Here is a 107,490-nt window from a genome sequence, read left to right as displayed (position 1 = left end):
GAGGAGGACAACGCCGAACACCGGCGTGTGCGGGCTCGCGTCGAGCACACCTTCGCCCGAATGAAGAACTGGAAGATCCTCCGCGACTGCCGCCAAAGGCGCGACGGCCTCCATCACGCCATCCAGGCGGTGGCCACCATGCACAACCTCGCCATGGCAGGGTGAAACAGCAGGGGCAGTCATCACCCAGACACGCCGCCACCAGGCCTTCTGCAACACCCTTTAGAGGGCGCTGCTGCTCCTGGCCACCGCCCACTCGTGCTGGGCCGCCACGTCGGCCTTCACCTCAGCCAGCTGGACGGCGACCGCGCTCGGGGCCGTGCCACCCCTGCCGTTGCGGGAGGCCAGGGCTCCGGGGACGTTGAGGACCGTGCGGACCTCGGGGGTCAGGTGGCTGGAGATCTTCGCGAACTGGTCGTCCGTCAGTTCGTCCAGCTCTTTGCCCTCGGCCTCGGCGGCCTTGACGCACTCCCCCGCGACCTCGTGGGCCACGCGGAACGGGACGCCCTGCTTGACCAGCCACTCGGCGATGTCCGTGGCGAGGGAGAAGCCGGCGGGTGCCAGTTCCTCCATGCGCTCGCGGTGGACGGCGAGGGTGGCCATCATGCCGGTGAAGGCCGGGAGCAGGACCTCCAGCTGGTCGATGGAGTCGAAGACCGGCTCCTTGTCCTCCTGGAGGTCGCGGTTGTACGCGAGCGGGAGGGCCTTCAGCGTGGCCATCAGGCCCGTCAGGTTGCCGATCAGACGGCCGGACTTGCCGCGCGCCAGCTCCGCGATGTCCGGGTTCTTCTTCTGCGGCATGATCGACGAGCCCGTCGAGAACGCGTCGTGCAGGGTCACGAAGGAGAACTCCTTCGTGTTCCAGATGATGACCTCCTCGGCGATCCGGGAGAGGTTGACCCCGATCATCGCCGTGATGAACGCGAACTCGGCGACGAAGTCGCGGGAGGCCGTGCCGTCGATGGAGTTGCCGGCCGAGCCGTGCTCGAAGCCGAGGTCCTTGGCCACCGCCTCCGGGTCCAGCCCGAGGGAGGAGCCCGCCAGGGCGCCGGAGCCGTAGGGCGAGACCGCCGTGCGGGCGTCCCACTGGCGCAGCCGTTCCGCGTCCCGGGAGAGGGACTGGACGTGGGCCAGGACGTGGTGGGCGAAGAGGACGGGCTGGGCGTGCTGGAGGTGGGTGCGGCCGGGCATGGCCACGTCCGGGTGCGCCTCGGCCAGGCCGATCAGCGCGTCCTGAAGCTCGGCGATGAGGCCGCCGACGATCCGGGCGTGGTCCCGCAGGTACATGCGGAAGAGGGTCGCGACCTGGTCGTTGCGGGACCGGCCCGCGCGCAGCTTGCCGCCCAGGTCGGGGCCGAGGCGCTCCAGGAGGCCGCGCTCCAGGGCGGTGTGGACGTCCTCGTCGGCGATCGTGCCCACGAACGAGCCGTCGGCGACGTCCGCCTCCAGCTGGTCGAGACCGGCGATCATGCGGGTCAGCTCGTCCTCCGTGAGCAGGCCCGCCTTGTGCAGCACACGCGCGTGGGCACGGGAACCGGCGATGTCGTACGGCGCGAGACGCCAGTCGAAGTGGACGGACGCGGACAGCTTCGCCAGGGCCTCGGCGGGACCGTCGGCGAAACGACCGCCCCAGAGCCGGACGTCACCGCTGTTGCTGCTCACCTGCGTGCTCCTCAAGGGGTGTGGATGTGCCTCACCGTCATGCATGAGTATGCAGAGCTCTGCATGATTCGTCAATTCAGCGGGGCCGGGGAGCGGATTCCGGCCAGGTGAGAGGAATTTGAAGATCCTTTGAACGCGGGAAACCGCTTACCCGTACCTCTCGCCGAACGCAGGCGCCGCGTTACGACACCGACAACACCCCGACCCCCTAGTGAGGCATCCGCATGTCCAGGGCTCTTCCGAAGTACAACAAGCGTCGCGTCACGTTCATCGGCGGCGCCGCCGCGGTGGCACTGTCCGGCACGGTGATCGCCGGATTCGCCCTCGCCGGGGAGGGCTCCAAGAGCGACGGGACCAGCGCCCGGACACTCGCGAGCCCCGGCACGATCACCTGCCCGGACGTCAGGTCGAAGCTCAAGGACAAGCGCGTCGCGACCGTCAACCGCATCGCCACCGCCATCGGACGGACCGCCGCCAAGCCGCAGGGCCTGGACTCCCTGGCCACCTGCACGCTGAACGCCGCGGGTACGAACGCGGGCGGCGGCGCGGCCGGCAAGCCGCAGGCGGGCGGCAACGCGGGGAATGCAGGGAACGCCGGCAACGCGGGCAATGCCGGTAACGCGGGCAACGCAGGGAATGCCGGCAACGCCGCCGCCGGCACGATCACCTGCCCCGACGTCCGCTCCAAGCTGCCTGACGTGCCCGCCTCCGCCAAGGCCGAGGTCGACCGCCAAGGACAAGCGCGTCGCGACCGTCAACCGCATCGCCACCGCCATCGGACGGACCGCCGCCAAGCCGCAGGGCCTGGACTCCCTGGCCACCTGCACGCTCACCAAGTGAGGTGACAGGCGCTGTGGCCGCCCCGTGGGAGCGCCGGCCGGGGCGGCCACGGACGACGCCTGCTGGATCCGGCAGAGGTGACCGGATCCCGCAAATCTTTAGACAGTCGAAAGATCTGCGACCATAATCGTTCGGCATGGGAAAGACTTATGAGCGCATAGACGGCCGGCTCCGCACCTTCATAGAGGCGCAGCCGGTCTTCTTCACCGCCACCGCCCCTCTGGCCGCCGACGGCACGGTCAACCTTTCACCCAAGGGGCTCACGGGCTCCTTCGCGGTGCTGGACGAGCTCACGGTGGCCTACCTCGACTTCGCCGGTTCCAACGCCGAGACCATCGCCCACCTCCGGGAGAACGGGCGGATCACGCTGATGTGGTGCGCCTTCCAGGGCCCGCCGAACATCGTCCGTGTACACGGCAGGGGTGAGCCGGTCTTCCGCGACGACCCCCGTTTCCGGGAACTGCTCGGGCACTTCCCGGACATCGACCCGACGCAGCACGGCCTGCGCGCGATCATCGTCGTCACCGCCGAACTCGTCCGCGACACCTGCGGCTACGGGGTGCCCTTCATGGCGTACGAGGAGGACCGGGACCTGCACTCCAAGCGGTTCGCCCGGGAGGACGACGCCTCGCTCAGCGCGTACTTCAGCACAAAGGAGCACATCGCCAGCAGCCTGGACGGACTACCCGGGCTGCCGTTGCCGCTGCCTCCCTCTACGGTCTGAGGCATGCGCCCCGGTGCCGTCACCCTCGCCCTCTCCTCCCTGATCGTGCTCGGCGCCGGGCCGCCCGCCCCGCCGCCGCTGCCGGCCCGGATGGCGGACACCGGCGGCGGCACCCAGCTGATCACCGCGGTGGCCCCGCAGCGGGCCTCGACGACCGGCACGCTCACCTGGTGGGACCGCGGCGGAGACGGACGCTGGGTGAAGAGGGGCTCCGCGCCCGCGCGCTTCGGGGCGAACGGGCTGGTCGCGGGCGCCTCCCGCAAGCAGGGCACCAGCACCACACCCACCGGCCTCTACCGTCTGCCGTACGCCTTCGGCATCAAGGCGGCGCCGCCCGGGACGGCGTACGGCTACCGCAGGGTGCACCGGGACTCCTGGTGGTGCCAGGACAACGACTCCCGCTCCTACAACCGCTGGAGCGAGCCCCGCGCGGCCGACTGCCGGGCCGCCGAGGCCGAGCGGCTGATCACCTACCGCGCCCAGTACGCACACGCCCTCGTCATCGGCTTCAACTACGAGCGTCCCGTGCGGGGGCGCGGCGCGGGGATCTTCCTCCATGTCAACGGGCGGGGCGCGACGGCCGGTTGTGTGTCCGTGCCCGAGGACGCGATGCGGCGGCTCCTGACCTGGGCCGACCCCGCGCGGCGGCCGCACATCGCCGTCGGCACGGTGAACGGGAAGACGGCCGTCACGCGGCTGTGACGGGGCGTCGGCCGGGCGTGGGTTACCAGCGGTCACTCCTCTTCGCAGCCGACTCGGACCGTGGCTGAACACTCCCGTGTCCCGGCACGTATCTGTGGGCCAAGGGTCAAGTCCCCACGGAGGAACCGTGACCACCACGCTCGCAGGCGGACGTGCCGCCCGCCGCCAGACGATGCGCCGCATCCGCCCGCGCCGCTCCCCGGCCGTCCCGCTGCTGATCGCCCTGTGGGCCGGTGCGGCGGCCGTGCTGTGGCTGTGGTGGGACAACACACCGTCCCTCGCGGACAACACGAGCAAGATCCTGGCCGCCGGCCGGATCACCGGTCTGCTCGCCGGCTACCTCATGGCGCTGGTGGTGCTCCAGATGGCCCGGGTGCCCGCGCTGGAGCGCCGGGTGGGCACCGACCGGGTCGCGCGCTGGCACGCCATGACCGGCCGCTACACGCTCTGCCTGGTCCTCGCCCACGTCTTCCTCATCATGTGGGGCTACGCCCTGCAGGCGGGCAAGGGGCTCGGCGACATCGTCCAGCAGACGACCGACTCCATCAACCAGCTGCCGGACATGGGCAAGGCCGCCATCGGCACGGGCCTGCTGTTCCTCATCGGGATCCTGTCGATCGGCGGGGTGCGCCGGCTGATCGGGTACGACACCTGGTACCACGTGCACCTGCTGACGTACGCGGCGGTGTACCTGACGTTCTGGCACCAGATCACCACCGGCAACGAGTTCGCCGTCGAGCCGGCCGCGAAGACCTTCTGGTACGGGCTGTACGGCGTGGTGACCGCGCTGGTCGTCTGGTACCGGATCCTCACCCCGATCCGGCTGAACATGCGGCACCGCATGCGGGTGGCGGCGGTCATAGAGGAGACCCCCGGGATCGTGTCCGTGCTGATCAGCGGGCGCAAGCTGCACCGGATGGGCGCGGAGGCCGGGCACTTCTTCCGCTGGCGGTTCAAGGCGCCGGGCATGCGCTTCAGTTCCCACCCGTACTCGCTGTCGGCGGCGCCCCGCCCGGACATGCTGCGGATCACGGTCAAGGCGATCGGTGACCACACCTCCCGGCTGCGTGATCTCGAACCGGGCACCAAGGTGTGGGCCGAGGGCCCGTACGGCGCGATGACCGCCCAGCGCCGCAGCCGCGGCAAGGTGCTGCTGGTCGCGGGCGGTGTGGGCATCACCCCGATGCGGGCGCTGTTCGAGACGCTGCCGGGCGCGTCCGGCGACATCACCCTGCTCTACCGGGCCAACACCACGCAGGACCTGGCGCTGTGGGGCGAGCTCGCCAAGATCGCCGACGAGCGCGGCGCCCGGCTGATGTACGCGGTCAACAGCCCGGAGGGCGAACGCCCCGACATCTCGGCGGAGTCCCTCCAGCGCAAGATCCCGGACATCGAGGACCACGACGTCTTCATGTGCGGGCCGCCCGGCTTCGCCCAGTCCGTCTACGAGGCACTGCGCGGCGCGGGAGTACCCGCTCGCCGTATCCATCACGAGTCGTTCGAGATGTGAGCGACGGGACACCAACGGTCTTTCAGGAGTTTGGGAAACGATGAGGAAGTCTCACCCCGTCCGGCGTGCCGTGCTCGCCGGCGCAGCCACCGTCTCCGGGATCGTGCTGCTGCTGTCCCTGAAGCCGGCCTCCGACCCGGGTTCGGCCCAGGCGGCGGGCCAGGCGCCGCCCGCGGCGGCCGGGCAGGCACCGCAGGGCGGCGTGAACGGCGCGGTCACCGGTGACGCCGCGCAGACGCAGTACGGCGCGGTGCAGGTCCGCCTGACCATGAACAACGGCAAGATCACCCAGGCCGAGGCGGTGCAGGCCCCCAAGGGCGGCCGCAGCGACCAGATCACGGCCAGCTCGGTGCCGCGTCTGAACCAGGCGGCGGTCGCGGCGCAGAGCGCGGAGATCGACGCGGTCTCGGGCGCCACGTACACCAGCGCCGGCTACAAGAAGTCCCTCCAGTCCGCACTGGACAAGGCGAAGGCGTGCCGAGGCGGTCCAGGCCCCCAAGGGCGGCCGCAGCGACCAGATCACCTCCTCCTCCGTCCCCCGCCTCAACCAGGCGGCCGTGGCGGCCGGAAACGCGGACATCGACGCGGTCTCGGGCGCCACGTACACCAGCGCCGGCTACAAGAAGTCCCTCCAGTCCGCACTGGACAAGGCTCCGGCCGGCGGCGGCTCCTCGCAGGGCCGAGGCGGTCCAGGCCCCCAAGGGCGGCCGCAGCGACCAGATCACCTCCTCCTCCGTCCCCCGCCTCAACCAGGCGGCCGTGGCGGCCGGAAACGCGCAGATCGACGCCGTGTCCGGGGCCACGTACACCAGCGCCGGCTACAAGAAGTCCCTCCAGTCCGCACTGGACCAGGCCGGTGGCTGACACCGTGGCCGACTCCGCAGAGGCTCCCGCCGCGGTACGTCATGCCGAGGAGACGATGGGGACCGTCTTCTCCTTCGACGTCCGCGGCGGGGAACCGGCCGCCGTGCGCGCGGCCCTGGACGAGGCCGTCGCCGGACTGCACCGGGTCGACGAGGTGTTCAGCACCTACCGCGAGGACAGCCAGATCTCCCGGCTCCAGCGCGGGGAGCTGACGGTCGCGGAGTGCGACCGCGAGGTCGCCGAGGTGCTGGAACTGGCCGCCGAGGCGGAGCGCAGGAGCGACGGCTGGTTCAGCACGTCGTACCGGGGCCGCCTCGATCCGACCGGCATCGTCAAGGGCTGGGCGGTCGAGCGGGCGGCGCGGCGTCTGGCGGACGTGCCCGGGGTGTGCGGAGTGAATCTGAACGGCGGCGGCGACGTGCAGTTGCTCGGGACGCCGGGTGGGCAGCGGCCGTGGCGGGTGGGGGTGGCCGATCCGTTGCGGCCCGGGGGTCTCGCGGCGGTCGTCTCCGCGGCGGGGGTGTCGGAATTGGCCGTCGCCACGTCCGGTACGGCCGAACGGGGAGACCACATCGTCGATCCCCGGACGGGGCGTTCAGCCGTGACGGACCTGGTCTCCGTGACGGTGGTGGGGCCCCGGCTGACGTTCGTCGACTGCTGGGCCACGGCGGCGTTCGCGATGGGCTCGCGGGAGGGCCTGGCATGGCTGGAGTCGCTGCCGGACGTGGAAGCGCTGCTGATCACGGCCGGGGATGAGGTTCGTTGCACCGGGGGGCTGGCGGCGCGGCTGGGGTGAGTTGTGGCTCGGGGCGGGGCGTTTCGCAGCCCGGCGTAGCGGGGTGCCGCCGCTGCGCCCACCCGTGCCGCCCTCAGCGGCACGACTGCCCGCAGCTTGAGCGGACCGGCCCAGGGGCGCGGGGAACTGCGCGATCAGCCACAGCGCTCCCGCACCCGAACGACAACCTCTAGTGCCCGTTCTGGGCCAGCCTCAGCAAATGGTCGGCCAGCGCCTGACCACCCGTCGGCTCCCTGCTGATCAGCAGCAACGTGTCGTCACCCGCGATCGTCCCCAGGATGTCGTGCAACTCGGCCTGGTCGATGGCCGACGCCAGGAACTGCGCCGCCCCCGGAGGGGTCCGCAGGACCACGAGGTTCGCCGAAGCCTCCGCGGAGATCAGCAGCTCCTGGGAGAGCCGCCGCATCCGCTCCTCCTTCGCCGACCCGCCCAGCGGCGCCCGGGGCGTACGGAACCCGCCCTCGCTGGGCACCGCGTAGATCAGGTCGCCGTCGGCGTTGCGGATCTTCACCGCGTTCAGCTCGTCAAGGTCCCGGCTGAGCGTCGCCTGTGTGACGCTCAGTCCGTCGTCGGCGAGCAGCTTCGCCAGCTGGCTCTGCGACCGGACCGGCTGCCGGTTGAGGATGTCCACGATCCGGCGGTGGCGGGCGGTGCGGGTCTGCGGCACGGCGGGCCCGTTCGCCCCCGGCTGCTCGTGGTCCTGCGCCTGGCTCATCGTCGTCTCATTCCCCGGTTCGTCCGTCCCCGCTCGCTGTCTGGAGGATTCCGGGCAGCGCCCCGAGGAACGCGTCCACCTCGTCGTCGCGGAGGTTCAGCGGCGGCATCAGCCGGACGACGTCGGGGGCGGGCACGTTCACCAGGAATCCGGCCTCCTGAGCCGCCTGGCGCACCTGGGGCGCGAGCGGCTCGGTCAGCACGATACCCAGGAGGAGTCCCGTCCCCCGGACGAAATCGATCAACTGATGACCGAGGCCCTCGATTCCGTCCCGCAACCTCTCGCTCTGCCGCTTGACGTTCTCCAGCAACCCCTCGTTCTCGATGGTGTCGAGGACGGCGAGCCCGGCGGCGCAGGCGACGGGGTTGCCGCCGAAGGTGGTGCCGTGCTGGCCGGGCTGGAGCAGGTCGGCCGCGCGCCCGAAGGCGACGGTGGCGCCCAGCGGCAGCCCTCCGCCGAGCTGCTTGGCGAGGGTGACGACGTCGGGCAGGACGCCCTCGTGGGCCTGGTACTCGAACCAGTGCCCGGTCCGGCCGATGCCGGTCTGCACCTCGTCGAGGACGAGGAGCGCCCCGGTCGCGGCGGTGATGGCCCGGGCCGCCTTGAGGTAGCCGGCCGGCGGGACGACCACCCCGAGCTCGCCCTGGATCGGTTCGAGGATGACCAGCGCGGTCTCCTCGGTGACCGCGGCGGCCAGGGCCTGCGCGTCACCGAACGGGACGTGCGTGACGTCGGCGGGCAGCGGCAGGAACGGGTCGCGCTTGCCGGCCTGGCCGGTCATGGCCAGCGCGCCCATGGTCCGGCCGTGGAAGGCGCCCTCGGTGGCCACGACGTGGGTCCGGCCGGTCAGCCGGCCGATCTTGAACGCGGCCTCGTTGGCCTCGGCCCCGGAGTTGCAGAAGAAGACCTTGCCGTCCCGGCCGAAGAGGCGCAGCAGCCGCTCGGCGAGGGCGACGGTCGGCTCGGCCATGAAGAAGTTGGAGATGTGGCCGAGGGAGCCGATCTGCCGGGTGACGGCCTCCACCACCGCCGGGTGGGCGTGGCCGAGGGCGTTGGTGGCGATGCCGCCGACGAAGTCGAGGTAGGAGGTGCCGTCGGCGTCCCACACGCGGGTGCCCTCACCGCGCGCCAGGGGCAGCAGCGGGGTGCCGTAGTTGTTCATGAGCGCGCCCTGCCACCGCTCGGCGTACTCCTGATGGGCGGTCATACGGCGTCCCCCTCTGGCTCGTCGGGCACGACCATCGTGCCGATGCCCTCGTCGGTGAAGATCTCCAGCAAAATCGAGTGCTGGACCCGGCCGTCGATGACGCGGGCGGTGGTCACGCCGCCCCGCACGGCGTGCAGGCAGCCCTCCATCTTCGGCACCATGCCGGACGACAGGTCCGGCAGCAGCCGCTCCAGCTCGGTCGCGGTGAGGCGGCTGATCACCTCGTCGCTGTGCGGCCAGTCCTCGTAGAGGCCCTCGACGTCCGTGAGGACCATGAGGGTTTCGGCGTCCAGTGCAGCAGCGAGTGCCGCAGCCGCCGTATCAGCATTGACGTTGTAGACATGTCCGTCGTCCTGGGAGCGGGCGATCGAGGAGACGACCGGGATGCGGCCGTCGGCGAGCAGGGCCTCGATGGCGCCGGTGTCGATCGCGGTGATCTCGCCGACGCGCCCGATGTCGACCAGCTCGCCGTCGATCTCGGGCTGGTGCTTGGTGGCGGTGATGGTGTGCGCGTCCTCGCCGGTCAGGCCGACGGCGAGCGGCCCGTGCTGGTTGAGCAGCCCGACCAGTTCGCGCTGGACCTGCCCGGCCAGCACCATCCGTACGACGTCCATGGCGTCCTCGGTGGTCACCCTCAGGCCGGCCTTGAACTCGCTGACGATGCCGTGCTGGTCGAGGGCGGCGCTGATCTGCGGGCCGCCGCCGTGCACGACGACGGGCTTGAGGCCGGCGTGGTGCAGGAACACCACGTCCTGGGCGAAGGCGGCCTTGAGGTCCTCGTCGATCATGGCGTTGCCGCCGAACTTGATGACGACCGTCTTGCCGTTGTGCCGGACCAGCCAGGGCAGGGCCTCGATGAGGATCTGCGCCTTGGGCAGCGCGGTGTGCTTGCGTGTCGCTCCACTGCTCATGACGAGTACGCGCTGTTCTCGTGGACGTAGTCGGCGGTGAGGTCGTTGGTCCAGATGGTGGCGGTCTCGGACCCGGCGGCGAGGTCGGCGACGATGTGCACCTCGCGGTAGCGCATGTCGACCTGGTCGCGGTCCTCGCCGACACCGCCGTTCTTGCACACCCACACGCCGTTGATCGCGACGTTGAGCCGGTCGGGCTCGAAGGCGGCGGACGTGGTGCCGATCGCGGAGAGCACGCGGCCCCAGTTGGGGTCCTCGCCGTGGATGGCGCACTTGAGGAGGTTGTTGCGGGCGATGGAGCGGCCCACCTCGACGGCGTCGTCCTCGGACGCGGCGTTGATCACCTCGACCTTGATGTCCTTGCTGGCGCCCTCGGCGTCCCGGATGAGCTGCTGGCCGAGGTCGTCGCAGACCTGCCGTACGGCCTCGGCGAACTCCTCGTACTCCGGGGTGACGCCGGCCGAGCCGGAGGCGAGCAGCAGCACGGTGTCGTTGGTGGACATGCAGCCGTCGGAGTCGACCCGGTCGAAGGTCGTCCGGGTGGCCGCCCGCAGCGCCTTGTCCAGGGCCTCGTTCTCGAGGTCCGCGTCGGTGGTGAGGACGACGAGCATGGTGGCGAGGCCGGGGGCGAGCATGCCCGCGCCCTTGGCCATGCCGCCGACGGTCCAGCCGTCCTTGGTGACGACGGACGTCTTGTGGACGGTGTCGGTGGTCTTGATGGCGATGGCGGCCTTCTCGCCGCCGTGCTCGGAGAGCCGGGCGGCGGCGGTCTCGATGCCCGGGAGCAGCTTGTCCATCGGGAGCAGGAGGCCGATGAGGCCGGTGGAGCAGACGGCCACCTCGATGGCGCCCCGGCCCAGGACCTCGGCGGCTTTCTCCGCCGTCGCGTGCGTGTCCTGGAAGCCCTTCGGTCCGGTACAGGCGTTGGCGCCGCCGGAGTTGAGGACGACGGCGGACACCTGGCCGCTCTTCATGACCTGCTCGGACCACTGCACCGGAGCGGCCTTCACACGGTTGGAGGTGAAGACGCCGGCGGCGGCGCGGCGGGGACCGGTGTTGACCACGAGGGCCAGGTCGGGGTTGCCGTTCTCCTTGATCCCGGCGGCGATGCCCGCCGCCGTGAATCCCTTTGCTGCCGTCACACTCACGGCGCAACTCCGATCGTCGTCAGTCCGGTGGTCTCGTCGAGACCCAGGGCGATGTTCATGCTCTGGACGGCACCGCCCGCGGTGCCCTTGGTGAGGTTGTCGATGGCGCTGATCGCGATGATCCGGCCGGCGTCCGCGTCGTACGCGACCTGCACCTGAACGGCGTTCGAACCGTAGACGGACGCCGTGGCGGGCCACTGGCCCTCGGGGAGCAGGTGCACGAACGGCTCGTCGGCGAAGGCCTTCTCGTAGACGGCGCGCAGGGACTCGGCCGTGACGCCGTCGGCGGCCTTGGCGCTGCACGTGGCCAGGATGCCGCGGGGCATCGGCGCGAGGGTCGGCGTGAAGGACACCGTGACCGGCTCTCCGGCGGCCGCGCTGAGGTTCTGGGTGATCTCGGGGGTGTGCCGGTGCCCGCCGCCGACGCCGTAAGGGGACATCGAACCCATGACCTCGCTGCCCAGCAGGTGCGGCTTGGGCGCCTTGCCCGCGCCGGACGTGCCGGACGCGGCGACGATCACGGCCTCGGGCTCCGCAAGGCCAGCCGCGTACGCCGGGGAGAGGGCGAGGGAGACGGCGGTCGGGTAGCAACCGGGCACCGCGATGCGCTTGGACCCCTCCAGCGCAGCGCGGGCGCCCGGCAGTTCGGGAAGGCCGTAGGGCCAGGTTCCGGCGTGCGGGGAGCCGTAGAACCGCTCCCAGGCGGCGGCGTCGGTCAGCCGGAAGTCGGCGCCCATGTCGACGACGAGCACGTCCGGGCCGAGCTGTTCGGCGACGGCGGCGGACTGCCCGTGCGGCAGAGCGAGGAAGACGACGTCGTGACCGGCGAGGACCTCGGGGGTGGTCTCCTGGAGCACTCGGCCGGCCAGGGGCAGCAGGTGCGGCTGGAGCGCACCGAGCCTCTGCCCCGCGTTCGAGTTGCCGGTCAGGGCGCCGATCTCGACCTCGGGGTGCGCCAGGAGCAGACGCAGCAGTTCCCCGCCCGCGTACCCACTCGCTCCGGCCACTGCCGCACGTACCGCCATGGATCCTCCTCCTTAGAGGGCATGACTATACGTTTCGCTGCACGTTTATGCAATCCCATCCAGGGGCGGCGCGGCTGCCGCGGCGGCGGTCCCGGAAACCAGCTTTGTCCTGGCCATGACCACAGGGTAAGGTCCCCGGGCACATTTCAGGGGAGCACGGCGGGTGGGGGACATGGCCGAGGAGAACGACGCGCCGATGACGGGCGCGAACGCGTGGGCACAGGCGCTCGCGGCGGTGGTGCTGGTGGGCGCACTCGGCGCCGGCTTCTGGGGGCTGGCGAAGACGTCGGCCGCGGAGAGCGAGCCGAAGCCGGCCACGTGCTCCGACACGGAGACCCCGGCCCCGAAGGGCAAGCACCTCTCCGGCGCGCAGTTGTGCAAGGCGCTGAACCGGTCCGACCTGGCCGCACTGCTGGGCACGCCGACGGAGGTCGCGAAGACCGCCTCCGGCAGTGACAGCTCCATCGGGGAGATCGCCACTCCGCAGGCGCAGGTCGAGTTCGAGACGTACACCGTGACGCTCTCGGCGACCTACGACGGCCTGCCGGTGGCCGGGTCGGAGACTCTCCTCGGAACCGACGCCCGCCCGCGGAAGACACTGGGCCGCCCGGGTGTTCTCTATTCGACCCGCACCATCAGCATCAGCTTTCGCCTCGACGGCGAGGACGCCGACAGCGGGCCCGGCGTTCCGGCCCGGGCCGTGACCGTGGCGCAGGACGCGAAGGACCGCGGCGGTTCCCTCGACGTCACCCTGTGGCGCGCGGACGGAGTGGTGCCCGACGACGCGGTGCTGCTGCGCGTCGCGGAGGCGGTGCTGCCCACGGTCCCGGGCTGGAAGGCGCGCGGCTGACCCCGCACCCGGCCGCTCTTCTGGTGTGGGCCGCCCCCGGGCGGCCCACACCGGCGAGTGCTACCTCTGCTTGATCCGCAGGAACGTCACGGAGTTCGCGGGGAAGGTGCAGGTGAATTTCGTCGCCACACCCCGCAACGTCGACGTCACCGGCGTCACCGCCGTGTCCGTCTCGGTGTTCACGGCGTCCTCGTCGGCGGCCAGCGTGGTCACGCGGGCCGTGGAGGCGACCTTGGCGCCACCGAGGTCGACGGCCGTGCGGGCCTCGGCGGACTGGGCGTTGACGACCTTGACGATCAGGTCACCGGTCTTGGCGTCCTTGGTGACGACCTGGCGGAACGGCTCGGCCGGCTTGTCGTCCTTGAAGCTGCCCCACTCCTTGCCGTCGAGGAAGAGGGTGACCTGGCGGCCGCGGACCTTGATGTCGATGTCGTAGGCACGGCCGGTCTCGATCGACCCGGGTTTCGTCATCAGGGTGCCCTTGCCCCCGTCCACGGCCTGCTCGATCGCGGACTGGGTGTTGTTCCAGCCGCCCAGGTTCCACCAGTAGTAGTTGCCGGTGTCCTTGACGCCGAAGGCGACGAGGAAGCCCTCCTTGCCGGACTTCTTGGTGGCCTTCACATGCAGGTCGTAGTCCTTCCAGGCCGGGTCGCCCGCCGTGACCATGGTGTTCTCGGCGGCGGTGTCGGTCTGGACGTAGGCCCCGTCCTGGATGCTCCAGCTGCCCCGGCCGCTGCCCGTCCACTTCGAGGCGTCACCCGAGAAGTCGTCGCTCAGCAGGGTCGAGCCGTCCGCCGAGGTGACCTTCACGTCGTCGTACGCGGCGCTGGTCGCCCACGTCGACAGGCCGACGGCGCCGGTGATGGGGCCGCTGACGTTCGGGGTCGTGGTGGCCTTCGAGGGGACGACGCGGTCGCCGACGTTGGTCATGAACAGCTTCTGGACCTCGTAGTTGGCCGAGTTCCAGGAGGCCCGGTTGTTGAACCAGATCATGTCCGGGCGCCACTGCACGTAGTCCTCGTTGGCGAGCAGCGGGGCGTACGAGGCGAGCTTGACGACGTCCGCGTTGCGCTCCAGGCCGGTCATGAAGGCGGCTTCGGCCAGGCCGTTCTTCCAGGCGTTGCCCTGCGAGGCGTACTCACCGAGGAAGACCTTGGGGCCGCCGCGGTCGTAGGAGTCGTAGCGGTCGTTGTTCTGGAGGAACCAGTTCGGGCTGTTGTAGTAGTGCTCGTCGACCATGTCGACCTTGCCCTCGCGGTTGAGCTGCCAGGCGGTGTCGAAGGTCGTGCCGGCGTCGTCCGGGCCCGAGTTGGAGATGACGGTGATGTCCGGGTACTTCGCCTTGATGGCCGTCCGGAACCGTTCGAAACGGGCGAAGAACTCCTTGGGGAGGTTCTCCTCGTTGCCGACCCCGAGGTGGGTGAGGTGGAAGGGCTTGGGGTGGCCCATCTGCGCGCGCACCTTGCCCCACTTCGAGGTCGCCGGGCCGTTGGCGAACTCGATGAGGTCGAGGGTGTCCTGGATGTGCCGCCGGAGCAGCGCCTCGTCGTCGGTGGCCTGGTTCTGGCCGCAGCCGGTCACCAGAGCGGGCACGACGGGCAGCGGCATGGCGCCGATGTCCTCGGAGAAGCGGAAGTACTCGTAGTAGCCGAGGCCGTAGCTCTGGTTGTAGCCCCAGACGTTGGCGTTGGTGGCGCGCTGCTCTACGGGGCCGATGGTGTCCTTCCACTGGTAGCTGCGCTTGCGCTGCCAGTTGGAGGCCTCGCTGTAGTCCTCCATGGAGCCGGTGTTGACCAGGCAGCCGCCGGGGAAGCGCACGAAGCCCGGCTTCAGGGCGGCGATCTTCTCGGCGAGGTCCTTGCGCAGGCCGTTCGGCTGGTTCTTGTACGTCTCGTGCGGGAACAGCGACACCTCGTCCAGCGCGGCGGCACTCGACGAGACGACGGCGAGACGGCCGCGGTTGCTGGTGCGGGTCGCAGTGAACGTGGCCTTGTACTTGGCCCAGCCGCCCTTCACGGCGACCTGGCGGGCGGTGGCGAGCGTGCCCGCGGTGTCCTTCAGCGAGGCCGTGAGTGTGGTGCCGCTCGCGGCGCGGGCCCAGACGGAGAAGTCGTACCGCTTGCCCTGCTCGACCCGGATGCCGGTGTTGTATCCGGCGTTCGTGACCGACGAGCCGGCGCCCAGGGAGAGGTAGTTGCGGTTGCGCTCGTTGAGGCGGCCCGAGTCGTTCACGACCTCGGCCGTGCCTCCGACCGCCCACGAGGTCAGGGGCGTGTAGGAGCCGTTGTCGGCGGTGGAGTACTCGAAGGACCGGTTCTGCACGAGCTCGGCGTACAGACCGCCGTCGGCGGCCCGGTTGATGTCCTCGAAGAAGACGCCGTACATCGTGTCGTCGATCGCGGCGCCCTGGGCGGACGGGTCGACGGTGATCGCGTAGTCGGTGACGTCCTCGGCGTGCGCGGGGGCCGGTACGAGGGCTGTTGCCGTCAGGAGGGCGGTGGTCGCGAGACCCAGTCTCCATCGGGTGCGGGCGGCGGTGCTTGGCATGGATACTCCGCGGCTCTCTGGTAGAGGAGTGTTCGAAATATCAGACATTGATCAGCACTTCGAACGGCAAGATAGGGAGGGGGTGCATGCGCGTCAATGGGTCGCGCAGCAACGCGTGGGACGGAGAGCGGTACGGGATGGGCGAGTTCTGGCCAGTACCGGACGTGCTGGCGTATCTGGCCGGGCGCTGGCGCGTGACACGGTCGGTGCGGGATCTCGCGAGCGGCGCGGAGGGGGAGTTCACCGGCACCACCGAGTTCCGCGCGCAGGAGACCGGCGGGCTGCTGCACCACGAGTCCGGCACCTTCGTCTGGCAGGGCGTCGCCCGGCCCGCGGAGCGGACTCTGCGGTTCCTGCCGGGCCCGGGCGGCACGGCGGACGTGCGGTTCGCCGACGGGAGGCCGTTCCACGACCTGGACCTGACGTCCGGCCGGCACCTCACCGACCATCCCTGCTCGGCGGACCTCTACCGCGGGGAGTTCACCGTCCTCGACGCCGACCACTGGCGGACGGTGTGGCACGTCCGCGGCCCCGCCAAGGACCTCGCCCTACGGACCGACTACGCGCGCGAAGGCTGAGCCGGCGCCCCGTCGAAGCGCAGGTTCCAGCGCCCGGCCCGGCCCGTCACGGACGTCGTCGACAGCGGGCGGACGTCGATGTTCCAGTACGTCGAGGGCGGTGCCTTCAGGGCGTACACCAGGGCCGCCCGGATCACCGACGGCTCGGCCACCGCGACGACCCGGCAGCCGTCCTCGACGGGCCGGGTGTCGAGCCAGCCGCCGACCCGGGTGATGAAGTCGACCAGCGACTCACCGCCGTGCGGTGTGGCGCGCGGGTCGGCGAGCCAGGCTCCCCCAAGCTCTCAACTTCGTTCGAGCAGGGAGGTACCCCCGTCGGCATCCGGCTCCCGGGCCATCGCCTCGCCCAGGGTCAGCCCGCGCCACCGGCCCATGTCGCAGTCGCGCAGGCCGAGCTGGACCAGCGGAGCGTACCCGAGCCCCTCCCCCGTCGCCCGGCTGCGCGGAGTGGGCGAGCAGTAGCGCAGTTCGGCCGCGGCGAGCGGCAGCAGTTCCTGCGCGACCCGCTCCACCTCGGCCCAGCCGGCCTGGTCCAGCGGCCGCTCGTCATCGAAACGCTCGGCGAGCACCGGGGAGCTGCGCGCGGCGGCGACGAAGGTGACCCGAAGTGGCATGCGGCGATGGTGGACGCAGCAAGTGCGCAGGTCAAGAGGTGTTACCTACGAGTTACCGAGGGTGCGCCGGCCCTCACGGGCCGAAGACGAGCGCCATCCAGTCCCCGGGGCGCTCCAGCTCCGTGAACCCGTACCTGGCGTACACCCCGTGGGCGTCGTGCGTGGCGAGCAGCACCCGCCGCACCCCGTACGACCGCAGCTCGTCCCGCACGGCGGCCACGAGCGCGCCGCCGACGCCCTTGCCGCGCACCGACGGGTCGACGTACACGTCGCACAGCCACCCGAAGGTCGCCCGGTCGGTGATCACCCGGGCGTAGGCGACCTGCTCTCCCGAAGCCGTCCCGTACACGCCGAAGTTGAGCGACCCCTCGATGGCCCGGTCCTGCTTCTCCCGGGTACGCCCCAGCGCCCAGTACGCGTCGCTGGACAGCCAGTGGTGCACGCGCTCGCGGTCGACGCGGGCGGGGTCGGCGGAGATCTCGTAGCCCTCGGGCAGGCTCGGGGTGTCGGTCATGGCCGCGATGCTCGCAGGCGGGCCGCAGGGCGTCGAGCGGTTATCGCAGCACCTCGTCACAGGCCTTGCGCAGCCGCCGCACCCCCTCGGCGATCTCCCCCGTCCCGGCGACCGCCGCGAAGCTCAGCCGGACGTGTGCGGCCGGTGGTTCGGCGCTGAAGTACGGGCGGCCGGGCGTGAGGGCGACGCCGGCCCGCAGGGCCGCGGAGGTCAGGGCCGGCTCGTCCGTGCCGTCGGGCAGGCGGGGCCACAGGTGGTAGCCGCCGGACGGGATGTGCGGCAGGGCCAGCTCCGGCAGGTGCAGGGCGAGGGCTCCGGTCATCGCGTCCCGGCGGGCCTTCAACTCCGCGGAGACGGCCCGCAGATGACGCGGCCAGGCGGGCGAGCCGACGAGTTCGAGTGCGGCCTCCTGGAGGGGGCGCGGCACGAAGAACGTGTCGACGACCTGGATGGCCCGCAGCCGCTCCAGGACCGGCCCGCGCGCGGCCAGGGCGCTGACCCGGAAGCTGGGGGAGGTCGCCTTGGTGAGCGATGAGACGTGGACGACGACACCGTCGGGGTCGTCGGCGGCCAGCGGGCGCGGCAGCGGCCCCGCGTCCTCGTGCACGAGCCGCCGCACGAAGTCGTCCTCGACGACGAACGCGCCCGCCTCCCGGGCGATGCGCAGCACCTCGGCGCGCCGCCCGGGCGCCAGGACCGCGCCGGTGGGGTTCTGGAAGAGCGGCTGGCAGACGAAGGCCGGGGCGCCGGTGGCGCGGAACGCGTCCGCGAGCAGCTCCGGCCGCACCCCGTCGGCGTCCACCGGGACGGGGACCGGGCGCAGGCCCGCCGCCCGGGCGATGGCGAGCATGCCGGGGTAGGTCGGCGATTCGACCAGGACGGGGGCGCCGGGCGGGGCGAGCGCGCGCAGGGCGGTGGTGAGCGCGGACTGCCCGCCGGCGGTGACCAGCACCTCGGCGGCCGTGACCGACCCGCCGATGCTCCGAGCGAACCATTCGCGCAGTTCCGGCAGCCCCTCCATGGGCGGGCGCCCCCAGGCGCCGGGGCGGCGCCCGGCCCGTGAGAGCGCGGCGGCCATCGCCCGCTCGGGTTGCAGCGACGGGTGCAGATAGCCGCCGTTGAACTCGATCACGCCGGGCGGCGGCGCGGCCAGCGACACCAGGACGCCGGAGGCGTCGACCGAGCGCGGCACGAGGTCGGCGGCGCCGTCGGCGCTGAGGGCGACCTCCTGCCAGGAGGTGTCTCCGGCGGGGGCCGGTGCCGTACGGGCCCGCGCGCGGAACGCGCCCGCGCCGGGCCGGGTGACCACCAGGCCCTCGGCGGCCAGCTGCGCCAGGGCCCGTGACACCGTTACCGGGCTCACCCGGAACCGCTCGACGAGCGCCCGGCTCGACGGCAGCTTTCCACCAGGTGAGTAGCGGTCGAGCTCTCGCCTGAGCTGATCGGCCAGTTCACCCACGCTGCTACGCTCGTGCATGAGAGCACAGAGTAGCGCTACTACGACCTCCCCGATAGCAGTCGCCACCCCGGGACCGGAGCGCCCCGGGTTCGGCACCCTTCAGGCCGCCCTCGGCGTCGTCGCCTTCTCCCTCACCTTCCCGGCCACCGCCTGGGGTCTTGAGGGCTTCGGGCCCTGGTCGCTCGTCGCCGTGCGGAGCGTCCTGGCCGCGGTGATCGCGGGCGGCTGTCTGCTGGCCCTGCGGGTGCCGCTCCCCGCCCGCCGGCACTGGGCGGGACTCGCGGTCGTCGGGGCCGGTGTCGTCCTCGGTTTCCCCCTGCTGACCACGCTCGCGCTGGAGACCTCCACCACCGCGCACGCCGCCGTCGTGGTCGGGCTGCTGCCGCTGACGACCGCTCTCTTCTCGGCGCTGCGTGTGGGCACCCGGCCCTCGCGCACCTTCTGGGCCGCCGCCCTCGCGGGCGCGGCGGCGGTACTGGCCTTCACCGTGCAGCAGAGCGGCGGCGCCCTGACCACCGCCGACCTGTACCTCTTCGCCGCGCTGCTGGTCTGCGCGGCCGGCTACACCGAGGGCGGCCGCCTGGCCCGGGTGATGCCGGGCTGGCAGGTGATCGGCTGGGCGCTGGTGCTGTGCCTGCCGCTGACCGTGCCCGTCGCCGCGTTCGCCCTGGCGCACGAGCCGGTGCACCTGACCGCGCACAGCGTCGCCGGGCTGCTGTGGGTCGCGGCGGGCTCGCAGTTCGTCGGGCTGGTCGTCTGGTACCGCGGCATGGCGGCCATCGGCATCCCCAAGGCCAGCCAGTTGCAGCTTGCCCAGCCGCTGCTCACACTGGTGTGGTCGGTGCTGCTGCTGGGCGAGCGCCTCACGGTCGCCGCCCCGCTGACGGCCGCGGCGGTGCTGGTCTGCATCGCCGTCACACAGCGATCACGCGGCTGAGCGGGACGGCGCACGGCCCCTGCCGGCAGGCGCCCCCCGCCGTAGACTCGGAGGCCACGGACCGCTGCTCCGCACATCGTGAGGAGGCCCCAGATGCGCGCAATCGTGGGCGACCAGCTTGTCCAGCACGGCAGGGTGGTCGGTCAGCACGACAAGGTCGGTGAGATCGTCGAAGTGCTCGGCCAGGAGGGCGGGCCCCCGTACCGCGTCCGGTTCGAGGACGGGCACGAGGGCGTGTGCTCGCCGGGTCCGGACACGGAGATCCGGCACAGGGAGACCACCACCGGGCCGTGATTCAGCGCGGGGGCGGCGCCGGCTCCCCGTAGTGGTCGGCGACGACCCGCGCCATCGCCCCGATCCGGTCGGCCGCCACGTCCCTGGCGGCGAAGTAGGCGTGTCCGCGCACCTGCGGGTACTTCCCGGCCAGCGTCAGGTGCCGGGAGAGCTCACCGGCCTTTTGCCACGCCGCGGGCTGCGCCGGGTCGCCGGCCTTGTACAGCGCCTCCCCCACGTAGAGCTGCGTCGAGCTGCCGCGTGCGACCTCCGCCCACCAGGGCAGCAGCTTGGCGTAGTCGGCGGCGGCGAAGCCGATGTTCCAGTACAGCTGCGGGACAATGTAGTCGATCCAGCCTTCGCGCACCCACTTGCGCGTGTCCGCGTGCAGGTCGTCGTAGGTCTCCACACCCGCCTTCGTGTCCGAGCCGAGCGGGTCGGTCCCGGCGTTGCGCCATACGCCGAAGGGGCTGATGCCGAAGCGAGCGCCCGGCCGGACCTCGTTGACGCGGTCCGCCGTCTCCCGCACCAGCCGGTCGATGTTGTCCCGCCGCCAGGCGGCCCGGTCCGGGAAGCCGCCGCCGTGCTCGTCGTAGGCCGCGTCGTCGTCGAAGCGCTCCCCCGCCACCGGGTACGGGTAGAAGTAGTCGTCGAAGTGGACGCCGTCCACGGGGTACTTCGCCACCGCGTCGAGCATCGCGTCCTCGACGAAGGCGCGGACCTCGGGCAGCCCGGGGTTGTAGAAGAGCTTCCCGCCGTACGTCACCACCCAGTCGGGGTTCTCCCGGGCGGGGTGTGAAGCGGCGAGCCGGGTCGGGTCGGCGTGTACGGCGACCCGGTACGGGTTGAACCAGGCGTGCAGCTTCAGGCCCCGCGCATGCGCCTCCCGGACCGCCGTACCCAGCGGGTCCCAGCCGGGGTCCTTGCCCTGGGTGCCGGTGAGGTACTGCGACCAGGGCTCGTACGGCGAGGGCCACAGGGCGTCCGCCGTGGGCCGGACCTGGAAGAACACGGTGTTGAGCCGGTTGCGGACCGCCGTGTCGAGGTGGGTGCGGAGTTCGGCGCGCTGCTGCGACGCGGTCAGCCCGGGCTTCGACGGCCAGTCGCGGTTGGCCACGGACGCGATCCAGACACCCCGCATCTCGGGGTCCGGGGCGCCGCCCCGGCGACCGGGCGCGGCCGACGCCTGAGGCATCATCGTGAACGCCGACAGCGCCGCCACCGCGAACGCCCTGCGTGAGACTCGTCCCATCCGCATGCTCCAAAAGCCGCGGATCCGCCCGGCCGCGGATCGCTCCGCGCCCAGCATGCCCGAAGCAGAGCCGACCCCGGCGATCGATCATCGATACTTCGGAGTAACGTGCACGAACGGAGCAGGCACCGGGACCCGGCGAACCTGCCCGGACGTGGATCAGCAGCGAAAGGGACGATGTGACGGACATCCCAGCGGGAGACATTGCACGCGTCGGAGTCGTGGGCTGCGGTCAGATGGGCGCGGGCATCGCCGAGGTGTGCGCCCGGGCCGGCCTGGACGTCAAGGTCGCCGAGACCACCGGCGAAGCCCTGGAGATCGGCCGCACCCGGCTGTTCACCTCCCTGGCCAAGGCCGCCGAGCGCGGCAAGATCACCGAGGAGGAGCAGGAGGCCACGCTGGCCCGCCTTAGCTTCACCACGGACCTCGGCGAGTTCGCCGACCGTGACCTCGTGATCGAGGCCGTCGTGGAGAACGAGCAGGTGAAGACCGAAATCTTCCAGGTACTGGACCAGGTCGTGACCCGGCCTGACGCCATCCTGGCCTCCAACACCTCGTCCATCCCGCTGGTGAAGCTGGCGGTGGCGACCTCGCGGCCCGACCAGGTCATCGGCATCCACTTCTTCAACCCGGCCCCGGTGCAGAAGCTCGTCGAGCTGATCCCGGCGCTGACCACGTCCGAGGGCACCATCGGCCGCGCCCAGGTGTTCACGGAGAAGCTGCTGGGCAAGCACGCGATCCGCGCCCAGGACCGCTCCGGCTTCGTGGTCAACGCGCTGCTGATCCCGTACCTGCTCTCCGCGATCCGGATGTTCGAAACGGGCATCGCCAGCCGCGAGGACATCGACAACGGCATGGAGATGGGCTGCGCCCACCCGATGGGCCCGCTGAAGCTGTCGGACCTGATCGGCCTGGACACGGTCGCCTCGGTCGCGCAGTCGATGTACGAGGAGTACAAGGAGCCCCTGTACGCCGCTCCCCCGCTCCTGCAGCGCATGGTCGACGCGGGCCGGCTGGGCCGCAAGTCCGGCTCGGGCTTCTACACGTACGCCTGACCGGCAGTCCCCGTCCGCCTCACCCCGAGGCCGGTTACGGACGGTCAGATTTCAGCCATGGCACGGGCCCGGCACCGGATGTGGTGCCGGGCCCGCGGCATTCGCACACCGTGTGCGCGCCGGGCTCGCATATGCCCTACGCACACTCTCCCCAGGCGCCCACCAGGCGAGTTGACTCCTCATGCGCATGCAAGGGATGTGAAACGACTACGGAAAGGAGCGGAATCGTGACCGCCGATCCCGAGCATCCCGTCGTCCATGGAGAACTCGCAGAGTTACGACGCCGCCTCGATGTGGCCTACGCCCGCGTCGAGGGGGGACTGGCTCTGCTCAGCCACCGCACCGAGGAGACCGCCAAGGAGATCGAGGAGCTCAACACCCGTATCCACACGCTCGAACACGCGCGCTGGCCGCTGCCCGCGGTCGCCGCCCTCACCGCCGTGGGTGCCCTCGTCATGGCGATCTGGCAGGCGCTGGGCCGTTGACTCAGGGCAGCGTGTCCTGACCGAGCCTGAGATGGTGCAGCAGCAGTAACGCGGCCGCCATGTTGGCGGCCGGGACCTCGCCGCGGGCGACCATGTCGGGGACGAGCTTGAGAGGCACCCATTCCCGGCGGTCCGACTCGAAGTCGTCCACGGGGTGCCCGACGTAGTCGCCCTCGTCGGCCCAGTACACGTGGTGCCGGGCGTCGGTGAGCCCGTTGGACGGCTCCACGCTCATGAGGTGGCGAAGGGGTCCCGGCCGCCAGCCGGTCTCCTCCTCCAGTTCCCTGGCGGCCGCGCGGGCGATGTCCTCGCCGTCCTCGACGACGCCCGCCGCGAGTTCCCACCCCCAGCTGTCGGTGATGAAGCGGTGCCGCCAGAGCAGCAGCACCTCGTTGGCCTCGTTGACGACCGTGGCCACCGCAACGGGCCGCAGCCGTATGAGGAAGTGGTCCAGATGCCGGCCGTCCGGCAGTTCGACATCCGCGAGATTGACGCTGAACCAGCGGTTTGAGTACACAGTTTGCTCGTTGTGTTTCGTCCACTGCACGGTTCTGCCACCTTCCGTCGAGTAAGTGGCAATATCGCAGCAGGGACGAAGGGACAGCAGGCGCACGGGAAGCGCCTCGGAGCGACCCCGGGCACCACCGCCCGGATCTACAACGGTACGCGCAGGGCCCCGTCGATGAGTTCGGCGGCCTCGGCCGTGCCGGCGCAGCCACTGCGCACCAGGTGCTCCCGCACCGCGCGCAGCCGGTCGCGCAGCCGCTGGGACTCCATGCCCCGGGCCTGCTCGGCCATTTGCACGGCGATGACCACCGCCTTGTCGGCGTTGCCCTGCCGCAGCTCGATGGTGCTCAGCATCGCCAGCCGGTGCACCCGGCCGCGGTCGTGCGCCGGGTTGTCGACGGCGGCCGCGGCATGCTCCCCGGCGGCCGCGATCTCCCCGAGGCTCAGCAGCGCCTCCGCCACCTGGACGTTGACGAGCCCGGGCTGGACATAACCGGTCTCGTCGGGCTCGTAGCCGCGCCGGATGCGCTCGGCGGACTGCTCGGCCCGCCGGATGCAGGACAGGGCGCTGCCACCGTCCCCGAGGTGCGCGTAGGCCTTGGCCTGCATCGCGTAGAGATCGGAGGCGAGCGCCGGGGTGATGTGCTTGCCGGCGGCCCGCAGCGCCGCCTCCGCGAAGGCGACGGACTGCCGGTACTCCCGCATGAACAGCGACTGGTTGACGAGCAGGGCGATCACATACGCGCCGAGACCCCGGTCCCCGCTGGCCTTGGCCAGCCGCAAGGCCTGGTGGAAGTAGCGCTGGGCGAGTCCGTGCGCGTCGGAGTCGTACGCGCAGATGCCGGCGACCGCCACCAACCCGCCTGTGGCCCGGTGCAGTTGACGGCCCGTCTCGTCGGTGTAGCTGCCGCGCAGCAGCGGCGCGGCCTCGGCGTTGAGGAAGCCGACGATCCGGGCCCGCGTGGCGATGCCGCCGGCCTTGCGGTACATCTGCTCGTAGTGCGCACGGGCGGCCCGCAGCATCTCCAGGTCGCCCGTGGTCACCCGGTGCCGGCCGCCGCGGGAGACGTCCACGTCCTCGGGCGGGTTCTCCCACTCCCACACCGGCATCACGGCGGGCGTGCCGGTGAGCGCGGGCGCACCCAGGATGTGGGGCCGTTGCTGCTGGTCGGAGCGCCACAGGGCGGTGGCCCGTTCGACGAACCCGGACAGGGAGCCGGTGTGCGGGGCGGACGGCTCGCCCGGCACGCCGAGGCCGATGTCGTCGAGGGTGACCTGCCGTTGCAGCCGTGCCGCGAGCACCTCGCAGATCAGGTCGGGCACCTGGCCCCGGGGGCGCTGCCCCTTCAACCACCGGGCGACGGCGGTGTGTTCGTACCTCAGGGACAGGCCTCGCGCCCGTCCCGCCTGATTGACGTGTGCGGCCAGCCCCGCGTGCGAGATCCCCGCCTCGTCCAGGATCGCGTCGAGCAGAGTGTTGGGCTGCATGTGGGCCCCCCGGGTGGCTCGGTGCGGCCAGGTTAGTGGGTCCGCCTTCACACGGGGTGTGAACGGAGTGCCCGAATCCGCAGGGTGTGCGCACTGTCGCTCAGAGTCGCCGACCGGTTGACTGAATTGCCTCGAAAGAGGCCGGCCGGGCCGCCGGCTCCCCCTCGTACAGTGCGGCGGCCCGCTTCCGCCGTCCGCCCAGCTGCCTGCCCGACACTCCGTGGCGGGGCGGACGGCATCGCCGGCCGCCCCGAGGGGCGCGGGGAACTGCGCGACGAGCCACGACGAGCCCGCAGCCGCCGTCGACGCGCAGTCCCGCGGCGCTAACTCCGCAACTCGGCTCCGACCCGCTCGCCCGCGAGGGCGACCGCAGCGTCCCGGGCCGCGGAGGCCTCGTCCACGGTCAGCGTCCGGTCGGCCGCCCGGAACCGCAGCGCATAGGCGAGCGACTTCCGTCCGTCACCCAGCTGCTCCGCGTTCTCGTAGACGTCGAACAGCCGGATCGACTCCAGCAATTCCCCGGCCCCCGCACGCAGGGCCTCCTCGACCTCCGCCGCCGGGACGACGGCGTCGACCACCAGGGCGACGTCCTGCGTGGCGACGGGGAACGTGGAGATCCGCGGCGCCTCGGCCGTGCCGTCACCGGCCGCCTCCACCGCGTCCAGGTCGATCTCCATCGCGCAGCTGCGCGCGGGCAGCCCGAGCGCCTTCACGACCCGGGGGTGCAGTTCGCCCGCGTGGCCCACGACCCGCTCGGCGCCGTCCACGGTGACCGCGAGCTCGGCGCACCGCCCCGGGTGCCACGGCCCGTACTGGCCCTTGCGGATGACGAGTTCGGCACCGGCCTCACGGGCGACGGACCGGGCGGCCTCGACCGCGTCGGCCCAGTCGGCCGGACGGCCCTTGCCCCACCAGCCGGCCTGCTCGCGCGCACCGGCGAGGACGACCGCCGCGTGCCGCGGCTGGTCGGGCAGCGCCGCGTTCAGCTCGGCGAGCTCCTCGTCGGTCGGGCGGCGGTCGACGGGCAGCACGGCCGCGGTCCGCCGCTCCTCGCGCGGCCGGAAGACCAGTCCGGTCTCGAACAGTGCGAGGTCGTGCGAGCCCCGGCCGTCGTTGCGGCGCAGGGCGGCGAGCAGACCCGGCAGCAGCGTGGTGCGCAGCGCGGGCTCCTCGTCGCTCAGCGGGTTGCTGAGCTTCACGACACGGCGGGCCGGGTCGTCCGCGTCCAGGCCGAGCTGGTCGAAGACCTGCTCGCCGATGAACGGGTAGTTCAGCGCCTCGACGTACCCGGCACCGGCCAGGGCACGGCCGACACGGCGGTGCAGCCGCTGCCGGTCGGTCAGGCCGAGGCCCGCCGGCGGCCTGGGCAGCGTGGAGGGCAGGTTCTCGTAGCCCTCCAGCCGGATGACCTCTTCGGCCAGGTCGTTCGGGTCGGTGAGGTCGGGGCGCCAGGACGGCACGGTGACGATCAGCTCGTCCTGCCCGTACACGTCGCAGCCGACCTCTTGGAGGCGGCGCACGACGGTCTCGCGGCCGTAGGCGACGCCCGCGACCTTGTCCGGGTGGTCGGCCGGGAGGGCGATGGTGTGCGGCGCGGAGGGAGCCAGGACCTCGGTGACGCCGGCCTCGGCGGTGCCCCCGGCGAGGAGGACCAGCAGGTCGACGGTGCGCTGCGCGGCGGCGGCCGCGGCCTGCGGGTCGACGCCGCGCTCGAAGCGCCGGGACGCCTCGGAGGACAGCTTGTGGCGGCGGGCCGTGCGCGCGATGGACACAGCGTCGAAGTGCGCGGCCTCGATGACGACGTCCGCCGTGGCGTTCTCGACGTCGTCGTGATCGGCGATCTCCGTGTTGGCACCGCCCATGACGCCGGCGAGCCCGATGGGGCCCCGGTCGTCGGTGATCACCAGGTCCTCGGCGTCCAGCGTGCGCTCGACGGCGTCGAGGGTGACGAGCTTCTCGCCCGGCTCGGCCCGGCGCACGCCGATCGTGCCCTGGACCAGGCCGCGGTCGTAGGCGTGCAGCGGCTGGCCGAGCTCCATCATCACGTAGTTGGTGACGTCGACGGCGAGGGAGATCGGGCGCATGCCGACCTTCTGGAGCCGGCGCTGGAGCCAGATCGGGGAGCGGGCCTCGGCGCTCAGACCGGTCACCGTGCGGGCGGTGAAGCGGTCGCAGCCGGTGGGGTCCGAGATCTGCACCGGGTAGCCGTAGGCGTTCGGGCCGGGCACGTCGATCAGGGCCGGGTCGCGCAGCGGCAGGCCGTAGGCGATGGCGGTCTCGCGGGCGACGCCGCGGATGGACAGGCAGTCACCGCGGTTGGCGGTGACGGCGATGTCCAGGACCTCGTCGACGAGCTCCAGGAGCTCGATGGCGTCCTTGCCCACCTCGGTCTCCGGCGGCAGGACGATGATGCCCTTGGTGCCGTCGTCGCCCATGCCCAGCTCCTCGCCGGAGCAGATCATGCCGTGCGAGTTCCTGCCGTACGTCTTGCGCGCGGAGATCGTGAAACCGCCGGGCAGCGAGGCGCCGGGCAGGACCACGACGACCTTGTCGCCGACCGCGAAGTTACGGGCGCCGCAGACGATCTCCTGAGGCTCGCCGGTGCCGTTGGCCTGGCCGACGTCGACGGTGCAGAAGCGGATCGGCTTCTTGAAGCCCTCCAGCTCCTCGATGGTCAGCACCTGGCCGACGACCAGCGGGCCCTTGAGGTCGGCACCGAGCTGCTCGACGGTCTCGACCTCCAGACCGGCGGAAATGAGCTTGGCCTGGACGTCTCGGCCGGTCTCCGTCGCCGGCAGGTCGACGTACTCCCGCAGCCAAGAAAGCGGGACCCGCATCAGATCTCCATCCCGAACGGCCGGGTGAACCGGACGTCACCCTCGACCATGTCTCGCATGTCCTCGACGTTGTGGCGGAACATCAGCATCCGCTCGATGCCGAACCCGAAGGCGAAGCCGCTGTACTTCTCCGGGTCGACGCCGCAGGCGGTCAGCACCTTGGGGTTGACCATGCCGCAGCCGCCGAGCTCGATCCAGCCCTCGCTGGAGCAGGTGCGGCAGGGCCGGTCGGGGTTGCCGACGGACTCGCCGCGGCAGACGTAGCACACCATGTCCATCTCGGCGGACGGCTCGGTGAAGGGGAAGAAGTTGGGCCGCAGCCGGGTCTTCATGCCCGCGCCGAACAGCGCCGTGACCATGTGGTCGAGGGTGCCCTTGAGGTCGGCCATGGTCAGGCCCTCGTCGACGGCGAGCAGCTCGACCTGCCGGAAGACGGGAGTGTGCGTGGCGTCCAGCTCGTCGGTGCGGTAGACGACACCGGGGCAGATCACGTAGACCGGCAGGTCGCGCTGCAGCAGCGAACGGATCTGTACGGGCGAGGTGTGGGTGCGCAGCACGACGCCGGAGTCGGTACCGCCGTCGGCGCTCTGCACGAAGAAGGTGTCCTGCTCGCCGCGGGCCGGGTGGTCCGGGCCGATGTTGAGGGCGTCGAAGTTGAACCACTCGGCCTCGGCCTCGGGCCCCTCGGCGACCTCGTAGCCCATGGCCACGAACACGTCCTCGATGCGCTCCGACAGCGTGGTCAGCGGGTGCCGGGCGCCGGCGACGACGCGGTCGTAAGGCAGCGTGACGTCCACCGCCTCCTCGACGAGCACGCGCGCGTCCCGCTCGGCCTCCAGTTCCGCCTGGCGGGCCGCGAGGGCCTTGTTCACGGCGCCGCGGGCCTGGCCGACACGCTTGCCGGCCTCGGCCTTGGCGTGCGGGGGCAGGGCGCCGATCTCGCGGTTGGCGAGGGCCAGCGGGGAGGCGGGGCCGGTCTGGGCGACCTTCGCCTCGTGGAGTGCGTCGAGGGAGTCCGCGGCGGCGAAGGCGGCGAGCGCCTCGTCCCGCATGCGCTCGATCTCTTCCGGTTTCAACGTCTCGACCTCGACCGGGTCGTACGACTTATTCGGTGCCGACATCTCTTCCCGTGCTTCCGATTGGCTGGCTGGAGGTCCCCGTCTCCGACTCGGACGGCCGCCTGAAGGGACACAAAGGTGCCAATGGCCGAGTCTAACGGGGTGGAGGTACGCGAATGTGCCCGCGGTGCTCAGGCGAGGTAGGCCGGAGCGCTCACGGGCAACGTAAATCGGAACTCGGCGCCGGCGCCGGGGGCGCGGCCGACCGTGATGGTGCCGCCGTGGGCCTCGACGATGCCCTTGACGATGTAGAGACCGAGGCCCGTCCCGCCGCGCTTGCTGCCCCGCCAGAAGCGGGTGAAGACGCGGTTCATGGACTCCTCCGGGATGCCGGGCCCCTCGTCGCTCACGATGACCGACGTACCGGTGTCCTCGTCCTCGCGGGGGGACGCCGTGGCCGTGACGTCGATCGTGACAGTTCCCTCGCCGTGCCGCACGGCATTTTCGAGCAGGTTGCTGAGCACCTGGTCGATCTTGTCGGGGTCGGCCCACAGGTCGGGCAGCGGCTGCTGGACGCGCAGCAGGAACCGGTCGGCGGGCTGGCCGGCGGCGACGTAGGCCTGGATGTGCCGTCCGACGGCGGCGCCGATGTCGACGGGCTGGCGGCGCACCTCCAGGCGGCCGGAGTCGATCCGGGAGATGTCGAGCAGCTCGGCGATGAGCCGGGTGACCCGGTCGGCGTCGGCGTCGACGGTCTCCAGCATCAGCCGCTTCTGGTCGTCGGTGAAGCGTTCCCACTTGGCGAGCAGCGTGGCGGTGAAGCCCTTGACCGACGTGAGCGGGGAGCGCAGTTCGTGGGCGACCGTGGCGATCAGCTCGGCGTGGCTGCGCTCGGTGCGGCGGCGGGCCTCGGTGTCGCGCAGGGTGACGACCAGGCGCCGGAGGGGTCCGGTGGGCCGGGTGCGGACGTAGCGCGCGGAGACCAGCACCTCACGGCCGCCGGGCAGGAGCAGGTTGCGCTCGGGCTGTCCGACGCGGATGGCGAGGCCACCGTACGGGTCGGTCAGCTGCCACCAGCGCCGGCCTTCCAGGTCCTCTAAGGGCAGGGCCTTCTCCAGCCGCTGCCCGAGGGCGTCCCGGGCGCGGACGGCGGTGATGCGCTCGGCGGCCGCGTTGAAGCAGATGACGTGGCCCTGCTCGTCGGCGACGACGAGCCCGTCGGGCAGGTGGTCGGGGTCGATGCCGAGGCCGGCGGGATCACCGGGTGGCCGGGACGCGGCGGGCGGGCCCCCGGCGTCCTGGGCTCCCGGTGCGCTGCTCGTGCCGACGGTCATCCCCGTACCCCACCTCCAAGGCTCGCAGAGGGGTCCCTGAGCTGGTCACCCTACTAGTTCCCGGTGACGGAGCGGCACCCTCCGGAGGCGCGCTGTGCACGCGCCGACGCATAGAGACATACGGCGGCGGCGGTGGCGAGGTTCAGGCTCTCGGCCTTCCCGTGGATCGGGACGCGGACGACGGCGTCGGTGAGGGCGCGGGTCTCCTCCGGCAGGCCCCAGGCCTCGTTGCCGAAGACCCAGGCGGTGGGCCCGCCCATGGTGCCCTTGTCGAGCTCGTCGTCCAGATCGCGGTCGCCCGCCCCGTCGGCGGCCAGGACCCGGACACCGGCGTCCCGCAGCGCTTGGACGGCGTGCTCCACGGGCACGCCGACGGCGACCGGCAGGTGGAACAGGGAGCCGACGGAGGCGCGGACGGCCTTGGGGTTGTACACGTCGACGGAGGCGTCGGTCAGGACGACGGCCTCGGCCCCGGCGGCGTCGGCGCAGCGCAGTACCGTCCCGGCGTTGCCCGGGTCACGGACGTTGGCGAGAAGGGCGACGAGCCGGGGGCGGGCCGCGAGGACCTCCTCGAAGGGCGTGTCCAGGAACCGGCAGACGCCGACGAGGCCCTGCGGGGTGACGGTGGTGGAGATGTCGGCGATGACCTGCTCGGCGGCGAGGTGCACCCGGGCTCCGGCGTCCCGGGCGGCCCCGACGATGTCGGCGTAGCGCTCGGCGGCCTCCAGCGTCGTGAAGAGCTCCACGAGCGTGGCCGCGTCCCCGGTCCGGTGCCCGGCGGCTTCCCGCACGGCCTGCGGCCCCTCCGCCAGGAACAGGCGGTCCTTCCCCCGGAAGTTCCGCTTGGCCAGCCGCCGCGCGGCCAGGACGCGTGGGGAGCGGGGGGAGACGAGCTCGGGGGTGGCAGGCGGCATCCTGTTCGCTTTCTCGGTAGCTGCACAGCAGGACCCGCAGACCGTCCGGCCTGCGGGTCCTTCAGTTCACGTCGGCTCGGGCCGGCGTCACGCAGCCTTCGGCGCGTTCACGTCGCTCGGCAGCGCCTTCTGGGCGACCTCGACGAGGGCGGCGAACGCACCGGCGTCGTTGACGGCCAGCTCGGCCAGGATCTTGCGGTCGACCTCGACGTTCGCGGCCTTCAGACCCTGGATGAAGCGGTTGTAGGTCATGCCGTTGGCGCGGGCAGCGGCGTTGATGCGCTGGATCCACAGCTGACGGAAGTCGCCCTTGCGCTTCTTGCGGTCGTTGTAGTTGTAGACCAGCGAGTGGGTGACCTGCTCCTTGGCCTTGCGGTACAGGCGCGAGCGCTGACCGCGGTAGCCGGAGGCCTGCTCGAGGATCGCCCGGCGCTTCTTGTGGGCGTTGACTGCCCGCTTGACGCGTGCCACTTGTTAACTCCTTGTAGCGGGGCCGTGGGGGTGCTCACACGACCCGAAATCGATTGGGTCCCGGTCTGACGTACGTCCGGCGCTCGCGCGCCCGGACGTCACTTGCCGAGAAGCTTCTTGATCTTCGCGGCGTCGCCCGGGGCCATCTCGGCGTTGCCGGTGAGGCGACGCGTCACGCGGGACGACTTGTGCTCGAGCAGGTGGCGCTTGCCGGCGCGCTCGCGCAGCACCTTGCCGGAGCCGGTGATCTTGAAGCGCTTGCTGGCACCGCTGTGCGACTTGTTCTTCGGCATAGCGCCGTTCTCTCCTCGTCGGTGGCGCTCCGGTGCCCGGTCGCGAAACCGGGCACGGTGGAGCGTCGTCTTGTATCGGTTGCTTCCTGGGACTGGCGTCCCGGGGAGTCACGCCTCGGCGGGCTCCTCAGCCGGCGCCTCGGTCTCCGCGGCGTTCTGCGACTTGCCGGGGTTGGCCTTCGCTTCCGCCTTGCGGGCTTCCTGCGCCTGGCGAGCCTCGGCCATCGCCTCGGTCTTCTTCTTGTGCGGACCGAGAACCATGATCATGTTCCGGCCGTCCTGCTTCGGGTTCGACTCGACGAAACCCAGGTCCTGGACGTCCTCCGCGAGACGCTGCAGCAGTCGGTAGCCCAGCTCGGGACGGGACTGCTCGCGACCACGGAACATGATCGTGATCTTGACCTTGTCGCCCTGCTTGAGGAACCGGACGACGTGACCCTTCTTGGTGTCATAGTCGTGCGGGTCGATCTTCGGCCGGAGCTTCATCTCCTTGATGACCGTGTGCGCCTGGTTCTTGCGCGCCTCACGGGCCTTCATGGCCGACTCGTACTTGAACTTCCCGTAGTCCATGAGCTTGCACACGGGCGGACGGGCGTTCGCCGCGACCTCGACCAGGTCCAGGTCGTACTCCTGCGCAAGCTCCAGTGCCTTGGCCAGGGGGACGATGCCCACCTGCTCGCCACTGGGACCGACAAGTCGCACCTCGGGAACGCGAATCCGGTCGTTGATGCGGGGCTCGGCGCTGATGGATCCTCCTCGGTAGCACCACGCGACGGTCTGGCGGACGGCCGCGTAACGTCTTGTATCGATAGACCTAACCGCGCCGGTGCAACAAAAATGCCCCGGACGATCCCAGGCGGGGCTCCTCGAACTACCGGAGCACCGCCGCGGGGGGCCGCGGGGCGCGCTTTCGGACGGATCGCCGCCGCATGGACGGGACCGCCTGACCGGTGACCCGCCGCCCTGAGGGCGATCGGGTGGGAGTTCGAAAGCCTCCACTTGTGGGCCGGGCCCGCGAGCTGTGGGGCACACGTGTCCGACCGGTCGTTACACGAGATTACCAGCAAGGGCCAGGAACGGCCAATTGGGACGGGCCGGGGTCACGTGGGGGTCGCCCGCCCGCTGCGCCTATCGTGTGGGGCATGAGTGAGACCCCTCCTGAGTCCCCCGACTTCGACGCCATGGCCCGCGACATCGCCGAGGTCCCGGCGGTCGAGGTGATCGTGACGGTCGCCGTCAACCTGATGAGCGCCGCCGCCGTGAAGCTCGGTCTGACCGAGGAGGGCGAGAAGCACAAGGACCTGGACGAGGCCCGCAAGCTGGTCCACGCCCTGGCCGGTCTGCTGGACGCCACGGCGACCGAGATCAGCTCCTTCCACGCGGCGCCCCTGCGCGACGGTCTGAAGTCGCTCCAGCTGGCGTTCCGCGAGGCCTCGCTCGTCCCGGACGAGCCGGGCCAGGGGCCGGGCGAGAAGTACACGGGCCCGGTCTACGGCTAGGTCGGACCTCAGCGTACGAACAGGGGCTCGCCCGGTGGCGTCGCCTCGGCAGGCAGCAGTGCCAGGTCGAGGCCGCGCACCAGGCGGGCCCTGAGTGTTGCGTCGGCGGCGAGCCGCTCGGCGACGGCCCTCGCCGCCTCGGCCGGCGCCGCGGACGGGTCCAGCACCAGGGCGAGGGTGCCGTCGGCCCGGCCCGGGCCGAGGTGGGCGCGCAGGACGGCGGGTTCGGCGGCCACGGCTGAGCGGACGGCCCCGACGACGGCCGGGTCGGTGAGCGGGTCGGTGGTCGTACGGCCCTCGGCGAGGGCGAGCAGGGCGGGGCCCGCCAGCTCGAAGGGCACGGGCCCGGCCAGGTCGAGCACGATCGTGTCCGCCTTCTCGTGCGCGGCGGCCTGCAGGGCCTGGTGCAGGGGCACGGCGACGGGGCGGGCGGCCGGGTCCCAGCGGGCGAGGGAGTCCGTGGAGGTGAAGGCGGGCAGGGCGGTGCGGTCGCCGGCCTTCAGAGTGGGGACGGCCATGTCGCTGGTCTTCTCGTGGCGCAGGCCCCGCTCGTCCTCCTCGACCTCGCCGAGCACGGCCACGACGGGGACGAGCAGGCGGGCGTCCTTGAGGGCGGCCAGGACCGGACCCACGGCGCTCCGGTCCGCGGACCAGGCGATGAGGGCCGCGCTCAGCCGGGGGTCGGCGGAGCCGTCGTCGTCGGAGAAGCCGGAGTCCGGGATGTTCTTGTTCGCCACGCGTCGACCCTATCGGCCGGGTGGTGGGCTCCCGGCAGTGGCTCAGAGGTCCGCACGGCCGGCACGGCGGCCGCGCCACAGGACGACCGCAGCGACCAGGAGGACGCCGCCTGCACCGCCCGCGAGGGGGGCGGCCCAGTCGGCGGGGCCGTCGCCGGAGGCGTCGGCGTCAGGTCCGCTGCCGAAGTACTGCGCGCCGTAGGACGCCGACTGCAGGTCCTGCGGCTTGAGGCGGCCGGCGGCCTCGATGGCGGCGGCCGGGTCGACGAAGCCGAAGCCGCGGGAGTCGTCGCGGCCCCCGGCCGGGGCGTTGCGGGCGGTGTCCTCCAGCAGCGTCTTGATCTGGGCCGGGGCGAGACCGGGGTGGGCCGCCTTGACCAGGGCGGCGGCGCCGGAGACGAAGGCGGCGGCGGCGCTGGTGCCCCAGCCTTCGTAGTACTTGTGGTCGGGGTCGGCGATGACGACGTCGACGCCGGGGGCGCTGACCGTGGCGTACCAGCGGCGGGTGGAGAAGGAGGCGCGGGTGCCGGCGCGGTCGACGGCGGTGGCGGCGATGACGCCCGGGTAGGCGGCCGGGTAGGAGATGTGGTCGCCCTTCTCGCCGCCGTTGCCCGCTGAGGCGACGACCACCACGCCCTTCTTCAGGGCGTACTGGATGGCCTGGTCCTCGCCGGGTTCGGGGTGCGCGGAGGCGGAGTCGTCGCCGAGGGAGAGGTTGATGACGTCGGCGCCGTGGTCGGCGGCCCAGCGGATGCCCTCGGCGAGGGCGTTGCCGCGGGTGCTGCGGGCCTTGGCCCGGGAAGGATCGCCGTCCTCCAGGATCACGCGGACCGGGAGGATCTTCGCCTCGGGCGCGATGCCGAGGACGCCGTCGGCGTCGCCGGGGCCGTGTCCGTGGCCGGCGATGATGCCGGCCATGGCGGTGCCGTGCCGGGCCCAGGCGCGGTCACCGGGTTCGGCCCCGAAGCCGACCAGGTCCTTGCCGGGCAGGACGTTGCCGGCCAGGTCGGGGTGGTCCTCCTCGACGCCGGTGTCCAGGACGGCGACGGTGACGCCGCGGCCCTTGGTGGTCTGCCAGGCCTGCTCGGTGTGCATGGCATCGAGGGCCCACTGCTGGGCGCGGATGCCGTCGGCGTGCGCGGTGGCGGCGGGGAGGAGGACGAGGCCGGCGGTGAGCAGGACGCCGAGGGCGGCGGCCCTCTTGGACGGCCTGCGCGGGCGCTTCCCGGCCGGGGGGTGCACGGCGGTCACGAGGGCTGCTCCGAGGCCGAGCGGACGTTTCTGCGGAAGTCGCGTTCGACGCGGTCGGCGAGGCCCTGCGCCTCGTTGCCGAGGCCGGCCTGCGCGGCGGCGGTGGTGGCGCCGGCCTCCAGGGCGTCCCCGGCGGGCTGCGGGTCGTCGACGGTGCGGCCGTCGGCCCAGCCGGAGACGGCGTAGACGACGACGGGGGCCTCGGTGAGGACGGAGACGGTCCAGGATGCGCGCTGGCGGGCGCCGAAGCCGGCGGCGAGCGTGCCCTTCGCGGCGTACGGCAGGGGCATCAGGTCGCTGCGACGGTCCAGGCGTTCCTTGCGGAAACGGTTCGCGAGGGCGGTCATTCCGGGGGCGTCGGCGGTGGTGAAGAGCAGGCCGACAGTAGTCACGTAGCTCTGGGTGGCATCGGTGTAGGTGGCACGCAGGAGGCGTTCGCAGCCGACGGGGGCGAGGGCCTTGCGCAGCAGCGGATCGAAGGCGTCCTTGCAGCCGCTGTCGGGGGCGACGGCGATACGGGTCCAGGTGCGGTCGGCTCCGCCGGGCCCGGCGCCCCGGCCCTGCACGGTCGGCGGGAACAGCTGGTCGACCGGGACGCTGTGCCAGAGGCTTCCGGCGGCGGCGAAGGTGCTGGGCGAGCCCTCTTCCCCGGAGCCGCCGACGAGCCAGCTGCCGGTGACCGCTCCCGAGATGAGGCCCAGTCCGAGTACGAGGCAGACGGCGGCAGCGGCGGCCTGCGGCGCCCCGCGCCGGACGAGCGGCCGGGGCCGGGCGTCGCCGTCGTAGCCCTCGGGCTCACCGAACGACACCAGGGGGCGCGTGGCGCTCCAGGAGAGGGCGGGGTCGGGCGAGACCTGGGCGGGGCTCCGGTGCGGCGGGGCGGAGGGGGCCTGCGGCTCGTGCGCGGGGCGCGGCGGGGTGGCGGTCACCCCCGAGGCGGCGGGGCGGGCGAAGGGTACGGCGGGCTCGCCCGGTGCCGGGTCGGCGGGGACCGGGCGAAGGCGGGCGGTCGTCTCGGAGGTGCCCTCGCCGGGGGCGCCGCGGCGGGGGGCGGGGAGCCGGAAGGGCCGGCCGGCCGTCTCGGACGGTGCACCGGCCGGAGCACCGGAACCGCCGGGGGCGGAGAGGCGGAAGGGCCGGCCGGGCGTCTCCGTCGAGGCCCCCTCCGGAGTGTCCGGACGCCCGGTCCGGCCGGAGGAGCCGCCCGGCGTGGGGAGGTGCCGCGGACGCGGAGGAGTGCCGGGTGCCGGGGTGGCGGACGGCTTGGCCGAACCGGGGCGGTTCTCACGGCCGTCACCGGACGAGGTGTTGGAGCCGGGGCGGGTCTCGCGGCTGACACCGGACGGAGTCTCCGACCCGGGACGGGTCTCACGGCCGGGGCCGGTCGGCCCGCCCGAACCGAGGCTTGTCCCACGGCCGACGCCTGGAGGCCGTTCCGAGGCCGGGCGGCCATCGCGGCCGGCCCCGGAGGACCGGTCCGAGCCGAGGCGGTCATCAGGGCCGCCGGACAGTCGGTCCGAGCCGGGGCGGGTCTCGCGGTCGACCCCGGAGGGCCGGTCCGAACCGACGCCGGTCTCACGACCCCCAAACCGCCCGTCCGAGCCGAAGCCCGACTCGCGGCCGACGCCTGAAGGCCGGTCCGAGCCGGGGCGGCTCTCACGGCCGCCGGAGGGCCGGTCCGAACCGACGCCGGTCTCACGGCCGCCGGACGGCCCATCCGGACCGGACCCCGCCTGACGGCCGATCCGTGACCGCCGCTCCGAGCCGGGGCGGCCATCGCGGCCGGCCACGGAGGACCGGTCCGAGTCGGCACGCGTCTCGCGGCCGATGCTGGGCGGCATGTCCGGGAAGCGCGTGGAGGCGCGGGGCGGGGGCAGTGCGGTGGGCTCGGTGAGCCGGGGTGCGATGGGCCCCGTGGGCCGGGGTGCGGCGGAGCCGGTAGGGCGGGATTCCGCAGGCTCGCTGAGCCGGGGGGCAGCAAGGCCGGTGGGCCGGGGTGCGGCAAGGCCGGTGGGCCGGGACTCCGCAGGCTCGCTGCGCCAGGATGCGGCGGGCCCAATGGGCCAGGATTCCGCAGGCTCAGTGCGCCCGGGCGCGGCAGGTCCGGTGGACCGAGACGCGGCGGACCGGGTGGGCTCGGTGGGCCAAGGTTCCGCAGGGTCGCTGCGGCGGGGCGCGGCCGAGCCGGTGGTCGCGGTTCCGAGGGAGGGGAAGTGGGGGCGGCCGTTCGCGTCCCCGGCCGTCCCGGCGTGGGCTCCTGCCTGGCCCGGCGCGGGGTCGGGCGTGGTGCCCTGGGTGTCCCGGCCGTCTGCCGGCGGGTGCGGCGGGCGCGGTGGCGTGGTGGGGCGCGGGGGGAAGGAGGCGCGTGGCGCTTCCGTGCTCATGCACCCCCCGTTTCCTCATGCCCGGGCCGCTCGTCTCCCGCGGGCCGTTGCCGTCCTGCCCGAGGCCCGGTACGGAATCGTCCCGGGCACACCTACCCGTACGGACGGAGCGTCATCCCGGCGCGGATCCCCGGCCGGCGGCGTCCGTCGTACGTTCGCGTCACTCTACGGCTTGTTCCTGGGCGAACGGGAACCAGTCCACGAGGCCGGGGCATCTGCCCGGAACGTCCCCCTACCCTGCGGTAATCCAGTCTGGCAGGCTGCGTTCATGACTGCGCGCGCCGCCGACCGGGCCCGTTACGACCGGGCCACCGCCCATCTCGACGCCCCTCTCGCGATCGTGGACCTGGAGGCTTTCGACGCCAACGCCGCCGACCTGGTCCGACGTGCCGGGGGCAAGCCGATCCGGGTCGCCAGCAAATCGGTGCGCTGCCGGGCGCTGCTGGAGCGCGTCCTGGCCCGGGACGGCTTCGCGGGGATCATGTCGTTCACCCTGGCCGAGTCGCTGTGGCTGGCCCGTTCGGGGTTCGAGGACGTGCTGCTCGCCTATCCGTCCGCCGACCGTGCGGCGTACGCCGAACTGGCCGGTGATCCCAAGCTCGCCGCCGCCGTGACCGTCATGGTCGACGACGTCGCCCAGCTGGATCTGATCGACGCCTCCCGCGGCGGCGGCCGTGAAGTGGTGCGGGTGTGCCTGGAGTTGGACACCTCCTTGAAGCTGCTCGGCGGGCGGGTGCGGGTCGGGGCCCGGCGTTCGCCGCTGCACTCCCCCGCCCAAGTCGCCGACGTGGCACGGGCGGTGGCCCGGCGGCCCGGCTTCGAGGTCGTGGGGATCATGGCCTACGAGGGGCATGTCGCCGGTGTCGGGGACTCGCTCGCCGGGCGTCCGCTGCGGTCCCGTGCGATCCGGCTGATGCAGGCCGCGGCCAGGCGTGAACTCGCCGAGCGGCGTGCGGAGGTGGTGCGCGCGGTGCGGGCCGTCGTGCCGGACCTGGAGTTCGTCAACGGCGGCGGCACCGGCTCGGTGCAGCACACGGCGGCCGAGGACGCGGTGACCGAGATCGCCGCCGGATCGGGGCTGTACGTGCCGCGCCTGTTCGACAACTACACCTCGTTCAGCGGCCGTCCGTCGGCCCTCTTCGCCATGCCCGTGGTGCGACGGCCGGGGGTCGGGGTCGTGACGGTGCTCGGCGGTGGCTATCCCGCCTCCGGTGCGGCCGGGGCCGACCGGTCGCCCGTGCCGTATCTGCCCGAGGGGCTGCGCTACGACCCGCAGGAGGGTGCCGGTGAGGTGCAGACGCCGCTGCTGGGCTCGCCCGCGGACGATCTGCTGATCGGTGACAAGGTGTGGTTCCGGCACGCCAAGGCCGGTGAGCTGTGCGAGCGGTTCGACCGGCTCCACCTGGTCGAGGGCGATGCGGTGACGTCGACCGTGCCCACCTACCGCGGTGAGGGCCACACGTTCCTCTGAGGCTCGTGCGGCGTCAGTCCGTCGGGCCGATGCTGCTGCCGACTCCGCCGCCCGTGGCCGCGTCGCCGAACGGCCGGATGCCCTTGGTGATGCGGTCCATGTCGGCGAGCGGCGGTCCGTCCTCGCCCGCGTCGAAGACGTACCGGACGAGGACCGGCGACTCGGTGCCGACGCTGGAGGGGAAGACCAGCGACTGCACGTAGCCGCCGGGGCCCTTGCCGGTCGTGACGCGCCAGCGCACGAGGTACCCGGCGCGCCCCGCCACCGCGACCGGCCCGGACTTGACGACCTGGTGCGACTCCAGGCCGCCGTGGAGCTCGCGGCCGAGCCGGTCGCGGTCGTAGGCCTCGTCGGCGGCCTCGGAGATGTCCGCCTTGGCAAGGGCCTCGGGGGACTTCTCGTCGTTCTCGGTCACCGTGCGGGAGAAGACCATGCCGTGGCGGCACAGGCCGACGCCGGCGGGGCAGTCGTAGGTGCCGTCGGTCGTCATGACGACGTCGTCCTGGGCGACGTACTGCGGGCGGACCCAGCCGTCGCGCAGCGGGAACGTGATGCCGTTGAGCTGGTCCTCCACGACGGCGGGGTCGTCCGCGGACGGTTCCGACGTGGACGCCTCGGGGGTCGGCTCGGGCGAGCCGGGTGTGGTCTCGGGCGCGGAGGTCGGGGCCGTCCTGGTCTCCGTGCCGTCGCCGTCGCCCCCGTCGAGGGCGACGGCTCCGGTGACGATCGCCGCGACGAGGACGGCGCCCGCGGCGGTCAGGGCGACCGCCTTCGTCCGGCCGGTGCCGCCGCCCGGCGGCGGGGCGGCGGGCGCCTCGGGCGTGCGGCGGTGCTCGGTCCAGGCCGTGCCGTCCCACCAGCGCTGGAGGTGCGGGGCGTGCGGGTCGGGATACCAGCCGGGCGGCGGCGTCATGCTCATCCCGGCACTGTAGGGCGCGGCCCGGCCCGTCCGGAGCCCGACTACAGGGGTGTGACGTACGCCCCCGCGATCCCGCCGTCGACCAGGAAGTCGGTGGCGTTCACGAACGAGGAGTCGTCGCTGGCGAGGAAGGCCACGGCGGCGGCGATCTCCTCGGCCTCGGCGAACCGGCCCAGCGGGATGTGCACCAGACGGCGCGCGGCCCGCTCCGGGTCCTTGGCGAACAGCTCCTGGAGGAGCGGGGTGTTGACCGGGCCGGGGCACAGGGCGTTCACGCGGATGCCCTCGCGGGCGAACTGCACGCCCAGTTCCCGGGACATGGCGAGGACGCCGCCCTTGGAGGCCGTGTACGAGATCTGGGAGGTCGCCGCGCCCATCCGGGCGACGAAGGACGCCGTGTTGATGATCGAGCCCCGGCCCTGGCGCTGCATGTAGGGGATGGCGGCCTTGCAGCACAGGTAGACGGAGGTGAGGTTGACCTCCTGGACGCGCTTCCAGGCCTCCAGGCCGGTCTCCAGGATGGAGTCGTCGTCGGGCGGGGAGATGCCGGCGTTGTTGAAGGCGATGTCGACGCTGCCATAGGTGTCGTGGGCGGTCCTGAAGAGCGCCTCGACCTCGTCGGGGTCGGTGACGTCGACCTTGACGAAGGTGCCGCCGGTCTCCTCGGCGGCGGCCTTGCCGCGGGTCTCGTCGACGTCGCCGCAGACGACGTGGGCCCCCTCGGAGGCGAGGCGGCGGGCGGCGGCGAGGCCGATGCCGCTGCCGGCGCCGGTGACGACGGCGGTACGGCCGACCAGGCGGCGGCAGATGTTCTCCTGGGCAGTCACTGTGCGGGGCCCTCCGTGCTGATGAAGACGTTCTTGGTTTCGGTGAAGGCGGCCAGGGCGTCGGGGCCGAGCTCGCGCCCGACGCCGGACTGCTTGTAGCCGCCGAACGGGGTCCAGTAGCGGACGCTGGCGTGGGAGTTGACGGACAGGTTGCCGGCGCGGACGCCCTGGGAGACGCGCAGGGCGCGGCCGACGTCGCGGGTCCAGATGGAGCCGGAGAGGCCGTAGGGGGTGTCGTTGGCCAGCCGGATCGCGTCCTGCTCGTCGGTGAAGGGCAGGAGGACGGCCACGGGGCCGAAGATCTCCTCGCATGCCGCGGCCGAGTCCGGGCTCTCGCCGGTCAGGACGGTGGGCGGGAACCAGAAGCCCGGGCCCTCGGGGGCGCTGCCGCGCAAGGCCTCGGCGGTGTCGGGCACGAAGCTCCGGACCCGGTCGAGCTGCTGCCGTGAGATCAGCGGGCCCATCTGGGTCTTCTCGTCGGCCGGGTCGCCCACGACCACGGCGGACAGGGCGTCGGCCAGCAGTTCGCGGACCTCGTCGTAGACCGGCTCCTGGACGAGGATGCGGGTGCGGGCGCAGCAGTCCTGGCCGGAGTTGTCGAGGAAGGAGAAGGGGTCGACAGCCGTCTTGAGGTCGGCGTCGGCGAAGACGATGTTGGGGCTCTTGCCGCCGAGTTCGAGGGTGACCGGCTTGACCTGCTCGGCGCCGAGGGCGGCGACGCGCGTGCCGGTGCGGGTGGAGCCGGTGAAGACGATCTTGGCGACTCCGGGGTGCCGGACCAGAGCGTCGCCCGTGATGTCACCGCGTCCCGGCAGGACCTGGAAGAGGTGCTCCGGGAGCCCGGCCTCCAGGGCGAGTTCGGCGAGGCGCAGCGCGGTGAGCGGGGTGGTCTCGGCGGGCTTGAGGATGACGGCGTTGCCGGCCGCGAGGGCGGGGGCGGTGCCCCAGGCGGCGATCGGCATGGGGAAGTTCCAGGGCGCGATCACCCCGACGACGCCGAGCGGTTCGAGGATCGTGACGTCCAGGCCGCCGGGCACCGGGATCTGCCGGCCGGTGAGCCGTTCCACTCCCCCGGCCGCGTAATCCAGCAGGTCGCGGACGTTGCCGGCCTCCCAGCGGGCGTTGCCGATGAGGTGGCCGGCCTCGCGGACCTCCAGGCGGGCCAGTTCCTCCAGGTGCTCGTCGACGGTGGCCGCGAAGCGGCGCAGCAGCCGGGCGCGGTCGGCGGGGGGCAGGGCGGCCCAGATCCGCTGAGCCCGGGCGGCGTGGGTGACGGCCGCGTCGACGTCGGCCGGATTCGCCCCGGCGACGGCGGCGACGACCTCCTCGGTCGCGGGATTCAGTACTTCCAGAAGGTGCTCGGAAGACAAGGAGGACCTCACATGCGTTCGAAGGAGCGGCGCAGCTCCCAGTCGGTCACCGCGGCGTCGTAGGCGTCCAGTTCGACGCGCGCCATGTTGCGGTAGTGCGCGACGACCTCGTCACCGAAGGCGGCCCGGGCGACGGTGCTGTTCTCCCAGAGCTCGGCGGCCTCGCGCAGGGTGGTGGGGACGTGGTCCAGGTCGGCGGTGTAGGCGTTGCCGGGGCAGGGTTCGGGCAGCTCCAGCTTCTGCTCGATGCCGTGCAGGCCTGCCGCGACCAGTCCGGCGACGGCGAGGTAGGGGTTGACGTCGCCGCCGGGCAGGCGGTTCTCGAAGCGCAGGGAGCGGCCGTGGCCGACCACGCGCAGCGCGCAGGTGCGGTTGTCCTGGCCCCAGGCGACGGCGGTCGGGGCGAAGGAGCCGGGCTGGAAGCGCTTGTAGGAGTTGATGTTGGGGGCGTAGAGGAGGGAGAAATCGCGCAGGGCGGCGAGCTGGCCGGCGAGGAAGTGCCGCATGACCTCGGACATGCCGCCTTCGAGGTCGCCGGCCATGGCGTTGTTTCCGTCGGCGTCGGCGAGGGAGAGGTGGATGTGGCAGGAGTTGCCCTCGCGCTCGTTGTACTTGGCCATGAAGGTGATCGCCATGCCCTCCTGGGCGGCGATCTCCTTGGCGCCGGTCTTGTACACGGAGTGCTGGTCGCAGGTGACCAGGGCCTCGTCGTAGCGGAAGGCGATCTCGTGCTGGCCGGGGTTGCACTCGCCCTTGGCGGACTCGACGGTGAGGCCGGCGCCGGCCATCTCGTTGCGGATGCGGCGCAGCAGGGGCTCGATGCGGCCGGTGCCGAGGACGGAGTAGTCGATGTTGTACTGGTTGGCGGGGGTGAGGCCCTTGTAGCCGGCGTCCCAGGCCTGTTCGTAGGTGTCCTTGAAGACGATGAACTCCAGCTCGGTGCCGACCTGCGCGCTGTAGCCGAGTTCGGCGAGGCGCTCCAGCTGGCGGCGCAGGATCTGGCGGGGCGCGGCGACGACCGGGGAGCCGTCGCTCCAGGCGAGGTCGGCGTGGAGCATGGCCGTGCCCTCGTTCCAGGGGACGCGGCGCAGGGTGGTGAGGTCGGGGTGCATGGCGAAGTCGCCGTAGCCGCGGTCCCAGGAGGACATCGCGTAGCCGTCGACGGTGTTCATCTCGGTGTCGACGGCGAGCAGGTAGTTGCAGCCCTCGGTGCCGTGCCGGAGGACCTCGTCGAGGAAGAAGCGTGCGGCGAACCGCTTGCCCTGGAGTCGCCCCTGCATGTCGGGGAAGGCCAGGACGACAGTGTCGATCTCACCGCCGGCGACGAGGGTGTGCAGCTCCTCGACGCTCAGCGGGGGTGTGCGGTCTGCCACGGGAAGGCCTCCTAGGCTCCTTGGATCCGCTGCCATGGATCCGCCGGGAGCCATAAGGTATTGCGGAGAACCATTGCTTGGGAAGGGGGTGCGGCCACATGCCGGAGGAAGCGGGTGGCGATGAGGTGCGGGACGGGCTGACGCCGGTGCTGCGGCCGGTGCGCGCGGGCAACGGCTTCGAGGAGGCGCTGGAGCAGATCCTGCAGGTCGTACGGCTGGGTCTGGTGCCGGGGGGCGAGCGGCTGCCGGCCGAGCGGGAGCTGGCGGAGCGGCTGGGGATCAGCCGGGTGACGCTGCGCGAGGTGCTGAAGGTGCTCCAGGACCAGGGCCTGGTCGAGTCGCGGCGCGGCCGGTACGGCGGGACGTTCGTGCTGCCGCGCGCCGACGCCGTCGGGGAGGACGAGCTGCGGCGCCGGGTCGCCGAGGTCGACATAGAGGACGTGCTGCGGTTCCGGGAGGTGCTGGAGGTGGGCGCGGCCGGGCTGTGCGCGGCGCACGGGCTGGAGGAGAAGCAGGCGGACCGGCTGCGCGAGGCCCTGGCGCGCACGCACGACGCGCCGCTCGCCGAGTACCGCCGCCTGGACACATTGCTGCACCTCACGATCGCCGAGCTGTCCGGCTCCCCCACGCTCACCGCGCAGTACGCGGCCGTCCGGGCGACGGTCAACGACCTGCTCGACTGCATCCCGCTGCTGGTCCGCAACCTGGAGCACTCCCAGCGGCAGCACACCGCCCTGGTGGAGGCGGTGATCGAGGGCGAGGCCGACCAGGCGCGGGAGATCATGCGCGAGCACTGCGGGGGCACGGCGGCGCTGCTGCGGGGCTTCCTCGGCTGAGGGGGCGGGTGCGGTGTTCCTCGCCCGGTGAGGATTTACGGGCGATTAACGCACGGGTATTGCCATCCCCCGGTCGGCCCGCAAAGGTATGGCCTCATTCCATTGAGTCCGAGCCCATTCGATCCCGTGACCGCAGCCGCACCGTCGGGAGACCGCCCATGCCCCAGGAACCCACCACCACACCCGCCGCCCCGGAGGGCGACGACTATCTGGAACGCAGAGCACTGCGCCGAGGCAGCGCCGGCTGGGTGCTGCTGACCGGCCTCGGCGTCGCCTACGTCGTCTCCGGCGACTACTCGGGCTGGAACTTCGGCCTGGCCGAAGGCGGCTTCGGGGGCCTGGCGATCGCCATGGTCCTGATGGGCGCCATGTACGCGTGCATGGTCTTCGCCCTCGCCGAGCTCTCCTCGATCCTGCCCACCGCGGGCGGCGGCTACGGCTTCGCCCGGCGGGCGCTCGGCCCGTGGGGCGGCTTCCTCACCGGCACGGCGATCCTCATCGAGTACGTCCTCGCGCCCGCCGCGATCGTCATCTTCATCGGCGACTACGTCGAGTCGCTGGGCCTGTTCGGGCTGGAGTCCGGCTGGCCGATGTACCTGGTCTGCTTCGCGATCTTCCTCGGCATCCACCTGTGGGGCGTGGGCGAGGCCCTGCGGTTCAGCTTCGTCGTCACCGGCATCGCGGTGGTCGCCCTGGTCGTCTTCGCGCTGGCGGCACTGCCCGACTTCTCCTTCGCGTCGCTGGACGACATCCCGGTCGACTCCTCCGCGGCGGGGTCGAGCTCCTGGCTGCCGTTCGGCCTGCTCGGCATCTGGGCGGCGTTCCCGTTCGGCATGTGGTTCTTCCTCGGCGTCGAGGGCGTGCCGCTGGCCGCCGAGGAGACCAGGGACCCGGCCCGTACGCTGCCGAAGGCGATCCGCTGGTCGATGGGCATCCTGGTGGTGCTGGCGGTGGTCACGTTCTTCGCGGCGGCCGGGGCACGCGGTTCCGCCGCGATCCAGGAAGCGGGCAACCCGCTGGTGGAGGCGCTCCAGCCGAACGGCGAGGCCACGACGCTGAGCCGGATCGTGAACTATGCGGGCCTGGCCGGCCTGGTGGCGTCGTTCTTCTCCCTGATCTACGCGGGCTCGCGCCAGCTGTTCGCCCTGTCCCGGGCGGGCTACCTGCCGCGCTTCCTGTCGCTCACCAGCCGCCGCAAGGCGCCGTACCTGGGCCTGCTGGTGCCCGGCACGATCGGCTTCCTGCTGGCGGCGGCCTCCGGCAACGGGGCGCGGATGCTGAACATCGCGGTCTTCGGGGCGACCATCTCCTACGCGCTGATGTCCCTGTCGCACATCGTGCTGCGGCGCCGCGAGCCGGAGCTTCCGCGGCCGTACCGTACGCCGGGCGGAATCCTGACCTCGTCGGTCGCGCTGGTGCTGGCGTGTGCGGCGCTGGTGGCCACGTTCCTCGTGGATGTGACGGCGGCGCTGATCGCACTCGTGGTCTACGCCGTGGCCGTCGGGTACTTCGGTCTGTACAGCCGCAAGCGGCTGGTGGCGAAGGCGCCGGAGGAGGAGTTCGCGGCACTGGCGGCGGCCGAGGCAGAGTTGGCACGGGACTAGGTTCGAGGTGTGAGGGAGTTGTCGTGGCCAGGCCGTTGATCGGGGTCAGCACCTATCTGGAGTCCGGGGCGCGCTGGGGCGTGTGGGAGCTGGAGGCCGCGCTGCTGCCGGTCGGCTATCCCCGGCTGGTGCAGCGGGCGGGGGGCCTGGCCGCGATGCTGCCCCCGGACGACCCGGAGCGGGCCGCCGAGGCCGTGGCGCGGCTGGACGGGCTGGTCATCGCGGGCGGGCCGGACGTGGAGCCGGTCCGCTACGGGGCGGAGCGCGAGGAGCGGACCGGGCCGCCGGCGCCGGACCGGGACGCGTGGGAGCTGGCGCTGATCGACGCGGCCCTGGCGGCGGGCGTGCCGTTGCTGGGGATCTGCCGGGGCATGCAGCTGCTGAACGTCGCCCTCGGGGGCACACTCGTGCAGCACATCGACGGGCACGCGGAGGTCGTGGGCGTCTTCGGGGGGCATGCGGTCAAGCCGGTGCCGGGGAGTCTGTACGCCGGGGTCGTACCGGAGGAGACGTTCGTCCCGACGTACCACCACCAGGCCGTCGACCGCCTGGGCGAGGGCCTGATCCCCTCGGCGTACGCGGCGGACGGCACGGTGGAGGCGGTGGAACTGCCCTCTGCCGACTGGGTGCTGGGGGTGCAGTGGCATCCGGAGATGGGCGAGGACGTGCGGGTGATGAGGGCGCTGGTGGAAGCGGCTAGTACCGGCAAAGTCAGCCCGTCCGGCGCTTGAGGACGAGGCCGTTCAGGCCGAAGCGGGGGTCTGGGGGCGCAGCCCCCGGCGGGTCGAAGGGGCAGCGCCCCTGGGGATGGGACGGGTAGGGGCGGCGGGGGCGAGAAACTACCCGCGCGTCAGCGACAGCAGGTCCCGCGCCGGCCCGGTGGGGCGGTGCCCCGTCGGCCACACCGCCCTCAGGTCCCTCGCCAGGGCGACCCCGTCCACCGGCACGGACACCAGCCGCCGCATCGCCAGCTCCTCCCCCACCGCCAGTTCGCTCAGCACCGCGGGCCCCGCCCCGCTCACCGCCGCCGCCTTCACCGCCGTCGTGGACGACAGCTCGATCAGCGGCCGGGCCAGCCCGCCGAGCGCCGCGTCCAGCACCTGCCGCGTCCCCGACCCCTTCTCACGGAGGATCAACGGCGTCGACGCCAGTTCGTCCGCGGCCAGCGACCGCCGCCGCCGGGCCCAGGCGTGCCCCGGCGCGATCACCACTATGAGCCGGTCGTGGGCGATGACCGCCGAGTCGAGACCGGCCGGCACCGACAGCCCCTCCACGAACCCCAGATCCGCCTCGTCCGACAGCAGCCGTTCGGCCACCACCGTCGAGTTCCCCGCGTGCAGCGACACCGCCGTGTCGGGCCGCTGTGCCCGCAGCGCGAGCAGCCAGCCCGGCAGCAGGTACTCGGCGATGGTCATGCTCGCGGCCACCCGCAGCCGGGAGTCGCGGCGCACGCGCAGCGCCTGCGCGCCCACGTCGAACGCCTCCGCCGCCTCCACGATCCGCCGCGCCCAGTCCGTCACCAGCGCCCCGGCGTCCGTGAGCCGGGACCCGCGGGGCGAGCGGTCGACCAGCGCCACGCCAAGCTGCCGTTCCATCGACCGGATCCGGCTGCTGGCAGCGGGCTGGGTGATGCCGAGTTCCCGCGCCGCACCGCCGAGGCTGCCGAGCCGCGCCACCGCCAGCAGCAGCTCCAGCGCGCCCAGATCCGGCACCCGGTGCGCCAGGGAACCGGAGACGGTCGGCCCGGCCTGCTCATCCGCGTTGCTCATAAACCCAGCTTATGCCGCCATAGAGGCATGGTCCCTGGTGGTGCCCCTGCCCCGGCCTCACCGTGGAGCCATGGTCACCGCAGCCCAGCCCTTCGCGCACCCGCTCTCCGTCCGTCACCTCGGACCCAACTGGTACGCCACCGTGATGGGCACCGCCGTCGTCGCCACCGCCGGAGCCTCCCTCCCGCCGCACGTCCCGGGGCTGCGCGGCGTGCTCGTGGGGGTGTGGGCCATCTCGCTCGTCCTGCTCCTGGTCCTGCTCGCGGGCCGGGCCGCGCACTGGAACCGGCACCGGGACCAGGCCCGCGCCCACCTCCTCGACCCCGCGACAGCACCCTTCTACGGCTGCCTCGCCATGGCCTTGCTGGCCGTGGGCGGCGGTGCCCTCACCGTCGGCCGGGACCTGATCGGCCTGCGGGCGGCCGTGGCGCTCGACGCCGTGCTGTTCACCGCCGGAACGGTGACCGGTCTGGCCGCGGCCGTCGCCGTGCCGTATCTGATGGCCGTACGGCATCGGGTGGAGCCGGGGCAGGCCACGCCGGTGTGGCTGCTGCCGCTCGTGGCGCCCATGGTGTCCGCCGCCGTCGGGCCGCTGCTGGTGCCGCATCTGCCGCCCGGTCAGGCCCAAGAGACGCTGCTGCTCGTCTGCTTCGCGCTGTTCGGGCTGAGCCTGCTCGCGACCCTGGTCATGCTGCCGCTGGTCTTCGCCCGGTCGCTCACCGGCGGGCCGCTGCCCCTCGCCCTCGCCCCGACGCTGTTCCTGGTGCTGGGTCCGCTCGGGCAGTCCACGACGGCCGTGGGCGCCTTCGCGGACGTCGCGCCCGGGGTCGTACCGGAGCCGTACGGCAAGGGTTTCGATGCCCTCGCCGTGCTGTACGGCGTGCCCGTGATGGGGTTCGCGCTGCTGTGGTTCTGCCTGGCCGCCGCCCATGTGGTGCGCGCCCGGCGGCACGGGATGAGGTTCTCGATGACCTGGTGGTCGTTCACCTTCCCGGTCGGCACCTGTGTCACGGGCGCCGAGGCGCTGGCCCGGCACACCGGGCTCATGGCCTACGCGGGTCCGGCCGTCGTGCTGTACGGGGTGCTGGTCGCGGCGTGGGCGACGGCCGTCGCGGGCACCGCCCGCGGGCTGCTCAGGGGCGAGCTGCTCGCAGGACCCGGCCCAGTACCCGCGGCGCCTCGGCCAATGAGGGCCCGTACCACGTCAGGTGCCGTCCGCTGACGAGCGCGCAGGGCAGGCCGGGAAAGGCCTCGGGGCCGTCGTCGGCCGTGAAGCGGTACGGCTCGTCCGGCAGGACCACCACGTCCGGTGCGCAGGCGCGCAGTTCCGCCAGCGGGACGCGCGGGTAGCGGTCGGGGTGCGTCGCGTACACGTGGTCGACGCCGAGGCGGGCCAGGACGTCACCGGCGAAGGTGTCGCGGCCCAGGACCATCCACGGCCGGCGCCAGACCGGTACGACCGCCGTGAGCCGCGTCCCGGGCTCCGGCAGGGACGCCCAGGTCTCCTCCGCCTCGTCCAGCCAGCGCGGCCGGGCCGGCACGCCGCAGGCGTCGAGCACCCGGGCCAGTTCCCGGAAGGCCTGCGGCACGTCGCGGATCTCCGTCACCAGGACCTCGACGCCCGCCGCACGCAGGGCCGCGAGGTCGGGTGCGCGGTTCTCCTCCTCGTTGGCGATCACCAGATCGGGCGCGAGGGACAGGATCCGGTCGGTCTTCGGGTTCTTGGTCCCGCCGACGCGTACGACGTCCAGGCCGTCAGGATGCGTGCACCAGTCGGTGGCGCCGGCCAGGGTTCCGGGCGCGGACCGGGCCACGGCCTCGGTCAGCGAGGGGACCAGCGAGACCACCCTCACCGGCGCGGCCGGTCCCGGACCGCCTCGATGTGCTCCGCCACGGCGACGACGATCACGCGGGTGTCCGACTCGGCCGCCCGCCAGCGATGCCGTACGCCGCCGGTCAGGTACAGCGTGTCGCCACGGCCGAGGCGGTAGGCGCGGCCCTCCGCCTCGATCTCCACCGCCCCGTCGGCGACATACATCAACTGGTCGTTGCGGTACTGGAATTCACGGCCCGCGTCGTGGTCGCCGGTGAACTCGGAGGCGTGCATCTGATGGTGGCCACGGACCAGGGAGCGGGACCGGGGCTGGGGCAGCGGCTCGCTGCCGTCGCCGCGGACGACGTCCACGCTGCACGCCGGGTCGGCCGCGGCGAGGAGCTCCACCGCCGTGGTGCGCAGGGCGTCGGCGAGCTTCTCCAGGGAGCTGGTGCTGGGCCGCGCCCGGTCGTTCTCGATCTGGCTCAGGAAGGGGACCGACAGGCCGCTGCGCGCGGACACGACGGCGAGGGTGAGCTCCAGCGCGCGGCGCCGTCGGCGCACGGCCGCGCCCACCCGGAGGTGTTGCTCTTTGTGGTCGCCCATCGCTCCGGCTCCCTCCTTCGCCCGTCGGTCCGCTCCCCGTGCGGCGGTGTCCCGGCGCACTGCTCCTGTTGAGTTGTCTGCACCCTACGCATGTTCGGCAAACCGTTTCCCGCGCCCGTCACATCGACGTCATACGGGACGGTGCGCGACCTCACACTTCACGCCAGGCGATCCGCCGCCGCAGGGGGGCGGGCCGGCCTTCCGTCTGCTGGAGGAACAGGCGGGGAGAGGGGGTTTTGGGGGTGGCGTAGCGCTCTGTGGTTGTCCGGATCCCGCTCGTGGGATCGGGGGGCGGGGCGGGACGCGGCGTGTCGCGCGTCCCACCCCCGGAACCCTACTGCGGTGTCATGCGCTGCACCATGCCCGGGTGCTTCTTGAGCCACTCGGCCACGGCCTCTTCCTCGTGGCCCTGGCCGCGGTCCTTGATCTCGCTCTCCAGGCTGCCGAGCTCGTCCTCGCTCATCCTGAAGTTCTTGATCCACTTCGTGAGCTGCGGGTACTGCTCGGGGAACTCCGCGTTGGAGATGGTGCGGATCGTGTTGCCCTCACCGAAGGCCTTCTCGGGGTCCTTCAGCTTGGTCAGCTCGTAGTCGCTGTACGCCCAGTGCGGCGACCAGAGGGTGACGGCGATGGGCTCCTTCTTGGCGTAGGCGCGCTTCAGCTCGGCCAGCATCGCGGGCGTGGAGCCGTCGACGACCTCGTACTCCTTGTCCAGGCCGTAGGCGGGCAGGACCTTGTTCTTCGCGAGGTCCATCTCGCCGGTGCCCGGCTCGATGCCGATGATCTTCCCCTTGAAGGTGGAGGACTTGCCCTTGAGGTCCGCCAGGGAGTCGACGCCCTTGACGTAGGACGGTACGGCGATCTCCAGGGAGGTCGGTTCGTACCAGGTGCCGAGGTCCTTGAGGCGGTCCTTGTTCTTGTCCCAGTAGTTCTTCTGGGCGTAGGGCAGCCAGGCGTCGAAGTTGAGGTCGAGGTCGCCCGAGGCCAGGCCCGTGTAGACCGGGCCGACGTCCATCTGCTTCAGGTTCAGCCGGTAGCCGCGCCGCTCCAGGACGTTCTTCCACAGGTAGGTGACGGCGATGTCCTCGTCCCAGGGGAACCAGGCCACGTCCAGGGGCCGCTTCGCCTCGGCGGGCGTGCCGCCCCCGGCGTTCTTCACCGGGGCCATCTTGTCGGCGAAGCCGGGGTTCTGCCTGAGCCAGGCGCGCACGGCGTCCTGCTGGTTGCCCTTGCCCGCCTTGTTGATCTCGGCTTCGAGGCCGGTGAGCTGCTTCTCGCTCATCCTGAACTTCTTCAGCCACCCGGCGACCGTCGGGTCGTCGTCGGCGAAGCCCTTGCGGGCCAGGGTGTGCACGCCGTCGCCCTCGCCCCAGGCGCCCTTGGGGTCCTTGAGCTTCTTCAGCTTGTAGTCGTTGTACGCCCAGTGCGGCGACCAGAGCGTGACGACGATCGGCTTCTTCTGGGCGTACGCGCGCTTCAGCTCGGCCAGCATGGCGGGCGTGGAGCTGTCGACGACCTCGTACTCCTTGTCCAGGCCGTACTCCTTGAGGACCTTGCTCTTCAGCAGGGCCATCTCGCCGGCACTGGACTCGATGCCGGTGATCCTGCCGCCGAAGTCGGAGGCCTTGCCCTTGAGGTCCGCCAGGGAGTCGATGCCCTTCATGTAGGAGGGCACGGAGAGTTCCAGGGACGTCTTGTCGTACCAGGCGCCGAGGTCGTCGAGCTGCTTGCCGTACTTCTTCCAGTACTGGGCGTGGGTCGTCGGCAGCCAGGCGTCCGTCTGGAAGTCGACGTCGCCCTGGGCGAGGGAGGTGTACAGCGGGCCCGCGTCGAACTGCTTGGCCTCGACCTCGTAGCCGCGCTGCTCCAGGACCTCCTTCCAGAGGAAGGTGGAGGCGACGCCCTCGTCCCAGGGGATGTAGCCGATGCTGATCTTCTTGCCCTGGCCGACGTTTCTGCCGTCCGCGGCGGCCTCGGTGCCGGTGCCGCCGCCGAAAACGCCCATGCCGCCCGCGGTGAGCGCGAGGACGACGACGCCGATCACGGCGACGACCGGGCGGGGCCGGTAGGACCAGATCTTCAGCCCCTGGGCGGCGCGGGCCTTGGCGGCGGCGCGGCGGCCGAGCGGTGAGACCTGCGTGCCGAGGGCGCTGGTCATGCGGTCCAGGTAGATCGCGAGGATCACGATGGCCACACCGGCCTCGGAGCCGAGGCCCACGTTGAGCTGGCCGATGGCCTCGTTGACGTCGCCGCCGAGGCCGCCGGTGCCGACCATGCCGGCGATCGCGGCCATGGACAGGCCCAGCATGATGACCTGGTTGACGCCGGCCATGACGGTGGGCAGGGCGAGCGGGAGCTGGACGCGCAGCAGCGTGTTGCGGGGCGTGGTGCCGAACGCCTCGGCGGCCTCGACCAGTTCCTTGTCGACCTGCCGGATGCCCAGCTCGGTCATGCGCACGCCCGGGGCGAGCGCGAAGATCAGGGTGGCGACGATGCCGGCGGGGGCGCCGGTGCCGAAGAACAGGATCGCCGGGATGAGGTAGATCATCGCGGGCAGCGTCTGCATGAAGTCCAGCACGGGCCGGACGAGACCGCTGACGCGGTCGGAGCGCGCCGCCAAGATGCCCACGGGCAGGGCGATCAGCAGCGCGATGACGGTCGCCACGAGGACGAGCGCCAGGGTGATCATCGCGTTCTCCCACAGTTCGAGGGAGTCGATGAACGCGAATCCGGCGAACGTGAGGACACCGGCGAGGGTGCCGCGCAGCCAGAAGGCGATCACGGCGAAGATGCCGGCGAGGAGCAGCGGCTCGGGGGCCTGGAGAACGGCGTTGATGCCGTCGTAGAGGCCGAGGAAGACGGTCTTGCAGAAGTCGAACAGCCACGCCATGTGGGTGGTGAGCCAGTCGACCGCGTCGTTGACCCAGCTGCCGAGCTCGATCCTAGGCACGGGCGGTCACCTTCTCTCCGCCCTTGTCCTGCGGGGAGTCGCAGGGCTGTGGTGTGGCGCCCTGCTCGTCGCCGAGGAAGCCGACCAGGCGCTGCCGGGGGACGACGCCGATCTGCTTGTTGTCCTGGTCCACGACCGGGACGGGGTGGGAGAGCCGGGCACTGATGGCGCACAGCTCGCTGAAGGTGGTGTCGGGCGTGGCCGTCTCGCAGTGGCAGCCGGGGTCATCGGCGGTGACCGAGGTGTCCATCAGCTCGCCCGCGGTCAGGACGCGGGAGCGGTCGACGTCCTGGGTGAAGGAGGCGACGTAGTCGTTCTCCGGCCGCAGCAGGATGTCCTGGGCGGTGCCGTTCTGGACGATGCGGCCGTCGCGCATGACGGCGATGCGGTCGCCCAGGCGCATGGCCTCGTTCAGGTCGTGGGTGATGAAGACGATCGTCTTCTTCAGCTTCTGCTGGAGCTCCAGCAGCTGGTCCTGCATGTCGCGGCGGATCAGCGGGTCCAGGGCGCTGAAGGACTCGTCCATGAGCAGCAGGTCGGCGTCGGTGGCGAGCGCGCGGGCGAGCCCGACGCGCTGCTGCATGCCGCCGGACAGTTCGTCGGGCCAGGACTTCTCCCAGCCGGCCAGGCCGCACAGGGCGAGCGCCTCGTCGGCGCGGCGTGCGCGCTCGGCGCGGGGCACGCCCTGCACTTCCAGGCCGTAGGCGGCGTTCTCGCGCACGCTGCGGTGCGGGAAGAGCGCGAAGTGCTGGAAGACCATGCTGATCTTCCTGGAGCGGACCTCGCGCAGTTCCCGGTCGCCGAGCGTGGTCAGGTCCTGGCCGTCGAAGCGCACGTGTCCTGCGGTGGGTTCGAGCAGGCCGTTCAGCATGCGCAGCAGGGTGGACTTGCCGGAGCCGGAGAGGCCCATGACGACGAAGATCTGGCCGGGCTCGACGGTGAAGGACGCGTCGATCACGGCGGCGGTCGCGCCCTCGGCCCGTAGTTCGTCCCGGTCGGCTCCGCCTCGGAGCCGCTCGACCGCCCGGTCCGGTCTCCTGCCGAACACCTTGTACAGGCTCTCTGCCTCAAGCCTCGCTGACACGTGTTCCTCTATTTCGTTGGCAACAGAACAGAGCGAGGACAGGGCGCACACAGTTGAAATGCGCAACCAGCCTCGCTCCGGGGCGGCGCCTCCCCGAGATCGCGCACCCCAAACACACAAGTGGGGCGCGTCACATTCGAGGCGGGTGACTGTCGGTGGCGTACGGCATGATGCGTGGCGTGACCGGACGACTGATGCTCCTCGACACCGCCTCCCTGTACTTCCGCGCCTACTTCGGCGTCCCCGACTCGGTCAGGGCCCCGGACGGCACGCCGGTGAACGCCGTGCGCGGACTGCTCGACTTCATCGACCGCCTGGTCCGGGACCACCGGCCCGACCAGCTCGTGGCCTGCATGGACGCCGACTGGCGGCCGCAGTGGCGGGTGGAGCTGATCCCGTCCTACAAGGCGCACCGCGTCGCGGAGGAGCACGCGGTGGGCCCGGACGAGGAGGAGGTGCCCGACACCCTGTCGCCGCAGGTGCCGGTCATCGAGGCGGTGCTGGACGCGGTGGGCATCGCGCGCGTGGGCGTCGCTGGGTACGAGGCGGACGACGTGATCGGCACGTTCACCGCGCGCGCGAAGGGCCCGGTCGACATCGTCACGGGCGACCGCGACCTCTACCAGCTGGTGGACGACGCGCGCGGGGTGCGCGTGCTGTACCCGCTGAAGGGCGTGGGCACCTTGCAGCACACCGATGAGGCGGTGCTGCGTGAGAAGTATGGGGTCGGCGGCAGCGGGTACGCGGATCTGGCCCTGCTGCGCGGCGACCCCAGCGACGGCCTGCCGGGCGTGCCGGGCGTCGGTGAGAAGACGGCCGCCAAGCTGCTGGCCGAGTTCGGTGACCTGGCCGGGATCCTGGCGGCGGTCGAGGACCGGCGGTCGAAGCTGACGCCGACGCAGCGCAGGCGGCTGGACGAGGCGCGTCCCTATCTCGCGGTCGCGCCGAAGGTGGTCAAGGTCGCGGACGACGTGCCCTTGCCGGACGTCTCCACGGTACTGCCGCGGGCGCCGCGCGACCCGGCGGCCCTGGAGGCGCTGGCGGCCCGCTGGGGGCTGGGTGGGTCGCTGGAGCGTCTGCTGACGACTCTCGCGACCTGAGCCTTTCTCAAGAGAACGACGTGAGCTTGCCGCACAAGAGGTGTGATCGGGGTACGAGGTGCTAACTTAGGTAACCCTAACTATGCGAGAGAGGGAGGCCCTCATGGCTGAGCGACCGGGACGACAGCCGCGCCGGGCGCACTCCGCTCAGGTCGTCCGCACCGAACGCCTGACGCCGCACATGCAGCGTGTGGTGCTCGGCGGCGAGGGCCTCGCCGACTTCGCGGCGGAGACGTGCACCGACCATTACGTGAAGCTGCTGTTCCCGCCCACGGGCGTCACCTATGCGGAGCCCTTCGATCTGCAGCGCGTCCGGGACGAGCTGCCGCGCGAGCAGTGGCCGGTGACCCGGACCTACACGGTGCGCCAGTGGGACGCCGAGCACCGCGAGCTGACGCTGGACTTCGTCATCCACGGCGACGAGGGCCTGGCCGGTCCCTGGGCCGCGCGCGTCCGGCCGGGCGAGACCGTGCATTTCATGGGACCCGGCGGGGCCTACGCGCCCGACCCGGGCGCCGACTGGCATCTGCTCGCCGGTGACGAGAGCGCGCTGCCCGCGATCGCCTGCGCCCTGGAGGCGCTGCCGCGCGGGTCCAGAGCGTATGCCTTCGTGGAGATCTCCGGCCCCGAGGAGGAGCAGAAGATCGACTCGGACGTGGCGGTCGTCTGGCTGCACCGCGGCGCCCGCCCGCTCGGTGAGGCGCTGGTCGAGACCGTACGGAACCTGGAGTTCCCCGAGGGCCGCGTGCACGCCTTCGTCCACGGCGAGGCGCACTTCGTCAAGGAGCTGCGCCATCTGCTCCGCGTCGAGCGCCACGTCCCGCGCGAGTCCCTCTCGATCTCCGGCTACTGGCGCCGCGGCCACAACGAGGACGGCTGGCAGGAGTCCAAGCGCGAGTGGAACGCACGGATCGAGGCGGAGCAGGAGAGCGTGTCCGCGGCCTGAGGACTTCTCCTCGCGTGAGCAGGTGAGCACGTGCCCTCGTGCTCACCTGCTCACGTGCTCACAGGGGAGGCGTGCGCGGGAGCCGAGCCGCGCGTGCAGATGCATGTCGTGCCATCCGTCCGGTTGCAGGACCGCACTGCGCTTGGTGCCCTCCAGGGCGAAGCCGGTTCGGGTGGCGACGCGACACGAGGCCTCGTTGCGCACGGCGTGCAGCAGTTCCAGCCGGTGGAAGCCGGCCTCGTCGAGGGCCCAGTGGGTGAGCGCGGTCGTGGCCCGGGCGGCGATACGCCGGCCGCGGGCCGCCGGGACGGTCCAGTACGCCACCTCCGCCGTCCCGTCGTGAAGCCGCAGCTCACGCAGCGCTACCCGGCCCAGCAGCGCGTCGGAGCCCGCGTCGGCCACGGCCCAGTGCGCCTCCCGCTCGTCGTCCCACGCCTGCTGCCACTCACGGAACCAGTCACCGACCTCGTCCACGGAGTCGGCGGACCGGGCGTGCCACTGGTGCATCAGGGGGTCCTGGAACACCTCGTACACCGCGGGGGCGTCCCCGGCCCGCCAGGGCCGCAGCAGGAGCCCGCCGTCGGCGGGGAGTGCGGGCTGGGGCCGGCTTGCGAGCGTCCCGGCGGTCAGGACCGGGCTGATGAGGAACGGCATTCCCGCATCCTGACAAGGCCGGGCCGGGCTCTCCCACCGGTTTTCCGCCCTGGCTCACCGGCCTCGTACGCTGGGCCGCGATGCGACGCAAGAGCCACACCCCGCCCTCTCCTCTGCCGCAGCGCCACGGCGTGGACCCGGTGCGGGTGCGGCTGCCCGCCGCCGGGACCTGGAGGACGGTGCGCGAGCACCTCGTGGAGCGGCTCTCCGGCGCGGGTGCCGGGGTCGTCGACGGCATGTTCGACACGGGCCGGATCGTCGGGGCGGACGGGCGGCCCGTCGCCGCGGACGCCCCCTACGTGCCCGGGCTGTTCGTGTGGTTCCACCGGGACCTGCCCGACGAGGTGCCGGTGCCCTTCCCGCTGGAGGTGGTGCACCGGGACGAGCACGTCGTCGTCGCCGACAAGCCGCACTTCCTCGCCACCACCCCGCGCGGCAGTCATGTCGCCGAGACCGCGCTGGCCCGGCTCCGCCGCGAGCTGGACCTCCCGGCGCTCACCGCTGCGCACCGCCTGGACCGGCTCACCGCGGGACTCGTGCTGTTCACCGTCCGCCCCGAGGAGCGCGGCGCGTACCAGACGCTGTTCCGTGACCGCCGGGTCCGCAAGGAGTACGAGGCCGTCGCCCCGTACGACCCCGCACTCCCCCTGCCCCGGACCGTGCGCAGCCGGATCGTGAAGGAGCGGGGGGTGCTCACCGCCCGGGAGGTCCCGGGCGAGCCCAACGCCGTGAGCCGTGTCGAACTCGTCGAACACCGCGACCGGCCCGGGGAGCCCGGCGGACTCGCCCGGTACCGGCTCACGCCCGCCACCGGCCAGACGCACCAGCTGCGTGTCCACATGGCCGCGCTCGGCCTGCCGATCCTCGGCGACCCGCTCTACCCGGAGGTGACCGCCCCCGTGCCGGCCGGTGACTTCCGCCGACCGCTCCAACTGCTCGCGCGGTCGCTGGAGTTCACCGACCCGGTCACGGGCGAGGAGCACCGGTTCCGCAGCGGCCGGGTGCTCGCGGCCTGGGCGTGCCACGCCCGGTGGGCCGCCGGGACGGACGACGGCCCGTCAGCCGGTCAGTAGCCGCGCCACCAGCTCAACAAGCGCTGCCAGACGCCCTTGCGACGGGGCGGTTCCGCGAGGGCGGGCTGCGGCGTCCCCGGCACCGGCTGGGGCGGGACCGGGGCCGGCTGCGGCTGCGCGACGGCGGGCTGGGGCTGTGCGGCGGCCGGTGCCGCCTGCGGCTGCGGCTGCGGCTGCGGCTGCGGCTGCGCGATGCCGATCTGCCAGTCCGAGCGCTGCGCGGCGACCGGCTTGTGGTTCGGCACCTCCTGCACGTCCTGCGGCGGCTTGGGCGCGAACTGCACCGGCAGTTCCACCAGGTGCCGGGAGGCGATGGACGCCGTCCAGCGCAACTCCTCCTCGTCGCAGTCGAGTTCGACGTCGGGCAGCCGCATCAGCAGCGCGTCGACGCCGACGTCGGCGATAGAACGGCCGATGTCCTGCCCGGGGCACTCGTGCGGTCCGCCGCCGAAGGCCAGGTGGGAGCGGTTGCCCTGCATGCTGGCCTTCAGGTCCGGCCGCACCCGAGGGTCGACGTTGGCCGGCAGCGGCGCGAAGAGCAGCCCGTCGCCCCGGCGGATGCGCTGCCCGCCCAGCTCGGTCTCCTGCTTGGCGAAGTAGGCGAAGACCGTGCTGAACGGCGGTTCGTTCCACAGGGACTGCTCCACCGCCTCCGGCACCGTCATCTGGCCGCCGTTGAGCTGGGCGCGGAAGCGCGGGTCGATCAGCACCGTGAGCAGCACGTTGGAGAGCAGGTTGGTGGTGGCCTCGTAGGCGGCGAAGAGCACCAGCCGCAGGTGCTCCCTGACCTCGTCGTCGGTGAGCCGGGCCGGGTGGGTGATCAGGTAGCTGGCGAGGTCCTCCTCCGGCCGGGCGCGGCGGGTGGCGGTGAGCCGGCTCAGGGCGTCCATGACGTAGGAGTGGCTGGCGAGCGAGGTCTCGGTGCCCTTGAGGGCGTCGCGGGCGGCCTCGACGAGCCGGTCGCTGTACTCGTCGGGCATGCCGAGGATCTCGCACATGACGGCCATCGGCAGGTGCTCGGTGAACTGGCCGACGAGGTCCGCCTCGCCCGCCTCGCAGAACCGGTTGACGATCGCCTGCGTGCTGCGGTTGATGTAGCGGCGCAGGCTGCGGAAGTCGATGGTGGAGATGGCGCCCATGACCGCGCCGCGCAGCCGCTTGTGCTCGTCGCCCTCGGCGTGTGAGGCGATGGGCTGCCAGGCGATGTGCGGCATCAGCGGGTGGTCGGGCTTGACGAGGCCCTCCCTGAGCGGGTTCCAGATACGGCTGTCCCGGCAGAACTGCGAGGGCGAGCGCACCATGTGCAGGTTCTCGGCGTGGCCGAGGACGATCCACATCGGCACGTCGTCGTGGAGCAGCACGGGCGCCACGGGACCGTGCTGGTCCCGCAGTTGCTCGTACAGCGCTCCCAGGTCCTCCGCCTCGTGCAGCCGGTGCAGCCCCCCGGGCCCGAGGCCGTGCGCGGGGCAGCCGGGGGGCGGGCCGGGCCGGAGGTCTTCGTCCGTACCGGTCGGGGCGTGGGATTCAGGCGTCACAGTGATCGCTCCGAAACTGAGGTGGTTCCAGGTCTGGGGGGAAGATGTGGGCCGGGTGATGCGGGTCAGGTGAGCGAGCCCGTCATGGCGAGCGAGTGCAGGAAGCGCATGAGGGTCATCAGGACGTCGCGGCTGGAGGCCCGCCGCCGCGCGTCGCACTCGATGATCGGGATGTCCGGCGTGAGGTCGAGGGCCGTGCGCAGCTCCTCGATGTCGTAACGAGGGGCGTCAGGGAAGGAGTTGATGGCGACCACGAACGGCACGCCGCGCTCCTCCAGCCGTCCCATGACGTCGAAGCTGACCTCAAGCCGCCGGGTGTCGACCAGCACCACCGCTCCCAGCGCGCCCTCGAAGAGGCCGTTCCACAGGAACCAGAAACGCTGCTGGCCGGGCGTGCCGAAGAGATACAGCACCAGCTGGTCGGTGATGCTGATCCGGCCGAAGTCCATGGCGACGGTGGTGGCCGTCTTGGACGCGGAGCCGAAGTTGTCGTCGACACCGATGCCGGCCTGCGTCATGGTCTCCTCGGTGGTCAGCGGTGTGATCTCGCTGACCGACCCGACCATGGTCGTCTTGCCGACGCCGAAGCCGCCCACGATCACGATCTTGGCCGCGGCCTGTGCCGTGTGGGGCAGCTGGTCCTCGGTCCGGGGGCCCGGGATGGTGTCAGAGCCGTTGAAGTCCATTCATCACCGCTTCGAGGAGGGAACGGTCGGAGCGCGCCTTGCGGACGATCGGGGCGCGCGCCTGTACCAGTTCCGCCGTCAGCAACTCGGTGAGCAGCACGCCCATCGCGCTGAACGGCAGGTGGAGGTAGGCCGACAGCTCGGCCACGGACAAGGGGGCGGCGCAGAGTCGGAGCAGCGCCGCCTGCTCGGGAGATGCCGACGGCGGCGGGTCCGTGGCACGCGCCACGATTAACGTCACCAGGTCGAGCTCGGCCCGTTCACCGTCCGGGCCGGCCACCACGTACATCCGCTCCGGGTTGCCCGGTTTGTCCTCGCCCTCCTTGGGCGCGGGCGGTTCCGGGACGATGTCGCGCCTCTGGCGTTGCGGAGGCGTCATACGATCTGCCCGTTCCGCCGGGGCGGACTGGTGAGATGGCCGCCGATCCGGACGACCAGGTCGCGCATCATCGCGCTCATCCGGCCGGGTTCGCACCGCACGTCGGACAGCACCGCGAGGAAGGCGTTGGCGCCTGCGGACATCAGGTAGAAGTAGCCGCGGTCGATCTCGATCATGACGAGCTTCATCTCGCCGTCGCCGACGGTGAGTTCCTGGCAGACGCTGCCTGCGAGGGACTGCAGGCCGGCGCAGGCCGCGGCGACCCGGTCGGCCGCATCGGGCTCGCCGCCGTAGCGCGCGATGCGCAGACCGTCGGCGGAGAGCACCACGATCATCTCGATGCCCGGCACGCCGTCGGCGAGCTGCTTGAGCATCCAGTCGAAGTTGCCTCGCTGCTGGATCACTTGAGGTCCCCCTCGTCGTCGGCCTCGGTGGGAGCCGGGTCGTTGATCAGATGCAGGTACTTGTGCGGGTTCCGGATGAAGTCGGTCGGGTGGGTGCCGGGTTCGATCCCCTGCTTGAGTCCCTCCCAGAAGGCCTCCAGCCCCTTGCCGGGGGCGTCGGGCGCCGACATGTCGCGCAGGGGCTTGGTCTCGGGCTCCTGAGCCGCCGCCCACGGGTTGTACTCGCCGCGCTCGGCGGCCTCCCGGTCGGCCTTCTCGTTGGCGGCCTGCTGGGCGAGCCGCTCGGCGAGGGGCATCTTCACCCGGCTGCGGCGCTGGGGCAGGCCGTTCGCCGTCCACTCGGTGACCTCGGGGACGTCGTCGTCCTCCAGGGAGACCGTGGCGGGGATCTTCGGGCTGGTGGGGCGGCGCCTCTTGGGGGCGCGCTTCGGGCCCTCGGGGATGCCGACGGTCATGGGGATGCCGGTGGCGCCGATGCCGTGGGCGAGTCCGACACCGGGCTCGTGGGTGATCATCTCGCTCGGCACGATGAGGATGGCCCGGACGCCGCCGTACGCGGAGGCGCGCAGCGAGACCTGCATGTTGTACGCCGTGCAGAGGCGGCCCACGACGGCGAGGCCGAGGCGCGGGTGCTCGCCGATGTCCTGGAGGTCGATGCCGGCCTTGGCGGCCTCCAGCATGCCCTCGATCCGGGCGCGGGCCTCCTCGTTGAGGTTGACGCCGCCGTCCTCGATCTCGATGCAGACGCCGGTCTGCACCTCGGTGGCGGTGACGTGCACCTTGGTCTGCGGCGGCGAGTAGCGCGTGGCGTTGTCGAGGAGTTCGGCGGCGGCGTGGATGACGGGCTCGACGTAGATGCCCTTGACGCTGACCTTGGCGATGGAGGACAGCTGGATGCGCCGGTATTCCAGGATGCGGGACATGGCGCCGCGCAGGGTGCTGTAGAGGGACACCGGCTGGGGCCACTGCCGGCCGGGGCGGCCGCCGCCGAGGACGGAGACGGAGTCGGCCAGGCGGCCGATCAGGGCGTTGCCGTGGTCGATGCGCAGCAGGTCGTCGAAGACCTCCGGGTTGCGGCCGTGGTCCTCCTCCATCTCCCGGAGTTCCTCGGCCTGCTGGTGGATGATCGCCTGGACGCGGCGGGCGACACTGACGAAGGAGCGCGCGGCGGCGTCGCGCATGGTCACTTCGCGGTCGACGATCTTGAGGACCGTCAGCAGCGTCTCGGCCTGCGGGGCGGGGAGGTTTCGGAACACGGGACTGGCCAGGCCGAGTTTGCGGATCACCTCCCTGGGCGATTCTCCGGTGCGCAGCAGATCGAGCGAAGCGGGCACGATCTCCCTGGAGAAGCGGACCAGTTCGTTCTCGTGGGCGGCGATCCGCTGTTCCAGATGCTCGGTGTGCCGGGCGTGCTCCGCACGCTGGTTGCGCAGCGCACGGCCGCGGCGCACCGCCTCGGCCGCCGTCGCGAGCACGAGTGCCGTGGCGATGCCGCCGCACCAGCCGACGGCGCCCCGGGCCGGCTCCGTCACCAGGGCGACGGCGGCCCCGGTCGCCGCGGCCATGACTATGGCCGGCAGCAACAGCACGCGCGCGTAGGGAAGTTCACGGCGACCGGGAGGGGATTGAACACTCACCATGTGGGCCTTCTGACAGGGGTCGACTGAGGTTCGGAAGGACGTGCAGGGGGGTATGTCATGAAGCTGTCGGGATCTTCCACACATTGGGGAACAAGCGCACGAATTCATCTCAAGCCGGTGCGCTGCGGGCGAGCTTAGTCCGACCGGATCATCGCTGTGTCATATTCAGCAACTGCCGGAAACCGGACGCGAAGGGATAGTACGCTCAGTCGGTTACACGCTGCGACATCGTTCGAATACTGTACGTAGCCGCGAACGGGCATACGAAAACCCACTCACCGTGACGGGTGAATGGGCTTCCGTACAACGCCCTCAAGGGGCGCGGGGAACTGCGCGAGCGCGAGCAACCACGACGAACCGACACCCGCGCAGCGACGATCACCCCACCGACGAGTAGGCGACCACTCCCCGCAGCAGCAGATCAACGGCCTTACGCGCGTTCTTCACCACAGAGGACCCCTGCGGAGCCGCCGCCGCGATCTGCCCCAGCACATCGATGACCTGCTTGCACCACCGCACAAAGTCCCCCGCCGGCATCTCCGCCTCGCGCAGCACCTCGTCGAGCCCCTTCCCGGAGGCCCACTCGTACGCGGCCCAGGCGAAGCCGAGGTCGGGCTCACGCTGCCCGACCCCCTCGGTCTGGGTGATCCGGAACTCCTCCTCCAGCGCGTCCAGCCGCCCCCAGATCCGCACCATCTCGCCCAGCGCGGCCTTGGCCTTGCCGGACGGCACCTTCGGAGCCATCGCGTCGTCCGCGACCCGCGACTCGTACACCAACGCCGAGACGCACGCGGCCAGTTCGGCCGGGCCGAGACCCTCCCAGACACCCTCGCGCAGACACTCGCTGGCGAGCAGGTCCAGCTCGCCGTAGAGCCGCGCGAGCCGCTTGCCGTGCTCGGTGACCTCGTCGGCGCGCAGATAGTCCAGCTCGGTCAGCAGCGCCACGATGCGGTCGAACGTCCGGGCGATCGTGTTCGTACGGCCCTCGATCCGCCGCTCCAGCTGCGAGGTGTCGCGGAGCAGCCGGTGGTACCGCTCGGCCCAACGGGCGTGGTCCTCACGGTCGTTGCAGCCGTGGCAGGGGTGCGCGCGCAGCGCCGTCCGCAGCCGGGCGATCTCCCGGTCGTCGGCGGCCTGGGAGCGCTGCTTGCGGTGCCGCTCGGCGGGGATGTGCCCGGCCTTGGTGCGCAGCGCCGAGGCGAGGTCCCGACGGGACTGCGGGGAGCGCGGGTTGAAGGACTTGGGGATCCGCATCCGCTCCAGCGGCTCGACCGGCACCGGGAAGTCCATGGACGCCAGTCGCTTCACCTGCCGCTCCGCGGTCAGCACCAGCGGACGGGGGCCGTCGTGGTGATCGAAGCCGCGGTGGCCGTTCGACCGGCCCGCCGGCAGCCCCGGGTCCAGCACCAGCGCCAGGCCCGCGTACTTGCCGGTGGGCACGTGGATGACGTCACCGGGCTTCAGCTTCTCCAGCGCGACGGCGGCCTCCGCGCGCCGCTGGGCCACGCCCTGCCGGGCGATCTCGTTCTCCCGGTCCTTCAGCTCGCGGCGCAGCCGCGCGTACTCCTGGAAGTCGCCGAGGTGGCAGGTCATGGAGGCCTTGTAGCCCTCGAGGCCCTCCTCGTTGCGCTGCACCTGCCGGGAGATGCCGACGACCGACTTGTCCGCCTGGAACTGCGCGAACGACGTCTCCAGCAGCTCGCGCGAGCGGTGCCGCCCGAACTGCTCGACCAGGTTGACCGCCATGTTGTACGACGGCTTGAAGCTGGAGCGCAGCGGATACGTACGCGTGCCGGCCAGGCCGGCGAGGTGCTCGGGGCTCATGCCACGCTGCCAGAGCACGACCGCGTGGCCCTCGACGTCGATGCCGCGCCGCCCGGCCCGGCCGGTCAGCTGGGTGAACTCGCCCGGGGTGATGTCCGCGTGCTGCTCGCCGTTCCACTTGACGAGCTTCTCCAGCACCACCGAGCGGGCGGGCATGTTGATGCCGAGGGCGAGGGTCTCGGTGGCGAACACGGCCTTGACCAGGCCCCGCACGAAGAGCTCCTCGACGACCTCCTTGAAGGTCGGCAGCATGCCCGCGTGGTGGGCCGCGATGCCGCGCTCCAGGCCTTCCAGCCACTCGTAGTAGCCGAGGACGTGCAGGTCCTCAGTCGGGATGGACGCCGTGCGCTCCTCGACCAGGGCACGGACGCGCTCGCGCGCCTCCTCGTCGTTGAGCCTCAGCCCCGCGTACAGGCACTGCTGGACGGCGGCCTCGCAGGCGGCGCGGCTGAAGATGAAGGTGATGGCGGGCAGCAGCCCCTCGGCGTCCAGCCGCTCGATGACCTCGGGCCGGCTCGGCGTCCAGATCCGGGAGCGCTGGCGGCGCTCGCGCTCACGGTCGGCCTCACGCATGGACCGGCCGCGCCGGCGGTCCTGGTACGACGGCCGGCTCGCCTCCATCCGCGCCATGCGCGTCAGGTCGGGGTTGACGGCCTTCCTGTGGCCCTCGCCCTCCTCGAAGAGGTCGTACATCCGCCGCCCGGCCAGCACATGCTGGAACAGCGGCACGGGCCGGTGCTCGGAGACGATCACCTCGGTGTCGCCCCGGACGGTGTCGAGCCAGTCGCCGAACTCCTCGGCGTTCGACACGGTCGCCGAGAGCGAGACGAGCGTGACCGACTCGGGGAGGTGGATGATCACCTCTTCCCAGACGGCACCGCGGAACCGGTCGGAGAGGTAGTGCACCTCGTCCATGACCACGTAACCGAGGCCCAGGAGGGTCTGGGAACCGGCGTACAGCATGTTCCGCAGCACCTCGGTGGTCATCACGACCACCGGCGCTTCGGAGTTGACGCTGTTGTCGCCGGTCAGCAGGCCCACCTTGTCCGTGCCGTAGCGGCGGCACAGATCGGCGTACTTCTGGTTCGACAGCGCCTTGATGGGTGTCGTGTAGAAGCACTTCTTGCCCTGCCGGAGGGCCAGGTGGACGGCGAACTCGCCGACGATCGTCTTGCCGGAGCCGGTGGGCGCGGCGACCAGCACGCCCTTCCCCTCCTCGAGCGCCTGGCAGGCCTCGATCTGGAAGGGGTCGAGACCGAAGTCGTACATCTCGCGGAAGCCCGCGAGCGCGGTGGCCTGCTCGGCTGCCCGCAGGCGGGCTGCCGCGTACCGCTCGGCCGGTGAGAGGTCCTCTGTCATCGTGCTTTCGAGCGTACCGGGCCGCACTGACAACAGGACGATCATTATCCGGATCCGTTCCTGTGAAACCTCGGATCCGCGCAGCTCAGGGGCCGACGACCCGCACGCCCCCGCGTACGCAGCGCGCGCTCAGCGGCAGCGGGCCGAGCGGCTCGCCGTCGGCGTGGCCGGTGACGTCCTCGGCGGCGATCTCGACCCGGGCCGCCCGCAGCACGGTCACCTTCGGATGGCCGACGTGCGTGCCCCGGTACACCCTCGGGAACACCCGCAGCAGCGTCGCCCGGCTGCAGTCCCCGACGACGGTGATGTCGAACAGCCCGTCGGTCAGGTCGGCGCCGGGGCAGATCCGCATGCCGCCGCCGTAGGAGGAGCCGTTGCCGACGGCCACGAGGGTCGCCTCGACCTGGCGGACCTCTCCGTCGTCAAGCCGTATCCGGTATGGCACGGGCCGGAACCCGGCGAGTTCGGCGATCATCGCCAGGTCGTACTTGAGGCGGCCGGTGGGCCATCGCATGCGGTTGCCGCGGTCGTTGACGCGGGAGTCGAAGCCGGAGGCCAGGACGGTGCCGAACCAGCGGTCGCCCACCCGCCCGAGGTCGATGTCGCGGATCCGGCCGCACTTGAGTGCGTCGGCGATCATGCGGCCCGCGGCGGCGGGCTCCCGCACGGGCAGGCCGAGGGCGCGGGCGAAGTCGTTGCCGGTGCCGACGGCGACCAGGCCGAGGGGGGTGCGGGTGCCCGCGACGGCCCGCAGTGCCAGGCCCGCCATGCCGTCACCGCCGACGGCGATCAGCGCGCCCGTGCCGCCCTCGACGGCCGCCCGCGCGCGCAGGAGGGCGTCCGCGGCATCCTCCCCGAGGACCGTCCGGACCGAGAAGCCGGCCGCCCGCAACGCGGAAGCGGCCGGCTGCGCCGCGTGAGCGCCCCGGCCGCGGCCCGCGGTGGGGTTGACGAAGAGGGTGATCTCGCTGGTCACGCGACCGACCCTACGATCTGCCTGCCGATCTTCAGGTCACGTCGTCATAACCGTTGACCCGGTCCGAGCGCTCCGAGCTCGCCTGCTCGGGCAGCGCGGCCCGGCTAGTGGTCACGGGCTCGATCTCGCCGATGTCGTCGGGGGTGAGATCCAGCTCGGAGGCCTCGTCGTCGGCGGGGCCCAGGGCCTCGCGACGGCTGCGCCGGCGGTCGTTGAGCAGGGAGAAGGCGACGGCCGCGAAGTACAGGATCCAGATCGGCGCCGCGAGCGCCAGCATGGTCAGCGGGTCGGTGCTGGGCGTGGCGATGGCCGCGAACACCGTGATGCCCATGATCATGCCGCGCCACCAGCCGAGCATGCGCTTGCCCGTGAGCACGCCGGTGAGGTTGAGCATGACCAGCAGCAGCGGCAGCTCGAAGGAGAGGCCGAAGACGAGCACCATCCGCATGACCAGGTCGAGCAGGTCGTCCAGCGGAAGGAGGTTGGAGGTGCCGCCCGGGGTGAACTCCAGGAGCACCTTCGCCGTGGTGGGGAGCACCGTGTAGGCGAAGTAGGCGCCGACGATGAACAGCGGGGCGCCCGTGGCGACGAAGGCGTAGGCGTACTTCCGCTCGTGCCGGTGCAGTCCCGGCGCGACGAAGGCCCACAGCTGGTAGAGCCAGGCCGGCGAGGCCAGCACGACACCGGCCATCAGCGACACCTTCAGCGCCAGCGTGAAGGGGGTGAGCAGGCCGTTGATGGTGATCTGCGCACAGGGCTTCGTGCCGGCCTGCGACTTGGCCAGCTCGGCGAAGGTCTTGTCACAGCCGACCGAGTCGAGGATCGGCTTGGTGATCAAGTTGATGATGTCGTTGTAGAAGAAGGCGGCGACGACCGTGACGGCGACGATCGCCAGCATCGCCTTGGCGAGCCGGTTGCGGAGCTCGCGAAGGTGCTCCGCGAGGGGCATCCGCCCCTCGGGATCCTTCTCCTGCTTGCGGGCAGACTTCAGCAACCCACGTTCCCATCTCGTGCGGCGGGCCGGAGGTCACCGGCCCTGCGTCAGCGCTTGGTCGTGTCCGTGGGCTCGTTGACCGGACGCGAGCTGGTCACGTCACCGGGCGCTGCCTGGATGGTGCGCTGCGAGGGCTCGTCGTTGTTGGGCGGGCCGGCCGGGGTCGTGGAGGACTTGTTCTCGTCCTTCATCGCCTTGGCCTCGCTCTTGAGGATGCGGGCCGACTTGCCGAGCGACCGAGCCATGTCCGGAAGCTTCTTCGCGCCGAACAGCAGGATGATGACGACGAGGATGAGAATGATCTCGGGGGCTCCGAGCCTTCCGAACATAAGTCTTTACCTTCTCACCGAGGCGGCTGTGGTGGGTGCTGTCCGACCGGTCGGACACATGTCCGAACGATCGTGCTGGCAGCGATCGTAACGCTCGGGGGTGAACGTGAGGCAATCCCTCTGCATCCCCCGTGCGTACTCCCGTCCGCGACCAGTGCCTCGTTAACCGGGCCGCGACCAGCAGAGTACCTGTCCGAACCGCCGGGGTGACAGGGCGAAGTGTCCCAAAAGCAACTCATGGCCACCGCCCGCGGGACTCACAGAGCGTCCACCGACCGGGCCGCACTCCCCGCCGCCCGCTCCAGATCCTCGGCGGCCCGATTGATACGGCGCGCCGAGTCCGTGACCTGCCTGCCCAGGCGCTGTGCCTCCACGAACACCCGCACGGCGAGCACCCCGAGCACGACGAGACCCACGAATCCCACGGCAACCGCGAACATCGGCCAGAACATGATGCCGAGCCTAGACCGTCACGGGCGGGCGGACGGCCGGCCCCCTGGACGGTGGTGCGGCCTGAGGGCCCGCTAGACGGTGGAATGCAGCCGGAGGGTCCGCACACCGCCGCCGGTGAGCAGCTCCACGATCCGCTCCCCCGCGGGCTTGCGGACGGACGCGCCGCACTGCGGGCAGGTGAAGGAGTAGAAGGTGGTGCGGCTCGTGGCGCCGATGGCCAGGCGCAGGGCGCCCGCGGCGAGCTCGAAGCACCCTCGGCAGTCGGGGCAGCCCGCCTTGAAGACGACCGGGGTTACGCTTCTCATCCCGGCGAACGCGGACTCCACCGTCATGCCCCGCACACCGGACGTCGCCGACTCGCTCAAGCCCTCGCTCCTCTTTCTGGGGTGGTTCGCCTCCGGGGCGCCACGGCCGGTGTCGCGGTCCGGCCTTGGCAGCCGTGGACCCCGGACGCGCGCCCGTGGCTCACCCGGGTCCGTCGCCGGGCCCGTCCGGAACCGCGTGCAGCGTCTGCGGCCCGCGGGCGCCGGCCTCCGCGACGCGAGCCGTCCGCTCCGCCTCGATCCCGTCGTACGCCGACAGCGCCTCACGGGCCGCCTGCCGGGCGCTGTCGGCGAGCTCCGGCGGCGAGACGATGCGGCCGTCACGCCCGAGCCGGAGGGCCAGGCGCCGGAGCGACGCCGGATCGGGGGTCCGCAGGGTGATACGCAGCCCGCCGTCCGGGAGCTCATCCGCACTGTCGTGCGGGTAGTACTCCGCGACCCAGCGGCCGCCGGGCCCGACCTCGACCACGACCTCCGGGTCCTCGGCCGCGGGCTGCACCAGGGCCTCGGAGAGGTCCCGCAACTCGATCTCGGGCGGCGCGGACGGCTCGTCCAGGATCCTGATCTCGGCCACCCGGTCGAGCCGGAAGGTGCGGCGCGCCTCGGAGCGGCGGCACCAGGCCTCGACGTACGTGTGCCCGACACTGACCAGGCGGATGGGGTCGATCTCCCGCTCGGTGACCTCGTCGCGCGCCGGCGAGTAGTAGCGGATCCACAGCCGGCGGCGCTCGGCGATCGCCCGGTCGACGTCCGCGAAGACGCCACCCTCGGACTCGAAGGTCACCGACAGGCGCGAGCTGGCGCCCGCCGCCTCACCGGCGGCGGTCTCCACCTTGGCCGTCGCCCGCAGCAGCGCCTGCCGGTCGCTCTCGCGCAGTCCGGGCAGTGTGGACACCGCCCGGGCGGCGACGAGCAGGGCGGTGGCCTCGTCGGCGGCGAGTCTGAGCGGCTCGGCGGCCTCCGCCGCGAGGGCTGCCGGGTTGTGCCACCAGATGCGCTCGCCGTCGGTGTCGATGTCGAGCAGGTCGCCGCCGCGGAAGCTGGTGCCGCACATGGGCAGCACGTCGAGGTCGGAGACCAGCTCGTCCTCGCTGATGCCGAAGGCGCGCGCGACGTCCTCGACCCGGGCTCCGGGGCGCTCCTTCAGATACGTCACCAGCGAGAGCATCCGCCGGGTCTGGTCGATGGCGTTCACGGGCCTGACCGGTTTGCCTGCCACTGTTTCCGCTCCCCCTCAGCCCTTGGCCACGGCCCGCAGCCGGTCCACCACGTCGGCCCGCAGCTCGGCGGGCTCCAGGACGACCACGTCGGGCCCGAACTCCACCAGCCAGGCGTCCAGCCCGTGGCCGTACGGAATCTCCAACTCGTCCCAGCCGTCGCCGAGTTCCCGGACGGAGGTGGCTTTCGCCCGAAGGGGGTAGCCCGCCCCCGCACGCAGCCGGATCCGCGCCGAACGGTCGGCGATCTCCCCGGCCCAGCTCGCTACGGTCTCCCGGACGGTGACCACGTCCGGCACATCAGCGGTGTAGCGGCCACCGCGCGAGCGGACCTTGCCGGTGATGCGGGACAGCCGGAAGACCCGCTCGGCGCCCCGGTCGCGGTCCCAGCCCGCCAGGTACCAGTGGCCCCGCCAGCACTCCAGCGCCCACGGCTCCACGTGCCGCTGCTCGGGGTGGGCGGCGGTGGCCTTGCGGTAGTCGAAGGCGACGGGCCGGCGGTCCCGGCAGGCCAGCATGAGCGGCTCGAAGGCGGCCTCGTGCACGGGGATGCGCGGCTCCAGCGCGCCGTGCGACCCGTACGGGTCGACGTCCTCGGGGAGTCCGGCCGCGCGCAGCTTCTGCAGGGCGCCGCTGGCCGCTCCGGCGAGCCGGGCCTGCTGCCACACCTTGGCCGCGAGCCCGAGGGCGGCGGCCTCCTCGGCGTCCAGCGTGATGGGCGGGAGGCGGTTGCTGTCGCGGCGGGCCATGTAGCCGATCTCGCCGTCGAGGCTCTCGACGGTCTCGATGACCAGCCCCAGCTCGCGCAGGTCGTCCTTGTCGCGCTCGAACATGCGGTTGAAGGAATCATCGGAGCCGGACGCGCCGTTGCCCGGCCCGAAGGCCTCGACGTAGGCCTCGATGGAGTCGCGCAGCTCACGCTTGCTGAGCGGCCGCCGTGTCCCGAGCAGACACAGCGCCAGATTCATGAGCCGCTCCGCCTTGGCAATGGCCATCGACGCGCTTCGCCTCCCTATGGTGCTTACGAGCGATGACCGTACCGCCACACGGTGGCACGGCAAAAGCCGAGGGCCCATGCCCGAACAGGCATGGGCCCCACATGATCGAGTCCGTTCGGAGCTTGCTCAGACCCCGAGCAGGTCGACCACGAAGATCAGCGTCTCGCCCGGCTTGATCAGAGGCGACGGGCTCTGGTTGCCGTACGCGAGGTGGGCGGGGATGGTCAGCTGGCGGCGGCCGCCGACCTTCATGCCCTGCACGCCCTGGTCCCAGCCCTTGATGACCCGGCCGCCGCCCAGCGGGAAGCGGAAGGGCGTGCCGCGGTTCCAGCTGGCGTCGAACTCCTCGCCGGTGCTGAAGGAGACACCCACGTAGTGCACGGTGACGGTCTGGCCGGCCTGCGCGACCGGGCCGTCGCCCTCCCAGATGTCCTTGATCTCGAGGTCCGCCGGGGGCTCGCCGCCCGGGAAGTCGATCTCGGGCTTGTCGATGCTCACTTCATCTCTCCTTGTTACGTGACCTGCGTCGGGGACAGTCTCACAGACCGGACGGGTCAGACCGTGCCGAGGATGTCCACGGTGAAGACCAGCGTGTTCTTGGACAGCTCGCTCTGCGGGCTCGCGCCGTAGCCGAGCGAGGGCGGGATCACCAGCAGCACCCGGTCGCCCACGTGCTTGCCGACGAGGCCCTTGTCCCAGCCTGCCACCACGGAGCCGTTGCCGATCTGGAAGGCCGTGGCGCCGCCGTGGTCCCAGGAGGAGTCGAACTTCTTGCCGTCCTCCCACTTGACGCCGGTGTACTGGGCGATGAGCCCCTGGCCGGCCTCGACCTTCTTGCCGTCGCCCTTGATGAGCACCTGCTCCTTGAGGTCCTTGGGAGCCTTCTCGCCCTTGGGGACGGTGATGACCGCGGCCTTCTGCGACGGGGACTTCACCTCGGGCATTCCGGGCTCGGAGGGCGCCTGCTCGCCCTTGGCCTCGGCCTTGGTGTCGACGCTCGCGGCACCGACCGGGTCGACCACCCAGATCAGCACGTCCTTGGCGGCGATCCCGGAGGAGGTGTTGAGGCTCTGGCCGATCAGATCGCCCGCGGTGCCCTGGACCAGGATCCGGCTGCCGGGCTTCTTGCCCTTCACCGCGTCGAGGACCTTCTCGGGGAGCTGCTGGCTCGGCTTGCCGATCTGCTCGATGGACTGCCGGCGGGGAGCCTTGTCACCCGTCGCTCCCGCGGCCCAGGTGCCGCCGAGCTCCTGGCCCCCGCCCCACTTCTCGACGGTCCAGTCCAGGCGGACGAAGTCCGAGCCCTTGATCGGGGTGCCGCTGCCCGCCGAGACCGTCTTGACCACGGTCTCGTCGGACGGCTTGCCGTCCTTGGGCACGGAGATCTCGGGCTTCGCCCCGACCTTCCCCTTGATCTCGGCGACGCCTCCCGCCGTGTCGCCGTTGTTCCCGTCGTCCGATCCGCACGCGGCGGTGAACAACAGGGCGGGAACGGCCAGCAACGCGGCCACGCGTCGTTTCGTGTTGTAGTTCATCAGTCCAACTGGGATCGGTGGTGTGGGGGCAATGGCCGCCACTCTACGGCGTACCCGCTCCGCACTCCTCGCACCGCGCGACACGGCGCTGCCCAAGCCGCTCGGGAACGGCCGGACACGGGCGGGAAAAGGCCGATGCCCGAAGGTGTGAAAACCTCCGGGCATCGGCTTCTCGCACTGGCCGGCACCGGCTCACATTCCGGCGATCAGCTTCTCCACCCGGTCGTCCACGGAACGGAACGGGTCCTTGCACAGCACGGTCCGCTGGGCCTGGTCGTTGAGCTTGAGGTGGACCCAGTCGACCGTGAAGTCACGGCGCTGTTCCTGGGCCCGCCGGATGAAGTCCCCGCGCAGCCGGGCCCGAGTGGTCTGCGGCGGAACGGACTTGCCCTCGAAGATCTTCAAATCGTTGCAGATACGGGCCGCCTGGCCCTTCTTCTCGAGCAGGTAGTACAAGCCACGACGGCGGTGGATGTCGTGGTAGGCGAGGTCTATCTGCGCGACCCGCGGGTGCGACATGGTCATGTTGTGCTTGGCGCGGTACCGCTCGATGAGCTTGTACTTCATGACCCAGTCGATCTCGGTGCCGATGCGGTCGAGGTCCTCGGCCTCGATCGCGTCCAGGGTGCGGCCCCACAGCTCCAGGACCTGCTCGACGGTGCCGGTGCGGATGCCCCGGCGCTCGCAGAAGTCCAGGGCCTTCTCGTAGTACTCGCGCTGTACCTCCAGGGCGGAGGCCTCGCGTCCGCTGGCCAGGCGCACCTTGCGCCGGCCGGTGATGTCGTGGCTGACCTCGCGGATCGCCCGGATCGGGTTCTCCAGGGTGAGGTCCCGCATCACCGTGCCCGCCTCGATCATGCGCAGCACCAGGTCGGTGGCGCCGACCTTGAGCAGCATGGTCGTCTCGGACATGTTGGAGTCGCCCACGATGACGTGCAGGCGGCGGTAGCGCTCGGCGTCCGCGTGCGGTTCGTCACGCGTGTTGATGATGGGCCGGGAGCGGGTCGTCGCCGAGGAGACGCCCTCCCAGATGTGCTCGGCCCGCTGGCTGACGCAGTACACGGCGCCGCGCGGCGTCTGCAGCACCTTGCCGGCGCCGCACAGCAGCTGCCGTGTGACCAGGAACGGAATGAGAATGTCCGCGAGCCGGGAGAACTCCCCGTGCCGGGCGACCAGATAGTTCTCGTGGCAGCCGTAGGAGTTGCCCGCCGAGTCGGTGTTGTTCTTGAAGAGGTAGACGTCGCCCGCGATTCCCTCCTCGTGCAGGCGTCGTTCGGCGTCCACCAGGAGTCCTTCGAGAATGCGCTCGCCTGCTTTGTCGTGGGTGACCAGTTCGGTCACGTTGTCGCATTCCGGTGTCGCGTATTCCGGATGCGATCCCACGTCGAGATAGAGGCGGGCGCCGTTTCGCAGAAAGACATTGCTGCTGCGGCCCCATGACACGACACGGCGGAAGAGGTACCGCGCCACCTCGTCAGGAGACAGGCGGCGCTGTCCCCTGAACGTGCACGTGACGCCGTACTCGTTCTCCAGCCCGAAAATGCGGCGGTCCATGAGGGAACATTACGCCCGATCCCCTGAACTGAAACGGGGTTCGACGGCACGGTTTGGATCATTTTCCGAACCGGCCGCAACGACCGCTCCCTGACCGGGAGCTGCGACTACCCGTCCTGTGGCGGTCAAAACCAGCAGGGACACGCCACCGGCGACGGCCGGCACAGCGAAGCCCCACAGGGCCCCGCCCGTCTCGACCACCGGCCCCGCGACGCCCGTTCCGACCGAGTGACCCACCGTGAACGTCGTCACCAGCCAGGAGAACGCCTCGGTGACCGTGCCGCGCGGGGCGTGCCGGTCGACCAGGACGAACGCGCAGGCGATGGCGGGCGCGAGGAAGACCCCGGCGAGCGCGGTGAGCGCCACCATGGGCACGGCGTCCGGCATCAGCATCAGCGGGAGGTAACACACCACCAGAAGAGCCACCAGCACCCGCAGTCGCCGCGCGGGCTCACCCGCCCACTGCCGGGCGCCGTAGACGGTGCCACCGACCAGGGCCCCGAAGCCCAGGGCCGCCATCAGCCAGCCGTACACGGCGTCTCCGCCGTGGTCGTCCGCATAGGGCACCGAGGCGACCGTGATGGACCCGAGCGCCATCCCGATGAACAGGAACGCCGCCAGCAGCGCGAGCAGTCCGCGCGAGCGCAGCGCGCCCAGCCAGTGCGCCTCCCGCGGCGCCGACCGCCAGGCGCGCGAGGGCTCCGACACCACGACGGACAGCGCCCCCAGCACCCCGACCACGTTCAGCACGAGCAGCGCGGCCTGGGCCGACCACAGGGACACGCACAGCGTCACGAGCAGCGGCCCGACGGTGAACATCACCTCCTGGGCCACGGCGTCCATGGCGTACGCCGTGTGCACCTGGTCCTCCTTGCGCAGCACGGACGGCCACAGCGCCCGCAGCCCGCCCTCCAGCGGCGGCGTGAAGAGCCCGGCACCGGCCACGGCGGCGTAGGCGAGCGGCAGCGATCCGATGCCGGAGAAGGCGAACACGGCCATCGCCAGCCCGGACAGCACGGACGCCGGCAACTGCACAAGCGGCTGCCCGCGCAGGTCGACGATCCTGCCCAGCACGGGCTGGCCCACGGCGTTGGCGACGCCGTACACGGCCGCCAGCGCCCCCGCCAGGGTGTACGTGCCGCCCTCGGCCCGGACGAACAGCACGATCGCGATGGGGGCCGTGGCGCAGGGCAACCGGCCCACGAGCGTGCCGACGAGCAGCCGGGCGGCGTGTCGCGCCCGGAGGATCTCCAGATATCCCGTGGCCATGTCCCGCCCTAAGGTTTTACGTATAACGTCGGACTCCATACGTACCATGGCCGCTGTTCGCGGGTCCAGACGAAGGAGCAGGCCGACGGTGGTACGAGCCAGCACACGCCCCACGAGCCGGGACGTCGCCCAGGCCGCCGGCGTCTCCCAGGCGGCCGTGTCCCTGGTCCTCGGCGACAAGTGGCGCGGCCGCGTCTCGGAGGCCACGGCGGAGCGCGTCCGCGAGGCCGCCCGCGACCTGGGCTACCGCCCGAACCTGGCCGCCCGCAACCTGCGCCTGGGCCGCACCCGCACGGTCCTCCTGGTCGTCCCGGCCCTCACCACCGAGTTCTTCGCGGGCGTCTACACGGGCGCCGCCCGCATCGCCGCCGAGCACGGCTTCGGCGTGGTCCTCTACCCCTCCCCCGAGGGCATCGGCCCCGCCCGTGACCCCTTCGCCTCCGCGCAGGCCGCGCTGGACGGCGTGATCGCCTCCTCCATGGCCGCGGACGCGCTGACCGCGATCCGCGGCGAGGCGCTGCCGCTGGTGATGCTGGACAGCGACCCGGACGGCAGCCTCGGGGCCGCGACGGTCAACCTGGACATCGCCGACGGCGTCCGCCAGGCGGCGGAGCACCTGCTCTCCCTGGGCCACCGCCGCTTCCTCCACCTGGCGGCTGACGTCCCCTCGTGGACCTTCGAGGCCCGCGCCCGGGAGCTGGCGGCGAGGCTGTCGGAGGTACCGAGCACGTCGATCCGCACGGCCCGCTCCCCGATCTCCATCGAGGGCGCGGTGGCCGCCGCCGCAGCGGCGCTCGCGGCTCCCGGTGCTCGCCCCACCGCCGTGATCTGCGACGACGACCAGCTCGCGGCCGGCACGTACAAGGCGGCCCGCCGACTGGGACTGCGAATCCCCGACGACCTGTCGGTCACCGGCCTGGACGATCTGGCCCTGGCCACGGCCATCGACCCGGAACTGACGACGGTCCGCCTGGACGCGGAGCTGTTCGGTGAGCGGGGCATGGGGGCCCTCCTGGCGGTCCTGGAGGGCCGCGAGCCCGAGAGCGGGGACATCCCCGTCCAGCTGGTGGTACGAAGCTCTACGGCACCGCCTCGTTGACTGTGCCGCTGCGTCGGTGCTGAGGCCGGGTGGGTCCGCGACCCGGCGTGGCGGGGTGCCGCTGCGCCCACCCGTGCCGCCCTCAGCGGCACGCATGCCCGCAGCGGGGGCCGCCGTACGACGCAAGGGGTCGTGTCGGGGGGTGTCCGCCCGCAGCGGTTGGCGCGTCAACGCCCGACAGTCGGTAAGTGGGTCCATCGCGCCGTTCCGAGGACGGACACCCCCCGGCGCGGCCCCGACCCACCACCCGGCGGAAGGCGAAGCCACCCGCACCCCCGCACACAGCGACGCGCCCCGGCCACAAAACCGCCGGCCAGGGCGCGTCACACCACGTAAGAACTACTCGGCGTCCTCCGACGCCCCCTCCGCGTCACCGCCGGCGGCCCCCGCATCGAGCAGCCGCGACAGCTGCCGCCCACTGATCCGCTTGAACTTGCGCTTCTGCGGACGCGTGCGGTCCAGCACCGCGACCTCCAGCCGCTCCGCGGGGATCTCCCGCTCGCTGCCGTTGGTGTCCCGCGACAGCGCCTGCACCGCCAGCTTCAGCGCCTCCGCGAGCGTCATGCCCTCCTGGTGGCGCTGGTCCAGATAGCTGCTGATCTGCTCGGCGTTGCCGCCCACCGCCACCGAGCCGTGCTCGTCCACGATGGAACCGTCGTGCGGCAGCCGGTAGATCTGGTCGCCCTCGGGCGTCTCCCCGACCTCGGCGACGACCAGCTCCACCTCGTACGGCTTCTCCGCCGCGCTGGAGAAGATCGTGCCCAGCGTCTGGGCATAGACGTTCGCCAGACCCCGGGCCGTCACGTCGTCACGGTCGTAGGTGTAACCGCGCAGGTCGGCGTAGCGCACCCCGCCGATCCGCAGATTCTCGTACTCGTTGTACTTGCCGGCGGCCGCGAAGCCGATCCGGTCGTAGATCTCGCTGAACTTGTGCAGCGCACGGGACGGGTTCTCGCCGACGAACACGATGCCGTCGGCGAACTGCAGCACGACCAGACTGCGACCACGGGCGATGCCCTTGCGGGCGTACTCCGCCCGGTCGGCCATGGCCTGCTGGGGTGAGACATAGAACGGCGTCGACACCGGTTATCCATCCCTCTCTTGAAGATTCCGTCGGTTCACTGGACCACCCTCACGAAGACGATCGCCGCTACAGCAGCGCGGCCCGCGGCCCGTCGGGCTGCTCCAGCCGCCGCTCCAGGATCGAGCGTGCGATCTCGGACGCCTCGGTCTCGGTGAGCCGGCGGAAGCCGTCGTCGGTGATCACGGTGATGATGGGATAGATCCGGCGGGCGACATCGGGACCACCGGTCGCCGAGTCGTCGTCTGCCGCGTCGTAGAGCGCCTGGACCACGAGCGTCGTGGCCTCGGCCTCGCTGAGGTCGTCCCGGAAGAGCTTCTTCATGGCGCCGCGCGCGAAGATCGACCCGGAACCGGTGGCCGCGTAGTTGTGCTCCTCGGAGCGGCCGCCCGTGACGTCGTAGGAGAAGATGCGCCCCTTGCCGCGGTCCACGTCGTACCCGGCGAACAGCGGCACCACGGCCAGGCCCTGCATGGCCATGCCGAGGTTGGAGCGGATCATCGTCGACAGCCGGTTCGCCTTGCCCTCCAGGGACAGCTGCGCGCCCTCGACCTTCTCGAAGTGCTCCAGCTCCAGCTGGAACAGCTTCACCATCTCCACGGCCAGCCCCGCCGTGCCGGCGATGCCCACCGCCGAGTACTCGTCGGCCGGGAAGACCTTCTCGATGTCCCGCTGTGCGATGACGTTGCCCATGGTGGCCCGCCGGTCACCGGCGAGGACCACACCTCCGGGGAACGTCACGGCGACGATCGTGGTCCCGTGCGGGGCCTCGATCACGCCCTGGGTGGGCGGCAGTTGCCGGTTGCCGGGCAGGATCTCCGGCTGGTGCTCGGAGAGGAAGTCCATGAAGGAGGAAGACCCTGGCGTCAGGAAGGCAGCTGGTAGACGCCCGGTGCTACGAGTGTTGGCTTCCACGCGATTCCTTCCAAGTAAGCGGCGGCCCGGCGGACGGCGTCGGGATCGTCTCCCAACTTGCCGATGGCCGAATTGCAGTTGAAGCACAGTACGCCACGGACCCTACCCGTCTTGTGGCAGTGATCCACATGGGCGGCCGGGGCTTTTAGGCAGATGATGCAGAGCCCCATCTGGGAGGCGACCATGTCGTCCCGCTCGGCTTCGGTGAGGCCGTAGTGGCGCTTCAGGTGACGCGCCCGTCCCTCGACTGCTCGGCATGCCTTGCAGGCCGTCGAAAGGCCATCGGAAGCCGTTCTGTTGCGATCCCACTCGGCGTGCGGCTTGATCTCCCGGCAGCGTTGGCAGTACTTGTGCCCATCGGGCGCGGCCACCCTCGGTCGGGGCTTCCTGCCTCGGGCGTCCTGGCGCTGCCGGTAGTACGCCGCGGAGCACTCGCGGCAGTACGCCTGGAGACCGTCCCTCACCGCCTTGTTGCTCGCGAAGGCTGCTCGCGGCTTGTCCTGCTTGCACCGCGAGCAGCGCTTCACGCTTTCACTGGCGAACACCCCAACTCCCCCGCCAACCTTCGAATCGAAGGTGGAATCACTCTCCACCCTTCTGAACGAAGGAGCGCACGAAGTCCTCGGCATTTTCTTCGAGCACATCATCGATTTCGTCGAGGACCGAGTCCACGTCGTCGCTCAGCTTCTCCTGACGCTCCTTGAGGTCCTCCGAAGCCTGCGCGTCCTGCGCCTGCTCCTCGACCTCCTCGGTGGACCGGGTGGCCTTCTGCTGTCCGCCGCCGGTGTCCTTGGTCGCCATATCCCTCACCCCGCTCGGTTCGCCCGACACAGTTGCTCGGTCAAGATCAGACCCTACTCGCCGGGTCTGACAATGGCCCCGCAGTTGCTCCAACGTACGGGGGCCACCTCGATGATTCCCGGACCAGGGACTTTCCACCCTGTCCGGCTGGTTACGGACGAGTACCCGCTCATCGGGTTCACCCGCCCGACAGGACCCTGACCAGGTCTTCCGCGGTGCGGCAGCGGTCCAGGAGCTCCTTGACGTGATTACGCGTTCCGCGAAGCGGTTCCAGGGTTGGGACGCGCTGCAGCGAGTCCCGGCCCGGCAGATCGAAGATCACCGAGTCCCAGGAGGCCGCCGCGACGTCATCGGCGTACTGCTCCAGGCAGCGGCCGCGGAAGTACGCCCGGGTGTCCTCCGGCGGCACCGTACGGGCCCGCTCCACGTCCGCGTCGGTCAGCAGCCGCTTCATGCGCCCGCGGGCCACCAGACGGTTGTACAGGCCCTTCTCGGGCCGCACGTCGGCGTACTGGAGGTCGACCAGGTGCAGCCGCGCCGCGTCCCAGTCGAGGCTGTCCCGGCGCCGGTAGCCCTCCATGAGCTCCCGCTTGGCGACCCAGTCCAGCTCTCCGGCCAGGCTCATCGGGTCGTGCTCCAGACGGGTGAGGGTGTCCTCCCAGCGGGACAGGACGTCCTTGGTCTGGTCGTCGGCGTCGGCCCCGAACCGCTCCTCCACGTACTTGCGCGCCAGCTCGTAGTACTCCATCTGCAACTGGACCGCCGTGAGCGTGCGGCCGCTGCGGAGCGTGACCAGGCGCTTCAGGGAGGGGTCGTGCGAGACCTGGTGGAGGGTGCGGACGGGCTGGTCGACGGCCAGGTCGACGGCGATGAAACCGTCCTCGATCATCGACAGCACCAGCGAGGTCGTGCCCAGCTTGAGGTAGGTCGAGATCTCCGACAGGTTCGCGTCGCCGATGATCACGTGCAGGCGCCGGTACTTCTCGGCGTCCGCGTGCGGCTCGTCGCGGGTGTTGATGATCGGGCGCTTGAGCGTCGTCTCCAGGCCGACCTCGACCTCGAAGTAGTCGGCCCGCTGGCTGAGCTGGAAGCCGTGCTCGTGCCCGTCCTGGCCGATGCCGACGCGGCCCGCTCCGGCGAAGACCTGACGTGAGACGAAGAACGGAGTCAGGTGGCGCACGATGTCCGAGAAGGGGGTCTCCCGCTTCATCAGGTAGTTCTCGTGCGTGCCGTAGGACGCGCCCTTGTTGTCGGTGTTGTTCTTGTACAGGTGGATCGGCTGGGCACCGGGGAGCTGCGCGGCCCGCTCCGCCGCCTCGGCCATGATCCGCTCGCCGGCCTTGTCCCAGAGGACGGCGTCCCGGGGGTTGGTCACCTCGGGGGAGCTGTACTCGGGGTGTGCGTGGTCGACGTAGAGCCGTGCACCGTTGGTGAGGATCACGTTGGCCAGGCCGATGTCCTCGTCGGTGAGCTGGCTGGAGTCGGCGGCCTCGCGGGCGAGGTCGAAGCCTCGCGCGTCCCGCAGCGGGTTCTCCTCCTCGAAGTCCCATCGGGCCCGGCGGGCCCGGTGCATCGCCGCCGCGTAGGCGTTCACGATCTGGGACGAGGTGAGCATGGCATTGGCGTTGGGGTGGCCGGGGACGGAGATCCCGTACTCCGTCTCGATGCCCATTACTCGCCGTACGGTCATGCGGCCCTCCTTGCCCGGCGGCACCCTCGGTCGTGGGCGCCACTCAGATACCGCTGGCGCTCGGTTGCGTGTGCGGTGCCCGTCCCCGCACTGCGCGACTCGGCGGTACGCAAGAGCCTAGAACGCCTTTGCGCTGGTGGGGAGATCATTTGCGTCATTGCGTTGCTCCAGCCGTGGCCTGTAAAACAGTCGGCTGCGGGTACCCGCCGAGGGCACCCGCAGCCGCCCTGCCTTTTACAGGTACTGACCGGTGTTCGCCACCGTGTCGATGGAGCGTCCGGTGTCCGAGCCCTGCTTTCCGGTGATGAGGGTGCGGATGTACACGATCCGCTCGCCCTTCTTTCCGGAGATCCGGGCCCAGTCGTCCGGGTTGGTGGTGTTCGGCAGGTCCTCGTTCTCCTTGAACTCGTCCACGCAGGCCTGGAGGAGGTGGGAGACGCGGAGGCCCTTCTGGTTCTTCTCGAGGAAGTCCTTGATCGCCATCTTCTTGGCGCGGCCGACGATGTTCTCGATCATGGCGCCGGAGTTGAAGTCCTTGAAGTAGAGGACTTCCTTGTCACCGTTGGCGTAGGTGACCTCCAGGAAGCGGTTCTCCTCGGACTCGGTGTACATGTGTTCCACGGCCGTCTGGATCATGCTCTGGACGGTGGTGGCCTTGCTGCCGCCGTGCTCACCGAGGTCGTCGGAGTGCAGCGGGAGGCGCTCGGTGAGGTACTTGCCGAAGATGTCCTTCGCCGCCTCGGCGTCGGGACGCTCGATCTTGATCTTCACGTCCAGACGGCCGGGCCGCAGGATGGCGGGGTCGATCATGTCCTCACGGTTGGAGGCACCGATCACGACCACGTTCTGCAGGCCCTCCACACCGTCGATCTCGGCGAGCAGCTGCGGGACGATGGTGTTCTCCACGTCCGAGCTGACACCGGAGCCGCGGGTGCGGAAGAGGGACTCCATCTCGTCGAAGAAGACGATGACGGGGGTGCCCTCGCTGGCCTTCTCACGAGCACGCTGGAAGACCAGGCGGATCTGCCGCTCGGTCTCGCCGACGTACTTGTTCAGGAGCTCGGGGCCCTTGATGTTGAGGAAGAAGCTCTTGCCGGCGGCCTGGCCGGTGACCTCGGCGACCTTCTTGGCCAGCGAGTTGGCGACGGCCTTGGCGATGAGCGTCTTACCGCATCCGGGAGGCCCGTAGAGCAGGACACCCTTGGGCGGGCGCAGCTCGTGCTCCTTGAACAGGTCCGGGTAGAGGTACGGCAGCTCGACCGCGTCGCGGATGGCCTCGATCTGGCCTCCGAGACCGCCGATCTGCTCGTAGCCGATGTCGGGGACCTCTTCGAGGACGAGTTCCTCGACCTCGCTCTTGGGGACGACCTCGTAGACGTATCCGGAGCGGGGCTCCAGGAGCAGGGCGTCGCCGGGGCGGATGGTGACGTCCAGCAGCGGCTCGGCGAGCCGCACCACCCGCTCCTCGTCGGTGTGCCCGAGCACCAGGGCCCGCTCGCCGTCCTCGAGGATCTCCTTGAGGGTGACGATGTCGCCGACGCGCTCGAACTCCATGGCCTCGACCACGTTGAGCGCTTCGTTCAGCATCAGTTCCTGGCCGCGCCGGAGCTCGTCGAGCTCGACGCTGGGGCTGACGTTCACCCGGAGCTTGCGGCCGCCGGTGAAGATGTCGGCGGTGCCGTCCTCGTTGGCCGCGAGGAAGACACCGAAGCCGGCCGGCGGCTGGGCGAGCCGGTCGACTTCCTCCTTGAGGGCCACGATCTGGTCACGGGCCTCACGGAGCGTGTTGGCCAGTCGCTCGTTCTGCGCGGACACGCCGGCCAGATTGGTCTGCAGCTCGACGATCCGCTCTTCGAGAATCCTCGTGTGTCGCGGAGAGTCGGCGAGCTTGCGTCGCAGGACGGCGATCTCCTGCTCAAGGTAGGCAATCTGCCCGGCCGGGTCGTCGGACCCGCGTCCCGGGCGGATGCCGCGGTTCATGTCGTCGTCGTGGGCTGCCACGGTCCTCACCTCCTCCAAGGGGAGCTGGACGCTTCCAGACCCTACCTGGGCGGGTGTCGATTGAAACCCCTAGATCACAAAGACGGTCGGGGTGTGTCCGATCTTCACCCTTGCGCTCTCCCTCACGCCAGGGGAATACCCAGCGAACATGATTGGAACCCAGCCGGAGGTAGGGTCGAACTGTTCAACACCCGCCGGAGCTGGCCGGATTCCCGATGCGGCTCGGCGGAGAAACGGCAGGAGAGATGAGCGTGCAGCAGGTTGCCGGGGCCGACGGTGCGGAGCTGGAGGTCTGGATCGACCAGGACCTGTGTACCGGCGACGGCATCTGCGCCCAGTACGCGCCCGAGGTGTTCGAGCTGGACATCGACGGTCTGGCCTATGTGAAGAGCGCCGCGGACGAGTTGCTCCAGGACAAGGGCGCGACAACGCCCGTTCCGCTGCCGCTCCTCACGGACGTGATCGACTCCGCGAAGGAGTGTCCGGGGGAGTGCATTCACGTGCGTCGGGTTTCGGACAGGGCCGAGGTCTACGGGCCGGACGCGGAGTGACCACTTCTCTACGTTCCGTTACTACTGTCTGATATCTCACACGCGCCGTCGCAGATGCCTCACACGCTGCGGGCTCCGGCGGGGGCGGAACGGACGAACGAGCCGTTCTGCCAACGCCATTTCGCGTCGCTCTTCACGTCGGGGCAGCAACGCGGCACGTCGGCCGACGAGTAGCCGAGGAGCGTGGCCGTGACGGCGCCGTCGGATACGGCGAAGTCGGTGACGGTGGTGCCGTCCTCGGGGTCCAGCAGGGTCGCTACGACGCGCGGCTTGCCGCCGTCGGCGCCGCGCGTGAGGACGTACACGCCGTCGGGCGGGGTGCCCATCGGAGAGTCGCAGTGGACGACGGCCACCGTCTCGGGCCGGCCGTCGCCGTCGAGGTCTCCGGAAGCCCGCTTCTTCACGACGGCCTTCACCGGGCCGCACTCGATGGGGAACGTCACCGCGGCCGGGTCGGGCGGAGTCGTGTGCGCGGGAGCGCTCTTGGTCTGCGGGGCGGCCGGCTGGGCCGCCGTCGCCGCGCCGGGCTGCAGGACCGAGGAGAAGGCCACGACGCCCGCGACGGCGGTCGCGGTGGCGAGCCAGTGGATGGGGCGGGTGTGGGTGTGGGCGAGCTCCGGGACGGCGGAAGACTGCACTAGGAGGGTCTCCTGAGGCTGTGCCGGTGGGGTGGCCAGCATGGTGCCACACGTCACACCGCGAGGGAACGGCGGGGTGTGTACGTCGTCCGCCGGGGAAGTCACAAGGGTTACGGTTCCTGCCGCTGTGTCAGCGGGCCCGTGCGGCCACGGCCCCTGCTGCGGCGGGGCCCGGCCGCCGCGGGCTTCGTGGCAGGTCAACGGTGTTCCGGCGGGATTCACCCGAGGCGGCAACGCGGCGGCGCCGTGGCGGAGTTCGGTACGGGTCCGGGAACTCCGGCACGGCGCCGGTGCGTTGGATGCGGTGAGGGGCTGCCTCAGCGGCCGGAGCCGCCGTCGGCGTTGGGGCCAGCGTAGTCCTCGCCGTAGGCGCCCTTGGCGGGGCGGCGGCGGCGCATGGGCGGCTCGACGCCGTCGGCGAGGCGGCGGGCGGTGAGCAGGAAGCCGGTGTGGCCGATCATCCGGTGGTCCGGGCGGACGGCCAGGCCCTCGATGTGCCAGTTGCGGATCATCGACTCCCAGGCGCTCGGCTCGTTGAAGCAGCCGATCTCGCGGATGGACTCGACGGTCCGGGCGAGCTGGGTGGTGGTCGCCACGTAGCAGCACAGGATGCCGCCGGGGACGAGCGCCTTGGAGACGGCCTCCAGGCACTCCCAGGGGGCGAGCATGTCGAGGATGACGCGGTCGACGTCGGCGTCGGACAGGTTGTCCTGGAGGTCGCCGACGGTGAGCTGCCAGGCGGGGTGCGGGCCGCCGAAGTAGCGCTCCACGTTCGCCTGGGCGATTTCGGCGAAGTCCGCCCGGCGCTCGTAGCTGTGCAGCATGCCCTGGTCGCCGATCGCCCGCAGCAGGAAGCTGCTGAGCGAGCCGGAGCCGACGCCCGCTTCCACGACGCGCGCGCCGGGGAAGATGTCGGCGAAGGCGAGGATCTGCCCCGCATCCTTGGGGTAGACCACGGCGGCGCCGCGGGGCATGGACAGGACGTAGTCGGGGAGCAGGGGGCGCAGCGCGAGGTAGGCGACGTTTCCCGTGGTACGGACAACGCTGCCCTCGGGAGCGCCGATCAGTTCGTCGTGGGGGAAGGAACCCTTGTGGGTGTGGAAGTTCTTCCCGGCCTCGAGCGTGAACGTGTAGTGGCGGCCCTTGGGGTCGGTCAGCTGAACCTGGTCCCCGACCTTGAAGGGCCCGCGCCTGCGGGCGGCACCGGTCGGTTCGGACATGTGACCAGCCTACCGGCCCCGGAGAGGGCCACCGACCACTCGGGCGCCGGAGCCTAGGACGGCCTCGCCATCGCCTTCACGAAGGCGCGCTCCACGTCGGCCGCCGACAGGACACCGTAGATCTCGCCGGTCTCCTCCACCACCAGGTACTCGGTGGCCGGGGTGGCGCGCAGGGCGTCCAGGAGTTCCTCGCCGGACAGTTCCGCGGAGACGCGCATGCCGTCCGTGAGGTCCTGGGCGAGGCCGCTGACGGCGACCCAGGGGCGGCGGTGCTCGGGCACGCCCACGATGGCGGCCTCGCGGACGAGGGAGAGGGGCTGTCCGTCGGCGTCGACGACGACCAGGGCGCGGGCTCCTGCGGCGTTGGCGCGGCGCAGGGCCTCCGAGAGCGGAGTGTCGGATTCGACGGGGACCGCGCGGCGGGTGAGGGCCCGGGCGCGCAGCTCGGGGAGGTGCTCGCGCAGGCGCGCCATGCGCAGGCTGTTGCCCGCGCCGGTCCAGATGATCGCGGCGAGGATCGCGGCGAGCAGGGCGTCCAGGACGGTGTCCATGCCGACGTTGTCGGCGGCGTCGGTGCCGAGGGCGCCGGACTGGGTCAGCAGGGGTAGTCCGATGAGCACGGAGACGGCCAGGGCACGGCCGACCCAGGCGGCGGCGACGGTGCCCGTCATCGGCTTGCCGGTGATCTTCCAGACGACGGCGCGCAGCATGCGGCCGCCGTCGAGGGGCAGGCCGGGCAGGAGGTTGAACGCGGCCACGATGAGGTTGGAGATCATCAGGCCCGCGAGCAGGACGCCGGGGACGGTGCCGGGTTCCACGGTCTGCGCGGCGGCGTAGAAGGCGCCGGCGAGGACGAGGGAGAGCAGGGGCCCGACGAAGGCCAGGACGAACTCCCGGCCGGGGGTCTCGGCCTCCTTCTCGATCTCGGAGACACCGCCGAAGAACTGGAGCTGGATGCGGCGGACCGGGAGCTTGAAGCGGAGGGCGGCGACCGTGTGGGCCAGCTCGTGGACGAGTACGGAGGCGTAGAAGGCGACCGCGAAGAAGAGGGAGACCAGGTAGCGGGCGGCCCCGAGCTCGGGCAGTACGCGCTCCAGTTGGCCGCCGAACACCCAGGTGATCAGCGCGGCGACGAGGAACCAGCTCGGCGCGACGTACACGGGCACGCCGAAGGGCCGCCCCATGAGCAGTCCGCCCCGGGGCTCCGGACGCTGGGGGGCGGGGCCCTTGCCGTCGGCGGAGTGGGCCAGGGGCCGGTCGCCGTGGGCGTGGACGGGGGTGTCGGGCCGGTGGCTCGGGTGACCGGGAAGCGGGCCGGGGGCGGAGGGCTGCTCCCGGCGATGCGCGTCACCGGCGTCCGGCGCGTGGCCCGGGGCCGGGGCCTTGCGCAGCGGGTCCGCCGCGGGCCGACCGGCTGCCGGTGCGGCGTGTCGGTCCGCCTGGGGCCGACCGGCTGCCGGTGCGGCGTGTCGGTCCGCCTGGGGCCGACCGGCGGCGGGTGCCGCGTGCTGGTCGCCCGCGTAGGCGCGGTCCGGGTGCGCATCCGCCTCCGGCGAACCGCCACCTGCGCCCTGGGCGGGGGCCGACGACGGCGAAGCCACGCCGGCATCACCGGCCACCGCGCGCGGACCGTCGACGTGGGCGCGGTCCGGGTACGCACCCGCCTCCGGCGAACTGCCACCGTCGCCCTGGGCGGGGGCCGACGGTGCCGACGCCACGCCGGCATCACCGGCCACCGCGCGCGGACCGTCGGCATGGGTGCGGTCCGGGTGCGTGCCGGTTTGCGGCGAACCGTCACTTCTGCCCTCGGCGCGGGCGGGTGCCGTGTGCGGGCCGTCGCGGTGCGGGCGGGCTTCCGGTGCATCATCACCGGCGCCCTCGGCGCGGGCCGGTGCCGTGTATGGGCTGGCGGCGGGGGCTCGGTCGGGGCGCGGGCCGGTTTCCGGCGAACCGTCATCCTCGCCCCCGGCGGGGGCCGGTGTCGGTCGTGGTGTTTCGGCGGCGGCGCGGGCCGGTGCCGCGTCCGGGCCGGCCTCCGGTGCTTCGTCGCCGGCGCCCGCGGCGGGAGCCGGCGCGTCGGCGCCGGCGGGTGCGGGGTCCGCAGTCCGCGGGTCCGGCGCAGCGTCGGCGGCGGTGGGCCGGGGCGGGGCCGAGTCGTTCCCCGGGGTGGCGGCGGGCGCTGCCGGGACGGCCGGCTCTGGTCCCCGGGCGGGCCGCGCCGAAGCGGGACCGTGCTCGTCCGCGGGCTGTTCGTCGGCGGGGGCCGGGTCGGTGGCCCGGGGCGGAAGCCCCTCGTGGGGCTCGGCCGACTCGTCGTTGCCGGACCGCGGCTGCCCGCGCCCGCCGCTCTCGTCCACCGGTGTCCCCTCGTCGAAGCGTCTCCCGTGCCGTGCCGGACGGGAGGGTCTCGAGTCGATGGTATGCGGCCGTCGAGGTGCGTTCCGCCCCGGCACCCCTGTGTTTCCCGTACGTCGACCCCGCCTCCCGGCTTCCCTCACGAACGCGGCTGGGTCACTGTCAGTGGCGGGCCGTATGGTCTGGGGCATGGAGACGAGCAGCGAGGACGCGGCGGCGTCCGGGAGCAGGCTTGCCGCGGCGGCGGATCCGCCGCTCCCGGCGGGGCCCGCGGAGACGGCAGCGGACACGGCGGCAGAGGCGCGGACGGTGGCGGAGGCAGCGGCCGAGACCGCCGCCGTGAGCGACCTCGTGACCGGCTCCGCCGCCATACCGCCCGCCTCGCTGTCCCCCTCACGTGCCAGTGACTTCATGCAGTGCCCGCTGCTCTACCGCTTCCGGGTCATCGACCGGCTGCCGGAGAAGCCGAGCGAGGCGGCGACGAGGGGCACGCTGGTGCACGCGGTCCTGGAGCGGCTCTTCGACGCCCCGGCCGCCGAGCGCACGCCGCCCCGGGCGAAGTCGCTGATCCCGGGCCAGTGGGACCGGCTGCGCGAGAGCCGGCCGGAGGTCGTGGAGCTGTTCGCCGACGATCCGCAGGGCGAGCGGATGGCGCGCTGGCTGGGCGAGGCGGAGCAGCTCGTCGAGCGCTGGTTCACCCTGGAGGACCCCAGTCGTCTGGAGCCGGCCGAGCGGGAGCTGTTCGTCGAGGCGGAGCTGGAGTCCGGGCTGCGGCTGCGCGGCATCATCGACCGGGTCGACGTGGCCCCCACGGGCGAGGTCCGGATCGTCGACTACAAAACGGGGAAGGCACCCAGGCCGGAGTACTCCGAGGGCGCCCTGTTCCAGATGAAGTTCTACGCCCTGGTGGTGTGGCGGCTGAAGAACGTGGTCCCCCGGCGGCTCCAGCTGGTCTATCTCGGCAGTGGTCAGGTGCTGACCTACGACCCGGTCCTCGCCGATCTGGAGCGGGTCGAGCGCAAGCTGCTGGCGCTGTGGGAGGCGATCCGGCTGGCGACCGAGACGGGCGACTGGCGGCCGCGCCCCACGAAGCTGTGCGGCTGGTGCGACCACCAGGCCCACTGCCCGGAGTTCGGCGGCACTCCCCCGCCGTATCCCCTGCCGGTGCAGGCGGCGCCGGGTGAGGGCGGCTGAGTCCGGCGGGCCCGTGCAGGGCAGAATGGGGCCGGACTAGCGAAGGAGACTCACGTGGCCATCCGCGTCCTACTGGTCGACGACCAGCCGCTGCTGCGCACCGGCTTCCGGATGATTCTGGAAGCGGAGCAGGACATCGCGGTCGTCGGGGAGGCCGGTGACGGACTGCAGGCACTCGACCAGGTGCGTGCGCTACAGCCCGATGTGGTTCTGATGGACATCCGCATGCCGCGGATGGACGGTGTGGAGGCGACCCGGCAGATCACCGGGCCCGGGCGGGACGGCCCGGCGAAGGTCCTGGTGCTGACCACCTTCGACCTCGACGAGTACGTGGTGGAGGCGCTGCGCGCCGGCGCCAGCGGGTTCCTGCTCAAGGACGCGCCGGCCAACGAGCTGGTGCAGGCCATCCGGGTCGTCGCCGGGGGCGAGGCCATGCTCGCGCCGAGCATCACCCGACGGCTGCTCGACAAGTACGCCACGCATCTGCCGTCGGGGGACGAGCCGGTGCCGGACACGCTGCACACGCTCACCGACCGCGAGGTGGAGGTGCTGAAGCTGGTGGCGCGCGGGCTGTCCAACGCGGAGATCGCCGCCGATCTCTTCGTCAGTGAGACCACGGTCAAGACGCACGTCGGGCATGTGCTGACGAAGCTGGGTCTGCGTGACCGGGTGCAGGCCGCGGTGTACGCGTACGAGAGCGGGCTGGTGCGTCCCGGCGGGCAGTAGCGACACGGAGCACGTACGCGAGAAGGGCGCCCCCCGCCGAAACGGGGGGCGCCCTTCTCGTGTACCTGAGCGTCAGGCGTCCTTGCTGAGCTCCCAGAAGCGGAAGACCGTCGACGCGTCGAGGCAGTACTCCAGGCCGTAGACGCCGTCGCGGACGACCGCGTACTGCTTGGCCTGCCAGACCGGCAGGACGGGGAGTTCGTCGGCGACGATGTCCTGCAGCTCGCCGAACTCCTTGTCGGTGGAGGCCCGGTTGGTCAGGGCGGCGGTGCGCGGGATGAGCGAGCCGGTGATCGTGCCGTTGTCGTAGTTGTTGTTCAGCACGTTGCCCTTGCCGAAGAAGGGGGCCGTGAAGTTGTCGGCGTCCGGGTAGTCCGGCACCCAGCCCTTCACGTACACGCCGTACTTGCCGGCGGCGATGTCCTTCTCGTACTGGCCGAACGGGACGCTCTTGACGCTCGCGTCGAACAGGCCGCTGGCGTTGAGCTGGCCGGCGATGGCGTTCAGTTCCTGGTCGGTGGCGGGACCGTACCGGGAGGGGGTCGACCAGAGGGTCAGCTTCACCTTGCCGGTGATGCCGTCCTCGCGCAGCGCGGCCTGGGCCTTGGAGCGGGAGGGGCGGGCGCCGTAGGTGTCGAAGAAGGCCGTGTTGTGGCCCGCGATGCCGGCCGGGATGATCGAGTACAGCGGGGTCGCGGTGCCCTGGTAGACGTTCTTGATGAGGGCTTCGCGGTCGAGCAGGTGGGCGATGGCCTTGCGGACGCCGAGCTTTCCGGCGACCGGGTCGTCCATGTTGAACACCAGGTGCTGGACCTCGGCGCTGCTGCCCTCGACGACCTCGACGCCGGTGCCGTCGTCCGCCTTCTCGGTGTCGGCGATGTCGCCTGCGGTGAGACCGCGGTAGGCGATGTCGACGTCCCCGTTCTGGATGGCCTGCTTCAGGGCGGTCTGGTCGCCGTCGAAGAACTTGAGCGTCACGCCGGTGTTGTTCACCTTGGCGGTGCCCTTGTAGTTCTCGTTGACGGAGAAGACCGCCTGCCCGTCGTCGAACGAGTCGAGCTGGTAGGGGCCGGACCCGACCGCCTCGCCGTCCTTGCGGAGGCCGTCGGCGTCGTACTGGGTGTGGTCGACGATGGAGCCGGCGCCGGAGGCGATCTTGCTCGGGAAGGTGGCGTCGGCCGTGTTGAGGCGGAAGACGACCGTCTTCGCGTCCGGGGTCTCGACCTTGTCGAGCATGGGGAACATGATCGCGGGCCCGTCGGGGTCGTTGATCTTCAGCATGCGGTCGAAGGAGAACTTGACGTCCTCGGAGGTGAGCTCGTCACCGTTGCTGAACTTGAGCCCGTCCTTCAGCGTGCACTTGTAGACCGTGGTCTGCGTGTCGGTGAACGCGCAGCTCTCGGCGGCCTCGGGCTGCGGTTCCGTCGCGCCCTTGGGGAAGCTGAGCAGGGACTGGAAGACGTTGTTGAACAACAGCCAGGAGCCGGGGTCGTAGCCGGAGGCCGGGTCGGTGGCCAGGACGTCGTCGGACATCCCCACCACCACGTTGGAGCCGTCCCCCGCGGAGTCTCCGCTCTCCGTTCCACAGCCGGTCAGCAGTCCGGAGGCGAGGCCCGCCACGATGGGCAGGACCGGCCACTGGTTGCGTATGTTCACGTGTGTGCCTTGTCGTCGGTTCTCGAGAACTCCCGGAGCGTCTCCCTGGCTCCGGGGCACGGCTCCCCGGGGCCGCGGTCAGGGGCCCCGGGGATCCAGCGGGTCCGTCAGCCGCTCACGCCCCGCCCGAGCTCCCAGAGCTGGAGCGTCGAGGCGGAGTTGAGCGCGTAGGCGGTACCCGTGATGTCGTCGCGCGCGGCGACGTACTGCTTGCCCTGCCACAGCGGCAGCACCGGCACGTCACCGGCGACGATGTCCTGAATGTCCGTCAGGCTGGAGGCGGCGGACAGCCGGTCCGCCTCGCGGCGGGACTCCGGGATCAGGGTGTTGCGGATCCGGCTGTTGTCGTACGGCGAGCCGAGCGTGTTGTCGGCGTCGAGGAACGGCGCGAGGAAGTTGTCGGCGTCCGGGAAGTCCGGGAACCAGCCCATGCCGTACACGTCGTACTCGCCCTTCTTCTCGGCCGGGCGGAACGTGTCCCACGGGGTGCCCTTGATGCCGACGTCGAACAGGCCGCTGGAGTTCAGCTGGTCGCGCAGGACCTCGAACTCCTTCTTGGTGGCCGGGCCGTAGTGGTCGGTCGTGTAGTGCAGCGTGAGCTTCACCGGGGTGCTGATGTTGGCCTGGTTGAGCAGGGAGCGGGCCTTGGTGACGTTCGGCTCCCCGTACTTGTTGAAGAACGAGTTGGAGTGGCCGGTGACGCTGGCCGGGACCAGCGAGTACAGCGGCTCGGCCTGGGAGCCGTAGACCTTGGAGACCAGCGCGCTGCGGTTGACGACCTGGGCCATCGCCTGGCGTACGGCCTTGGACTTCACCGTCGGGGCGTCGGTGTTGAAGCCCAGGTAGCGGATTTCCAGGCCGGGCATCTCGACGAGGTCGACGTCGGTGTCCGCGTCGCCCGAGAGCTCGCGGATCTGGTCGGGCGACATGGTGCGGGTCATCAGGTCGATGTCGCCCTCGTCCAGGGCCTTGCCCATGGCGTCGGCGTCCTTGTACGAGACCATGTCGACCTTGTCGTTGTTCACCTCGAGGGCCCCCTTGTAGTCGGGGTTCTTGGTGAACTCGGCCTTGACCAGCTCGCCGTCCTCGACGTCGGCCTTGAGGGTGTACGGGCCGGAGCCCTCCAGGTCGAAGCCGTCGCGCAGCTTGTTCTTCGGGTAGTCGTCGGGGTCGACGATGCCGGCGACGGGGGTCGACAGCTTGTACGGGAAGGTCGCGTCGGCGGTCTTGAGGTGGAAGATGACCTCGCGGTCGCCCTGCGTCTCGACAGTGTCGATGGTGGACAGCAGCGCGAACACCCCGCTGTCGGCCTTGAGCGAGCGGGCGCGGTCGATGGAGTACTTCACGTCGGCCGCGGTGACAGCGTTGCCGTCGGCGAACTTCAGGCCGTCGCGCAGGGTGCAGGCATAACGCTCGTTGCCGGTGTCGGTGAAGCCGCAGCGCTCGGCGGCCTCCGGTACCGGCTCGCCCTCGCCGCGCGGCTGGATCATCAGGGTCTGCACGGTCTGGCGCAGGATGTTCCAGGTGCCGACGTCGTAGGCGTACGCCGGGTCGAGGGGCGCGGGAGCGTCCTTCGAGGCGGTGAACCGGTCCGTGGTGCCGACGACGATCGCGCCGCTGTCGCCGCTCCCGCTGTCGGACCCGCCGCAGGCGGCGAGCACCGGCGCGAGCAGGCCGATCACGGCCGGCAGCACCAAAGTCTTGCGGTTCATGCTCGAGTTTCTCCAGAGCTGTCGACTCCGTGTACCCGGCATGCAGGGGTGGCGCAGCGGATCACGGAGGTGGGGCGATGTTCTCGCATCGAGATTAGTCCGGACCGGCAGGAGGGTTCGCAGCCACCGGAGTTGAGCACCCATCACGCTACGGAACCGGGCGTGGACACACCGAAAACCCGACAGCGGAAGCTTTGGTGCAGCGTTCCACCAATCGGGACACAAGGGCACGTCAGCGGCCCCCCGGAGGGGGTGCGCAGCACATGCCGGATCGGCTGTCGACCCCGGTTCGCGTGGGGAACGTCACACGCGTAAACGGGTTCGGTGGCACGGGAATTCGATCACAGGGAGGGGTTCGAATTCGCCTTCGGAATTCCCGCCCTAACGCCGCTGCACGCTGGGTGAACGCCTAGCGCATTTCCGTCATCAGCCCGTGCAGAAATGTCAGGTCGACCTCTTCGAGGGAGGTGACGACCGTGCGGCGCAGGGCCGGGGCGATGGGGGCCACGGACGGCACGGCCACGACCTGGCAGCCGGCGGCCTCGGCGGCGGCGACGCCGGTGGCGGTGTCCTCGATGACGGCGCAGCGGGACGGGTCCGCGCCGAGTCCCGCGGCGGCGGCGAGGTACGGGTCGGGGTGGGGCTTGGTGCGCGGCACCTCGTCACCGGCCACCGTCAGGCTGAAGTGGTGGGCGCCCAGTGACGCCAGCACCCGGTCGATGATGCGCCGGTGGGAGGCGGAGACCAGGGCGGTGGGGATCTCGTACTCGTAGAGCTCGGCGAGCAGCCGGCCTGCGCCCGGCATCAGCGGCAGGGCGCGGTCGATGCGGGCCTCGAAGCCGTCGTTCAGGAGCACGGTGAGTTCGTCGAGGGGGATGTCGGCGCCGGTGGCCTCGATGAGGAACCCCGCGCTGCGGGTCATGGGGCCGCCGACCACGACATGCCGCCAGGACTCGTCGAGGGTGTGGCCGAGGGAGGCGAAGACCTCGACCTCGACGTCCCACCAGAAGCCCTCGGTGTCCACCAGAGTGCCGTCCATGTCGAGCAGCACTGCTTGCAGAGCTGAGCCTTCGGCCGTAAGGGTGCCGAGCGCGGGGACCGTACTGGTCATCCACGTACCTCCTTGAGGGACGTTCAGGCCGGTTCCCACAAGGGGAACCGGCCTGCGGTGGACCGACCAGTCTACGTCGTGCGCGGACGAAACGCTTCTTTTGGCCCCTGTGCCCGGTGGGAGGCTCAGCGGGCGTTGAAGTACTTGGCCTCCGGGTGGTGGATCACGATGGCGTCCGTGGACTGCTCGGGGTGCAGCTGGAACTCCTCGGACAGTTCGACGCCGATGCGCTCCGGTTCGAGCAGGGCGGCGATCTTGGCCCGGTCCTCCAGATCGGGACAGGCACCGTAGCCGAGGGAGAAGCGGGCGCCCCGGTACTTCAGCTCGAACATGCCCTGCATCTCGTCGGGGTCCTCGCCGGCGAAGCCGAGTTCGGAGCGCACGCGCGCGTGCCAGTACTCGGCGAGCGCCTCGGCCAGCTGCACGGACAGCCCGTGCAGTTCGAGGTAGTCCCGGTAGGCGTTGGCCTCGAAGAGCCGCGCGGTCTCCTCGCCGATGCGCGAGCCGACGGTGACGACCTGGAGGCCGACGACGTCGGTCTCGCCGGACTCCTCCGGGCGGAAGAAGTCGGCCAGGCACAGGCGCCGGCCCCGGCGCTGGCGCGGGAAGGTGAAGCGGGTGCGCTCGTTGCCCTGCTCGTCGAGGATGATCAGGTCGTCGTCCTTGGAGACGCACGGGAAGTAGCCGTAGACCACGGCCGCCTCCAGCATGTTCTCCGTCTGGAGCCGGTCCAGCAGGCCGCGCAGCCGGGGCCTGCCCTCGCTTTCGACGAGCTCCTCGTAGGACGGGCCCTCGCCGGTGCGGGCCTGCTTCAGGCCCCACTGGCCCTTGAACAGGGCGCCTTCGTCGAGCCAGCTCGCGTACTCCTTGAGCTGGATGCCCTTGATCACGCGGGTGCCGCGGAAGGGCGGGGTGGGCACGGGGTTGTCGGTGGCGACGTCGGAGCGGACGTGCCCCTCCTCGGGGCGCTCCTCCGTCGCGGCCGGGGCCGTCGCCCTGACCCGGCGCTGCTTGAGCTCGGGCAGCTTCGCGCCGGGCACGCCCCGCTTGACGCCGATGAGGGCGTCCATCAGGCGCAGGCCCTCGAAGGCGTCGCGGGCGTAGCGGACCTCTCCCTGGTAGATCTCGTGCAGGTCCTGCTCGACGTAGGCGCGGGTGAGGGCGGCGCCGCCGAGGATGACCGGGTAGCCGGAGGCCAGGCCGCGCTGGTTCAGCTCCTCCAGGTTCTCCTTCATGATCACGGTGGACTTCACCAGGAGACCGGACATGCCGATGACGTCGGCCTTGTGCTCCTCGGCGGCTTCCAGGATCGCGGAGACCGGCTGCTTGATGCCGAGGTTGACGACGTTGTAGCCGTTGTTGGACAGGATGATGTCGACGAGGTTCTTGCCGATGTCGTGCACGTCGCCGCGCACGGTGGCCAGGACGATGGTGCCCTTGCCTGCCTCGTCGGTCTTCTCCATGTGCGGTTCGAGGTGGGCGACGGCCGTCTTCATGACCTCGGCGGACTGCAGGACGAACGGCAGCTGCATCTGGCCGGAGCCGAAGAGCTCGCCGACGACCTTCATGCCGTCCAGCAGGGTCTCGTTGACGATGTCGAGCGCGGGCCGCTCCTGGAGGGCCTCGTCGAGGTCCGCTTCGAGGCCGTTGCGCTCGCCGTCGATGATGCGGCGCTTGAGGCGCTCGTCCAGCGGCAGGGCGGCCAGTTCCTCGGCCTTGCCGGCCTTGAGGGACTTGGCGGTGGCGCCCTCGAAGAGCTGCATGAGCTTCTGCAGCGGGTCGTAGCCCTCGGCGCGGCGGTCGTGGATGAGGTCCAGGGCCGTCTGGACCTCCTCCTCGCTGAAGCGGGCGATCGGCAGGATCTTGCTGGCGTGCACGATCGCCGAGTCCAGGCCCGCCTTGACGCACTCGTCGAGGAAGACGGAGTTGAGCAGGATGCGGGCGGCCGGGTTGAGGCCGAAGGAGATGTTGGACAGGCCGAGCGTGGTCTGCACCTTCGGGTGGCGCCGCTTGAGCTCGCGGATGCCCTCGATGGTGGCGATGCCGTCCTTGCGGGACTCCTCCTGGCCGGTGCAGATGGTGAAGGTCAGGCAGTCGACGAGGATGTCCTCCTCGTGGATGCCCCAGTTGCCGGTCAGGTCGTCGATGAGCCGTTCGGCGATCTCGACCTTCTTCTCGGCGGTGCGGGCCTGGCCCTCCTCGTCGATGGTGAGCGCGATGAGGGCGGCGCCGTGCTCCTGGGCGAGGGCCGTGACCTTGGCGAAGCGGGACTCGGGGCCGTCGCCGTCCTCGTAGTTCACCGAGTTGATCACCGCGCGGCCGCCGAGCTTCTCCAGGCCGGCCCGGATGACGTCGACCTCGGTGGAGTCCAGCACGATGGGCAGGGTGGAGGCGGTGGCGAAGCGGCCGGCCAGTTCCTCCATGTCGGCGACGCCGTCGCGGCCGACGTAGTCCACGCACAGGTCGAGCATGTGCGCGCCCTCGCGGATCTGGTCGCGGGCCATCTCCACGCAGTCGTCCCAGCGGCCCTCCAGCATGGCCTCGCGGAACTTCTTCGAGCCGTTGGCGTTGGTGCGCTCGCCGATGGCCAGGTAGGAGGTGTCCTGCCGGAACGGCACCGACTGGTACAGGGAGGCCGCGCCCGGCTCGGGCTGCGGGGTGCGCTCGGTGGGGGCGGTGTCCCGGACGCGCTCGACCAGCTGCCGCAGGTGCTCGGGGGTGGTGCCGCAGCAGCCGCCGACGAGGGAGAGGCCGTAGTCCCGGACGAACGTGCCCTGCGCCTCGGCCAGCTCGGGCGCGGTCAGCGGGTAGTGCGCGCCGTCCTTGGTCAGCACGGGCAGGCCCGCGTTGGGCATGCAGGACAGCGGGATGCGCGAATGCCGGGACAGGAAGCGCAGGTGCTCGCTCATCTCGGCCGGGCCCGTGGCGCAGTTCAGGCCGATCATGTCGATACCGAGAGGCTCCAGCGCGGTCAGGGCCGCGCCGATCTCGGAGCCGAGCAGCATGGTGCCGGTCGTCTCGACGGTCACCGAGACGATCAGCGGCACGGAGTGGCCGGTGGCCTCCATGGCCCGGCGGGCGGCGATGACGGAGGCCTTGGTCTGGAGCAGGTCCTGCGTGGTCTCCACGAGCAGCGCGTCGGCGCCGCCGGCGAGCAGGCCCTCGGCGTTCTGCTGGTAGGCGTCCCGGATGGCGCCGAAGGTGGTGTGGCCGAGGGTGGGCAGCTTGGTGCCGGGTCCCATCGAGCCGAGCACCCAGCGCTGCTGCCCGGTGCTGCGGGTGAACTCGTCGGCCACCTCGCGGGCGATCCGGGCACCGGCCTCGGACAGTTCGGTGACACGCTCGGGGATGTCGTACTCGCCGAGGGCGGTGAGGTTGGCACCGAAGGTGTTGGTCTCCACGCAGTCGACACCGACGTCGAAGTAGGCGGCGTGGACCGAACGGACGATGTCCGGGCGTGTCAGGTTGAGGATCTCGTTGCAGCCCTCGAGATTCTCGAAGTCCTCAAGGGTGGGGTCCTGTGCCTGGAGCATGGTGCCCATGGCTCCGTCGGCCACGACCACGCGGGTGGCCAGGGCTTCTCGGAGCGCGGACGCACGGGTCCGGCTGTCTGCGGAAGGGGTCGGCGGCAACGAGGCCATGAAAAGGGCTCCCTCGGATGCGACGGCTGTCGGCTTTGCGGCTTCCCGGACAGCCGGAGGGCATCCGGGATGGGCGCACCGCGCCAGCGTAACCGGGAGTGGGCTTGGATGGGCAGCGCGTCCACGGGCCGGACGCCGGTGGTGCAGGATCGGCCGATGGGTGACGGATCGGCCGCCGGTGGCTGAAAAATGGCGGCCTGCCATTAGCGAGAGGTCGACATCGACCGGTAGTGTTCGACATTGCCGAACGAGGGCTGTGGTGCCGCTTGTCGGCGGTCGAAGGGGACGGAGGCAGTACGGCGATGGCACGGAACATCCAGTCGCTCGAACGGGCGGCCGCGATGCTGCGGCTGCTCGCGGGCGGCGAGCGGCGGCTCGGCCTGTCGGACATCGCCTCGTCGCTGGGCCTGGCCAAGGGCACCGCCCACGGCATCCTGCGCACCCTCCAGCAGGAGGGCTTCGTGGAGCAGGACGACGCCTCCGGGCGCTACCAGCTGGGCGCCGAACTGCTGCGTCTGGGCACCACCTACCTGGACGTGCACGAACTGCGGGCGCGCGCCCTCGTCTGGGCCGACGACCTGGCCCGCTCCAGCGGCGAGAGCGTCTATCTCGGCGTCCTGCACCAGCAGGGCGTACTGATCGTGCACCACGTCTTCCGGCCCGACGACAGCCGGCAGGTCCTGGAGATCGGGGCCATGCAGCCGCTGCACTCCACGGCCCTGGGCAAGGTGCTGTCCGCCTACGACCCGGTGGCGCACAGCGAGGCCCTGGAGGCCGACCGCAAGGCGTTCACCGACCGGACAGTGTGCGAGCCGGAGGGCTTCGAGCACCTCCTCGACGTGACCCGCGCGCGCGGGTACGCGGCCGATGTGGAGGAGACGTGGGAGGGCGTCGCCTCCCTGGCCGCGCCCATCCACGACCGGCGGCGCATGCCGGTCGGGGCGGTCGGCATCACCGGCGCCGTGGAGCGGCTGTGCCGGTCCGACGACGAGCGGGCGCTGCGTCCCGAGCTCATCGCGGCCGTACGGGACTGTGCCCGCGCGGTCTCGCGGGACCTGGGCGCCGGGCGGTTCTGAGGGCACACGAGCGGACCGGGTCGCCGTACGGCGTCCCGGTCCTCGGCATGTCCGCGCTCACCTGCGGAGAAGATCACCGGGACCGCGGCGATCAGTAACGATCAGATTTTCGAGTTCACAGCCCTTGACGTGCTCGTAACGCCGAAGCAAGACTCCCGTCCATCGGTCGACATTGCCGAACAGCTACCGGCAATACGCGCTAGAGTGTGACAACGCCAGGCCGGTATCGAACTTCCCTGGACGTAGGACAAAGGAGTCGCGGGTGTCCAGCTCCGACATCTTCATCGGCGAGACCATCGGTACCGCCATACTCATCCTCCTCGGCGGCGGCGTCTGTGCCGCCGTCACGCTGAAGGCCTCCAAGGCTCGTAACGCCGGCTGGCTCGCCATCACCTTCGGGTGGGGCTTCGCGGTGCTCACGGCGGTCTACACCTCGGCGCCGCTCTCCGGCGCCCATCTGAACCCGGCCGTGACGCTGGCCATCGCCATCAAGGACGGCGACTGGAAGAACGTCCCGGTCTACTTCGCCGGACAGGTTCTCGGCGCCATGATCGGCGCGGCCCTGGTCTGGGTCGCTTACTACGGTCAGTTCCACGCCCACCTCACCGACCGCGAGATAGTCGGCGGCCCGGGTGCGCAGGACACCGCGGTCAAGGCCGTCGAGGCCCAGGAGAAGGGCGCGGGCCCCGTGCTGGGCGTCTTCTCCACCGGCCCCGAGGTCCGGGTCGCCTGGCAGAACGTCGCGACGGAGATCATCGGCACGGTCGTGCTGGTGCTCGCCGTGCTCACCCAGGGCCTGAACGACAAGGGCAACGGCCTGGGCACCCTGGGCGCCCTGGTCACCGCGCTCGTCGTGGTGTCCATCGGCCTCTCCCTCGGCGGCCCGACGGGGTACGCGATCAACCCGGCCCGTGACCTCGGACCGCGCATCGTGCACGCCCTGCTGCCGCTGCCCAACAAGGGCGGCTCCGACTGGGGCTACGCCTGGGTCCCCGTGGTGGGTCCGCTGATCGGCGGCGCCATCGCGGCAGGCATCTACAACGTCGCATTCGCCTAGGAGCGATTCCCCGCCCTGCGGGAAACTTCCAGCACGCGCCGTACGTAAAGCCCCATAAACCCGGAATTACCAGGAGCACACAGTGACCGACGCGCACACCGCCGGCCCCTTCATCGCCGCCATCGACCAGGGCACCACCTCCAGCCGCTGCATCGTGTTCGACCGGGACGGCCGGATCGTCTCCGTCGACCAGAAGGAGCACGAGCAGATCTTCCCGAAGCCGGGCTGGGTCGAGCACAACGCCACCGAGATCTGGACGAACGTCCAGGAGGTCGTCGCCGGGGCCATCGCCAAGGCCGGCATCACCCGGGACGACATCAAGGCCATCGGCATCACCAACCAGCGCGAGACGACCGTGCTGTGGGACAAGAACACCGGTGAGCCCGTCCACAACGCCATCGTGTGGCAGGACACCCGCACCGACGCCCTCTGCCGCGAGCTCGGGCGCAACGTCGGCCAGGACCGCTTCCGCCGCGAGACGGGCCTGCCGCTCGCCTCCTACTTCGCCGGCCCCAAGGCCCGCTGGCTGCTCGACAACGTCGACGGCCTGAAGGAGCGCGCCGAGGCGGGCGACATCCTCTTCGGCACCATGGACACCTGGGTCATCTGGAACCTGACCGGTGGTACCGACGGCGGCAAGCACGTCACCGACGTCACCAACGCCTCGCGCACGATGCTCATGAACCTGCACACCATGCAGTGGGACGAGAAGATCTGCGAGTCCATCGGCGTCCCGCAGCAGATCCTGCCCGAGATCCGGTCCTCCGCCGAGGTCTACGGCGAGATCACCGGCGGCAAGCTGGGCGACCTGCTCGGCGGCATCCCGGTCGCATCCGCGCTCGGCGACCAGCAGGCCGCCCTGTTCGGCCAGACCTGTTTCGCCGAGGGCGAGACGAAGTCGACCTACGGCACCGGCACCTTCATGGTGATGAACACCGGTGACAAGATCATCAACTCCTACAGCGGCCTGCTGACCACGGTCGGCTACAAGATCGGCGACCAGAAGACGGTCTACGCCCTGGAGGGCTCGATCGCGGTCACCGGTTCGCTGGTGCAGTGGATGCGCGACCAGATGGGCCTGATCTCCACCGCCGCGGAGATCGAGACCCTCGCCCTGTCCGTCGAGGACAACGGCGGCGCCTACTTCGTGCCGGCCTTCTCCGGTCTGTTCGCCCCGTACTGGCGCTCCGACGCCCGCGGTGTGATCGCCGGTCTGACCCGGTACGTCACCAAGGCGCACCTCGCGCGCGCCGTCCTGGAGGCCACCGCCTGGCAGACGCGGGAGATCGCCGACGCCATGACGAAGGATTCCGGCGTGGAACTGACCGCCCTGAAGGTCGACGGCGGCATGACCTCCAACAACCTGCTGATGCAGACCCTCGCCGACTTCGTGGACGCCCCCGTGGTGCGCCCGATGGTCGCCGAGACCACCTGCCTCGGCGCCGCCTACGCCGCCGGCCTCGCCGTCGGCTTCTGGAACAGCACCGACGACCTGCGCGCCAACTGGCGCCGGGCCGCCGAGTGGACCCCCCGCATGGACGCGGAGACCCGCGCCCGTGAGTACAAGAACTGGCTCAAGGCCGTCGAGCGGACCATGGGCTGGCTCGAGGACGAGGAGTAAGAAACAGCATGACCACCAAGTCCACCCTGCAGTCCGTGCCTGCCCTGGGGACGCACCCGGCCTCCGGCTCGAACCCGAGCCGAGCCGAGACCAGGGAGCAGCTCTCCAAGGCGTCGTACGACCTTCTCGTGATCGGCGGCGGCATCCTGGGCATCTCCACCGCCTGGCACGCCGCGCAGTCCGGCCTCAGGGTGGCTCTGGTGGACGCCGGCGACTTCGCCGGCGCCACGTCCTCCGCCTCCTCCAAGCTCCTCCACGGCGGTCTGCGCTACCTGCAGACCGGTGCGGTGAAGCTGGTGGCGGAGAACCACTTCGAGCGCCGTGCGGTCTCCCGCCAGGTGGCTCCCCACCTGGCGAACCCGCTCACGTTCTACCTCCCCGTGTACAAGGGCGGGCCGCACGGCGCGGCGAAGCTCGGCGCGGGCGTCTTCGCCTACTCCGCGCTCTCCGCGTTCGGTGACGGCGTCGGGCACCTGCTCTCCCCGGCCAAGGCCGCGCAGGACGTGCCCGAGCTGCGCACCGAGAACCTCAAGGCCGTGGCCGTCTACGGCGACGACCAGATGAACGACGCCCGCATGGCGCTGATGACGGTCCGCGGGGCCGTCGAGGCCGGTGCGGTGGTGCTCAACCACGCCGAGGTGACGGGCCTGCGCTTCACGCAGGGCCGGGTCACCGGCGCCGAGCTGAAGGACCGTCTGTCCGGCGACGAGTTCGGCGTCAACGCCCGGCTCGTGCTGAACGCGACCGGCCCGTGGGTCGACCACCTGCGCAGGATGGAGAACCCGGACGCGGCGCCGTCCATCCGCCTGTCGAAGGGCGCGCACCTGGTCCTCAAGCGCACCTCCCCCTGGAAGGCGGCGCTCGCCACCCCGATCGACAAGTACCGCATCACCTTCGCCCTCCCCTGGGAGGACATGCTGCTGCTCGGCACCACCGACGAGGTGTTCGAGGGCGACCCGGCGGACGTCTCGGTCACCGAGCAGGACATAACCCAGATCCTCGACGAGGCCGCCTTCTCGGTCCGCGACCAGCAGCTGAGCCGCGACCTCATCACGTACTCCTTCGCCGGCCTGCGCGTGCTGCCGGGCGGCCCCGGCGACACCGCCAAGGCCAAGCGCGAGACGGTCGTGACCGAGGGCCGGGGCGGCATGCTGTCCGTGGCGGGCGGCAAGTGGACCACCTTCCGCCACATCGGCCGGACGATCATGAAGAAGCTGGAGGCGCTGCCGGGCCACCCGCTGGGCGACGACTTCGAGCCGATCAGCGCGCTGCCGAAGAAGCTGCCGCTGCCCGGCATCGCCAACCCGCGCGCGGTCGCCCACCGGCTGCTCACCGACCGCCCGGCGCCCGGCCCGCGCATGGCGGCCGACACGGCCAAGCACCTGGCCACGCACTACGGCTCGCTGGCCTTCGACATCGCCCGCATGGCCAACGAGAGCCCCGAGCTCGCCGAGCGCGTCCACCCCGACGCCCCGGAGATCTGGGCCCAGGTCGTCTGGGCCCGGGACCACGAGTGGGCCGAGACGCAGGACGACGTGCTGCGCCGCCGCACCACGCTGACGATCCGCGGCCTCGCCACGGACGACGTCCGCGCCAAGGTGCAGGACCTGCTCGACAAGAAGTAGGCACGGGTACGGGGGATCCGTTATCCGGAAGGGGCGGCTCCACGCCGACGGAGCCGCCCCTTCCGCGTTCCCGCGCCCCCATAATGACCTGATACGTCGGAGGTCTTGAACGCACTGGGAGGCCGGCCATGGCAGTCACCGACGAGGCGATCGAGAAGATCAAGTCAATGATCGTCTCCGGCGCGCTGCGCCCGGGCGACCGGCTGCCCAAGGAGAGCGAACTCGCCGCCGACCTCGGGCTGTCGCGCAACTCCCTGCGGGAGGCCGTGCGGGCCCTGTCGCTGATCCGGATCCTGGACGTGCGGCAGGGCGACGGCACGTACGTCACCAGCCTCGACCCGCAACTCCTGCTGGAGGCGCTGAGCTTCGTCGTCGACTTCCACCGCGACGACACCGTCCTGGAGTTCCTGGCCGTACGCCGCATCCTGGAGCCGGCCGCGACGGCGATGGCGGCCTCGCGGATCAGCGAGCAGCAGCTGGACGCGCTGACGGCCCAGCTGGACAGGCTCGGCGACACCCCGTCGGTGGAGGATCTCGTCGCCTGCGACCTGGAGTTCCACCGGGGCATCGTGCACGGCTCGGGCAACTCCGTGCTGTGCTCGCTGCTCGACGGGCTCTCGGGTCCCACCACCCGGGCCCGCATCTGGCGCGGCCTCACCCAGGAGGACGCCGTCGCCCGGACCCTGCGCGAGCACCGGGCGATCCTCGCCGCCCTGCGCGACCGGGACGCCGAGGCGGCGCGCTCGTGGGCGACCGTCCACATCGCGAGTGTGGAGCAGTGGCTGCGCTCCACGCTGTGACCAGGACCTCACGGACCGCCCGGACGAACCCGGGGTGTTCAGCGGCGGATCGCGGGGCAGTGATGGGGGCACTCCCCCCGCGAGGGGGCTGCGGGCGCCCCCGCGGCACGCCGTAAGGTTGGGTGGTCAAGCGAGGGCACGTCGGAAGGAGGCGCTGGGTGATCGAGCTCGAGGGGGTTCCCGAGCTGGTCGACCCGGTCATGGTGGCCGCGTTCGAGGGCTGGAACGATGCCGGCGACGCCGCCTCCACCGCGGTCGCGCATCTGGACCGGGAATGGAAGGGCGAGGTCTTCGCGGCGCTGGACGCCGAGGACTACTACGACTTCCAGGTCAACCGCCCCACGGTGTTCATGGAAGCGGGCGTCCGCAAGATCACCTGGCCCACGACCAGGCTGTCGGTGGTCCGGGTCGGCGGCGAGAAGCCGCGCGACCTCGTCCTCGTGCGGGGCATCGAACCGTCCATGCGGTGGCGTTCGTTCTGCAACGAACTGCTGGGCTTCGCCCACGAACTGGGCGTGGAACTGGTGGTCGTCCTGGGCGCCCTGCTCGGCGACACCCCGCACACCCGTCCGGTTCCGATCAGCGGCACGACGTCCGACCCGGACCTGGCGCGCCGCATGGACCTGGAGGAAACCAAGTACGAGGGCCCCACGGGCATCGTCGGCGTCCTCCAGGAGGCGTGCACGCACGCGGGCGTCCCGGCCGTCTCGCTGTGGGCGGCGGTGCCGCACTACGTGTCGCAGCCGCCGAACCCGAAGGCCACGCTGGCCCTGCTGAACCGTCTCGAGGACCTGATCGACGTGCGCATCCCGCTGGGCGAGCTGCCCGAGGACGCGCGCGCCTGGCAGGTCGGCGTGGACCAGCTGGCGGCCGAGGACAGCGAGGTCGCCGAGTACGTCCAGTCGCTGGAGGAGGCCCGGGACACCGCCGAGCTGCCGGAGGCGTCCGGCGACGCCATCGCCCGGGAGTTCGAGCGCTATCTGCGGCGCCACGACGGCGCCGGACCACCCGGGGCCGGCGGCCACGCCACGGCGGACGGCAGCGACAGCACCTCGTACCTGCGGGACAACCCCAGCGGCCGCACCCGCCCCCCGAAGCCGCCCAAGCCCGGCACGGACGACGAGGAATCGTCGGAGGACTGAGGGCGCAGTACGAACGCCAGAGGGGCGTCTCCCGGCCGGGAGACGCCCCTCCGTCCGTTCCCGGGCTAGAGCGCCACGCCCAGCAGCGCGTCCACCGCCCGGGAGACCACCCCGGGTGCGCCGATGTCCGTGCCGCCGCTGCGCTCCTGGAGCGCGACCCAGCGGTCGACCGCGGTGAGTGCGGCAGGGGCGTTCAGGTCGTCGGCGAGGGCCTCGCGGATCTCGTCGACGAGCGCCTCCGCCGGCGGCCCGTCGGGCCGGGACACGGCTGCCCGCCAGCGGCCGAGCCGTGCCACGGCGTCCTGGAGGACCTGGTCGGTGTACTCCCAGTCGGCGCGGTAGTGGTGGGCGAGCAGCGTGAGCCGGATGGCGGCCGGGTCGACGCCCTCGTGCCGGAGCCTGGAGACGAAGACGAGATTGCCCTTGGACTTGGACATCTTCTCGCCGTCCAGGGCGACCATGCCGGCGTGCACGTACGCCTTGGCCATGGGGAACTCGCCGGTGAGGGCCTGGGCGTGCGAGGCGCCCATCTCGTGGTGCGGGAAGGCCAGGTCGGAGCCGCCGCCCTGGATGTCGAAGCCCATCCCGAGGTGGTCGAGGGCGATGGCCACGCACTCGATGTGCCAGCCGGGCCGTCCGCGCCCGAGCGAGCCGCCGTCCCAGCTGGGCTCGCCCTCACGGGCCGCCATCCACAGCATCGGGTCGAGGGGGTTCTTCTTGCCCGGGCGGTCCGGGTCGCCGCCGCGCTCAGCGGACAGCAGCCGCATCGCCGCGGCGTCGAGGTTCGAGACCTTGCCGAAGTGCGGGTCGGACTCGACGGAGAAGTAGACGTCCCCGTCCAGTTCGTAGGCGGCACCGGCGTCCCGGAGCCGCTCGACGAGCGGGACGATCCCGGGTATGGCCTCGACTGCGCCTATGTACTGCCGCGGCGGCAGCATCCGCAGGGCCGTCATGTCCTCGCGGAAGAGGGCCGTCTCCTTCTCGGCGAGGGCGGCCCAGTCGATGCCGTCGCGCTGTGCCCGCTCCAGGAGGGGATCGTCGACGTCGGTGACGTTCTGGACGTAGTGAACCTGCCGCTTGGTGTCGAGCCACACGCGCTGCACGAGGTCGAACGCGTTGTAGGTCGCCGCGTGTCCCAGGTGCGTGGCGTCGTACGGGGTGATGCCACAGACGTAGATACGGGCGACGGGACCGGGGTCGAGGGTGACGAGGCCGCCGGTCGCGGTGTCGTGGATCCTCAGGTCGCGGCCCTGACCAGGCAGGGCGGGGACCTCGGAAGCGGGCCAGGCATGCATGCCTTGAGCCTAACCGGACTGAAGTTCCATATACGAATGGGAGCGGTCCACTCGGCCGAGAAGGCGCTCTTGCGGTGATCCGGCGCCTGTGCTGCTACACGGGCGGCCAGGGAATCGCCGGCCACTCCCCGCTCGGCTCCGGGTGGGTTCCCGAGGCGAGCAGGGCGCCGACGCGGGCCCGGGTGGCGTCGATCTCGGCGCCGGTGATCAGCGGTTCGAGCCGCGCGGCGAGCAGCCCGCCCTCGGCCAGGCCCTTCCTGAGGCCTTCGAGGACGTCGGCGGCCTCCTCGGTGAGCGGCTCCCCCGCCCATCCCCACAGCAAGGTCCGCAGCTTGTTCTCGGCGTTGAACGTGACCCCGTGGTCGATGCCGTACAGCCGCCCCTCACCGGTGGGCAGCAGGTGTCCGCCCTTGCGGTCGGCGTTGTTGATGACCGCGTCCAGGACCGCGAGCCGCCGCAGCCGTTCGTCGTCGGCGTGCACGAGCAGCGCGGTGCGTCCCTCGCCGACCTCGGCGAAGCCGACCGCCTTCCAGCCCGGCCCGGGTTCCTCACCGTCGACCAGGGCGAGCAGTTCCGCCTCGGGCATCACCTCGACCCACAGCTGGCACATGCCCTCGCCGTAGGGCCCGTCGCGCAGCACGGTGGGCGGCACGAGGCCCCAGCCGGTCGCCTCGGATACCTCGTACGCGGCGACCTCGCGCTGGGCCAGCGTCCCGTCGGGGAAGTCCCACAGGGGCCGCTCCCCCGCGACCGGCTTGTAGATGCAGGCCGCTTCCTCGCCGTCGTAGGACACCGTGCAGTACAGGGCCGCGTTGGAGGCCTCACGGATGCGTCCGCGCACCGTCAGTTCGCCCCGGGCGAGCAGCTCGGCGGCGTTCACCGGAGGTGTCACGCTCCGCGGCGGTATCCGTTCTGGCGCGGACATACATGTCCTTCCGGGTCGAGCGGGAGGCTGCACAGCGGGCACGGCGGCCGCCCGGCGTTGACGACGTCGAGAGCGCGCTTGGCGAAGGCCCTGGCCTGCGCGCCGGTGAGCCGGACCCGCAGCATCGGGGGCCCGTTCTCCTCGTCCTGGAGCAGCCGCTCCTCGGCCTCGGCGAGGTCCTCCTCGGATTCCGCGTCGAGCTCCACGAGCGCCTGCGCCTCGACGATCATGAGCTGCTCGTCGCCGT

At 71.5% G+C, this 107,490-nt stretch carries 96 protein-coding genes and 3 pseudogenes (1 of these 99 running past the window's edge); 33 read left to right on the top strand and 66 right to left on the bottom strand.

Features of this window, described 5'->3' with window-relative positions:
• Window positions 1-165 (top strand): transposase (locus OO68_RS28125; RefSeq protein WP_033311962.1); only part of this gene is annotated, 165 nt, incomplete at its 5' end.
• A 57-nt stretch (window positions 166-222) separates the two neighbouring features.
• Here the strand turns inward: OO68_RS28125 and argH are convergent.
• Complete coding sequence (argH, locus tag OO68_RS28120) at window positions 223-1,662, bottom strand: argininosuccinate lyase (RefSeq protein ID WP_033311961.1); 1,440 nt, start codon at window positions 1,660-1,662, stop codon at window positions 223-225.
• Between the two features lie 224 nt (window positions 1,663-1,886).
• On the opposite strand from argH, the pseudogene OO68_RS42485 reads away from it, so the two are divergent.
• The 7 genes and pseudogenes from OO68_RS42485 (at window position 1,887) to OO68_RS28085 (ending at window position 7,098) form a co-directional block, all read left to right on the top strand.
• A pseudogene (locus OO68_RS42485) lies at window positions 1,887-2,502 on the top strand (hypothetical protein).
• 136 nt (window positions 2,503-2,638) lie between these two features.
• Window positions 2,639-3,226 carry a pyridoxamine 5'-phosphate oxidase family protein gene (locus OO68_RS28110; RefSeq protein ID WP_033311960.1) on the top strand — a complete coding sequence of 196 codons (588 nt, stop codon included), beginning with the start codon at window positions 2,639-2,641 and terminating at the stop codon, window positions 3,224-3,226.
• 3 nt (window positions 3,227-3,229) lie between these two features.
• Window positions 3,230-3,928: a L,D-transpeptidase family protein gene (locus tag OO68_RS28105; RefSeq protein ID WP_033311959.1), complete on the top strand. Its 699-nt coding sequence runs from the start codon at window positions 3,230-3,232 to the stop codon at window positions 3,926-3,928.
• Window positions 3,929-4,055: 127 nt separating this feature from the next.
• Window positions 4,056-5,438: a ferredoxin reductase family protein gene (locus tag OO68_RS28100; protein ID WP_033311958.1), complete on the top strand. Its 1,383-nt coding sequence runs from the start codon at window positions 4,056-4,058 to the stop codon at window positions 5,436-5,438.
• Between the two features lie 40 nt (window positions 5,439-5,478).
• Window positions 5,479-6,091 (top strand): annotated as a pseudogene (locus OO68_RS46950) (FMN-binding protein); the annotation flags it as partial.
• 106 nt (window positions 6,092-6,197) lie between these two features.
• Window positions 6,198-6,302, top strand: a complete 105-nt coding sequence (locus tag OO68_RS48765; protein WP_439332899.1) for an FMN-binding protein — start codon at window positions 6,198-6,200, stop codon at window positions 6,300-6,302.
• A complete protein-coding gene (locus OO68_RS28085) occupies window positions 6,295-7,098 on the top strand; it encodes an FAD:protein FMN transferase (protein WP_245237190.1) in 804 nt (267 codons plus the stop codon). Before OO68_RS48765 ends, OO68_RS28085 begins: the two co-directional genes overlap by 8 nt.
• A 169-nt stretch (window positions 7,099-7,267) precedes the next feature.
• Here OO68_RS28085 and OO68_RS28080 read toward each other — a convergent pair whose 3' ends face one another.
• The 5 genes from OO68_RS28080 to argC are packed head-to-tail and all read right to left on the bottom strand — an operon-like array spanning window position 7,268 to window position 12,104.
• Window positions 7,268-7,813: an arginine repressor gene (locus tag OO68_RS28080; protein WP_033311957.1), complete on the bottom strand. Its 546-nt coding sequence runs from the start codon at window positions 7,811-7,813 to the stop codon at window positions 7,268-7,270.
• 7 nt (window positions 7,814-7,820) lie between these two features.
• Complete coding sequence (locus OO68_RS28075; RefSeq protein ID WP_033311956.1) at window positions 7,821-9,020, bottom strand: acetylornithine transaminase; 1,200 nt, start codon at window positions 9,018-9,020, stop codon at window positions 7,821-7,823.
• Window positions 9,017-9,931, bottom strand: a complete 915-nt coding sequence (gene argB / locus OO68_RS28070) for an acetylglutamate kinase (RefSeq protein WP_033311955.1) — start codon at window positions 9,929-9,931, stop codon at window positions 9,017-9,019. The genes OO68_RS28075 and argB overlap by 4 nt, the downstream gene beginning before the upstream one ends.
• On the bottom strand, window positions 9,928-11,079 hold the full coding sequence (argJ, locus tag OO68_RS28065; protein ID WP_033311954.1) for a bifunctional glutamate N-acetyltransferase/amino-acid acetyltransferase ArgJ: 1,152 nt from the start codon (window positions 11,077-11,079) through the stop codon (window positions 9,928-9,930). Before argJ ends, argB begins: the two co-directional genes overlap by 4 nt.
• Window positions 11,076-12,104 (bottom strand): N-acetyl-gamma-glutamyl-phosphate reductase, encoded by a 1,029-nt coding sequence (argC, locus tag OO68_RS28060; protein WP_033311953.1) that lies wholly within the window; start codon window positions 12,102-12,104, stop codon window positions 11,076-11,078. Before argC ends, argJ begins: the two co-directional genes overlap by 4 nt.
• 172 nt (window positions 12,105-12,276) lie before the next feature.
• Between argC and OO68_RS28055 the strand changes: the two genes are divergently transcribed.
• Window positions 12,277-12,954: a DUF6215 domain-containing protein gene (locus tag OO68_RS28055; protein WP_063739343.1), complete on the top strand. Its 678-nt coding sequence runs from the start codon at window positions 12,277-12,279 to the stop codon at window positions 12,952-12,954.
• 60 nt (window positions 12,955-13,014) lie between these two features.
• On the opposite strand, the gene OO68_RS28050 is transcribed toward OO68_RS28055, so the two are convergent.
• A complete protein-coding gene (locus OO68_RS28050) occupies window positions 13,015-15,501 on the bottom strand; it encodes an alpha-L-arabinofuranosidase family protein (protein WP_033311952.1) in 2,487 nt (828 codons plus the stop codon).
• Between the two features lie 137 nt (window positions 15,502-15,638).
• On the opposite strand from OO68_RS28050, the gene OO68_RS28045 reads away from it, so the two are divergent.
• Window positions 15,639-16,079 carry a DUF6314 family protein gene (locus OO68_RS28045; protein WP_033311951.1) on the top strand — a complete coding sequence of 147 codons (441 nt, stop codon included), beginning with the start codon at window positions 15,639-15,641 and terminating at the stop codon, window positions 16,077-16,079.
• On the opposite strand, the pseudogene OO68_RS42475 reads toward OO68_RS28045, so the two are convergent.
• From OO68_RS42475 to OO68_RS28030, 3 genes and pseudogenes are all read right to left on the bottom strand, one after another.
• Window positions 16,061-16,693 (bottom strand): annotated as a pseudogene (locus OO68_RS42475) (histidine phosphatase family protein). The gene OO68_RS28045 and the pseudogene OO68_RS42475 overlap by 19 nt on opposite strands.
• Window positions 16,694-16,766: 73 nt before the next feature.
• Entirely contained in the window at window positions 16,767-17,207 is a 441-nt protein-coding gene (locus OO68_RS28035) for a GNAT family N-acetyltransferase (RefSeq protein WP_033311950.1), read from the bottom strand.
• Window positions 17,208-17,247: 40 nt separating this feature from the next.
• On the bottom strand, window positions 17,248-18,684 hold the full coding sequence (locus tag OO68_RS28030) for an aminotransferase-like domain-containing protein (protein WP_033311949.1): 1,437 nt from the start codon (window positions 18,682-18,684) through the stop codon (window positions 17,248-17,250).
• On the opposite strand from OO68_RS28030, the gene OO68_RS28025 reads away from it, so the two are divergent.
• Together OO68_RS28025 and OO68_RS28020 are read left to right on the top strand one after the other, a co-directional pair.
• The gene (locus OO68_RS28025) at window positions 18,683-19,603 is read left to right on the top strand and encodes a DMT family transporter (protein ID WP_078625485.1); all 921 of its coding nucleotides are present in this window, start codon (window positions 18,683-18,685) and stop codon (window positions 19,601-19,603) included. The two genes, OO68_RS28030 and OO68_RS28025, sit on opposite strands and share 2 nt — an antisense overlap.
• A 93-nt stretch (window positions 19,604-19,696) precedes the next feature.
• A complete protein-coding gene (locus OO68_RS28020; protein ID WP_033311947.1) occupies window positions 19,697-19,897 on the top strand; it encodes a DUF1918 domain-containing protein in 201 nt (66 codons plus the stop codon).
• Between the two features lies 1 nt (window position 19,898).
• Here the strand turns inward: OO68_RS28020 and OO68_RS28015 are convergent, their stop codons facing one another.
• On the bottom strand, window positions 19,899-21,128 hold the full coding sequence (locus tag OO68_RS28015) for a glycoside hydrolase family 10-like protein (protein WP_033311946.1): 1,230 nt from the start codon (window positions 21,126-21,128) through the stop codon (window positions 19,899-19,901).
• Window positions 21,129-21,307: 179 nt separating this feature from the next.
• Here OO68_RS28015 and OO68_RS28010 point away from each other — a divergent pair, with 179 nt between their 5' ends.
• Complete coding sequence (locus tag OO68_RS28010; RefSeq protein WP_033311945.1) at window positions 21,308-22,183, top strand: 3-hydroxybutyryl-CoA dehydrogenase; 876 nt, start codon at window positions 21,308-21,310, stop codon at window positions 22,181-22,183.
• A gap of 227 nt (window positions 22,184-22,410) precedes the next feature.
• On the top strand, window positions 22,411-22,668 hold the full coding sequence (locus OO68_RS28005; RefSeq protein ID WP_030243880.1) for a hypothetical protein: 258 nt from the start codon (window positions 22,411-22,413) through the stop codon (window positions 22,666-22,668).
• A 1-nt stretch (window position 22,669) separates the two neighbouring features.
• Here OO68_RS28005 and OO68_RS28000 read toward each other — a convergent pair whose 3' ends face one another.
• From OO68_RS28000 to infC, 9 genes are all read right to left on the bottom strand, one after another.
• Window positions 22,670-23,215 (bottom strand): NUDIX hydrolase, encoded by a 546-nt coding sequence (locus tag OO68_RS28000; RefSeq protein ID WP_033311944.1) that lies wholly within the window; start codon window positions 23,213-23,215, stop codon window positions 22,670-22,672.
• A gap of 107 nt (window positions 23,216-23,322) precedes the next feature.
• The gene (locus OO68_RS27995) at window positions 23,323-24,663 is read right to left on the bottom strand and encodes an NsdA family TPR-like regulatory protein (protein ID WP_033311943.1); all 1,341 of its coding nucleotides are present in this window, start codon (window positions 24,661-24,663) and stop codon (window positions 23,323-23,325) included.
• Window positions 24,664-24,986: 323 nt separating this feature from the next.
• The gene (gene pheT / locus OO68_RS27990; RefSeq protein ID WP_033311942.1) at window positions 24,987-27,500 is read right to left on the bottom strand and encodes a phenylalanine--tRNA ligase subunit beta; all 2,514 of its coding nucleotides are present in this window, start codon (window positions 27,498-27,500) and stop codon (window positions 24,987-24,989) included.
• Complete coding sequence (gene pheS, locus OO68_RS27985) at window positions 27,500-28,621, bottom strand: phenylalanine--tRNA ligase subunit alpha (protein WP_033311941.1); 1,122 nt, start codon at window positions 28,619-28,621, stop codon at window positions 27,500-27,502. The genes pheT and pheS overlap by 1 nt, the downstream gene beginning before the upstream one ends.
• A 128-nt stretch (window positions 28,622-28,749) precedes the next feature.
• Window positions 28,750-29,892: a sensor histidine kinase gene (locus OO68_RS27980; RefSeq protein WP_033311940.1), complete on the bottom strand. Its 1,143-nt coding sequence runs from the start codon at window positions 29,890-29,892 to the stop codon at window positions 28,750-28,752.
• Between the two features lie 53 nt (window positions 29,893-29,945).
• Complete coding sequence (locus tag OO68_RS27975; RefSeq protein WP_033311939.1) at window positions 29,946-30,806, bottom strand: TrmH family RNA methyltransferase; 861 nt, start codon at window positions 30,804-30,806, stop codon at window positions 29,946-29,948.
• A gap of 87 nt (window positions 30,807-30,893) precedes the next feature.
• Window positions 30,894-31,277, bottom strand: a complete 384-nt coding sequence (gene rplT / locus OO68_RS27970; protein ID WP_003989074.1) for a 50S ribosomal protein L20 — start codon at window positions 31,275-31,277, stop codon at window positions 30,894-30,896.
• A gap of 98 nt (window positions 31,278-31,375) precedes the next feature.
• Window positions 31,376-31,570, bottom strand: a complete 195-nt coding sequence (rpmI, locus tag OO68_RS27965) for a 50S ribosomal protein L35 (protein WP_003977225.1) — start codon at window positions 31,568-31,570, stop codon at window positions 31,376-31,378.
• 108 nt (window positions 31,571-31,678) lie between these two features.
• Window positions 31,679-32,317, bottom strand: a complete 639-nt coding sequence (gene infC, locus OO68_RS27960) for a translation initiation factor IF-3 (protein ID WP_078955787.1) — start codon at window positions 32,315-32,317, stop codon at window positions 31,679-31,681.
• 395 nt (window positions 32,318-32,712) lie between these two features.
• On the opposite strand from infC, the gene OO68_RS27955 reads away from it, so the two are divergent.
• On the top strand, window positions 32,713-33,069 hold the full coding sequence (locus tag OO68_RS27955; protein WP_062925865.1) for a DUF1844 domain-containing protein: 357 nt from the start codon (window positions 32,713-32,715) through the stop codon (window positions 33,067-33,069).
• An 8-nt stretch (window positions 33,070-33,077) separates the two neighbouring features.
• On the opposite strand, the gene OO68_RS27950 is transcribed toward OO68_RS27955, so the two are convergent.
• Genes OO68_RS27950 through OO68_RS47825 form a run of 3 tightly spaced genes read right to left on the bottom strand, consistent with a single transcriptional unit; the run spans window position 33,078 to window position 36,898 of the window.
• Complete coding sequence (locus OO68_RS27950) at window positions 33,078-33,806, bottom strand: SseB family protein (RefSeq protein ID WP_033311936.1); 729 nt, start codon at window positions 33,804-33,806, stop codon at window positions 33,078-33,080.
• A 42-nt stretch (window positions 33,807-33,848) separates the two neighbouring features.
• Complete coding sequence (mycP, locus tag OO68_RS27945) at window positions 33,849-35,057, bottom strand: type VII secretion-associated serine protease mycosin (RefSeq protein WP_403548620.1); 1,209 nt, start codon at window positions 35,055-35,057, stop codon at window positions 33,849-33,851.
• Window positions 35,054-36,898, bottom strand: coding sequence for a hypothetical protein (locus OO68_RS47825; protein ID WP_245237189.1), 1,845 nt, complete (start codon window positions 36,896-36,898; stop codon window positions 35,054-35,056). The genes mycP and OO68_RS47825 overlap by 4 nt, the downstream gene beginning before the upstream one ends.
• 811 nt (window positions 36,899-37,709) lie before the next feature.
• Between OO68_RS47825 and OO68_RS27935 the strand changes: the two genes are divergently transcribed.
• A complete protein-coding gene (locus OO68_RS27935) occupies window positions 37,710-38,912 on the top strand; it encodes an amino acid deaminase/aldolase (RefSeq protein WP_033311935.1) in 1,203 nt (400 codons plus the stop codon).
• Between the two features lie 13 nt (window positions 38,913-38,925).
• Here the strand turns inward: OO68_RS27935 and OO68_RS27930 are convergent, their stop codons facing one another.
• From OO68_RS27930 to OO68_RS27915, 4 genes are read right to left on the bottom strand one after another with little or no spacing between them, the layout of a single operon-like run.
• Window positions 38,926-39,825, bottom strand: coding sequence for a DUF2510 domain-containing protein (locus OO68_RS27930; RefSeq protein WP_033311934.1), 900 nt, complete (start codon window positions 39,823-39,825; stop codon window positions 38,926-38,928).
• A 47-nt stretch (window positions 39,826-39,872) separates the two neighbouring features.
• Entirely contained in the window at window positions 39,873-40,658 is a 786-nt protein-coding gene (locus OO68_RS27925; protein WP_033311933.1) for a 3-oxoacyl-ACP reductase, read from the bottom strand.
• Window positions 40,655-42,028, bottom strand: coding sequence for an aldehyde dehydrogenase family protein (locus tag OO68_RS27920; protein WP_033311932.1), 1,374 nt, complete (start codon window positions 42,026-42,028; stop codon window positions 40,655-40,657). The genes OO68_RS27925 and OO68_RS27920 overlap by 4 nt, the downstream gene beginning before the upstream one ends.
• Before the next feature lie 8 nt (window positions 42,029-42,036).
• The gene (locus tag OO68_RS27915) at window positions 42,037-43,401 is read right to left on the bottom strand and encodes a glutamine synthetase family protein (protein ID WP_033311931.1); all 1,365 of its coding nucleotides are present in this window, start codon (window positions 43,399-43,401) and stop codon (window positions 42,037-42,039) included.
• 98 nt (window positions 43,402-43,499) lie between these two features.
• On the opposite strand from OO68_RS27915, the gene OO68_RS27910 reads away from it, so the two are divergent.
• From OO68_RS27910 to OO68_RS27900, 3 genes are all read left to right on the top strand, one after another.
• Window positions 43,500-44,237: a FadR/GntR family transcriptional regulator gene (locus OO68_RS27910; protein WP_033311930.1), complete on the top strand. Its 738-nt coding sequence runs from the start codon at window positions 43,500-43,502 to the stop codon at window positions 44,235-44,237.
• A gap of 158 nt (window positions 44,238-44,395) precedes the next feature.
• The gene (gene eat / locus OO68_RS27905; RefSeq protein WP_033311929.1) at window positions 44,396-45,841 is read left to right on the top strand and encodes an ethanolamine permease; all 1,446 of its coding nucleotides are present in this window, start codon (window positions 44,396-44,398) and stop codon (window positions 45,839-45,841) included.
• Window positions 45,842-45,864: 23 nt separating this feature from the next.
• A complete protein-coding gene (locus OO68_RS27900; protein WP_033311928.1) occupies window positions 45,865-46,572 on the top strand; it encodes a gamma-glutamyl-gamma-aminobutyrate hydrolase family protein in 708 nt (235 codons plus the stop codon).
• 108 nt (window positions 46,573-46,680) lie between these two features.
• On the opposite strand, the gene OO68_RS27895 is transcribed toward OO68_RS27900, so the two are convergent.
• Window positions 46,681-47,610 (bottom strand): LysR family transcriptional regulator, encoded by a 930-nt coding sequence (locus tag OO68_RS27895; RefSeq protein ID WP_033311927.1) that lies wholly within the window; start codon window positions 47,608-47,610, stop codon window positions 46,681-46,683.
• A 70-nt stretch (window positions 47,611-47,680) separates the two neighbouring features.
• Here OO68_RS27895 and OO68_RS27890 point away from each other — a divergent pair, with 70 nt between their 5' ends.
• A complete protein-coding gene (locus OO68_RS27890; RefSeq protein ID WP_033311926.1) occupies window positions 47,681-48,832 on the top strand; it encodes a TDT family transporter in 1,152 nt (383 codons plus the stop codon).
• Here OO68_RS27890 and OO68_RS27885 read toward each other — a convergent pair.
• From OO68_RS27885 to OO68_RS27870, 4 genes are all read right to left on the bottom strand, one after another.
• Window positions 48,744-49,463 (bottom strand): helical backbone metal receptor, encoded by a 720-nt coding sequence (locus tag OO68_RS27885; RefSeq protein WP_033311925.1) that lies wholly within the window; start codon window positions 49,461-49,463, stop codon window positions 48,744-48,746. The two genes, OO68_RS27890 and OO68_RS27885, sit on opposite strands and share 89 nt — an antisense overlap.
• The gene (locus OO68_RS27880; RefSeq protein ID WP_033311924.1) at window positions 49,460-50,029 is read right to left on the bottom strand and encodes a helix-turn-helix domain-containing protein; all 570 of its coding nucleotides are present in this window, start codon (window positions 50,027-50,029) and stop codon (window positions 49,460-49,462) included. Before OO68_RS27880 ends, OO68_RS27885 begins: the two co-directional genes overlap by 4 nt.
• A 334-nt stretch (window positions 50,030-50,363) precedes the next feature.
• Window positions 50,364-52,979, bottom strand: a complete 2,616-nt coding sequence (locus OO68_RS27875) for an ABC transporter permease/substrate binding protein (RefSeq protein WP_033311923.1) — start codon at window positions 52,977-52,979, stop codon at window positions 50,364-50,366.
• Entirely contained in the window at window positions 52,972-54,063 is a 1,092-nt protein-coding gene (locus OO68_RS27870) for a quaternary amine ABC transporter ATP-binding protein (RefSeq protein WP_033311922.1), read from the bottom strand. Before OO68_RS27870 ends, OO68_RS27875 begins: the two co-directional genes overlap by 8 nt.
• 170 nt (window positions 54,064-54,233) lie before the next feature.
• Between OO68_RS27870 and OO68_RS27865 the strand changes: the two genes are divergently transcribed.
• Window positions 54,234-55,163: a 5'-3' exonuclease gene (locus OO68_RS27865; protein ID WP_245237192.1), complete on the top strand. Its 930-nt coding sequence runs from the start codon at window positions 54,234-54,236 to the stop codon at window positions 55,161-55,163.
• Between the two features lie 103 nt (window positions 55,164-55,266).
• The gene (locus OO68_RS27860) at window positions 55,267-56,109 is read left to right on the top strand and encodes a siderophore-interacting protein (RefSeq protein ID WP_033311921.1); all 843 of its coding nucleotides are present in this window, start codon (window positions 55,267-55,269) and stop codon (window positions 56,107-56,109) included.
• Window positions 56,110-56,151: 42 nt separating this feature from the next.
• On the opposite strand, the gene OO68_RS27855 is transcribed toward OO68_RS27860, so the two are convergent.
• The gene (locus OO68_RS27855) at window positions 56,152-56,763 is read right to left on the bottom strand and encodes a GNAT family N-acetyltransferase (RefSeq protein WP_033311920.1); all 612 of its coding nucleotides are present in this window, start codon (window positions 56,761-56,763) and stop codon (window positions 56,152-56,154) included.
• 80 nt (window positions 56,764-56,843) lie between these two features.
• Between OO68_RS27855 and OO68_RS27850 the strand changes: the two genes are divergently transcribed.
• Window positions 56,844-57,836, top strand: coding sequence for an RluA family pseudouridine synthase (locus OO68_RS27850; protein WP_033311919.1), 993 nt, complete (start codon window positions 56,844-56,846; stop codon window positions 57,834-57,836).
• Here OO68_RS27850 and OO68_RS27845 read toward each other — a convergent pair.
• From OO68_RS27845 to OO68_RS27765, 17 genes are all read right to left on the bottom strand, one after another.
• Window positions 57,830-59,371: a cytochrome P450 gene (locus OO68_RS27845; RefSeq protein WP_033311918.1), complete on the bottom strand. Its 1,542-nt coding sequence runs from the start codon at window positions 59,369-59,371 to the stop codon at window positions 57,830-57,832. The two genes, OO68_RS27850 and OO68_RS27845, sit on opposite strands and share 7 nt — an antisense overlap.
• A gap of 65 nt (window positions 59,372-59,436) precedes the next feature.
• Window positions 59,437-60,057, bottom strand: coding sequence for a GTP-binding protein (locus OO68_RS27840; protein WP_033311917.1), 621 nt, complete (start codon window positions 60,055-60,057; stop codon window positions 59,437-59,439).
• Window positions 60,038-60,436 carry a DUF742 domain-containing protein gene (locus OO68_RS27835; RefSeq protein WP_033311916.1) on the bottom strand — a complete coding sequence of 133 codons (399 nt, stop codon included), beginning with the start codon at window positions 60,434-60,436 and terminating at the stop codon, window positions 60,038-60,040. Before OO68_RS27835 ends, OO68_RS27840 begins: the two co-directional genes overlap by 20 nt.
• Window positions 60,433-60,840, bottom strand: a complete 408-nt coding sequence (locus OO68_RS27830; protein WP_031141974.1) for a roadblock/LC7 domain-containing protein — start codon at window positions 60,838-60,840, stop codon at window positions 60,433-60,435. The genes OO68_RS27835 and OO68_RS27830 overlap by 4 nt, the downstream gene beginning before the upstream one ends.
• Complete coding sequence (locus tag OO68_RS27825) at window positions 60,837-62,480, bottom strand: sensor histidine kinase (protein ID WP_078625484.1); 1,644 nt, start codon at window positions 62,478-62,480, stop codon at window positions 60,837-60,839. The genes OO68_RS27830 and OO68_RS27825 overlap by 4 nt, the downstream gene beginning before the upstream one ends.
• Window positions 62,481-62,858: 378 nt before the next feature.
• Complete coding sequence (locus tag OO68_RS27820; RefSeq protein WP_033311914.1) at window positions 62,859-65,708, bottom strand: DEAD/DEAH box helicase; 2,850 nt, start codon at window positions 65,706-65,708, stop codon at window positions 62,859-62,861.
• Window positions 65,709-65,748: 40 nt separating this feature from the next.
• The gene (locus OO68_RS27815) at window positions 65,749-66,639 is read right to left on the bottom strand and encodes a diacylglycerol kinase (protein ID WP_033311913.1); all 891 of its coding nucleotides are present in this window, start codon (window positions 66,637-66,639) and stop codon (window positions 65,749-65,751) included.
• 31 nt (window positions 66,640-66,670) lie between these two features.
• Window positions 66,671-67,633, bottom strand: a complete 963-nt coding sequence (gene tatC, locus OO68_RS27810) for a twin-arginine translocase subunit TatC (RefSeq protein WP_033311912.1) — start codon at window positions 67,631-67,633, stop codon at window positions 66,671-66,673.
• Between the two features lie 47 nt (window positions 67,634-67,680).
• Window positions 67,681-67,962: a Sec-independent protein translocase subunit TatA gene (gene tatA, locus OO68_RS27805; RefSeq protein WP_033311911.1), complete on the bottom strand. Its 282-nt coding sequence runs from the start codon at window positions 67,960-67,962 to the stop codon at window positions 67,681-67,683.
• Window positions 67,963-68,219: 257 nt separating this feature from the next.
• A complete protein-coding gene (locus OO68_RS27800) occupies window positions 68,220-68,414 on the bottom strand; it encodes a hypothetical protein (RefSeq protein WP_033311910.1) in 195 nt (64 codons plus the stop codon).
• A gap of 72 nt (window positions 68,415-68,486) precedes the next feature.
• Entirely contained in the window at window positions 68,487-68,780 is a 294-nt protein-coding gene (locus OO68_RS27795) for a hypothetical protein (RefSeq protein WP_033311909.1), read from the bottom strand.
• A 100-nt stretch (window positions 68,781-68,880) separates the two neighbouring features.
• Complete coding sequence (locus tag OO68_RS27790; RefSeq protein ID WP_051814834.1) at window positions 68,881-69,957, bottom strand: helix-turn-helix transcriptional regulator; 1,077 nt, start codon at window positions 69,955-69,957, stop codon at window positions 68,881-68,883.
• 15 nt (window positions 69,958-69,972) lie between these two features.
• Entirely contained in the window at window positions 69,973-70,950 is a 978-nt protein-coding gene (locus OO68_RS27785) for a helix-turn-helix transcriptional regulator (RefSeq protein WP_033311907.1), read from the bottom strand.
• A gap of 129 nt (window positions 70,951-71,079) precedes the next feature.
• Entirely contained in the window at window positions 71,080-71,451 is a 372-nt protein-coding gene (locus OO68_RS27780; RefSeq protein WP_010045336.1) for an FKBP-type peptidyl-prolyl cis-trans isomerase, read from the bottom strand.
• Window positions 71,452-71,507: 56 nt separating this feature from the next.
• Entirely contained in the window at window positions 71,508-72,488 is a 981-nt protein-coding gene (locus tag OO68_RS27775; RefSeq protein WP_078625483.1) for an FKBP-type peptidyl-prolyl cis-trans isomerase, read from the bottom strand.
• Between the two features lie 192 nt (window positions 72,489-72,680).
• On the bottom strand, window positions 72,681-74,042 hold the full coding sequence (pafA, locus tag OO68_RS27770; RefSeq protein WP_031106199.1) for a Pup--protein ligase: 1,362 nt from the start codon (window positions 74,040-74,042) through the stop codon (window positions 72,681-72,683).
• Window positions 74,043-74,051: 9 nt separating this feature from the next.
• Window positions 74,052-75,311 (bottom strand): MFS transporter, encoded by a 1,260-nt coding sequence (locus tag OO68_RS27765; protein WP_033311905.1) that lies wholly within the window; start codon window positions 75,309-75,311, stop codon window positions 74,052-74,054.
• A gap of 46 nt (window positions 75,312-75,357) precedes the next feature.
• On the opposite strand from OO68_RS27765, the gene OO68_RS27760 reads away from it, so the two are divergent.
• On the top strand, window positions 75,358-76,410 hold the full coding sequence (locus tag OO68_RS27760; protein WP_106974433.1) for a LacI family DNA-binding transcriptional regulator: 1,053 nt from the start codon (window positions 75,358-75,360) through the stop codon (window positions 76,408-76,410).
• Between the two features lie 339 nt (window positions 76,411-76,749).
• On the opposite strand, the gene prcA is transcribed toward OO68_RS27760, so the two are convergent.
• The 6 genes from prcA to arc form a co-directional block, all read right to left on the bottom strand.
• Window positions 76,750-77,493, bottom strand: a complete 744-nt coding sequence (gene prcA, locus OO68_RS27755; protein ID WP_033311903.1) for a proteasome subunit alpha — start codon at window positions 77,491-77,493, stop codon at window positions 76,750-76,752.
• A 67-nt stretch (window positions 77,494-77,560) separates the two neighbouring features.
• Entirely contained in the window at window positions 77,561-78,406 is an 846-nt protein-coding gene (gene prcB / locus OO68_RS27750) for a proteasome subunit beta (RefSeq protein WP_033311902.1), read from the bottom strand.
• On the bottom strand, window positions 78,358-78,951 hold the full coding sequence (locus OO68_RS44435) for an endonuclease VII domain-containing protein (RefSeq protein ID WP_245237188.1): 594 nt from the start codon (window positions 78,949-78,951) through the stop codon (window positions 78,358-78,360). The genes prcB and OO68_RS44435 overlap by 49 nt, the downstream gene beginning before the upstream one ends.
• 37 nt (window positions 78,952-78,988) lie before the next feature.
• Window positions 78,989-79,207: a ubiquitin-like protein Pup gene (locus OO68_RS27740; protein WP_011027899.1), complete on the bottom strand. Its 219-nt coding sequence runs from the start codon at window positions 79,205-79,207 to the stop codon at window positions 78,989-78,991.
• 178 nt (window positions 79,208-79,385) lie between these two features.
• Window positions 79,386-80,897, bottom strand: a complete 1,512-nt coding sequence (gene dop / locus OO68_RS27735) for a depupylase/deamidase Dop (protein WP_342449673.1) — start codon at window positions 80,895-80,897, stop codon at window positions 79,386-79,388.
• 234 nt (window positions 80,898-81,131) lie between these two features.
• Entirely contained in the window at window positions 81,132-82,898 is a 1,767-nt protein-coding gene (gene arc, locus OO68_RS27730) for a proteasome ATPase (RefSeq protein WP_033311900.1), read from the bottom strand.
• Between the two features lie 245 nt (window positions 82,899-83,143).
• On the opposite strand from arc, the gene OO68_RS27725 reads away from it, so the two are divergent.
• Window positions 83,144-83,449, top strand: coding sequence for a ferredoxin (locus OO68_RS27725; RefSeq protein ID WP_033311899.1), 306 nt, complete (start codon window positions 83,144-83,146; stop codon window positions 83,447-83,449).
• Between the two features lie 59 nt (window positions 83,450-83,508).
• Here the strand turns inward: OO68_RS27725 and OO68_RS27720 are convergent, their stop codons facing one another.
• From OO68_RS27720 to OO68_RS43500, 3 genes are all read right to left on the bottom strand, one after another.
• Entirely contained in the window at window positions 83,509-84,087 is a 579-nt protein-coding gene (locus OO68_RS27720) for a hypothetical protein (protein WP_033311898.1), read from the bottom strand.
• 317 nt (window positions 84,088-84,404) lie between these two features.
• Window positions 84,405-85,307 (bottom strand): tRNA (adenine-N1)-methyltransferase, encoded by a 903-nt coding sequence (locus tag OO68_RS27715; protein ID WP_033311897.1) that lies wholly within the window; start codon window positions 85,305-85,307, stop codon window positions 84,405-84,407.
• A gap of 53 nt (window positions 85,308-85,360) precedes the next feature.
• Entirely contained in the window at window positions 85,361-87,664 is a 2,304-nt protein-coding gene (locus OO68_RS43500) for a site-2 protease family protein (RefSeq protein WP_033311896.1), read from the bottom strand.
• A 187-nt stretch (window positions 87,665-87,851) separates the two neighbouring features.
• Here OO68_RS43500 and OO68_RS27705 point away from each other — a divergent pair, with 187 nt between their 5' ends.
• Window positions 87,852-88,856, top strand: a complete 1,005-nt coding sequence (locus tag OO68_RS27705) for a RecB family exonuclease (RefSeq protein WP_078625488.1) — start codon at window positions 87,852-87,854, stop codon at window positions 88,854-88,856.
• Window positions 88,857-88,910: 54 nt separating this feature from the next.
• Window positions 88,911-89,582 (top strand): response regulator, encoded by a 672-nt coding sequence (locus tag OO68_RS27700; RefSeq protein WP_033311894.1) that lies wholly within the window; start codon window positions 88,911-88,913, stop codon window positions 89,580-89,582.
• Between the two features lie 72 nt (window positions 89,583-89,654).
• Here the strand turns inward: OO68_RS27700 and OO68_RS27695 are convergent, their stop codons facing one another.
• The 4 genes from OO68_RS27695 to metH all read right to left on the bottom strand — a co-directional run bounded on the left by OO68_RS27695 (window position 89,655) and on the right by metH (window position 97,702).
• Complete coding sequence (locus OO68_RS27695; protein ID WP_033311893.1) at window positions 89,655-91,238, bottom strand: ABC transporter substrate-binding protein; 1,584 nt, start codon at window positions 91,236-91,238, stop codon at window positions 89,655-89,657.
• Window positions 91,239-91,345: 107 nt separating this feature from the next.
• Window positions 91,346-92,950: an ABC transporter substrate-binding protein gene (locus OO68_RS27690; RefSeq protein WP_033311892.1), complete on the bottom strand. Its 1,605-nt coding sequence runs from the start codon at window positions 92,948-92,950 to the stop codon at window positions 91,346-91,348.
• 409 nt (window positions 92,951-93,359) lie between these two features.
• On the bottom strand, window positions 93,360-94,061 hold the full coding sequence (locus OO68_RS27685; protein ID WP_033311891.1) for an HAD family hydrolase: 702 nt from the start codon (window positions 94,059-94,061) through the stop codon (window positions 93,360-93,362).
• A gap of 125 nt (window positions 94,062-94,186) precedes the next feature.
• Window positions 94,187-97,702 carry a methionine synthase gene (gene metH / locus OO68_RS27680; RefSeq protein ID WP_033311890.1) on the bottom strand — a complete coding sequence of 1,172 codons (3,516 nt, stop codon included), beginning with the start codon at window positions 97,700-97,702 and terminating at the stop codon, window positions 94,187-94,189.
• Window positions 97,703-98,004: 302 nt separating this feature from the next.
• Here metH and OO68_RS27675 point away from each other — a divergent pair, with 302 nt between their 5' ends.
• From OO68_RS27675 to OO68_RS27650, 6 genes are all read left to right on the top strand, one after another.
• Entirely contained in the window at window positions 98,005-98,778 is a 774-nt protein-coding gene (locus tag OO68_RS27675; protein WP_033311889.1) for an IclR family transcriptional regulator, read from the top strand.
• 262 nt (window positions 98,779-99,040) lie between these two features.
• Window positions 99,041-99,835, top strand: a complete 795-nt coding sequence (locus OO68_RS27670; RefSeq protein WP_033311888.1) for an MIP/aquaporin family protein — start codon at window positions 99,041-99,043, stop codon at window positions 99,833-99,835.
• Between the two features lie 82 nt (window positions 99,836-99,917).
• Complete coding sequence (gene glpK / locus OO68_RS27665) at window positions 99,918-101,456, top strand: glycerol kinase GlpK (RefSeq protein WP_033311887.1); 1,539 nt, start codon at window positions 99,918-99,920, stop codon at window positions 101,454-101,456.
• Window positions 101,457-101,464: 8 nt separating this feature from the next.
• A complete protein-coding gene (locus OO68_RS27660; RefSeq protein WP_033311886.1) occupies window positions 101,465-103,081 on the top strand; it encodes a glycerol-3-phosphate dehydrogenase/oxidase in 1,617 nt (538 codons plus the stop codon).
• Window positions 103,082-103,209: 128 nt separating this feature from the next.
• Window positions 103,210-103,881, top strand: a complete 672-nt coding sequence (locus OO68_RS27655) for a FadR/GntR family transcriptional regulator (protein ID WP_033311885.1) — start codon at window positions 103,210-103,212, stop codon at window positions 103,879-103,881.
• 158 nt (window positions 103,882-104,039) lie between these two features.
• Window positions 104,040-105,023 (top strand): PAC2 family protein, encoded by a 984-nt coding sequence (locus OO68_RS27650; RefSeq protein WP_033311884.1) that lies wholly within the window; start codon window positions 104,040-104,042, stop codon window positions 105,021-105,023.
• A 65-nt stretch (window positions 105,024-105,088) separates the two neighbouring features.
• Here the strand turns inward: OO68_RS27650 and mshC are convergent, their stop codons facing one another.
• The 3 genes from mshC to OO68_RS27635 form a co-directional block, all read right to left on the bottom strand.
• Entirely contained in the window at window positions 105,089-106,318 is a 1,230-nt protein-coding gene (mshC, locus tag OO68_RS27645) for a cysteine--1-D-myo-inosityl 2-amino-2-deoxy-alpha-D-glucopyranoside ligase (protein WP_033311883.1), read from the bottom strand.
• A gap of 94 nt (window positions 106,319-106,412) precedes the next feature.
• Window positions 106,413-107,243, bottom strand: a complete 831-nt coding sequence (locus tag OO68_RS27640) for an SCO1664 family protein (protein WP_033311882.1) — start codon at window positions 107,241-107,243, stop codon at window positions 106,413-106,415.
• Window positions 107,207-107,490, bottom strand: partial view of a DUF3090 domain-containing protein gene (locus OO68_RS27635; RefSeq protein ID WP_033311881.1) — the 3' end only. Its footprint extends 304 nt past the window's final position; only the last 284 of its 588 coding nucleotides appear in the window; its start codon lies beyond the right edge, outside the window; its stop codon occupies window positions 107,207-107,209. Before OO68_RS27635 ends, OO68_RS27640 begins: the two co-directional genes overlap by 37 nt.

This window comes from Streptomyces iakyrus (assembly GCF_000717055.1).
Classification (GTDB): Bacteria; Actinomycetota; Actinomycetes; order Streptomycetales; family Streptomycetaceae; genus Streptomyces; species Streptomyces iakyrus.
The sequence above is the reverse complement of the archived record's forward strand: the minus strand, read 5'-3'. Positions and strand labels throughout refer to the sequence as shown.

Coding starts and splice junctions, on each gene's coding strand:
- OO68_RS28045 (WP_033311951.1), top strand. CDS start 15,639: ATGGGCGAGTTCTGGCCAGTACCGGACGTGCTGGCGTATCTGGCCGGG.
- OO68_RS27660 (WP_033311886.1), top strand. CDS start 101,465: ATGACCACCAAGTCCACCCTGCAGTCCGTGCCTGCCCTGGGGACGCAC.
- OO68_RS27995 (WP_033311943.1), bottom strand. CDS start 24,663: ATGCAGCCCAACACTCTGCTCGACGCGATCCTGGACGAGGCGGGGATC.
- tatA (WP_033311911.1), bottom strand. CDS start 67,962: ATGTTCGGAAGGCTCGGAGCCCCCGAGATCATTCTCATCCTCGTCGTC.
- OO68_RS27655 (WP_033311885.1), top strand. CDS start 103,210: ATGGCAGTCACCGACGAGGCGATCGAGAAGATCAAGTCAATGATCGTC.
- OO68_RS27975 (WP_033311939.1), bottom strand. CDS start 30,806: ATGCCGCCTGCCACCCCCGAGCTCGTCTCCCCCCGCTCCCCACGCGTC.
- OO68_RS27715 (WP_033311897.1), bottom strand. CDS start 85,307: ATGTCCGAACCGACCGGTGCCGCCCGCAGGCGCGGGCCCTTCAAGGTC.
- OO68_RS27955 (WP_062925865.1), top strand. CDS start 32,713: ATGAGTGAGACCCCTCCTGAGTCCCCCGACTTCGACGCCATGGCCCGC.
- OO68_RS27835 (WP_033311916.1), bottom strand. CDS start 60,436: ATGACGCCTCCGCAACGCCAGAGGCGCGACATCGTCCCGGAACCGCCC.
- OO68_RS28080 (WP_033311957.1), bottom strand. CDS start 7,813: ATGAGCCAGGCGCAGGACCACGAGCAGCCGGGGGCGAACGGGCCCGCC.
- pafA (WP_031106199.1), bottom strand. CDS start 74,042: ATGGACCGCCGCATTTTCGGGCTGGAGAACGAGTACGGCGTCACGTGC.
- eat (WP_033311929.1), top strand. CDS start 44,396: ATGCCCCAGGAACCCACCACCACACCCGCCGCCCCGGAGGGCGACGAC.
- OO68_RS27725 (WP_033311899.1), top strand. CDS start 83,144: ATGAGCGTGCAGCAGGTTGCCGGGGCCGACGGTGCGGAGCTGGAGGTC.
- dop (WP_342449673.1), bottom strand. CDS start 80,897: ATGACCGTACGGCGAGTAATGGGCATCGAGACGGAGTACGGGATCTCC.
- OO68_RS28035 (WP_033311950.1), bottom strand. CDS start 17,207: ATGACCGACACCCCGAGCCTGCCCGAGGGCTACGAGATCTCCGCCGAC.
- rpmI (WP_003977225.1), bottom strand. CDS start 31,570: ATGCCGAAGAACAAGTCGCACAGCGGTGCCAGCAAGCGCTTCAAGATC.
- OO68_RS28055 (WP_063739343.1), top strand. CDS start 12,277: ATGGCCGAGGAGAACGACGCGCCGATGACGGGCGCGAACGCGTGGGCA.
- OO68_RS27800 (WP_033311910.1), bottom strand. CDS start 68,414: ATGTTCTGGCCGATGTTCGCGGTTGCCGTGGGATTCGTGGGTCTCGTC.
- OO68_RS28105 (WP_033311959.1), top strand. CDS start 3,230: ATGCGCCCCGGTGCCGTCACCCTCGCCCTCTCCTCCCTGATCGTGCTC.
- OO68_RS27865 (WP_245237192.1), top strand. CDS start 54,234: ATGCGTGGCGTGACCGGACGACTGATGCTCCTCGACACCGCCTCCCTG.
- OO68_RS27910 (WP_033311930.1), top strand. CDS start 43,500: ATGCCGGAGGAAGCGGGTGGCGATGAGGTGCGGGACGGGCTGACGCCG.
- pheS (WP_033311941.1), bottom strand. CDS start 28,621: ATGTCGGCACCGAATAAGTCGTACGACCCGGTCGAGGTCGAGACGTTG.
- OO68_RS27640 (WP_033311882.1), bottom strand. CDS start 107,243: ATGTCCGCGCCAGAACGGATACCGCCGCGGAGCGTGACACCTCCGGTG.
- OO68_RS28110 (WP_033311960.1), top strand. CDS start 2,639: ATGGGAAAGACTTATGAGCGCATAGACGGCCGGCTCCGCACCTTCATA.
- OO68_RS27850 (WP_033311919.1), top strand. CDS start 56,844: ATGCGACGCAAGAGCCACACCCCGCCCTCTCCTCTGCCGCAGCGCCAC.
- argB (WP_033311955.1), bottom strand. CDS start 9,931: ATGAGCAGTGGAGCGACACGCAAGCACACCGCGCTGCCCAAGGCGCAG.
- OO68_RS47825 (WP_245237189.1), bottom strand. CDS start 36,898: ATGCCGCCCAGCATCGGCCGCGAGACGCGTGCCGACTCGGACCGGTCC.
- metH (WP_033311890.1), bottom strand. CDS start 97,702: ATGGCCTCGTTGCCGCCGACCCCTTCCGCAGACAGCCGGACCCGTGCG.
- OO68_RS28050 (WP_033311952.1), bottom strand. CDS start 15,501: ATGCCAAGCACCGCCGCCCGCACCCGATGGAGACTGGGTCTCGCGACC.
- OO68_RS28030 (WP_033311949.1), bottom strand. CDS start 18,684: ATGCACGAGCGTAGCAGCGTGGGTGAACTGGCCGATCAGCTCAGGCGA.
- argC (WP_033311953.1), bottom strand. CDS start 12,104: ATGGCGGTACGTGCGGCAGTGGCCGGAGCGAGTGGGTACGCGGGCGGG.
- OO68_RS27840 (WP_033311917.1), bottom strand. CDS start 60,057: ATGGACTTCAACGGCTCTGACACCATCCCGGGCCCCCGGACCGAGGAC.
- OO68_RS27930 (WP_033311934.1), bottom strand. CDS start 39,825: ATGACGCCGCCGCCCGGCTGGTATCCCGACCCGCACGCCCCGCACCTC.
- OO68_RS27690 (WP_033311892.1), bottom strand. CDS start 92,950: ATGAACCGCAAGACTTTGGTGCTGCCGGCCGTGATCGGCCTGCTCGCG.
- pheT (WP_033311942.1), bottom strand. CDS start 27,500: ATGCGGGTCCCGCTTTCTTGGCTGCGGGAGTACGTCGACCTGCCGGCG.
- OO68_RS27860 (WP_033311921.1), top strand. CDS start 55,267: ATGGCTGAGCGACCGGGACGACAGCCGCGCCGGGCGCACTCCGCTCAG.
- OO68_RS27765 (WP_033311905.1), bottom strand. CDS start 75,311: ATGGCCACGGGATATCTGGAGATCCTCCGGGCGCGACACGCCGCCCGG.
- OO68_RS27825 (WP_078625484.1), bottom strand. CDS start 62,480: ATGGTGAGTGTTCAATCCCCTCCCGGTCGCCGTGAACTTCCCTACGCG.
- OO68_RS27855 (WP_033311920.1), bottom strand. CDS start 56,763: ATGCCGTTCCTCATCAGCCCGGTCCTGACCGCCGGGACGCTCGCAAGC.
- OO68_RS27820 (WP_033311914.1), bottom strand. CDS start 65,708: ATGATCGTCCTGTTGTCAGTGCGGCCCGGTACGCTCGAAAGCACGATG.
- OO68_RS28025 (WP_078625485.1), top strand. CDS start 18,683: ATGAGAGCACAGAGTAGCGCTACTACGACCTCCCCGATAGCAGTCGCC.
- OO68_RS27785 (WP_033311907.1), bottom strand. CDS start 70,950: ATGGCCATTGCCAAGGCGGAGCGGCTCATGAATCTGGCGCTGTGTCTG.
- OO68_RS27760 (WP_106974433.1), top strand. CDS start 75,358: ATGGCCGCTGTTCGCGGGTCCAGACGAAGGAGCAGGCCGACGGTGGTA.
- OO68_RS27890 (WP_033311926.1), top strand. CDS start 47,681: ATGGTCACCGCAGCCCAGCCCTTCGCGCACCCGCTCTCCGTCCGTCAC.
- OO68_RS27895 (WP_033311927.1), bottom strand. CDS start 47,610: ATGAGCAACGCGGATGAGCAGGCCGGGCCGACCGTCTCCGGTTCCCTG.
- OO68_RS27675 (WP_033311889.1), top strand. CDS start 98,005: ATGGCACGGAACATCCAGTCGCTCGAACGGGCGGCCGCGATGCTGCGG.
- OO68_RS28075 (WP_033311956.1), bottom strand. CDS start 9,020: ATGACCGCCCATCAGGAGTACGCCGAGCGGTGGCAGGGCGCGCTCATG.
- OO68_RS27880 (WP_033311924.1), bottom strand. CDS start 50,029: ATGGGCGACCACAAAGAGCAACACCTCCGGGTGGGCGCGGCCGTGCGC.
- OO68_RS27935 (WP_033311935.1), top strand. CDS start 37,710: ATGACTGCGCGCGCCGCCGACCGGGCCCGTTACGACCGGGCCACCGCC.
- OO68_RS28015 (WP_033311946.1), bottom strand. CDS start 21,128: ATGGGACGAGTCTCACGCAGGGCGTTCGCGGTGGCGGCGCTGTCGGCG.
- OO68_RS27775 (WP_078625483.1), bottom strand. CDS start 72,488: ATGAACTACAACACGAAACGACGCGTGGCCGCGTTGCTGGCCGTTCCC.
- mshC (WP_033311883.1), bottom strand. CDS start 106,318: ATGCATGCCTGGCCCGCTTCCGAGGTCCCCGCCCTGCCTGGTCAGGGC.
- OO68_RS28020 (WP_033311947.1), top strand. CDS start 19,697: ATGCGCGCAATCGTGGGCGACCAGCTTGTCCAGCACGGCAGGGTGGTC.
- OO68_RS27705 (WP_078625488.1), top strand. CDS start 87,852: ATGGAGACGAGCAGCGAGGACGCGGCGGCGTCCGGGAGCAGGCTTGCC.
- OO68_RS27685 (WP_033311891.1), bottom strand. CDS start 94,061: ATGACCAGTACGGTCCCCGCGCTCGGCACCCTTACGGCCGAAGGCTCA.
- OO68_RS27740 (WP_011027899.1), bottom strand. CDS start 79,207: ATGGCGACCAAGGACACCGGCGGCGGACAGCAGAAGGCCACCCGGTCC.
- OO68_RS27980 (WP_033311940.1), bottom strand. CDS start 29,892: ATGACCGTCGGCACGAGCAGCGCACCGGGAGCCCAGGACGCCGGGGGC.